Origin of the sequence: Sporosarcina sp. SAFN-015, from assembly GCF_051966875.1 — a bacterium.
Classification (GTDB): Bacteria; Bacillota; Bacilli; order Bacillales_A; family Planococcaceae; genus Sporosarcina.
This window is the reverse complement of record NZ_JBQCKP010000004.1, coordinates 113,727-229,069: the sequence shown is the minus strand read 5'-3', so window position 1 is coordinate 229,069 and position 115,343 is coordinate 113,727. Positions and strand designations below refer to the sequence as shown.

Genomic DNA, 115,343 nt, shown 5'->3' with positions numbered 1-115,343 from the left:
AGCACGAGGGGAAAATAGAGAATTAGGGAAATCCCTATGAATCTGCAATTTACGAAAGAGTCCACATTTTGTTCACATCGTCTTCAAAAATTAGACATATACGTTTTCGCAGACGAAATGTGTTTCGGAAGAAAAAGAAAGGGAATAGAAGTGTGGTCAGTCTTTTTGTGTAAATTATTCGTTTTATTGACCATACTGTTTTTGGAAATTAAAATAAGACAGTAAGACCAAATCTATAATGAAAGTCGGTTGAGAAGAATGGAAAAATGTAAACTTATTCAAGTTGAAAGCCCTGAAAAAGGAGCGGAACGCTTTTTTGAGTTGATAAAAGAAGAACTTGAGCATAATCGACTTCATGTGCTTGGATTGGCAACAGGAAGTACAATGATCCCTGTCTATAAAAAATTGACAGAATCGGAGCTGGACTTTTCGGATGTGACGACATTCAATCTAGATGAATACGTCGGCTTGCCTGCATCCAGCCCGAATAGCTATGCATACTTCATGAAAGATAACTTATTCAGCAAGAAAAAATTCAAAGATACGAATATACCGGACGGCATGGCAGAGGATCTCGAAGCAGAGTGCAAACGATATGAGAAAGCATTGCAAGATGCAAAGCTCGATATTCAACTACTCGGCGTCGGTGAAAACGGACATATCGCGTTCAATGAACCTGGCACTCCGAAAGATTCCGTCACACACGTTGCAACTTTGACTGAATCGACACTCGGTGTAAACAGCCAATACTTTGAAAACGACGAGAAAATCCCTAACACAGCATTGACAATGGGAATCGCCTCTATTATGAGTGCCAAAAAATTGGTTCTCCTCGCATTCGGTGAGAAAAAACGCCCAGCGATTACAAAAGTGCTCGAAGGCAAAATCGATCCGGACTGGACGATCACATACCTGCTCGAACATAACGACGTAACAATTATTACAGACTTAGAATTATAATTTTAATGGAGAGCCGTGTCCTTGTCGGATGCGGCTTTTTCTTATGGGAAGAATAATGACAAGAATGTTTCAAAGAGAATATTTTGTGGATTTTTGTAATATTTCTGTTACCGAAATGTAATATTGGACGAGCATAGTACATGGTAAAGTAATCTCAGATGATTTATTCAGATAAATAAAAATTCGGGGGATCATATGAGAATACTTTCACGCATGCAAAAGTCGATTGCATTTTTTGCGATTGTCTTTGTATTATTGTTCACACCTACCATTGGTCAAGCTGAAGCATCATCATCCGACTCGGCTTCAATTTCAGAAACGGCTTCAAGCCTAATTGGCATTCGGTATGCTTATGGCGGCACAACAACAGCTGGATTTGATTGTTCCGGGTATGTAAGTTATGTCTTCAATCAACATGGCATTAAGCTATCCCGCACTTCATCAGGTATGTATGCATCCGGGGAAAAGGTCGATAAGAGCGATCTTATCGAAGGGGATCTTGTGTTTTTTAATACAACTGGCAAAGGGGTTTCCCACGTCGGCATCTACGTAGGCGATGGTAATTTTGCACATGCATCAACTTCAAAAGGCGTGCGGATCGATAAACTTAACGACCCTCATTACTGGGGCAAGCGATATGTCGGAGCGAAACGCATTTCAGGCGCTAATGACGTGGCGTTCAATAAATAAAGTTCAAAACGGATTCCTTTATGGGGAATCCGTTTTTTTTATTTTGATATGTTGATAGGTCCAAAGTAATGAGATGAGCATAATAGGTCTAAACTCGCGCAAAAGCCTACACAACTCGCGCAAAACGTTTTCTACCTCATAGAAAAAAGCCGCGAAATTCGCGGCTTTCACTTTTTTATCATTACTGTGGTACACGGATTGTCCAACGGGAGAAGTCTGGCTCTTCTTTTTGAACCATTTCCTTCGGATAAATGAACGTCCATGGCTTCGATGTGTTCGCTTTAACGGAAAGCGGTGCTAAATCGAATGAGCCGCGTGCGACGATTTCGCCTGTCGCATCGACTAGTTCCAATGGAAGCTTTTCGATATTGATCTGCTTTGAGTGTCCGTTGCGGATGAAGATGGATGCAGCAATGCTTCCGTCTTCTTGTTTTTTCACTTGGAAACCTGCGAAGTTCACTTCGCGCGGCTTCAACTTCGGCATGTTTTCAACTACTTTTTCAAGCGCCTCTTTTTGCTCGGCAGTTAAGCCGTCTTCCCAAGCTTGTTCCAGCTCAAGTTTATGGGGCACCATCGATTGTACGTTGAACGCGAGCTTCCAGTTTTCTGCAGGCGGCTCTTCCGCAAAGATGTTGTCCTTCGTGAACACGAATACCCAAGGACGAGCGCTCTTCCCTGGAATGTCGCCCAATTCCTTCAAATCGAATTCCTGTGACGCCAATGTTTTTCCATCCGCGTCAAGGAGCATCAATTCGACAGAGCCGACAGAAATCGACTGTTCCAATGAAGAACGGAAAAATGATTTGACGAGCCAGCTTCCATTTGCCGGTTCGACATCGATGTCGATGCCGGATAGGGAGATTTGGTTCGGTTTCAATGGTTCCAATTCATTCGCAAGGAAACGGAAAACATATTCCTGTTCTTGGGAAAGAGCCCACTCCGGATGAAGGGAAAGCGTTGTTTCCACTTCATCCGTGCCTTTCGCCTGTGCGCTGCCTTCTAGAATTTCTTCTGAATTAATTGTGCTGTCTGAACCCGTTTTTTCGGTTTTCTTAAATAAGTTGAAAAGTTTCATGATTCTTGGGCCTCCTGTTGTTGTGAAATAAGCTTCATAAAGCCGATAACTTCGGATGCGATATTCCGGCGTAGCTTCTGATAATGCGTACCGAATAATTGCAAGCCTTCACGTTGATAAATACGCATTGGATCTTCTTGTCCATATGACCGCAATCCGATACCTTCCTTAAGACGAGCCATCACATCCAGATGTTTCACCCACATCGTATCGATATGGCTTAACATGACTTGAGGGATGATTTCGTTCACCTGCTCATTTTCGGCAAATGAATCAAGATACGCAAACAGATCGGCAACCGGCTCTTCATAAAACTTCAATACGTCTACTGGTCGTTCCAAATTACGTGGGAGCGTGACCGTTTCTAGTAATAGTCCGTTCATCGTCCTCTCAATTCGGTCGAAATCAAAGTTATCCGGAGTTTCATGTTCCGGGCAGCTATCATAAACGACGAATTCCACAGCTTCGGACACCATTATCTTCAATTGGTCGAGAAGGTTTGTGCGCTCGAGAACTTTATCTCGCAACGAATAAAGAACGCCGCGTTGGTCATTAATGACATCGTCAAGTTTTAAGTTGTATTCACGCATAGCGAAGTGTGCACCTTCAACAATCCGCTGTGTCCGTTCTGTCAGTTCGTTCACATCAGCGTTTTGGACGAGTCCATCTTCGTTAACAACGACTTTTTTATTGAACTTCTCAAGGTCTTCCTTCGCGAAGCGTTTGAACATGTCATCTTCAAGCGAGAGGAAAAATTGACTTTCGCCATGGTCGCCTTGACGTCCTGAACGTCCGCGCAGCTGGTTGTCGATCCGGCGGCTTTCGTGTTTTTCCGTGCCGAGGACGAATAGACCGCCAAGTTCTTCGACGCCTTCACCGAGCATAATGTCTGTTCCGCGTCCCGCCATATTTGTAGCAACAGTAATATGGCCACGTTGACCTGCTTGGGAGATGAGATCTACTTCCTGCTCAACACTTTTTGCATTCAATAGATGATACTCAAGTTTTTCACGGTCTAAAAACTCCGCAACTTTTTCAGATTGGAGAATGGAAGTCGTTCCGACGAGCACAGGCTGTCCTTTTTTATGGCGCTCCGCTACTTCCTTCGCTACCGCTTCGTATTTTTGTTCGATTGTCTGATAGACTCGGTCCGGCGAATCGATGCGGGCACGTGGGCGGTTCGTCGGGATTTGGATGACTTCCATGTTATACACTTCACGGAATTCCTTTTCCTGTGTCTTTGCCGTTCCTGTCATACCGCTAAGCTTAGGATACATCCGGAAATAGTTTTGGATTGTAATTTGCGCTTGGGCTTTATTTTCATCAGTGATCGGCAACCCTTCCTTCGCCTCGATCGCCTGGTGAAGACCATCAGATAGGGTACGCCCCTCCATGATTCGCCCCGTGAACATATCGACTAGCTCAATCTTGTCATCTTTCACAATATAATCGACATCACGTTTGAAAATGACATAGGCGCGAACGGCTTGAATCATATAATGATAGAGTGTCTGATGCTCAAGTTCGTACAGATTATCGATGCCGAAAGCTTTTTCTACCTTCTCAATTCCAGTTTCCGTTAGTGAAGTCGCTTTCGTTTCTTCATCAAATTCAAAGTCCACACCTTTTTTGAAACGCTTCGCGAGTCTCGCTGCGATGAAATGAAGATCAGGATCCGCTTGCATTTTACCTGCAACGATCAACGGTGTTTTCGCTTCGTCGATTAAGACGCTGTCCACTTCATCGATAATTGCGAAGTGATACGGACGTTGAACCTTTTGGGAAGTATGCTGAACCATATTGTCACGGAGGTAATCAAAACCGAACTCAGTTCCGACGCCGTATGTAATGTCAGCCATATACGCTTTCTGCTTCGCAGGTCCTTGCATCATCGGGACGTTCAAGCCGACCGTCAATCCGAGGAAGCGGTGAATTTGACCGATCTGATCGTAGTCACGTTTCGCAAGATAATCATTAACTGTAATAACGTGCACACCTTTTCCTTCAAGCGCGCGCAAATAGGATGGCAGGGAAGCGACAAGCGTCTTTCCTTCACCAGTCGGCATTTCTGCAATATTGCCTTCAGCCAATACCATTCCGCCGATAAGCTGAACGTCAAAATGACGCATGCCTAATACTCGCTTGGATGCTTCGCGGACGACTGCGAATGCGTCTGGTAAAATTGCCTGTACAGTTTCGCCTTCTTGGATTTGCACTTTGAACACTTCTGTCATATGTGCAAGTTCTTCATCGGATAATGTTTCGTATTTTGATTCTAAGTCATTTATGTGTTGGACAACTTTACGATATTTGCGAAGTTGTCGTTCGCTCGTTTGATTTGAACGTTTAAAAATTGATAACATATGATGGACGCTCCTTTATTTAATCCTTCTATTAAGGATACAGGTTCTATTTTATCAAACTATATGCGAAAAGACTACCTTGTTAAGAAATTGTAGCGATATAGAAAGGGTAGTCTTTCTGCTAACCGGGTATAGTAGTCTCGAGTACCCAGATTCACGAACTTGGGTGCTTTCCATTGACAGCTGTGCTATAATACTTGTGGCTAATTAAATTATTGTTATTTACGGGGAGGAAGGACATGTTATTCCTTGCAATGGCTGCTGCATTCATAGCTTCCATCATACTGACTCCGCTCGTCATAAAATTCGCGTTCCGTATCGGAGCAGTTGATCATCCGAATTATCGGAAGGTGCATGCATCCGTTATGCCGCGTATCGGAGGGATGGCAATTTTCGGTGCTTTTGTCATCGGTTATTTATTGCTTCGTCCGTCTGATGAGCACGCTATCGGAATTCTTGTTGGAGCCGTCATCATCATTATTACAGGCTTCCTCGATGATATGCTTGAAATTACCGCCAAGGCGAAGATGTTAGGCCAAATGGCTGCAGCGATCGTCGTCGTTACGTGGGGCGGCTTACAAATTGAATTTATTAACTTGCCATTTTTCGGCCCGATTGATTTTGGCTATTTAAGTATCCCAATCACGATTCTTTGGATTGTCGGCATTACAAATGCTATTAATCTCATCGACGGATTGGATGGACTGGCGGCGGGTGTTTCCACGATCGCACTCATTTCCATCTCTGTCATGGCGATGATCATGGGAGAAATGTTTGTTGTCGCGACAGCTGCCATTTTGGCTGCGAGTGCACTTGGCTTCTTGTTCTATAATTTCCACCCAGCGAAAATATTCATGGGGGATACGGGAGCTTTATTCCTTGGCTATATGATTTCGGTATTGGCGCTATTGGGATATAAAAACGTCACGATGATTTCACTTATCATTCCGATTATCATACTTGGCGTTCCGATTTCGGATACGTTCTTCGCAATCATCCGTCGTGTGCGGATGAAGCAAAAGATTTCCGCGCCGGATAAATCGCATTTGCACCATTGCTTGCTGCGGGCAGGGTTCTCACATCGACAGACTGTCCTGATCATCTATGGACTTGCTATCCTTTTCGGTGTAGCTGCAGTTCTTTTCTCGCAAGCGACTGTATGGGGCGCGATTGTACTCATCATCGTCATGCTTCTCGCAATTGAGTTGTTCGTTGAAATCATCGGTCTCGCCGGAACGAATTACCGGCCATTATTGAATTTAGTTCGTATGATTGGAAAATAATGAATGCTGTATAATACGGTGATATGCGAAATCTCGCATATCACTTTTTTTATTGTGCATATAAAAAATACCCCACTGAAATGATCAGTGGGGTGTCTAATTCAATAACCATCGCTGCCTTCAGCGGTTTCATCCGTTGTTCCGACAACATTTGGATTGTTGCTATCCGTTAACGAGGAAGAGTCAGGAATCAAGCCTAAATGGGCTTTCAATAGTTGACTCACATTCTCTAAATCATTTTCGTTCAATTTATAATAATAGGTTCCTGTTGACCAATCGTCATAGCCTTGCAAATTGAGTGAGTCAATTTGTGGCATGCCGCCTTTTGCATATTCCCAGAAGGAAGTCATTTCTTTGAAAGTCATGTCAGTTTTCATATTGTCTCCGACAGCATCGATGACATCACCATATTTCGCGATGGATTTGACTGACACCATCTCTTTAATGATTGCTTGCAAAATCATTTGTTGACGTTTTCCGCGCTCCAAATCACTGTCGAGCTTACGTGTACGCGCTAAAGCGAGAGCATGTCTACCGTCAAGCGTTTGTAAGCCTTTTACTAATTGAATTGTGTTTTTATCGTTTTCATCTTTTTCTAGTCTATTGTACGGAACATCGACTTCAATTCCGCCTAATGCATCTACAACTTCGATGAATGCATTAAAGTTCATTTTCACGTAGTAATCGATTGGGATATCAAGCATTTCTTCAACTGATTCAATCGATGCATGCGTTCCGCCAAATGCATGGGCATGAGTGATTTTGTCTTTATACCCGACCTTCGGGATGTAGACGTACGAATCACGCGGAATGCTTAGCAATTTCACTGACTTTTCCTCTGGATTGAACGTAGCGACGAGAAGGGCATCCGAACGACTATGGCTGTCTCCTTGCATGCGCGCTTCACTGTCATCCACACCGATCAAAAGGACGGATACGTTGTCTTTCGCTGGCTCCACTTTCGCTTCGGCCCTCAATTCGGATTTCTGTGTAGCAGGAACGGCTTCATACGCTCGATCGACTGCCTGCTCCGCCTGGTTTCTCAATGAAAGTCCATATGCTGCAATTGCAAGCAAGGCAGTTAGCGAAACTAATAAGCCGATCTTAATAGCTAGACGACCTTTAGATGTCTTCTTTTTCATTTTTCTATAGTCTTTTCTTTTCATGGCTTGTTTTGGCCTCCACCATTGGCTAAGGAATCTTCCCAAGCAAATTTAATGTTCAATGAACAACGGAAAGTTGACGCAAACAAGAACAGAATCTTGCAAAATAAACAATGAATCGTCAACTTTCCCCATTATACTATTAATTTCCTTGGTCGTATACTATTATCACAAATCGAATTCGAGGAATGAAGTTGAGACTTCAGAAATTTCTGCTTGGCCGTTCGTCAATTCCGTCATCCAACTAATGAAGGCATCCGTCTTTGCTATAGGAACATTTAATAGTAAGCTGACGTCTTCTTCATATAGAATTTCTTTAAGTGGATAAGGCGATTGCCTAGCTTCATTCTCAACTTTTCCGAGCCATGTATAATCGATGGATACTTTCATGAGCGCGTGAAGTTTACGTTCGACGATGCCTGTCGCGGCGATTCCTTCGGTAGTTGCGCGGCCATATGCGCGGATGAGGCCGCCGCCTCCTAATTTAATGCCGCCAAAATAGCGTGTTACGACAACAGCTGTATCTTTCAATCCTTGTTTCTTTAGTACTTCCAGCATAGGGACCCCTGCTGTGCCCGAAGGCTCTCCATCGTCATTTGCCTTCTGGATTTGATCGTGCTCACCGATGATGTAGGCTGAACAGTTATGCGTTGCTGTATGATGCATCTTTTTTATATCTTGAATGAAGTCCATTGCTTCTTGTTCCGTCTCAACACGCTTGACGTACGTCAGGAATCTGGATTTCTGAATGACGATTTCACTTTCACCTGCCAAATTGACTGTTTTATAATCTGCTCGCATTTGCAGCACTCCTATCACTTGTAATACAATCTTAATACGCAATTAGTTTTATGATGATATAATAATAAAGTGTATAAGGAATCAAGGAATACTGCAACATTGCCTATGTTTAGCTTTTTTCGCATTCCAGAAGGGAGGGGTTGAGATGGCAGAAAAGACGATGGATATCCAAAACTTGGAAAAAATATTCGACAATATGGTTAATGTGATGGATCAATCCAAGAATGACATCTTCACTATAAGCGAGCAAAGCCGTCAAACCTTCCAAGAGATGCAAACCGAACTTGTTATTATTAAAGAAGATATTTCCCGGGTAATCACTGAAGGTGATTATTTGGAGGATATGACTCGCCAATCCCGACGACGGCTGGCGGATGTTTCTAAAAACTTTATGAACTACTCAGAAGAAGAAGTACGTCAAGCGTACGAAGTTGCTAATGATTTACTCGTCAGATTATCCATCAACCGAATGGAAGAAAAGCAATTGCGTGTTCGAAGGGACGAGTTGGACCGGCGCATTGCCGCCCTTTTGGAAACGATTGAAAAGGCGGATCATCTTGTCAATCAAGTGACGACGGTCATTACATATTTGACTTCTGATTTGAAAAAGGTCGGGGAAGTGCTTGAAACAGCCCGACAAAAACAAGAGTTCGCCATTCAAATCATCCAAGCTCAAGAAGAGGAACGAAAACGACTATCGCGTGACATTCACGATGGTCCAGCGCAGATGCTTGCCAATGTGCTGCTCAGATCGGGACTCATTGAAAAGACGTTTTCCGAAAAAGGTCCGAATGCTGCCTTGTCCGAACTGAATCAATTGAAAGAGATGGTCCGGAACGCCCTTCTTGAAGTCCGACGCATCATCTATGACTTGCGTCCGATGGCATTGGATGACCTCGGTTTGATTCCGACGCTCCGAAAATATTCTTCGACAGTCATGGAATATGAAAAAGGTGTCACAATCCATTTCATGAATAATGGAACGGAGAAAAGATTTGAGTCAAGCATCGAAGTGGCGATTTTCAGACTCGTCCAAGAATGTATCTCAAATGCACTTAAACATGGAAATTCAAGAGATGTTTGGGTGAAAGTCGAATGGCTTCGTGATACAATGAATATTGTCGTGAAGGATAACGGAAAAGGATTTGACCCGAATCAAACTAAAGATAAATCATTTGGCATTATAGGGATGCGGGAGCGCGTCGAACTGCTAAAAGGCGAGATGAAAATCATGTCGACAATTGGCAAGGGCACAACTGTACTATTCCGTATTCCGTTACATGAAAATATAATTGAATAGAGTATTGGGAGGGAATGACAATGACGAAAATTTTAATTGTAGATGATCATCAGCTATTCCGTGAAGGTGTTAAGAGAATCCTTGATTTTGAAGATTCATTCGATGTAGTAGGAGAAGGAGACGACGGCAGCGAAGTTGTTGAGCTATACCGCCGCTTTGAGCCGGATGTCGTATTGATGGACATCAATATGCCTGGAATGAACGGAGTGGAAGCAACGGAAAATCTAAAAAACGAATTTCCGGAAGCGAAAGTGATCATGCTTTCCATCCATGATGACGAATCATACGTGTCACATGCATTGAAATCGGGTGCGCTCGGTTATATGCTGAAAGAAATGGACGCAGACGCAATTGTACAAGCTATTAAAGTCGTCGCTGCAGGCGGATCTTATTTACATCCGAAAGTGACACATAACCTCGTGTCAGAATTCCGTCGCCTGAGCGAACGTGAACATAAAGGATCATTCCAACAAAACGACATTCGCCGTCCGCTTCACTTATTGACGAAGCGTGAATGTGAAGTATTGCAGCTGTTGACAGATGGACAAAGCAACCGTACGATTGGGGAGACGCTTTTCATTTCCGAAAAAACGGTTAAAAACCATGTTTCGAGCATCTTGCAGAAAATGGGTGTCAACGACCGTACACAAGCGGTTGTCACGGCAATCAAAAACGGTTGGGTTGAAGTGAAATAATGTTATAATAAAAGGGGCCTTCTTATAGAAGGTCCCTTTTACTGTATAGGAGGAAGAATAATGAAAAAAATGTTCGTTTTCTCAATGCTTATATTCGTGCTTATTCTCGGTGCATGTTCGAAAAAGGAAGATACTTCGTCAAACCAAGGTTCGGTGAATGACGGGGAAAAACCGAGTGAATTTGGTTCAATTGATCATGGCGTAGATGAAAATAGCGATGACAATAAAGTTGGCTTCAACTTGTCAGGCGGCACGATTGAAGAAGCTGCAAACGTGCCAGCGGAAGAGAAAGAGCTGATCATCAAGTCGTTCGATACATATATCCACGCGTTCAACAATCAGGACATCGATGAATATATGAGCACGCTTTCCAAGAAGCCGAAAAGCTTCAATTTGGAGGAAGAGCGCGAGTATATCGAAAGTGCATTTGAACAGTTTGAACTGTCTCGCGAGGCAAAAGATATTACAATTGTGAAGTTTGACGAGGAGACGGGGGAAGCCCAAGTGTTCGCCAATTTGGTAACGAAAATGAAACAAAAATCCACGGGCCTAGAGACGAACCGCGACGGCAGGCAAGTCACCGTCTTCACAAAAGAGGATGGAGACTGGAAAGTGAACTCCGTTTATTATATGGAAGAACAGAAATAACGTTTATATACAATTAAATATCCACAAACTAACACTATCCACAAACTAACACTGTCCAAGCAATTTTGCTGGGGCAGTTTTTTCATTCTGTTTATGAAATTATTAGTATTCGTGCTTGAGTTACTTGGAGTGGAAGGCGGCGACTCCAGCGGGAACAGCACGAGCTGAAAGCCCCGCAGACGCGAAGCGACGAGGAGATTGAAGCCGTGCCCGCGGAAAGCGTCCGCCTGAAACGGAAAGTAACGGCTCTTAACGGTTAAAATTACCTTCCTTCACTATATTGCTTTCCAGAAATGAAGGATGTATAATGGGAACAAATGTTCCTTTGAAGGGAGGAAAACGTAATGCCTTTAATTCCAGCGAAGGCATTGCCTCATTTTGAAAACATGATCTACTTGCCGATGGTTCTGATCGTGTTGCAGCGCGACCGGGAACTATTTGAAAAGGGCCCCTTCAAATTGAAAGGACCCTACTTGAAAAGAATTGACGCTTCGATCAAACAGATCCAAAGCGAGCTGCAAGAAACGACGTTTTATTTACGCCGCCATAACATGAAATTGATTCGGAAAACGAGGGATAGCATGTTCACGGAATACATTTTCATCCATGGCGGCTACGAAGACCACCGTCGCTATTTGAATGTCCGACTTCGCAATCGCACAGAAGAATTATTGGACCTGTATTTTACAAGGTCGGATAATCAGTCGGCGGGTCATTAGGCGGAAATAGGAAAGAGGAACGATCAAAGTTCTTATGCTTTCTTACAAAGTTCCTCTCAAGCAATTTTGCCAACGAATATTGGCGATACATCGTCGTGATTGAAATTCCTAATTTGTACCTTCCCCCATTCTCCAATGTAACAGCAATACCTAGACCGTCAGTCTCAAAAAAATCGATTGCATGGGAAGAAATCCATACATTTTGGTCCGATGAAGGAGATAACGTCGGAATAAAGATTAATGGAATGCCGAAAGCGTTTGCCGTCAGTAGAGGCGCCTTCTGCTTATTATCCCCAAATAATAGCCTAGACGTGTTCATAACATTTTTATAGCTCGCACCATAGAAAGTGCAGGAACCGGTTACAATATGTATCGGTTTTTGCAGGACTGTCAGAGTTCTATTCCGTTCAATCACCCTCGTGAAGATTTTATTGCCTTCTTCAATTGGCAATAACATGAGAGTATCGAATGATAAATAATACCTTGTTACGACTTCAGTCAAATCCACTTCCTCCTATCCTAATTATTCCATCCCTCACTAGTATTATAGGATAAGGAATTAGAAAAACAAGCCTTTTAAATGAATAATTTGAACTATACAATAAGACGTTCAATTCTACCATTTTATTGAATGAAAAAACCCCGTCGGTAAACGGGGAGTTGGGTATTATTCAGCTTGATAATCCAACGCGGCAGCGCCAAGCGTTTTCGCTGCAAGCAACATCGCCTGCTCCTCAAAATCGAATTTCGGATGATGGTGAGGATAGGTTGTTTCTGCTGGCTGGGCACCTGTGAAGAAGAAAGTGCCAGGCACCTTTTCCAAATAGTAAGCGAAGTCTTCTCCGCCCATTTGCGGCTTGCTTTCCACAACGTGCTCGACGCCAGGTATCGTTTCAGCAACGCGTTTCAAGAGCTCGGTTTCTTCTCTATGGTTCACGACAGCAGGGTATCCGCGGAAATAGTCGAACTGAATTTCACAGTTATTGGCAAGTGCCGTACCTTCCACGACCCGTGCCATTTCTCGTTCCATCATGTCGCGGACATCAGGATCGAATGTGCGCACCGTGCCGCCAAGCTTTGCCGAATCAGCGATAACATTAAACGCGTTATCCGCGATGAATGAACCGACCGACAATACGGCAGATTCAATCGGATCAACGCGACGGGATACGAGCTGCTGAAGGTTCATGACGAGCTGCGCACCGATGACGACAGCGTCCTTCGTTTGGTGAGGCGCTGCTCCGTGACCGCCTGCACCTTGAACCGTAATCTCAAACCGATCCGCAGCCGCCATGACCGGACCTGTTAAATATTCGATAGTTTTGAAGGGGATGAGCGACCAAAGATGTGTGCCGAAAATGACATCGACACCATCAAGGCAACCGTCCTCGATCATCGAAATGGCCCCACCTGGTGCGAATTCTTCAGCATGCTGGTGAATGAAGACGTATTCTCCTGCGAGATCTTCCCGCAATTCGTGGATTGCCTTCGCCAATTGAAGTAATGCAGCTGTATGTCCATCATGCCCACAAGCATGCATGACGCCTGGAACCGTCGATTTGTAAGGGACGTCTTTTTCATCTTGGATCGGCAATGCGTCAAAATCAGCACGCAAAGCAACAGTCTTGCCGGGACGTGCTCCTTTGACACGGGCGACTACACCGTTGCCGCCGACGCCAGCGCGTACCTCAACACCGAGATCTGCGTAAAAATCATGGATATATTGTGCGGTCTTCTCCTCTTTGAAAGATAATTCTGGGTGCATATGCAGATGTCTGCGGATGACGACCATATCCTCGTAAGCCAGATCTAATTTCTCGAACAATTGCTCATTCATTCCATTACCCCTCTCGAAACGCTGTTATTTATACTTTCACAATTATAACAATACGTTTCGGGGGTCGCAATGCGATCATCCGATCATTCTTGGGTATCTGTTTTCGCAGTATAAGTCGTTAAATAAGAAGCGCTTGCGAAAATATGTGTCGTATTGCCTGCAAATTCTTTCATATTCAGTGAATGAGGAGAGTCCTTGAACGCTTGCGAATTTTTCCAGCGGTCATAATCAATCGGATCTTCCCATTCCGTCATTACAATATAAGTGTCAGAATCGAGTGGGCGAAGAAGACGGAAAGCGATGAAACCTTTCTCGCTTTCAATCTTGCCGGTGTTTGTTGAAAAACGGTGCTCGAAGACAGGCCGTCCTTCATCTGTGACAGGTATGTTGTTGCAGACAAAATACCCTTCTGCCTTCAATTTACCTGCAGAGCTAACGACTTCATACCGCCTTGGTGCTTGGAAGACAGACTTTCCTTCTGTTTCATGCACAAGAAGGGACCGTCCTCCGCCATGCATGAGAATCATCTCTTCATTAGAATGACGCTGTTGAATCTTTTCCATGAAATCAATCGTACCGCTAGTCAAATACATATACATTCCCAATACCTCCTGCCAAAATTAAGTAGTACTCATATTTTCCCTTAACCAGACAATTAAAACAAACATTGTCGAATTGATGGCGGCAAGGATGAAAAGTGAGCACAATTTCATGACAAAACAGCTGAAACACTATACATTCAAAGTAGAAACGTCTATATTTGAAAGCGAATAAGTGAACTTCGATAATTATTATAAAGAAAGTGGGGAATCGATTTATGACAACATTTAACGATACACTGCTTCGTGCTGCTAGAGGAGAAAAAATCGACCATACGCCAGTTTGGTTCATGAGGCAAGCGGGGCGTTCTCAGCCTGAATACCGCAAAATCAAAGAAAAGTATTCACTAGAAGAGATTACGCATCAGCCGGAGCTTTGCGCTTATGTGACAAAACTTCCTGTCGACAACTACAACGTCGACGCGGCGATTTTGTATAAGGATATTGTGACGCCACTTCCGGGAATCGGCGTAGATGTGAAAATAAAAGCGGGCGTTGGCCCGGTCATTTCAAATCCGATTCGTTCGGTGCAAGACGTCCATAATCTCGGTGAGCTTTCACCAGAGGATCATATCCCTTACGTTATCGATACGATTAAAATCTTGAAAGAGCAATTGACTGTTCCGCTGATCGGCTTCGCAGGCGCGCCATTCACATTAGCGAGCTATATGATCGAAGGCGGTCCGTCAAAAAGCTATAATTTGACGAAATCTTTCATGGTATCTGAGCCGGAAGCATGGTTTGCGCTAATGGATAAATTAGGGGATACAATAATCACGTCCATTAAAGCTCAAGTGAAAGCGGGAGCGGCGGCCATCCAAGTGTTTGATTCATGGGTCGGCGCATTGAATGTGTCCGATTACAGAACGTTCATTAAACCTGTCATGACACGTATTTTCAGTGAGCTTCGCGAATTGAACGTGCCATTGATCACGTTTGGCGTTGGGGCTAGCCACTTGGCGAATGAATGGCATGACCTTCCTGTAGACGTCGTCGGTTTGGATTGGCGTTTATCTATTAAGGAAGCTGGGGAAAGAGGATTGACGAAGACATTACAAGGGAATTTGGATCCTTCGCTGCTGTTGGCGGATTGGAATATTATCGAGGAGCGCGCGAAGGTCATCGTTGAACAAGGCGTCGAACACGGCAGCCATATTTTCAACCTCGGCCACGGCGTCTTCCCGGAAGTCCAACCGGCAACATTGAAACGACTCACAGAGTTTGTTCACGAATATAGCGCGCAGCTTCGTAAATAAATTACGCAAATAAATTGTAATGAGGTGCAACTGATGACAAAAAGGAAAATGGGACTTTTAGTTATGGCGTACGGAACGCCATATAAAGAAGAAGATATCGAACCGTATTACACGCATATCCGGCGCGGTCGTCCACCTGCTCCTGAACAGCTGGAAGACTTAAAGTCGCGTTATCAAGCAATCGGAGGCATCTCGCCTCTAGCGAAAATTACGGAAAATCAAGCGAACGCGCTTGGCGACCGTCTGAATGCAATGCAGGACGAAATTGAATTTACCGTTTACGTCGGTTTGAAGCATATAACACCGTTCATTGAAGAAGCAGTTGAAAAGATGAATGCTGATGGCATTAAGGAAGCGGTGTCCATCGTATTGGCGCCACATTACTCGTCATTCTCCGTAAAATCATACAACGGGCGTGCGAAAGAAGAAGCTGATAAATACGGCATTTCCATTACGTCGGTCGACAGCTGGTACAAACAGCCGAAATTCATCGAATACTGGTCCGATAAAATCCGTAGCACGTATGAAAGCATGAGCGAGGCAGAGCGGGAAAAAGCATGCCTCATCGTTTCAGCACACTCCTTGCCTGAAAAAATCAAGCAATTCGGGGATCCGTATCCTGACCAATTGGAAGAGACTGCTAAATTGATTGCGGAAGCTGCACAAGTTGCAAATTATGCAGTCGGCTGGCAAAGTGAAGGGCAGACGGGCGAGCCATGGCTCGGGCCGGACGTCCAAGATTTGACACGTGATTTGCATGAGAAGGAAGGCTACACAACATTCGTTTACACACCGGTCGGCTTCGTTTCGGACCATTTGGAAGTTCTTTATGATAACGATTACGAATGTAAAGTCGTATGTGATGAAATCGGTGCATCGTATTATCGTCCGGCAATGCCGAATACGGACCCGCTTTTCATTAGCTCAATGGCGGACGCAGTTCTTGAACAATTGAAAGAAGCCTGATGGCAGCTAGGAAGTGATGATGGACATGAGTGAACAGAAGAAAAAGGTCGTCATCGTAGGTGGAGGGATCACCGGGCTTTCCGCGGCATTTTATATGCAAAAAAAAGCACGAGAAGAAAACTTGCCAATCGAAGTGATACTTATCGAAGCGACGAATCGGCTAGGAGGGAAGATTCAGACGGTCCGCCGCGACGGTTTTGTCATTGAACGGGGACCTGATAGCTTCCTCATCCGAAAGAAAAGCATGGATACGTTTGCGCAAGATCTCGGTATAGGTGAAGAGCTAGTACGCAACGCAACAGGGCAAGCGTATATACTCGTAAACGATCGTTTGCAGCCGATTCCCGGCGGTTCTGTCATGGGCATCCCGACGAAGTTCGGACCATTCCTGAAATCGGATCTGTTTTCATTAGCAGGCAAGCTGAGGGCGGCTGGGGACTTCGTCTTGCCGCGCTCAGGAATTGAAGGAGACCAGTCGCTCGGCCACTTTTTCCGACGCCGATTTGGCGCGGAGATTGTTGAGAACCTTATCGAACCGCTGCTCTCGGGAGTGTATGCAGGCGATATTGACCATATGAGCTTGCAATCGACATATCCACAATTTTACCAAGTCGAAAAGAAGCACCGCAGCCTCATCCTCGGGATGAAGAAGACGACGCCGAAGCAAGTACCGCAGAAGGACGGGCATGGAGCTTCCAAAAAAGGGGCTTTCCATTCATTGCGGAACGGGCTTGAATCGATCGTCGAGGCGGCGGAGCAACAGTTGGAACCTGGAACTGTGAGGAAAGGGATTCGCATCGAAAGCATTTCCAAGCAGGGAAATCAAACCATTCTCGAGCTGAATACAGGTGAGAAGATTGTAGCCGATTCCGTCATCGTGACGACTGGTCATATGGCGGCAAGCCAACTATTCGCTTCACACGGACTGCTTGATGGACTGAAGGAAATCCAAACGACATCCGTTGCGACAGTCGCTCTTGCATTTCCTGAAGAAGCGGTCGTCCAAGACATGGAAGGAACCGGCTTCCTCGTTTCACGAAGCAGCGACTATTCCATTACTGCTTGCACATGGGTCCATCGAAAATGGCCGACGACAACGCCGGAAGGGAAAATCCTTTTGCGCGCATTCGTCGGGCGAGTAGGGGAAGAAGCGATCGTCGATTTGCCTGATGACGAAATCGAACGGATTGTCCTTGAAGATTTGAGCAAAATACTGACAATTAAAGGCAAGCCGGACTTCACTGTCATTACGCGTTTCAAGGAAGACCGTCCCCAATACCGGGTTGGCCATCGCCAACGTGTAGATGCTGCTCGTGCAGAACTGAAAAAAGTATTTCCAAACGTCAAATTGGCAGGCGCCTCTTATGACGGTGTCGGACTGCCGGACTGCATTGATCAAGGCAAAGCGGCTATGGAAGAGGTTATCGCCGAGCTATTCGCGAATTAAATCGAAAAGTCCGCCCTCGCGCGGACTTTTTACATTGGAAGGATTTTTGTATGAAACAGCTATTATGTATTATTAGTACAGCAATTTTATTGTCTGCTTGTTCCATCGGAAACGATTGGGACAATCCGATGCCTGAGGAAGGCTTCCTCATTATCGGACATCGTGGCGCTTCTGCATATGAACCGGAAAACACGATGCCATCCTTTGAACTTGCTGACGACTTGAATGCGGATTATGTCGAACTTGACGTTCATTTAACGAAAGACAAAGAACTGATCGTCATGCATGATGATGACGTGAAACGGACGACGGAAGCTGCAGGGAAGATAAAGGATTTCACGCTTGCCGAATTGAAAGAGCTGACTGCAAATAAGGAAAAAGGCGGGAAAGTGGCCGTTAGCGGAAAGAACGAAGAAGCATATGAAATTCCGACATTGCGTGAAGTAATCGAGGAGATGAAAGGTGAACTCCGGTTTGTCATCGAGTTGAAGGATACAGAGCAATATCCAGGCATTGAAGAGGAATTGGTCAGTTTGATGAAGGAATATGAGCTGACGGGTGTCGATCGTAAAGGATATCCGAAGGCAGTCATCCATTCATTTGATAAAAAAGCATTGAAACAGGTGCATGAAATGGATTCAACAATTCCATTGTTGCAATTGATCTCCTTTGATGAGGGGGAGGAAGCGGAACTTTCGCAGAAGGAATTGAAGGATATTTTGTCATACGCTTCGGGCATCAGCGTAAGCTATGAAGCATTGACGCCACCTTTCGTCAATACGATGCATGGTGAAGGCTTGGCTGTCTATGCCTATACAGTGAATGACCCGGAAGCTGCCCTTAGGTTGCAGGCAATGGGCGTCAACGGAATCCATACGGATGAACCCGATATATTGAGTGAATAAAGAACAGCTGAGATATGATCTCAGCTGTTTTATTTTATAGGATATTGCACTCATCACATTTATTGCTGTAGCATTCGTGCTGTTCCTCAATCTCTTTTCCGCATTCCGCACATGTTTTTGCAGGCAGGTTCTTGAAAAACTCAATGACATTCTCTAGCATCGACGTTCCCTCCTGTCTTTTGTAATAATACTAAATGGGCGTATGGTCTATTGTGGTATAACAGTATGAGTAAAAAAATTAGACGATATTGCACTCGTCGCATTTATTGCTATAGCATTCATGCTGTTCCTCAATTTCATTTCCGCAGTTGGCACATGTTTTCGCAGGCAGGTTCTTGAAAAACTCAATGACATTTTCTAACATCGGTGTTTCCTCCTGTTCTTTTTGTACTAATACTCAATAGGACAATGGGCTATTATTATATAACAGTGTAAGTAAAAAAATTAGACGATGTTGCACTCGTCGCATCTATTGCTATAGCATTCATGCTGTTCTTCGATTTTATTTCCACAAACATCACAGGCTTTTGCAGGCAGGTTTCTGAAAAACTCTACGATACTCTCGATCATTTCATCTTCCTCCTATTGTTCTATAACTAAATGTAATAGTGTGATTGTAATATAACAGATAAACAAAAGTCAAGACTTATTCGTTCTTTTCAGATAAAATAAAAGTGAATTCATTTACATAGGGAGCGATTATCGTGTATTTCGTTGACAATAAAGGCATTACAGATCCAAGAATCAACCTTGCGATCGAAGAGTATGTATTGAAAAACATGGATATCAACAAAGATTCGTTTTTACTGTTCTATATCAATGGACCGTCGATCATTATCGGGAAGAATCAAAATACGGTCGAAGAAATCAATACAGAATTCGTCGATGCGAACGGCATCCACGTTGTCCGTAGACTTTCCGGCGGAGGCGCTGTATACCATGACTTAGGGAATCTCAACTACAGCTTCATTACAAAAGATGATGGGGAGTCGTTCCGCAACTTCAAGAAATTCACTGAGCCGGTCATCAAGGCTTTGGCGGATATGGGTGTCAAAGCGGAGTTGCTAGGACGCAATGACATTCTCGTCGAAGGACGGAAAGTTTCAGGCAACGCACAGTTCGCGACGCAAGGCCGTATGTTTACGCACGGGACATTGATGTTTGATACGGAAATCGAGCGTGTCGTCTCTGCATTGAAAGTGAAAAAAGACAAAATCGAATCAAAAGGGATCAAATCGATTCGCAGCCGTGTTGCGAACATTTCGGAGTTCATCGAAGAGCCGATGACGATCGAACAATTCCGTATGGAAATCTTGAAGTCAATTTTCGAAGGCGAAGAAAACATCCAATATTGGGAGCTGACCGATGAAGATTGGGACAACATCCGAGCTTTATCCGCAGAGCGTTATGGAAACTGGGACTGGAACTACGGTAAATCCCCAAAATTCAATATGCAGCACTCCCATCGCTTCCCTGTGGGCGGCATTGATGTGCGACTACAAGTTGAAAAAGGCAAGATTGATGAGGTCAACATTTACGGCGACTTTTTCGGTGTCGGCGATGTAACCGTTGTAGAAGATAGCTTAAAAGGCGTTCAATACGATCGCGATTCCATTACGAAAGCACTCGATGCAATCGACATCCCGACGATATTGGGCGGTATTACAAAAGAAGAATTCATTAACTTAATCTACTAAGTTGAAAACCGGTGCTTAGCCGGTTTTTTTCTTTTGCTATAGTTTATGCACGATTGTTTCAGCGGGTGTGGTCATCTCAAGTTTGGATGCAAGTAATGGCTGAGTGGTGATAACCTCACCACATCGGTGGTAAAGCCCTCCGCAGCGGTGATAACACATCGAATACCGGTGATAACCCCTCGAGAGTCGGTGATAAAGTCATCCAAGTCGGTGATAACGGGCAGAGAGTCGGTGATAAACCTCCCCGAGTCGGTGATAAACCATTTCCAAAGCGTCCTCCTCGCCCGCCGAGCGTGCATTCCAGTTTTGCGATATAATGTATGGAATAGTGAAGGGGGAATTTGCGATGAGGAACCACCGTATCTTCATTGTTGAGGATGATAAAAAAATTGCGCGGCTGTTGGCGGATACGTTGCGCAAATATCAATATGATGTAGCAATCGTTGAGGATTTTGATAATGTGGAGGCGGAATGTTCGGCGTTTGATCCGCATTTGATCCTGCTCGATATCAATCTGCCTTCGTACGACGGTTATTATTGGTGCCGACAGCTTCGGCAAACGACGACATGCCCGATCATTTTCATCTCCGCGCGCTCGGGGGATATGGACCAAGTGTTTGCGCTCGAGAATGGAGGGGATGATTTCATAACGAAACCTTTCCATTATGAGATCGTCCTTGCGAAGATCAGGAGCCATTTACGACGAGCCTTCGGTGAGTACGCGCCGAGCCAAGGAGAACGCACGGTGAAGCTCGGTTCACTTGAACTGTTTATCGAAAGGATGGAGCTGCATTTGCGGGATGAAGCGATTCCGCTTCAGAAGAAGGAATGCGTCATCCTTGAGCTGTTGATGGAGTCGTCGCCGAAAGTCGTGTCGCGGGAAACACTGCTTGAGGAGTTATGGGACGACCAGTCGTTTGTCGATGAAAACACACTCAATGTAAACATGACGCGCGTACGGAAAAAGCTGACGGATTACGGTGTGCAATCAGTGATCGAGACTGTTCGTGGGTCGGGCTACCGCTTTCTCGTTGCGCCGGAGGAGTCATGAAACAAATTATTTTATTCCTGAAAGAGCATTTATCATGGATCATATTTGAAGCGATGCTCGTCACGTTCGTTCTTGTCTTATATTGGTTGGACGGCTTCCGAGGTATTAATACTGCGATTTACTCGATTATTATGGCCTTGCTTTTGACATCAGGCTTTCTCGTCGGGCGTTTTATAATGCGCCGGTCGTACTATGCGGCGATTTTGCGCAAACCGGAACAGATGGAAGACGCACTCATCCGCAATGTGCAGACGACGGAGCAGCGCCAATCGACGGCGTTCATGCGGGATTTGTATGGGCTGTACCAAGCCGAAGTGCAATCGTTGTATGCTGCTCAGCATCGCCAGCTCCAGTTCGTCAATCAATGGGTGCATCAAATGAAGACGCCGATTTCAGTCATCAACTTGCTGCTGCAGGAAGAGGGAGAGCTCGACAAGAAGAGCCTCCGCGAGGAAGTCGATAAAATTCAGCGCGGTCTCGACGTCGTGCTTGTCAATGCACGACTTGAAACGTTCGAGGAGGATATGCAGATCGAACAAGTCGGCTTGAAGAGCCTCATTCAGCAGATCGTGACGGACCATAAGCGGCTGTTCATTACGAACGGCGTCTTCCCGGTCATTTCAATCGACGAGAAACTCGTCGTCGCGACGGATCCGAAATGGATGAAAATCGCTATCGGGCAGTTTATTACGAATGCTGTGAAATATACGTTTGAAAAAGGGAAGCGCCTTTATATATTAGCAAAACCAACCGCGATAGGCTTTGAGCTGACTATTCGCGATGAAGGGATCGGCATTCCGGCTTCCGATTTGAAACGGGTGACAAAGGCGTTCTTCACAGGGGAAAATGGCCGGTTGACCGGTGAATCGACAGGGATGGGGCTGTATATCGCCGATGAGATCTGTTTGAAGCTCGGGCATCCATTGACAATTGACTCGGAAGTGGGGCAAGGGACTTCTATTAAGATTCTGTTTACAAATGGAGAGATAGGTGAAGCGGATGAAAAGCTCGATCGTGGAATTGGAGCGGGTGACGAAGATCTATGAAGGGAAAGTGATGCACCGCGCGTTGAACCGCCTTGACTTCGAGGCGGACGCCGGAGAATTCATCGCCATCATGGGGCCTTCGGGGAGCGGCAAGACGACGTTGTTGAATATCATATCGACGATCGATATGCCGACGTACGGGCGTGTCATGATCGCCGGTATCGAGCCCGAAGCGTTGAATTCGAATGAATTGGCGCTGTTCAGGCGGCATAATTTCGGCTTCGTTTTCCAAGACATCAATTTGCTTAAAAATTTGACGGTAGAAGAGAATATCGTGCTGCCGCTCACGTTGGACGGATTGCCGATCATGGAAATGCAAAAACGGATCGACAAGTTGGCGGGGCAATTAAGCTTGAAAGAAATCCTCAACCGACGTCCGGATGAGCTGTCGGGTGGGCAGGCGCAAAGGACCGCAGTTGGACGGGCACTCATCCATAAGCCGAAGCTCATTCTCGCGGATGAACCGACCGGGAATCTCGACTCGAAATCGGCGAAAGAAGTTCTCGAATTGCTAAGCCTTGTCAATCAAACCGAGCGGACGACAATCATCATGGTGACGCATGATCCGATTGCGGCGAGCTATTGCGATCGCGTGCTGTTCATTAAAGACGGCGAATTTTTCAATGAAATTTATAAGGATGAACGGCGTCAGACGTTCTTCCAAAGGATTTTGAATGTGCTCAGCTTACTTGGAGGGAATGTCCATGATTTGCGGATGCTGTAAGACGGACAGTCGAATAGGGAGGAATTCGCGATGACGTTTCGCCAGTTCGCTTTCCGGAATGTCATGCGCAACCGGCGGATTTACGCTGCCTTTTTCATGGCGAGTGTTTTTTCGGTCATGGTGTTTTTCCTTTATTCCATGCTTCTCTTCCATCCGTCGATTGAAGGTAGTGCGGTACAGGATATTGCGGTGCTCGGCATGGGGATCGCTGAAATTGTTCTATACATATTCACGATGTTTTTCCTGTTTTATTCGATGCGGGCCTTTTTGCAAGCTCGAACGAAAGAGTTCGGGATCCTTCTCCATTTAGGAATGGAGAAACGGCAGCTGCATCGGCTCATTTTTATTGAAACGCTCATCATCGGCGCGGCATCAATTGGTGTCGGCACGTTTCTAGGTTATATGTTTTCGAAGTTCTTCTTCATGGTCGTAAAAAGGATCGTCATGCTGCCGGCACTCCCTTTATATTTATCGTGGGAGCCGTTCGCATTAACGGTCGGTGCTTTCCTAAGTCTATTTATCATCATTTCATGGGTCGCGCCGGTTTTCATCAAAACGGGCAAGCTCGATGAATTGATTCGTGGAGATGTAACCGGCATGGAACAGCACGGTTTTTCAAAAACCCGCGGGGTCATCGGAATCGTTCTTCTCGCACTGTCCTATGGCATGGCGGCTTTCACGTCAAACAGCATCGTCATCGGACTCGTCTTCATGCTGCCACCGCTCGCGACGCTCGGCACATATTTCTTTTTCACGGATTCATTGCCGTTCCTCCTTCATCTTTTCAAAGTGCGGAGGGAGTTCTATTGGCGGCATTTCCGCTTGCTCGCGATTTCCGAAGGCGTTATTCGACTGAAAGAAAACGCCCGGATGTTCTTCATCGTGACGATCGTATCGACGGTCGCCTTCATGTCAGTCGGCATCCTCGCTTCGCTCACTTCATTCGCTTCTCAATACCGGGAGTTAAACCCGCTCGGCCTTGTGTACGAAAGCTTACCGGGCAATGAAATGGAGCAGGAGCATATTAATCGGCTTGGGTATGAACTAAGGAAGAATGAGATCGACTACACATATGTGCGGTTTCCTGTGTTGAAACAGCGGTCATCTTTGACGGATTATACCGTCACGATCATCAAGCTTTCGAGCGTCAACAGGCTTTCGAAATCATTTGGCAATCAGGCGTTTGAACTGAAGGAAGGGGAAGCGCTGTTCCTGCCGCCGACCGCTACTACATTTGAACAGCTGAACAGGCAATCTGTCGAGACGGTCCTCGAGGAAAGCGGCATTCCTGTGCAAATCAACGGCGCCTATCCATACCAACTGTTCCCGCCTCATGCTATCGGCACGAACACGATCATTTTAAACGACGTCGACTATGAGAAACTCGCTTTGCTCGTCGAGCCATCATCCATCTATCACGCATTCGATATTCCCGACTGGCAGAAGACAAAAAACATTGGGCTGACAATCGAACATTCAGTGACGCAGTCGATTATAACAGGCACACGTGGTGAACTGCATTTTACTTTCGATAACCCAGGCCTGAATTATTCCGTCATGCGTACGACGTTCACATTATTGCTGTTCATCGGTTTATTGCTCGCAGGTGTTTTCCTGCTTGCTGCGGGAAGCTTTATCTATTTCCGGCTCTATACGTCGCTCGACAGTGATCGGAAAGAATTCGACGTGCTCCGTCGCATGGGCATTACCGACAAGGAATTCAAGAAAATCGTCAATCGGCAGCTCATCCCGCAATTTTTCGTCCCATGGGGTGTCGCGCTCGTCCATAGCTCGTTTGCGTTCTTGTCACTTCAAGTCATTTGGGATGCACTCGCGGAAATTTCCATCGTTCGCGAACTCATCATGGTGCTCGTCGGTTTCACAGCATTGCAAATCATTTATTTCTACCTCATCCGCTGGCGCTATTTAGCCCATATCCGAACACCGGAGTAAAAGTGGAATGTAATAAGCTCATGCCTTCCCTCGAATGACAGGGAAGGCATTTGTTTTCTTGGAATAAAAAAGAGAAGATGCTAAATTGCAATTTCCATAGATTTTCTAAAAGTATTGTGAACTTTTAATTTTTCTTATATAATAATAGATGGGTTAAATGAATGATGATTCATTCAATTAAAAGGGAGGATGTTCACGATGAATTTGGTAACACAAGTTTATGAAACATCGAAGCTGCAACCTGGGAAAACGGCCTATCACTTCATGGGGAAAGATACGTCTTATGCTGAGTTCGACCAGTCCGTGTCCATGTTTGCATCTGCATTGCAAGAATTGGGAATCGAAAAGGGCGATCATATCGCTTTATTGCTAGGGAATACGCCGCATTTCCTCATTTCGCTTTATGCGACGATGCGGATCGGGGCGACGGCGATTCCGATCAATCCGATTTACTCGCCTGACGAAATCTCGTACATTTTACATAATAGCGATGCGAAAGCGGTCATTGCGATCGATCAGATGTTGCCGCTAGTTGAGAAATCGGCTACGCTTTTTCCGTCGATCGGGCACTATATCGTTTGTGAAATGAGTGCAGAAGCGGGTGCAAAAGTGGCGGCGCTATCGGATAAGGCAAAGGCGAAAGTGAAACTATTTTCTGAGCTTATCATAACCGGGCGTCCAAATCTCGAACCAATATCCGTTGACGAAAATGAAACCGCTGTCATTCTTTATACGTCAGGAACGACGGGTCATCCGAAAGGCGCAATGCTGACGCATAAAAATCTGTACTCAAACGCTCGCGATGTCGCTGATTATTTAGGTTTCTCGGAAGACGACAGGGTCGTCGCAACGCTGCCTGTTTTCCACGTATTTGCACTAACCGTCGTCGTGAATGCGCCATTGTTGAAAGGGGCGACAATTGTGCTCGTGCCGCGATTCAGTCCTGCAGATGTATTCCAGACGATCAAGGAGCAGCGAGCGACTGTATTCGCAGGCGTGCCGACAATGTACAATTTCCTTTATCAATTCCCGGAAGGCGATCCGGCAGACTTCAGTACGATCCGCCTCGCGATTTCCGGAGGATCATCATTGCCTGTCGCGCTGCTGCATAACTTCGAGAACAAATTCAATGTGAAGGTGTCGGAAGGGTACGGCTTGTCCGAAGCATCTCCAGTTACGACGTTCAATCCGTTCGACCGAGAGCGCGTGCCCGGTTCAATCGGCACGAACATCGTCAATGTGGTGAATAAAGTCGTGGACGAATTCGGGGATGAAGTGCCTGTCGGCGAAGTCGGCGAACTCATCGTCCAAGGGCCGAATGTCATGAAAGGCTATTATAAAATGCCGGAAGAAACGGCTGCCGCCATCCGTGACGGCTGGCTGTATACGGGCGACTTAGCTCGGCAGGATGAAAACGGATACTTCTATATCGTCGACCGAAAGAAAGATTTGATCATCGTCGGCGGCTACAACGTTTATCCGCGTGAAGTGGAAGAGGTTTTATTCACACATGACGATATTGTCGAAGCAGCGGTCATCGGCGTGCCGGACCCCGACTTCGGGGAAGAAGTCCAAGCATTCGTCGTGCTGAAGAAAGGTGCCAAAGCGGACGAAGAAAAGTTGAAAGCTTTTTGCGGCAACCGTCTTGCAAAATACAAAGTGCCGAAAACAATTGAATTCCTGGACGAACTGCCGAAAAACACAACCGGTAAGATTTTGCGCAGGTCGTTGAAAGATCAGGTGAAGCAGTAACTATCGATTTTCCCCTAATGAATAGGGGAAAATTTTTTTTGTTATAGGCTTAGCTTGGCATAAAGATTTTATCGCAAATACCGATAAAAACAAAAAAATAACTAAAGGGGCAAACACCATGCGTTGGACTGTCGGGAAGAAATTATCGTCGATTTTGATGCTCATGATTATTCTCATTTTGGGAATGAGCGCTGCTGGTATCATCAGTACATTTACGCTGAATAAAAACACATCTACAATTAACGACATCATCATCCCGAAAATCGAAAACATCAATGCACTTGAAAAAGGAACTCAAAACGTGTTAAGCGTGACACAAAGGCATATCCTTTCGAAAGATGATGATTTCGAAAAACAATACGAAAGCGAAATCATTGCTGAAAAGGATTCTGTGAACAACGTTATCTCTACATATGATCAGTTGCTGTCGACAAATGCGGAACGAGAGTTATTAACGGACGTAACTGAGTATTGGAAAACCTTTACCGCGGATATCGATGCCATCATTGAGATGAGCGGCAAAGGACTGGATCAGAAGGCGACCGAGCAGTCATACGGCGCAATCATCACTAGTAATGAAATTAATAAGAAGTTGAGTGAGCTAAGTGCGCTTCATCATGAAGAACTGGAAGAAATCGAGCAAAAAGGAGCTATGCTTTATTCGACAGTCTTAATTACGTTATCGATTAGCGCATTGATTGCTGTCCTGATTGCCGTTTTGGGCAGCCGCTATTTAATGCGCACTATCCAACGGCCGATCGTTTCTCTTTCTGATAGTTTTAAGCAAATGGCGACCGGCGATTTGTCCATCAATCCGATCGTAATTAAGACGAAAGATGAAATCGGTCAGCTCGGCGATAATTTCAACACGATGCTTGCCAATTTGAACGAGTTGGTAGCGGAATTGAGAGAAAATGTCCATACACTGGCCGCAACATCTGGCCAATTCTCGGCCAGCGCAGATGAATCAGCCCGTGCTTCCGAGCAGATCACGAACTCGGTCATCGGTGTGTCGGAAGGTGCGGCTATCCAATTGGAAAGCGCACGCTCCAGCAGCGTGATCGTAGACGACATAGCGGATCAATTGAATCAAACGGTAGAGTCGATCCAGCATGTTTCCGAGATGGCTGTCGCTGCGACGGAGTTGACTGAAGCCGGCGCAGAAAGAATGACAGCGACTGTCGGAAAAATGGAAGACATCCAGCAGTCAACAAAGAGGACGGCAGCGGTTGTAGAATCGTTACATACAAAGTCGTCTGAAATCGGCAAAATTGTCTCGATCATTACGAATATCGCAGGACAAACAAACTTGCTGGCGCTAAATGCCTCCATCGAAGCGGCAAGAGCGGGAGAACACGGGAAAGGCTTTGCGGTCGTTGCTTCCGAGGTTGGCCACTTGGCGCTCGAATCAGGCAATGCGGCATCCGACATTCGAAAATTGATTGAAGAAATCCAACACGAAGTAAGCGGGGCAATCAAAGCGATGGAAACATCAACTCTGTTCGTGGATGAAGGGCTTGAAATGGTGCATCAGACCGGAGAAGGCTTCCAGGAAATCGCTCGACGTGTGAATGAAGTATCCACGCAAGCCGTCGAAATTTCCAAGATCAGTGAAGGGATAAATGCCAGTACGCAGCAAGTAAAACAACTCGTCGACGAAGTGGCGAACTTGTCGAATCAGTCCGATGAAAACGCCCAGGACATCGTGGCGGCAGCCGAGGAGCAAAGCGCCACGATGCAAGAAATCGCCGCTTCCTCCACAGTCCTCAGCTCGATGGCGGATACATTGCAGCAGCTCGTCTCCAAATTTAAAGTGAAATGAATATAAAGCGATCCATATACGATAGGGATCGCTTTTTTGGGTGGGCTGCGTATCTTCATGCATCACGTAAGGAAGGCAATTCGCTACGCAACTAATGCATGGCGTATCGCAATCAATTCAGTTCGCAACGCAATGAAAATGTGTTGCAACACAAAAATTAGGTCGCAACGCAATTAAAACTGGGTGCAACACAATCAATTTGGTGCGCAACGCAATTAAAGCAGGACGCAACACAATCAATTCGGTTCGCAAAGCAACAAATAGGTCGCATGGCAATTAAAGCTGGGTGCAACACAACCAATTCGGTTTGCAACACAATGAAAATGGGTTGCAACTCAAAAAAATAGGTCGCAACGCAATCAAAGCCGGACGTAACACAATCAATTCAGTTCGCAACACAACTAAGTCCCATTGCAACACAACCAAGTTACTAGCAATAATCCCGTATAACCGCCTACCCAAAATAATAAGCCGAAATCTCCCGAATAAACGCCTCTTCCAATTCACCTTTCTTTTTCACAAGAATGAACGTCGAAACGGTCGGCAATGGAAACAGATCAAAATGCGGCCGCATAAGCCGACCTTCCGTCAGTTCGCGCCGGACAATCGAGTGGGGGAGGAAAGAGACGCCTAACCCTTCTTGGATGAACCGCTTCGCGATATGCGCCTGCGTCACTTTCATCGTGCGAACCCCCGTCACATGCTTATGCAGCATGACAAGTAGATCGTCCCAGTAGACCGGATGATGATGTGTCAATAAATAATTGCCGAGAAGCGCTTCCACCACATCAACAGGCGGGCCGCTTTCCTCGTCGTAGCTGTCCGTCGGTGTAATAAAAACAATTGGATCATCGTAGATGCGTATCGATTCGATTCCTTTCAACGTCGCATCCAAGGCAGAAATGCCTAAATGGACTTCACCCGAATCGACGAGCTGCTCAATCATCTCGGACTCCTCAACACGGATTGTCAGCTCCACATCGGCTTGACTCACCATGAACGTCCGCAAGAAATAAGGCAAAATCGTCTCTGCCATGAGCGGTGAAATGGCGATCGTCCACATTCGGCGGTAGCCTTGCGCAAATGCGTGCATTCGATTCACGCTTTCATCCAGCCCTGCAAGCAATTTCATAGCTTCCACGTAAAACACTCTTCCGGCATCGGTCAATGTAACCCGATTGTTGATCCGGTCGAAAAGCCGGACGCCAACATGCTCTTCCAGCAGCTTAATATGTACCGTGACAGTCGGCTGTGACAACAGCAATCGCTCTGATGCTTTCCTGAAATTCAACGTCTCCGCCGCCACGACGAATGTTCTTAGCCATTGCATATCCACTCGCACTCACCCCTGATTAATAAACTTAATCAATCTATTCCAAAACATTCAATTTACCTAATTATACCTCCCGCCTATACTGAAGAAAAGGAGGAATGTATTATGTTTCAAAAAGGCTTGAAAGATGTCGTTGCAGTACATACGAAGATTGCGTCCGTAGAAGGGGATATCGGTGAACTTCGATACCGCGGAATCCAAGTCGGCGAGCTGATCACCAATCATTCATTCGAGGAGATTGCATACTTCCTTTGGAACGGAAAATTCGCAGACCGAAACGAATCATATACTCTTCAAGAGGGCAGGGACTTACCCGCGCATGTAAAAACGATCATCGACGCTCTCCCAACCGAAACGCCGTTGATGGATGTAATGCGAACAGCTACATCCGCATATGCACATCCCGCTTTCACGAATCAACCAATCGAACAGCAAGCACGCCAACTAACGGCTTCACTCCCGGTCATCATAGCGAGACATTATCGTAACGCAAACGGACTGCCGATTATCGAACCTGACCCAACTCTATCGCATACCGCCAACTATTTATGGATGTTAACCGGCAACAAACCTGCCGATGTCCACGTAGAAGCGCTCGAAACATACTTGAAATTAACGATGGAACACGGCATGAACGCCTCCACATTCGCTGCGCGAGTCACGATTTCCACTGAATCCGACTTGACAGCGGCCGTCACGTCAGCGCTTGGCACGATGAAGGGACCTTTGCATGGCGGCGCTCCGTCAGCCGTCATCGAACTGCTTGAAGAGATTGGTACAGAGGACAACATCAGTCCCGTCATCCAAACAAAACTAGAGAACGGCGAACGGATCATGGGATTCGGCCACCGGATATATAAAACAGAAGATCCGCGTTCCATCTTATTACGGGACAAATGCGCCAACTTGGCTGGTCAAGACGGCTGGCTAGATCTCGCGACAGCGGCAGAAAAAGAAATCATCGAGCTTCTGGAAGCATACAAACCAGGTCGCAAACTGTACACGAACGTCGAATATTACGCGGCCGCAATTATGCGGGCGCTCCAAATGCCACCCGAACTATTCACCCCGACATTCAGCGCAGCAAGAATGGTCGGATGGACCGCACATTCCATCGAGCAACTGAGTGACAACACGATCTTCCGCCCGCAATCCGTCTACGTCGGAAAAAAATCTTGAAATAATGCAAAATTAAAAAGGGAAAACTCCTCCGGCTGTCGAAATATGTAGAATAGAAAAGAGAAGGGGGAATTCCCATGAGAAACTTACAAACAGAAGATTTATTCAAACTGCAATCCGTCACGAACCCGCAACTCTCACCTGACGGAAAAGAAGCGCTGTTCATCAAAACGCACATCGACGAAGAAGAAAACAAATATATCGCGAACCTTTACCATATCGACCTTGAGACGAAGGAAACGGCGCAATGGACATACGGAAACCACCGTGTCAGCTCGCCAAAATGGTCGGCAGACGGCAAGCAAATCGCTTTTTTGTCAAATCGCGACGATAAAAATCAGCTATACATCCTTTCCGCCCGCGGAGGCGAAGCGAAGAAGCTTACATCATTTGAAAAAGGTGTTTCTGGCTTCGAATGGTCGCCATGCGGAACGAAAATCTGGTTCGATGCTTCGGTGAAAGAAGGCAAAACGTTCACGGACAAAGAAGAGAAGGATGAAAAGAAAAAACCGGAACCTGTCCGCGTAACAAAAATGAAATATAAAATGGACGGCGTAGGTTTATTGCCACAAGATTCATTCAAACAAATCGGCTTCATTGATATCGAGACTGAAGAAGTGACGCAATTTACGGAAGGGAATCACCAGCATACGTTGCAAGCCGTTTCGAATGATGGAAAGCAAATTGTCATCGGCGTAAACCGTAACGAGAATTTGGACTTTGAATTCCGTCAGCCGCTTTATTTGGTCGATGTCGAGTCGAAGGAAGAGACAATCATCATCGATGAGGAAGGCTATTATGGCGGGGCAAACTTCTCATTGGACGACGACTATATCGCGTTCGTTGGCTCGGATCGCGCGTTCCAAAATGCGACACACGGGAACTTGTATGTGTACGATACGAAGCGCGGCAATACGATCAACATTACGGAAAGCGTCGATGCTCCGGTCGGCGACTATACTGTGGCGGATCATCAGCAAGGGGCGAACGCGCCAGCAGCCGTCTGGACGAAGGACAATGATCTCTACTTCCAGCTTTCGTCGATGGGCGATGTGCGCCTTTATTTCGCAACGCTTGAAGGGGAGTTGTACCCGGCGTCTCAGGAAAACGAGCATGTTTACGGCTATGACGTGAATCGGGAAGGCGATTTCGCGTTGCTTGCGGTGAGCTCTGCAGTGAATCCAGGCGAAATTTATAGATTGATGATCGCGACAGGCGAAAGAGTAGCCCTTACATCATTCAATAAAGATTATTTGGAGGAAGTTCAACTGGTAGAGCCGGAAGCAATCGTCTTCAAAGGACCGAAAGACTGGGATGTACACGGCTGGCTCATGAAACCGGCAGACTTCAAAGACGGGGAGAAACACCCGCTTATCGTCGACATCCACGGCGGACCGCACGCCATGTTCGGCAACACGTTCTTCCATGAAATGCAGCTGCTTGCGGCGCAAGGATACGGCGTGCTGTATATCAATCCGCGCGGCAGCCATGGGTACAGCCAGGAGTTCGTCGATGCTGTCCGCGGCGCTTATGGCGGCGGCGATTATGAGGATATCATGGCATCAGTCGACTATGTGTTAGCGGAAAACGAATGGATTGACGAAAATCGTCTCGGCGTTACGGGAGGCAGCTACGGCGGCTTCATGACAAACTGGATCGTCGGCCATACGAACCGCTTCAAAGCAGCTGTCACACAGCGTTCAATCTGCAACTGGATCAGCTTCTTCGGCGTATCCGACATCGGCTATTACTTCAGCGACTGGCAAATCGCCGCAGACATGAAAGATGTCGAAAAGCTCTGGAAGCATTCCCCGCTGAAATACGCGGAAAACGTCGAAACGCCGCTATTGATCCTTCATTCAGAAAAAGATTTCCGCTGCCCGATCGAACAGGCGGAGCAGCTATATATTACATTGAAGAGCATGGGGAAAGAGACGGAATTCGTTCGCTTCCCGGATGCAGACCACAACTTATCGCGGACCGGCGCACCGAATCTCCGCGTCGAGCGATTGAACGAGATTACGGGCTGGTTCGCGAAATACCTATAATCTTGGAGGCTATTATTTGTCATATACAGTAGAAGGCGTAACAATTCGCCCGATTAGAGATGAAGATTTGTATCGCATGTGGGAATTAAGCTTCAAAGAGGAAAACCCCGAATGGAAGAAATGGGACGCTCCGTATTACCCGCATGTATCAATACCGTACGAAGCGTTTCTTGAACGGAAAGACCAAATCGTCGTGCAAGGCGATTATTGGGGCATCGAAGTGGACGGCGAGCTCATCGGCATGGTGAGCTACTATTGGGAGCACGAGCCGTCCCTTTGGCTTGAGATGGGCATCCTCATCTACGAGCCGAAATATTGGAGCGGCGGCTACGGAACGAAAGCGCTCACGATGTGGATCGATCATTTATTCAACGAAATGCCGCTTGTCCGCGTCGGCCTTACAACATGGTCCGGCAACGAGCGGATGATCCGCGTCGCCGAAAAGCTAGGCATGACAATGGAAGCGCGCATCCGCAAAGTCCGCTACTGGAACGGCGTCTACTACGACTCGATCCGCATGGGCATGCTGCGCGAGGAATGGGAAGCGCATAAGGCGAAATGAGATGGTCTAAGCTAAAGCAATTGTCGGAAGGATTTCTGTGCGAACCGCTTCAAGGGCGAATCCACTACCATTGGATCATCCATCGGAAAAGCCATGACCAGCCGGGAACATTCCGGATGACATTGGACGGTACGGAAATCTTCCGGGCCTCCGATATTCCCTTCAATATTGCCGTCAATACCCGCGGACAGGAATTGACCGAGGAAAGAGCGATCGACCCTTTACAATGGGAATCCGATTGGCGAAAGATGTGGGAGTCGAATGAACGGAAGCAGCTGCATGCCGCCTACGAAGATGCGGAGACGGAAATGAAAGAGCGTGGCGTATACCCGTCATGGGAGATTATCCATCTCCTGTTCGACTACATTCAAATGCCATTTGAAGAAGCGCTGACACATGAGCATCCCTTCATTCGGGCAATTTCCTTATTCGACAGGCGGCTAGGGAAGAGAAAATGGGATGGAATCGATGTTGAAACAGAAACAGATCTTGTAAGGAATTTCTACAAATTTCGCGATGAATTGAATGACTAGAAGTAGTAGAGGATAGTTTGCCGTCATACTGGCATCTATCCTCTTTTTCAATTGATTGTGCGTTAATTGTGTTACGGCTTATATTGATTGTGTTGCCCCCGGCTTTGTTTTCGTTACGGTATGGGTTAATTGTGATGCACTTCACTTTGATTTTGATGCACCCGCCAATGATTGTGTTACGACTCAACTTGTTTGTGTTCCGCTCATCCGCAGCCACACAAAACGAACGCGGCAAGATATCGTTACCCTCAGCATGCAATATCTCGTGCCAAATGCCTTTCACAAACTATAAATTATCTGGAGCAGGTGAATCTCCATGAATAATAGAAGGACCAAAGTCCCGAGACGAGCATAACTAATTGATCTAAGAGCATTTAGCGCGAAACTAAAACCTTTATTACCAGACACTCCCGCGTGATGAGTGATTACTCACTTTACAAACTGATTTTCAACGAATACAATAAAGTGAGTAATCACTCACTATTAAAAAAGAGGTGACCAACGATGAAAGAAAGTGAAGTATGTGTCTCCATCCGCAACGTCTCGAAAAGCTTTGGCAAGCATCAAGTCCTTCAAGACATCAATCTCGACATTTACGAAGGGGAAATCTTCGGGTTGCTTGGACCATCCGGTGCGGGGAAGACAACGCTCGTGAAGGAACTCGCTGGCCTAGACGAACCGACGGAAGGGGAGAATCAATTATTCCACGAGAAGATGCCATCCCTGAATCTCATTAACCGGATCGGGTATATGGCGCAATCGGACGCCCTTTACGAGGAGTTATCCGCGAAGGAAAATCTTCAATTCTTTTCGGAACTGTACGGATTGAAGGGGCAGAAACAAGCGCAGCGCATCAACGAAGTGATGGAGCTCGTTCAGCTTTCGGGCGACGTCACAAAACTTGTTTCGAACTACTCCGGGGGAATGAAAAGACGCCTTTCCCTCGCGATTGCATTGCTCCACGAACCGGAACTGCTCATCCTCGACGAGCCGACTGTCGGAATCGACCCAGTCCTTAGGAAAAGCATATGGAATGCATTTACAGACTTGAAAGCACAAGGAAAAACGCTCATCGTCACGACCCACGTCATGGATGAAGCCGATAAATGCGACCGGCTCGGTTTAATCCGTGATGGAAAACTGATTGCAGTCGGCACGCCTGCTGAATTGAAAAAGGAAACCAATTCAGCAACAATCGAGGAAGCATTCCTCGTCTTCGGAGGTGTGGAACGATGAGAGTGATGGCATTGGTTAAACGGATCCTCCGTCAACTCGTCAGGGACAAACGGACAATCGGGCTGCTTATCTTCGCGCCAATTCTCGTGTTGACGATGCTCTATTTCGTCTTTAACGGCGACGATTACACACCGAAAATCGGATTGGTTGATGTACCTGAAATGCTCGTCGACCAAATCAACACGGAAGGCGCAAAAGTAACGACCTTCGAAACGGAAGCGGAAGCGAAGAAACAACTAGCCGCTCAGGAACTCGACGGCTATTTGAAAATCGAAGACAATAAACCGTCCATCGTTCTAGAGGGAAGCGATCCTAGCGTCACAGGTGCTACGATGAAATGGCTGCAAAACGCATTGCCAAAACCGCCCCAAGCGGTCGATACACCGGAATTGGAAGTTGATTACTTGCACGGCTCAAGCGATATGGGGCAATTCGATTATTTCGGTCCAGTGTTGCTCGGATTTTTCGTGTTCTTCTTCGTCTTTCTCATCGCGGGCGTTTCATTCCTGCGCGAACGGACGACGGGAACACTCGAACGGCTTCTTGCCAGCCCGCTTCGCAAATGGGAAATCGTCGCCGGTTATGTCATCGGCTTTGGACTTTTCACGACAATCCAGTCTACAATTATAACAGCGTACGCAATTTACGTGCTTGGCATGGTTATGGAAGGAGCCTTCTTCTACGTGCTCCTGATCATCATCATCCTCGCGATGACTGCACTGACGCTCGGCATCTTGCTCTCATCATTTGCGCATAACGAGCTGCAAATGATGCAATTCATTCCGATTGTCGTCGTCCCACAAGTGTTCTTTTCCGGCCTGTTCAACTTGGAGACAATCGCCGAGTGGCTCAGCTGGATCAGTTACTTGACGCCTCTTTATTATGCTGCCGAAGCATTGCGCGACGTCATGGTGAGAGGCGCCGGATTCGGTGACATTTTGACAAACGTGCTCATACTTGCAGGATTCTGCCTGCTGTTCATTGCCATTAACATCGCCGTACTACGCAAATATCGCAAAATGTAAGAGGAGGCCGTCATGACAGACGAAAACATGCTAGAGGAAATGCTGCAGGAAGACGACAGCCTGACAGATAAACAAAGAAAAATCCTCGTTGCAGCGACAGAAATGTTCGCGGAAAAAGGCTTCGCCGCCACATCTACGAATGAAATCGCCAAAAAAGCGGGTGTAGCGGAAGGCACGATCTTCCGCCATTACAAGACGAAAAAGGATCTGCTTCTTTCCATCGTTACGCCGATGATGGTGAAAATGCTCGGTCCGATTATCATTAAAGACTTGAACAAAGTGCTCGACAAAGAATTTGAGCACTTTGAAGACTTCGTCCGGGCAATGATTAAAAACCGCCAGGAATTCCTCGAGAAAAACTTGAAAGTCGTCCAGATCTTTCTCCAGGAAATCCCGTTCCATTCTGAACTGCGCGATCAATTCATCGAACATATTGGAAAAAAGGTCGTCAACCGCTTTATCCAAATCATCGAGCATTACCAATCAAAAGGCCAAATCATCAAACTGCCCGCAACAACCGTCGTCCGCCTCGCAGCCTCGACGATTATGGGCTACTTCGCCGCTAAATACGTCATCGGCGTAAAATGGGATGATGAAGAAGAGATCAATCAAATGATCCACTTCCTCAAAAGAGGGCTAACTCCCGACGAATGAGAAAAGAAGGTCTCGCACCTTCTTTTTTTGTTGCAATTAAGAATGCGCTTAGATTTGCTTGCTCTATATCCCAATTCAATAGTATTTTAACTATAATCGATAATTATTTATTGATAATCGATAAATTATAAGTTATAATCAAAGCACATTACACATGCGAGGTGCTTTTAATGAAACGAGGATCAACATTATTTTTAAAACTGGCACTGTTTCTTATCGGGATGCCGGTTCTTGCATTATGTATATATGGGCTCTATTCGTTAATTAATAATCCATTCAATCCACAGTATGCCTACGCCCTCTATCCGATCGTGATAGGCATGTATGTATCCGTTATACCGTTTTTCGCCGCATTGTATCAGGCGTTTAAACTATTAAGTTATATTGACAAGAACGAAGCATTTTCCGAGCTATCCGTCAAAGCTCTCCAGAAAATAAAGTTTTGTGCGATGACGATCAGCGTATTGTATGTCATCATTTTGCCATTCGTTTATATCGTGGCGGAGCTGGATGATGCGCCAGGTCTCATCATCTTTGGAATGGTTCCTGTCTTCGCTGCTTTGGTGATCGCGGTGTTTGCTGCGGTCCTTCAAAGATTGCTGCAGGAAGCTATTCATATAAAATCAGAAAATGATTTAACGGTCTGAGGTGAAACCAATGGCGATTATAATAAACATTGACGTAATGCTAGCAAAAAGGAAAATGAGCGTAACAGAACTAACGGAGAAAGTCGGAATCACAATGGCGAACTTATCCATACTGAAAAATGGAAAAGCAAAAGCGATCCGTTTTTCAACGTTAGAAGCGATTTGTAAAGCTTTGGATTGCCAGCCTGGCGATATTTTGGAATACCAAAACGATGAAGAGTAATCACAAAAAGTCGGTTCCTGCCAATAGGAATTCGACTTTTTTGTACTAAAGCATATAACTGCCCGAGTAGACGAATAAATCCCGCAAATGCTCGTAAAACCTCTTAAATAGATATAAAGTCCTTTGTTCATAATACAACTTTCCTACAGTTCCTTAATTTTCCTTCAAATGTTACGATGAAGTTAGAAGCTCCATTCTAGGGGGTTATGAAACATGCCAGTATACAATGTAATGGAAGAAGTCGTCCAAGGCGTACTCCAACAATACGAAAAAGAACTACATCTATCGTGCAGTTGCGACAGATGCAAAGACGACATCATGGCTATCGCACTGAACGAAATCCCGCCGCGCTATATCGTCAACACCAATCTAAGCCCATACATCCGCGCCTCCCACGTCGCAGACCGGCAAGGCGCAACGAATATCCTCTCAACTGTCGTGAAAGCGGCACGCATCGTCTCCGCATCGCCCCGCTGCGAAAACGCAAAAAAAGAGTAGGCAGGGAGAAATCCCAACGCCTACTCACTTCGAAAACAACGACATCACACTATGGATATTCTGATTCACCTGTTTGACAAGCAGATGATCCCCTTGCTGACGGATATCCAGATTCACGAAATTCATCATTTCCTTCGCCATATCCGTATCCTCTAGCAATGAAAGCGACTTCGTCAAATTATTTTCGAACGTCAACGCATTCGTCAAATGATGCTCGACCGCTTCCATATTCGAACCGATACGTGTCAAATGGCTGGAAACTGTCTTAATTGCATCATCGATTTTCGTAATGAGCTCATTTGCCAAATCGCGCAACTCCAGCGACACATACTTGCCGTCATCCTTGCGAAGACCTAAAGCCTGAGCACTGACATCGACAAGCGTTATTTTCATTTGCTGCCCTGGATTCGCCCCGACTTGCAACGTCAATGATCCCTCTTGGCCCAATATCTTCTTCGTATTGAACTCAAGCTTCGAAGCTGTATCATCGACAGCGCCAAGCAAATTCTCAAGCTCGACTTGGCTAGCCGCACGGTCGTTCACCGTTAGCGTATCATTCGAACTCATCACCGCAAGCTCGCGCGCCCGCTGCAACAGGCCATTCACATTATTCAGCCCTTCATTCGAAGCCTCAAGAACGGACAACCCGTCCTGCATATTGCTCTGCGCCCGGGAAATCCCACGGATCTGCGCACGCATCGTCTCCGAAATCGACAGCCCTGAAGCGTTGTCGCTGCCCTTCGCAATCTTCACGCCGGACCCAAGCTTCATCAAACTCTTCTCAATCTGACCCGCATTCCGCATCGACCGATTCGCCGACACCGCAATATGCTCGCCGCTCAAAACACGCATTCCATCACCCCAATTCAAACTTCTACACGATCTCCATTTATATATCGGACGAAAACGATTGAAATGAACAGAAAAAAGCCGATACAAAAGAAAAAGCGACAGGAGGCACCTACATTGACAACCGTAGACATCGAAAAAGCAATCCAAATCTACAAAGAAGCGAGCGCCTCCACATTATCGATGATGGAATACGTCCTCCTCCTGCTCAACGAACTCCAAAAAAACATTCAACAATGCAAGCAGGCGATCGGGGCAGGGGATGCCGACGAGCGAGACCGTACATTGCAAAAAGCACAAGACTTTCTATTCGAACTCATGACGACGACCGACCACGAAGCCGAACGAAGCGAACGGCTCATGGCCATCTACCTTCACATGAACCAATGCCTCGTCCAAACACATATGACCAAAACGGATAGCCTTCTCGACCATGTCGAAGAAATGACTGTTCAGATAATCGCGTCATGGCAAGTCGCCAAACAAGTAACGCGCCGCAGGAATTTCACGACGGACCGCTTGTGAATGATGAATCTTTTTGGGGGATTAATAAATTTATGAAAATATAAGAGAAATGCTGCAATCCCTTTTTTATAAAAACTTATGGTTAATGGATTCCAAGGTTCCAAAGAAAGGATTCAAATCTTCATCGATAACTCTAAGCTTTAAATCCGCATGGCTGCCAAATTTATTATTAAAGCTAGTACTAATATTTTCGATTTGACACAGTGTTGGTGCAGGTTCTGTATCATAAGGGTCAAAAACATGGACTAAGTCTATGGGATTTAAGTTGTATATTTGCTGTGATTTTAAAGAATAGCCGTTTCCTACGAGGTGAGAAGCACTTCTAATACTAATCAAATTATCTTCGTTATAAATAGGTAGCTTGCTCTGAAAGAAGGATTGATAGATGAGTTGATTTAAAGTTTGTATTGATTCTCTTATACACATTAACGAGATAAAATATTTCAAGGGTATTATAGTTTTATCCCTTTTAGCATTTTCAATCGCTTCTAATATATCATCTGGAGAGTGCATGACCCCTGCTTTACGAATCCTATCCGTAAATAAAAAAATGATGTTTTCTATATTCTTGCTACTAATTTTATTTAGTTCGGAATGTAAACCACTAGGGATTTCACCAATCTCTTGAAACCCTTTGTGTTTTTTGAAATGCAATTGAAGACTTTCTAAAATTTCATCAGTAAAAATCAATGAATCATAACTATGTTCTTTAGTTACAACTTTTTCATAAATACTATAGGGATCTAAGATACTTCTGTGATTTAAATTATTTGGTAATAAATTAATTATTTTTTCGTTTATATAAATAATTTCCCTATGTAATTTAGTTAATAGTCCATACTGCTCTTTAGTTAATTGTGGTACTAAGCAATTAAATTGTTTTTCAATCTCTTTTCTTTGGCTATCAGCAACTAAATATCCATAGAATTGAATATTCGCTTTTTCTGCGCTTTGGTTTCTTATTATTTTTCCAAATTCATACTGATCTAGCCTTTCACCTATTTTTACGTCTTGAAATTTATTCAATTCACTCATCATCGAAGAAACTTCGTCCCTAAAGGATGAATTTTTTAAAATGGTTTTACACATTTCATAGGCAACTTTTACGATACTCATTTATATTTCATTCCTTTTCCGTAAAGTAAGTGTTCTAACTGTTCCTGCACAATCTTATTTATGTCTTCACTTAATGTTGTAAATCTTAAATCAGTTATACCCTCTGTTTCATTAACAAAGAAAATATCCTTATCCTCTATGAAATTCAAGACTAAATTAGGGAGGTGACGAACTGATACAGATAAAAACTTCTCAACCAATAATTTCTCTCCAGTTATGTCTTTTTGGATAAAAGGGTTCCATATACTTGGATTGTATCTAGATAAAAACCCAAGTCCGTATAATCCAGAATACATGGCTATTAAAAGTGATAAATTAACTAGCTTTCCTTGTTTCTTCAAAGCCAATTGGAGAAATTTTCTTCCGTGCAATGAATATACCCCTATATCCTTAAACTTGATTTTTCTATTTAGAATGACCATATCATTTTGAAATTCAGGAATTAGATAATTAACATTTAAATCTTTTACTCTATCTATTAGAGAAGTGTTGTTTTTTAGAAATGGGTATTCCCCAAAGTTTATTCTTTCTATAGTCCTGTCCCTCAGCTTGATAACCTCAATAGGAATAACATTTGAATTAGTAGAATAACACATTTCGAAATCATTTCTTAAATCGGGAATAATACTAAATACTTCTTTTAGCTTCCAACTCATTCCTTTTGGGAAATCGTCATCTGAAAAGACTTCGCAAAACTTCGTAAACCCACCAAACTCACTGTCTTTAATAGTGATAAGGGAATTTCCAATTCCTTCTGTCAAATCTTTTGGCGGTGATAAACTCATTCCATGACCTCTTATGTCAATTTTTTTACCCGTTTTCAAACTAGCAAATCCCACCAATAGGTTCGTTACCCCATAATAAATTAATAAAGGTGTTATATATAATGACGAATGCTTTGCAGACTCAAAATAGGCATGAGACTGCATAATTGAACCCGCGATGAAATCAATCAACTCATCATCAGAAGTATGATCCATTTTAAATAAATATTTTTCTATATTAGAAGGGTATCCATAACGTAATAACAATTTCCATTGTTCTTGTTCTGGATTTTCAGTAACTATATACTTTTTTTCCATTCTAAATCCATCTCCTAATTTTAATTAAAGTGAAACCCTTTATTAATTATCCCTTTATTCTTTTTTTATGAAAGAGAAATAATCGGTCCTCCGCAACCATTCCCATCATCATTTTCCTTTGAACTCCGGTTTACGCTTCTCCGCAAAAGCCGCAAGCGCCTCCAACCGATCTTCCGTCGGGATTGTAATCTCATACGCTTTCCGCTCGATCGCAAGCCCCGTCTGCAAATCGGTGTTCATTCCATGCTTTATCGCGAACTTCGCTTGCTGCAGAGCAATCGGTCCATTTGCGAGCAGCCCCTCTGTGAACTGGTCTACCGTTTCGTGTAAAATATTCGCAGGAGCGACGCCCGTCAATATGCCGTATACAAGTGCATCATCTGCCTTCAATCGTCTCGCCGTCAAAATGAGCTCCATCGCTTTTGCTTCACCGATCAGCCTCGGAAGCCGCTGCGTCCCGCCGGCTCCTGGAATGATTGCGAGCCCCGTCTCCGTCAGTCCCATTACCGCCGAATCCGCCGCGAACCTGAAATCGCAAGCTAATGCAAGCTCCATTCCACCGCCGAACGCATAACCGTTTAACATTGCAACTGTCGGCTGCGGCAAATTTTCCACCATCGTAAACACTTCGCCGATCTTATAAATATTCCGTTTCACTTGCGAATCCGACAGCAGCCTTCGCTCCTTCAAATCAGCCCCCACACTGAATGCACGGTCCCCGGAGCCCGTAAAGGTGACAACCCGGATATCAGGATTAATGCGAATCGACTCGATCACTTGTCCTAGTTCAGACAGCATATTGTAATTGAACGCATTCATTGCTTCCGGACGGTGCAGCGTCACCTTCGCGACATGCCCAACTTGCTCAAATAGTAGTGTTTCCATTGTGAAACCTCCCATTTCCTCAAACTTTCATCCAACATATCATTTTTCTTAATCTACTGCTATTAAAATAGTTTGAAAATTAATAGTAAAAGAGAACTAGTTTTGGTATACTGATTGCATTGAGAGGTGGGAACATGGAGGCACATATATTTGTAGGAAGACAGCCTATTTTGGACACTGAAGGGCGCATTTTCGGTTATGAACTGCTGTACCGCAATAGTGAAAAAAACAGCTTCCCGAATATCGATCCAGAGCAGGCGACAATCCAATTGCTTATCAATACATTTTTATCGATTGGCGTCGATCAGATTTCGGGGGATTCAAAGTCATTCATCAATTTTTCCGGTGACCTGCTCATTAAGGACATCTTTTCGAGTTTGAAGCCGGAATCTGTCGTCATCGAAATTTTAGAGGACGTTGAAATTACGCCAGCTCTTATCTCGAGAATTAAGGAGATCAAGCAGGATGGATTTCAACTTGCGCTCGACGACTTCATCATGCAAGACCAATACGCCTTACATAATGAATTATTCAAGTTGATCGATTATGTGAAAGTGGATTTTCTCGCTGTAGACGAAAAGGGTAGACGTGCGATTGAGAAATTCATTAAACAATACCCTCATATTCAAATGATTGCGGAAAAAATCGAAACCGAAGAGCAGTTTCAGATGGCGAAAAAAAGCGGATACGATCTGTTCCAAGGGTATTTCTTTGCCAAACCAGAAATCATTAAAGGCGTCGAAATCCCCGCGAACCTTAATTTGCATATGCAAATTATAAACAGGCTGAACGTTTCGGACCCGAACATCGACGAAATCGCAAATCTAATACTCCATGACATCTCACTAACGTACAAATTGCTGCGATTTATTAACACGATGAATTTCAATATCCCGAAAAGCGTAGGCTCCGTTAAGCAGGCGATTGTCTTGATCGGCTTGCGTGAATTGAGGAGATGGATGCGGATTTTAATGCTGCTCGATATCGGTGATCATTCATCGAGCGGCCGCATTAAAGCGCTCGTTTCCTATTCAATGTCACGTGCGAAAATGTGCGAGCTCATGGCAGTCCGTACAGGGTATCCGAACGGCGACGAGCACTTCTTCGTCGGACTGTTTTCATTGCTCGACGTCATTATGAAGCGCAACTGGGACGATATTATACCGATGTTCCCATTTTCCGAGGACGTGGCGGAAACGTTGTCAGGAAAGCAAACCGACTTGAGCCCTTACTTGGAGCTCGCAATTGCGACGGAGCGTTTTGATTTAAAAAGTATCGAGAAAATCGGAAAACAATTCGGAGTGTCGAAAGAGGAGATTGCTGCGTTTTCGAATAAAGCGAACCATTGGGCGCGAACACTTGAGAGATGACCTTTTAAACCTTTTCTTTTCACCTGCATATCAAGTAGAATATTATGCAGGAGTTGATTAGTAGTGAAAACAGCAATTGTAACAGATAGTACGGCATATTTGCCGTCTTACATAGTGGAGGAGTTCGATATCCACGTTATCCCGCTGACAGTGACGATTGACGGACAGGCTTTCGAAGAGGAAGTCGATCTGACGTCAGCGGATTTTTACGATAAAGTACGCGGCGAAGGACCGTTGCCGAAAACATCCCAACCGCCCGTCGGAAAATTCGTTGAGCTGTTCGAATCGTTGAAAGCGGACTATGATGCTGTCATTTCGATCCACCTATCTAGCGGTATTAGCGGAACTTATGCAGGTGCCGGCCAAGCAGGGGAAATGGTGGAAGACATAGACGTCCGCACTTTTGACACGGAAATTTCGTGCTATGTCCAAGGATTTTACGTCATCCGGGCAGCCGAAAGGGCGAAAGAAGGCGCTGCTCCCGACGAAATTATGGCGGAGCTCGAGGAAATGAAAAAGACGACGCGCGCCTACTTCATGGTGGACGACCTTGCACATTTGCAGCGTGGCGGCAGACTGTCAAGCGCACAAGCACTGATCGGCGGCCTACTGCAAGTGAAGCCAATCCTCCATTTCCAAGACAAAGTGATCGTCCCATTCGAAAAAATCCGCACACGCAAAAAAGCGATGAAACGCATCGCTGACATGCTCGCAGAAGACGCTGAAAAAATGCCTCTCGACGCGGCAATCATCCACGCCAACCAACCTGAAGAAGCGGAAATCTGGTTAGCTGAACTATCAGAACGCCTGCCTGACGTCAATTTCACCATCAGCCACTTCGGCCCGGTGATCGGTACGCATTTAGGTGAAGGATCGATGGGGCTTGGATGGACAAGACGAAAAGCGTAAGCGGCCGCCTAGATGCGACAGGCATAAGCGTAATGGAAGGGCTCCTTTATTCCGATAAAGGCTCAATTAATCGTACAAGGGCTCCTTTATTTTGATAAGGGCTCAATTAATCTGGCAAGGGCTCCTTTATTCCAAGAAGGGCTCAATTAATCGCACAAGGGCTCCTTTATTCCAACAAGGGCTCAATTAATCAATCAAAGGCTCAATTGGTCAAAAGCATTCAGCGCGGCACGACGCGTCATTAACCAAATTCTTGCCGCGTACAACTACAAAATAACAAAAGTGGGGGTGTGAACATGACAAAACCATTCAATCCGGCAATCCGGGATTTCCTGGACGGCCGCATTTGGCTGCGCATGCACACCCCTTTTCCGCGCGAAGAAATCGATGCGCTTATTGAAGCAGGACATATTCAAACAATCAAAGGCATTGAATCAAAACCATCTTTTCTGAATCAAAAACGCCACTTCTGCAAACGGTGTGAAAATGAAGACCCTACCCGCTTCACAATATTCAACTGTGCCAAATGCGAAGGAACATGCACGTATTGCAGGCAATGCCTCAAAATGGGCCGCGTCTCGTCATGCACGGAACTCATTATATGGAATGGTGAGAAACCGACATACCCAACAAACCACACAATCGCTTGGCAAGGCACACTTACACCGCATCAGCAAAAAGCATCCGACGAACTGACCGAAAGCCAAAATAAACGAGTGTCCCATCTCATCTACGCTGTTTGCGGATCAGGAAAGACGGAAATTCTGTTTCAGCCTATACATAAGCTGCTCAATGAAGGAAAACGTGTTTGCATCGCGGCGCCTCGTGTCGACGTCATTCTCGAACTCGAACCGAGATTGCGCGCAGCATTCCCTGATACGAAAATCGAAGCGTTATACGGCGGTGCCAAGCCGACGATGGAAGCTTCCCAGCTCGTCCTCGCGACAACCCATCAGCTATACAGATTCCAGCACGCATTCGATGCCGTCTTCGTCGATGAAGCGGATGCTTTCCCATACAAGTCCGATGCAACATTGCAAAAGTCCGTCCGAAAAGCGGTCAAACCTGGTTTTCCAGTCCATTACGTAACAGCGACACCTTCAGATAGGCTCCTCTCGGAAATGAAACGGGCAGGCTTCGTCTCTATCATCAACCGGCGCTACCACGGCCACCCATTGCCTGTCCCGACATTCACCCCGTTATGGAGCTACGAAAAGCAGATCCGAAAAGGTGTCCTTCCGAAAAAACTCGTCAAATGGACGGAACAACGGCTTGCAAACAAAGAACCGTTCCTCATCTTCTTCCATCATATCGGTTTAATGGAGGAAGCTGAGCCTTTATTCCAGCTCATCGACCCGCGCATCCGCTCCGTTCATGCGTCGCATCCCGACAGGAAAGAGCATGTGCAGGCGTTGCGGAATAAAGTACTGCCGGGCTTGCTTACGACGACTATCCTTGAACGGGGCATTACAATACCGAACGTGCAAGTAGCAGTCGTCGGAGCCGAACAGCAAATCTTCGACAAAGGCGCCCTCATCCAAATCGGTGGTCGAGTCGGAAGGTCGGCGGACTTTCCATCTGGTGATTTCATCCTGTTCCATAACGGCATTACGTACGCGATGGACGAAGCGAAGACGGAAATTGACAAATTAAACAAAGGAGGCGTCCGCACATGAATTGCCTCCTTTGTGAGCAGAAACTTGCCTCCACACCGAGCTGGCAATCCCTTTTTGCCATCGAAAAGACATCATTAATTTGCGAAAACTGTTCAAAAAGCTTCGAACGGGTCGACATAAAAGAGGAAGGCGATCCGGTCGATCACGTCACTTCCATCTATACATATAACGAACCGATGCGCGAATATCTCCATCAATACAAATTCCTACAAGACGTCGCACTCGCAGGTGTCTTTGCGGAGGAACTACGCACAGAACTGACAGGGAAGGACGCCATCATCGTACCGATCCCGATGCATCCGCAAAAGAAAATCGAGCGCACTTTCGCTCACGTCGAGGAAATGCTTAAGGAAGCGCGCATTCCATTCGAAGACCTACTCCTTAAGACAAACACCGAAGTGATGGGAGAGAAAACGAGAGAAGAGCGGCTTGCCATGCGCAATTTATTCACAATCAAACCCGGAAGCGAAATCCAAAATACGACCTACATACTCGTCGATGACATATACACAACAGGCACGACACTCCGACAAGCAGCAACCGTCTTGAAGGAAGCTGGCGCAAGTCGAGTGGAGGCAGTCACGCTCATCCGTGCTGAAAAATAGGAGGAACAAATCATGGCAGAACTAAAACATTGCCCGACATGCGGCGACTTTTTCAACTACACTGGTATCCGAGAAGTATGCGCCAAATGCGCACGCAGCGAAGAAGAAAAGTATGAGGAAGTGTACCGCTTCCTAAGAAGACGCGAAAACCGCGCCGCGACAATCGAACGGATTGTAGAAGTAACAGGCGTGACCGAAACGTTGTTGCATAAATGGGTACGGAAAGGCCGTCTACAACCGGCATTATTCCCGAATCTCGGTTATCCGTGCGACAACTGCGGCAAGCTCACGACGAAAGGCAAGCTTTGCGTAAATTGCACTGAGGAACTGAAAAGTGGGCTGCGCCAATTCGAAGCTGCTCAAGAATTCAGGGAAGCAGTCCAAAAAAGCGAATCCGGCACATATTTAGCCGATCGAAACAGAGATGATTAAGGAATCGGTATCGTTACGGCCATTACGCATCGCCGATTATGAAGCTGTTCTAAATTGGAGCAAGGACGACCTCTTCTGTGCCGCAAACGACTGGGAGAAAAATCGCGATGAAGAGGAGCTTTACCAATGGTGGGTGCGCTGTGTAAACATCCAAGCGGAAGATTTTATTAGATTGGGAATTGAATTCAACGGGAAACTGATAGGCTATGCTGACTTGGCAAATATAGAAGGGAACATCGCCGAAATAGGCATCGCAATCGGCGAATCATCCCTTTGGGGAAAAGGCATTGGCTATCGTTCGACGTTGAGTTTAATGAAATACGCTTCCTCGAGACTGGGAATCACTGACTTCAGCGCAGAAACACACGAAACAAATATCCGTTCACAAAAAATGCTGCACAACCTCGGATTCAAGGAAGTGAGCAGAATCGGCAGCGAAGAATATATGGGCGAGGTTAGCCAGTTGATTCAATTTAGGCTGAAAAACCTATAAATTCTAAGAAACACGCATATACGCCCTAAACCGACTTGCACAAGTCGGTTTTTTCCTCCTTTTAAAGGGAAGAATAAGCTAGGACTACCCCTGCAAAACGCACAAACTCCGTTTTCCTTCAAAAGACCCTAAACGTTGTCACAAATCTGCCGAAATAAGAGGTAAGACCAAATTGACACATCGAAAGGAGCGAGACAAATGAAAATCAATAAAATTAACATCCCGCCCGTCAACCCGTACCGGACGAACCAATTGAAAGCCGAGCAAGCGAAAGAACAGGCGAAATTCAAAACGGATAAACTCGAAATCTCATCCGAAGCGAAGCAGCTCTCCGAAACATCACCGATCACAACACAACGGAACGAGCGCGTGCAACAGCTGAAAGCAGAAATCGAATCAGGGAACTACAAAGTGGACGCTGAAAAACTCGCCTCCAATCTAATGAAGTACTACAAAAAATAAGGACTACGAAAGCAGGGGTCTCCATGTCAATAGATACAATCCTTTCCATACTCGACAACTTGGAAAAACTGCATAAGAGCCTGCTTCGCATTGCAAACGAAAAAACTGCGCTCATAAAAAACGGCGACATTAACGGCATCGACCAGCTTATGAAAGACGAGCAGGCTCATCTTGCTGCTATCGTCCAAATGGACAACAACAGGCAAAAAGCGGTCATCGCATACCTCAAAGGACAAGGACGTCCCGTGCCGATGAACCCGACAATCGCCAATCTGATCGAAGCAACACCCGAGCCGGAAGAGAACCAACTTGTGGAGGCGAAGGACCGTCTCCTGCATGCGATTCATGAATTGAAATGGCAAAACGACTTGAACCAAAAACTGACCTACCAATCCCTTCAATTCGTGAATCTGTCGCTGGACATGATCCGCCCGCGTCCGGAAACGGCTACCTACTCAAAAACTGAAATCAACGGCAGAAAAGAGAAGAAGGAACTACCAAACTTCGACTCGCAAGCCTAAGGAGGAACACTCACCATGCGCTCCACATTCATGGGACTCGAAACAAACAAACGCGGACTGTACACCCAACAATCCGCCCTCTATACAACAGGACACAATATTAGCAACGCCAACACACTAGGCTATACCCGCCAGCGCGTCAACATGCAGGCGACCGCCGGATTCCCAGGTGTCGGACTGAACACCCCAACAATGCCTGGATTCCTCGGTACTGGAGTAGAAGCGGGCTCCATCCAACGTATCCGCGACTCTTTCGTCGATCAGCAGTATAGACAGGAATCGAATAAGTTAGGGTATTGGGAATCAAAATCAAAAGCGATCACTCAAATGGAAGATGTCTTGAATGAACCGTCCAGTTACGGTCTTCAACAATCGCTCAGTGAATTTTGGCAGTCCTTAAACGACCTTGCCGTGAATCCGAAAAATGGCGGAGCGCGGGATGTCGTTGTACAACGGGGAGAAGCCGTTGCTGATTCATTCAACTATCTTCATGGTTCATTGACACAAATCCAAAAAGACATAGGCAGTGAAATTGGAATTGCAATAGAGGATGTTAACTCAATCCTTGACCAAATTGCGAAACTTAACGGCCAAATTGCCCAAGTAGAACCGAACGGCTATTTACCGAATGATCTCTATGATGCGCGAGATAATTTACTCGATCAATTATCCGCCTATTTACCAGTGAAGACAGAGAAAGTTGAATCAGGCGGAAGAGCGTTAAAAATTGCAGAAGGCTCACTTACTGTCACAGTTACTTTCGGTGGTAAAGAAATTAAAGTAGTTGAAGGTTCAAATTATGCCCAGTTCAAAACTGAAGGGGCTGTTGATAAAAATAAGACAACTCCAAATGAGTCTCCATTTGCAGGCTTCTATTTGCTTGATGGAAAATCCCTCGAAAAAGGGGAAGAGTCGTTTGTCGATTTCAATTTAGCGGAAAGTGAAAACAAAGAGCAAGTTACTTTTGTGAAGTCAAAAGACGAAGGTAAAATCAATTCCCTTATTACTTCTTTCGGCTACACGAACGACAAGGGTGAAGTAAAAGGCCTTTATCCTGAGATGATTGATAGCCTAAATGAAATGGCTAGAGAATTTGCTAAAATGTTCAATGAAGCTCATAGAGAAGGTTTTGAGTTGAATAGCGGTAATAATGGACAAAACTTTTTCGACCCTTATTCAGAGAATGTCGGCGACACTGATAATCCTTATGATTATAGCAGTATGACCGCAGGAAATATCGCTGTTTCTGATTATATAAAAGAAGATTCCAGTAGAGTTGCGGCCTCGTCCAAAGCAACTGAAGAAGGAAATGGGGCAAACGCCAAAAATCTTGCCGGTATTCAATTTAAGCCGATGGGTGATAACGGTCCGTCTCTCCAGACATATTTCCAAGGGGTTATAGGGAAGCTTGGAGTTGAAGGGCAAAATGCAGCAAAGATGGCATTCAATTCAGGGACACTGCTCGGAGCAGTTGATCAACGACGAGCTTCCATCAGCTCAGTTTCCTTGGATGAAGAAATGACTAATATGATTCAGTTTCAACAAGCATACAACGCCTCGGCAAGAATGATCACGGTCGTTGATGAAACATTAGATAAAATTATCAACGGCATGGGTGTTGTCGGCAGATAATAGGGAGGAAGAATAGCAATGCGTGTTACACAATCTATGCTCTCCAATAACATGCTCCGCAACTTATCGACGAGCTATAATAAAATGGGCAAGCTTCAGGATCAGCTGACAACTCAAAAGAAAGTGAACCGTCCATCCGACGACCCTGTCGTTGCGATGAAAGGTATGGCTTATCGTATGCAAGTAGATAAGGTGGAGCAATACCAAAGGAATCTTGGAGAAGTGCATAACTGGCTTGACACAACTGACGATGCACTTGACCATGTCGGTGAAGCGATGAAACGGCTCCAAGAACTCGTAACAGATGCTGCTAACGATACTAAAACGTATGAAGACCGCCAAAAAGTACTGAAAGAAATCGACCAACTGCGCGAACAAGTGCGTGACTTGGCGAATACGAAAGCGGGAGAGAACTATCTGTTTTCAGGAACGAAAACGGGAGAACCGCTTTTTCAAGGGGAGACAATCGCCGGGGTTGCAATTCCTCCGGATGGCGACTATCCAACTGCCTTTAACCCATCATTCCAACAGCCAGTAAATATTGAAGTATTTGATGGCGTCGAATTGCCGGTCAACACGGATGGAGCTGCACTGTTCTCCCAAATCGATGACATGTTCAGGCAACTATCTGCAACGATTCAAGATGAAGGAAAAAGCGGCTCGGACATCAGCTCCTTTTTAGGCAATGTAGATGACATGCAAAATCTTGTCCTAAAGGAGCGTGCAAACATCGGTGCCCGACAGAATCGTGCGGAAATGATGGAAAACCGTCTTGACTCCCAAGAGGTCATCTCGAAAAAACAAATGTCCGAAAACGAGGATATCGATATCGAGAAAGTAATCACCGAAATGATCACACAAGAATCCGTCCACCGCGCAGCACTTTCAGTCGGTGCAAGGATTATCCAACCATCTTTAGTAGATTTTCTACGTTAATAAATCAAAAGCGTTTGGTCACATGCCAAACGCTTTTCTAAAAGGTGAAGCTTATGAACATCCCACAACTTCAAATCCAAACAACACGCGGCATTCTTGGACTGCAAATTGATAAACCAATTCAAGAAATCGAGCAGCCAAAAGCGACGATCCACCAAGAGCAACCAGCCGCCATTCTAGAAATGTCGACGACAAGATCCCAGCTCTCCATAGACTCGACAGAAGCGCGTGCCGACATTGACTTGAAAAGTCCACTTCGAAGAGGCGACGAAAATGCGCAATACGGGATGCAGCAAATAAATGAAGGAATTGCAAGACGAGCACAAGAAGGCCAACAGCTCATGCAAATTGAAAATGGGGGAGACCCGATTGCCGACATAGCTAAACAAAACGCTAACCCGCCTCCTGCACCACTCGGCATCCGATTCGTAGGCGACCGGACAAAAATCCAAATGTCCTTCCAACCCGGCACACTCAACATCAACGCAACACCACAAAAACCGGTATTAGACGTCCAAATTAACAAACCGATCCATAACTATACTCCGGGCAAAGTCACTGGTCATATGGAACAATACCCATCCATCCAAATCGATTGGACAGTGTAACAAGAACGGGACAGCTCGTTCTTTTTTTATTCTCCCGACAATGGTACTCTCAATATAGCGAACTAGGTAAAGGAGCGAATAACATGCATATCCAAACAAAGTTTCATGGTGAAATCGAAATCAAAACGGATCAACTATGGAACTTCCCGAAAGGTATTCCAGGTTTCGAAGACGAAAAGGAATTTATTCTTCTACCTATAGAAGGAAACGATATTTTCCAAGTCTTACAATCAACCAATTCACCAACCGTCGCGTTCATCGTCACAAATCCATACACGCTAGTCGCAGACTATTCGTTCGACATCGACGAACCGACAATCGAACTGCTCGACGTCGAAAAACCGGAAGATATATTCGTACTCGGGATTCTTACACTGAAACAGCCATTCGAGACATCTACAATTAACCTGCAAGCGCCACTTATCTTCCAAATGAACAGCAGAAAAGCAAAACAAATGATATTAAATGATAACCGTTTCACAACTCGCCACACAATCGGCCAACCGAAGGAGGCAAAATGACATGCTAGTCCTCTCTCGCAAAACGAATGAAACAATCAAAATCGGAGACGACATCGAGCTCCGCATCCTTGAAGTTAAGGGCGACACAATCCGAATCGGCATAGAAGCTCCGAAAACTGTAGACATCCTTCGCGGAGAACTGGTCCAGTCAATCACCGAAACAAACACAGAGGCACTTACATTAGATGCTTCCCTTTTTTCTCAACTTACAAAGAAAGAGCAATAATACTTCAAAATGGATGCCTAGCAATACTGACTGGCGTCCATTTTCATTTCTCAACATACTTTTCTTTAAAATAAACCAAAATTCAACAAAAAAATATAGAAAACGCTAAACTCCTAACCAACTTGTCCGATACTAATATTGTAAGCGGCAGTAACGAGTTCGGCCGGCTCTTACTCCGTGAGCAACAAATTACTTAGGGTCACAAGGACGTGAACCCATAGACACTCAAGGAGGAAATTACAATGAGAATTAACCACAACATTGCGGCGCTTAACACTCACCGCCAACTAGGTGCTAACAACACACAAGCATCTAAAAACCTAGAAAAATTATCTTCAGGTCTTAAAATCAACCGTGCAGGAGACGACGCAGCAGGTCTTGCTATCTCTGAAAAAATGCGTGGTCAAATTCGCGGGCTGGATATGGCTCAAAAGAACGCTCAAGATGGTATTTCATTAATTCAAACGGCTGAAGGTGCATTAAATGAAACACATGCAATCCTTCAAAGAATGCGTGAATTAACTGTCCAAGCAGGTAACAGTGGTACCCAACAATCAAACGATCTTCAAGCAATTCAAGATGAGATCGATGAGTTGGTAAGCGAAATTGATGGTATTTCAACTAGAACTGAATTCAACGGCAAAAAACTTTTAAATGGAGATTCAACTACTACAGCATTAAGGTTCCAAATTGGTGCGAATGCAGATCAACAACTTTCCATATCAATAGCTAATCATAATGCTGCAACTCTTACTGTAGATGATTTGGATGTAACTGGAATGACTAGTACTGCTCTTTTTAATGCGGAATTGAAAAAAGTAGATGACGCAATTCAAACTGTCTCTGATACACGTTCATCACTTGGGGCTAATCAAAACCGTCTAGAACACACAATCAACAACCTCGGAACTTCTTCCGAAAACCTAACAGCCGCGGAATCACGTATCCGCGACGTGGATTATGTCTTAACTGCTGCGTAAGCAGTGACAGACACAGTCGTCCTGACTGGTAACGGTCAGAGAGTATGATCGGGTGAAATGCTGGAAACCCCTGAAGCTTTCTTCCCCACAACGTAACTGGAAACAGTAAGCGTGACGGGCCGAAAAGAAGAGAGATTGGGCAATCAGCAGCCAAGCTCCTGTCTCGAAAGAGTGGAGAAGGTTCAACGACTAGGGTATACCATCTACAGCACTTGCCATGATGATGAAACCCATAGGAAATGCAAGACTGAGTACCTTGCCGATCCGAAGTGCCCGACCCCTACCGAGCAATCGAAGGGTGAAGATATAGTCTAGTCATTAGTGAAAGCTAATGTTCGCACGATGGCGAAAGAAATGATGGAGTTCACAAAGAACAACATCCTAACTCAAGCAGCACAAGCTATGTTGGCTCAAGCAAATCAACAACCACAGGGCGTACTCCAACTTTTACGCTAATACTATTTAGAGCGCGACCCGAATATCTCGGATCGCGTTTTTTTGTTTTGAAATATAGAAGAAGCAACCTAAATTAAGGATAGAATTATAAAGAACAACTTCCTGGCTTTAGTTGTACAAGCAAAATTAGCCAATGCAAACTTCACGTACAGTGAGTATTATAACTTTTCCGCTAACCTTTAACAGAATGATCGATAAATCATATCATTCTATTTTTAATTAAATGCTAAATCAATACAAGATCTATCCGATAATAAATATGTAAGCGGCAGTAACGAGTTCGGCCGGCTCTTACACCGTGAGCAATATACTATCTAGGGTCACAAGGACGTGAACCCATAAAACTCAAGGAGGAAAATTACAATGAGAATTAACCACAACATCGCGGCTCTCAACACATACCGCCAACTAGGTGCTAACAACACACAAGCATCTAAAAACCTAGAAAAACTATCTTCAGGTCTTAAAATCAACCGTGCAGGAGACGACGCAGCTGGTCTTGCTATCTCTGAAAAAATGCGTGGTCAAATTCGCGGGCTGGATATGGCTTCTAAAAACGCTCAAGATGGTATTTCCTTAATTCAAACTGCTGAAGGGGCACTTAACGAAACACATGCGATTCTTCAAAGAATGCGTGAATTAACTGTCCAAGCTGGTAATAGTGGAACACAACAATCAGGTGACCTTGATGCTATTCAAGATGAGATCGGTGAATTAATTAATGAAATTAATGGCATATCGTCTAGAACAGAATTCAATGGGAAGAATCTATTGAATGGGACAGCAACAATTGCTGGTACAGCAGGTCAACCTGACGAAGTAAAAGGTTCATCATTTGTACTCCAAATTGGAGCTAACAAAGATCAGCAACTTGAAGTGAAAATTGAGAATATGAACGCAACTACATTAACAGTTAATGACTTAAACGTAACTGGAATGACGACTACTACTGCATTTAATGCTGAATTAAAAAAAGTGGATGATGCTATTCAAAAAGTATCTGACACACGCTCCTCTTTAGGTGCTAACCAAAACCGCTTAGAACACACAATCAACAACCTCGGAACATCTTCCGAAAACCTAACAGCTGCGGAATCACGTATTCGCGACGTGGATTATGTCTTAACTGCTGCGTAAGCAGTGACAGACACAGTCGTCCTGGCTGGTAACGGTCAGTGAGTACGATCGGGTGAATTGCTGGAAACCCCTGAAGCTTTCTTCCCCACAACGTAACTGGAAACGGTAAACGTGACGGGCCGAAAAGAAGAGAGATTGGGCAATCAGCAGCCAAGCTCCTGTCTCGAAAGAGTGGAGAAGGTTCAACGACTAGGGTATACCATCTACAGCACAAGCCATGATGATGAAACCCATAGGAAACGCAAGACTGAGTACCTTGCTAATCCGAAGTGCCCGACCCCTACCGAGCAATCGAAGGGTGAAGATATAGTCTGGTCATTAGTGAAAGCTAATGTTCGCACGATGGCGAAAGAAATGATGGAGTTCACAAAGAACAACATCCTTACTCAAGCAGCACAAGCTATGTTGGCTCAAGCAAACCAACAGCCTCAAGGAGTTCTTCAACTTCTACGTTAATAAGGATAGAAAACGCGGTCCATAAATTGGATCGCGTTTTTTCTTTATATATTAGAAATTCAACCGATATAAAATATGCAAAATAAAACAGGATTACTGATTTAAAAATAGGTAATTAAGAGAGGTGCTAGGCATTGACTACAAAAACCACCAGAGAATTTATTGCTCCAAACTATATGAAAGAGTTTCAATGTATTGGTTCAGCATGTGATGATACTTGCTGTGCTGGTTGGAAAGTTATTGTTGATAAAGATACATACAAAAAATATAGAAACACGAACCATCCAGAACTAAAATCGTTATTGAAGGAAAATGTGAAACGTAATAGGTCTGCAGCAACAGATGTCTCATACGCAAAAATAAAGATGGATAGTTCGGGTGCCTGTACGTTATTGTATGATGATCATCTATGTAGAATCCAAAAAGAGTTAGGCCCAGATTTTTTATCAAATACGTGTGCTGTTTATCCAAGGAACTTAAACATGGTAGATAATGTGGTCGAAAAGAGTGCTACACTGTCATGTCCTGAAGCCGCAAGACTTACTTTATTTAATAAGAATGGGATTGAGTTCTATCAAGATACTGAACCGGCCAATACAAAGGGTTTTGTAAAAAAAAATACTATGACGAAAAAACAGCAGGACCTATTTTGGGAGTTGCGAATTTTTATTATTAATACTTTACAAAATAGGAGTATCTCTATTGAAGAAAGATTAATTATTTTAGGGATGTTTCTGAGGAAATATAACACTTCTTCAAATGAAAATGAAAATCTTCAATTGTTAATATCTGAGTTTAATAGAGATATGGAGAACTTGGCGTTTTCCGAACCAATAAACCAATTGCCGAAAAATATACCATTTAAAGTGAGTATGTGTAAAAGCCTTCTTAAATATAGGACCTCACTTCAAGTAACTAGTAATCGATATCTGGAATGTTTAGATGAAACGATTAAAGGACTTGGATTGGACGTGGATATTGGTGAAGAAAGAATAATTTTAAATTATACACAGGCGTATGAAAACTCGTATAAATCTTTTATACAGCAACACGAATATATCCTTGAGAACTACCTGGTGAATTATGTATTTACAAATTTATTCCCGTTTGACAAGAAAACAGTGACAGATAGTTTTACTATGCTTGTTCTTAATATCTCGATGATTAAATTACATCTTATAGGGATGGCAAAATATCATAATGGATTGACAATTGATTTGGTAATAAAATTATTCCAATCGTATTCAAAAACTATTGATCATAATTCAACTTATCTTTACAATGTGGAAAAATTGTTACAGGATTCAGGATATAATACTTTGGCACATATGGTTGTTTTAGTGAAGGATTAATGAAAGGTATTTGCAGGAATTGAAATTATAAAATCCGGCAAATCGGAATCACGTATCCGCGACGTGGATTATGTATTAGCTGCTGCATAAGCAGTGACAGACAAAGTCGTCCTGACTGGTAACGGTCAGTGAGTACAATCGGGTGAATTGCTGGAAACCCCTGAAGCTTTCTTCCCCACAACGTAACCGGAAACGGTAAGCGTGACGGGTCGAAAAGTAGAGAGATTGGGCAATCAGCAGCCAAGCTCCTGTCTCGAAAGAGTGGAGAAGTTTCAACGACTAGGGTATACCATCTATCGCACATGCCATGATGATGAAACCCATAGGAAACGCAAGACTGAGTAACTTGCCGATCCGAAGTGCCCGACCCCTACCGAGCAATCGAAGGGTGAAGATATAGTCTAGTCATTAGTGAAAGCTAATGTTCGCACGATGGCGAAAGAAATGATAGAGTTCACAAAGAACAACACTTACTCAAGCAGCACAAGCAATGTTGGCTCAAGCACAGCAAACCCCGCAAGGAGTCTTACAACTTCTTCGGTAATGTTGTGACCGGGCGTCTAACTTGGTAACGAGTTAGATGATGACTGGGTGAATTGCTGGAACCTCCTGAGAGCTCTTCTGCCACAGCGGCACTGGAAACGGTAAACGCGATGGCTTAAAAAACGAAGAGATTGGACAATCAGCAGCGAAGCCCCTGTCGGGAAACCGTGGGGAACGTTCAACGATTAGGATATACCGTCTAAGGCAATCGCTACGACGATGAAATCCGTAGGATGTTACGAATCGTAACATTCGAAGTGCCCAGCCCCTCCAAGGAAATTTAAGGGTGAAGATATAGTCTATTCTGTAATCGAAAGATACAGTCGCAAAGCAAGCGAACCAACAACCACAAGGAGTTCTTCAACTTCTACGTTAATCTGGTTAATAAAATGCGGTCCGAGATTATTCGGATCGCTTTTTTAGTCTGTTTGTAATCATATTACTATGACTAGTGAAGATTGTTATAGGGTATTAAAGTTAGTAGAATCGGTTGTATTCGTTATTGGATGACGAAAATTGAGAGCGAGACGAGAGTAGTGATAATGTGGGGGGAGACGAAAAAATAATTTCACAGAAGGAATTGTTGGATGAGTTGGATAGATTTACTCCGTGGTCTGGTCCGTTTCTAGTAAGGATTATGGGAATGTTTCCCGATTTTGAAGAAAAACCAATTCCTTTAGGATCTGGTGGTCTGTTGAAATATCGTGGAAGACATTTTGTGATTACAAATCATCATGTTATTAAAAACATAGTCGATCTAAAAAAAGATATAAGAATCCCCTATAGTATTAAGAATGAAACTTATTCTATGACTGTGTTAGACGCATACTCTAATTCCGAAGATGATATAGCTATTATTGAAATAAAATTTAATTCTAATATTAATATTAGTAATCACGCGTTTGTAAATGAGGAGTTTATAGAATATAACATTAGGGATTATGTTAACAAGACTAATATTATATTTATTCATGGCTATCCATCTCTGAAAACTACTATAAACTACGATAAATTGGAAATCGAAGCAACGACATTTCCTTATTGTACTTTTATTGATAAATTTGACGAATATATAAATTCCCTTTTTGTTCTCATTGACGAGACTGGTGTATCTAAATTTCAAGAAAAGGAAGATGTACCTAATGTATCGGGAATGAGTGGATCATTTGTCTATGGATACTATTACAACCAGAATCCACGCTTTAAATTAATTGGAGATTTAACAAGTTGGGACAAGTCTGATTCGACTTTGGAAGTTTATCCTATTAGTGAGTTTACAGACTTCATAGACAAGTATTTTTACACACCGTAATTATTGATTTGATAATTTCAAATGCAGAAACACATCAATCTAATTATGAAAATTCAAAAAAGTTTTTTGTTTTCTCTTACTACTCTTTTTTTCGAAAATGTTAGTTAACATTATTTTCATATCAACCATTAATGATCTTCTAGTGCGTATCAAATTGGTAACAGCTAAAGTTTCCAGATAGAATTTGTTTAATCTATTTGAATAGATTTTTTTTCCAGATAGTAAATACTATGCGATTACAATATCTTGCTTTAATTGAAAACCAATCAAAGTTCTCTTCCGAACAGAATTGTATTGTCGTAAGCAAAACAACAATACTTCTTTAATTTCTACTCAACTATAAAATAAAAATGAGGTCGAACCGCGTTTTTATTTTGTATTTGAGTGTGGAAATCCTCTACTAATGTTCTTTATATTAAAAGTGGCTAAGATGACGTTAAGTGAAAAGAGTCAAAATTATTAAAGTAATTCATTTTCATCTGTTATTTCCACAATTGCTGCCATTCCTAGGAAGGCAGTTTTTTAGTTTTCAGTGGAATTTGGTTCTTATCTTCATTTTGATGAGTTTAACTTCCATCACCTTGTATCCTTGTCCAGAAGACCAGTCTATATAGCAAGTGAAGCGACTGTTCATTCAAACAACTAATTGAGGTGAAGGAAAATGGAACAAGGTTGGATTAAAGTACATAGGTCACTATTAGACAAGCCGATTTGGACAGAGGCGACATCCGAGCAGAAAGTGATTCTGGTGACATTGCTGTTGATGGCGACGCACAAAGAAAGGCAATGGGAATGGAAGGGGATGTCGTATTCACTGCAACCGGGTCAAATGATAACGTCACTCCCGTCTCTCCATCAAAAATGCGGTAAAAATGTGACGGTGCAGAAAATCCGCACTGCTCTCAAACGATTTGAAAGGTATGGATTTCTAACAGATCAATCAACAAATCAAAACAGGCTCATAACCATTGTGAATTGGGATGTCTATCAACGTGGTGACCGTTTTGGAACAGATGACCTAACAGACAGTCAACAGACGGCTAACAGGCAGTTAACACCTAACAAGAATGTTAAGAAAGAAAAGAATGCAATAATTAATTATCCAAGGGTTACTCACGATGAGTCATCCGAGTATTATCAGCTGGCGTTGGCCCTTCATGAAGAGATTCGCCTAAACCATCCTGGCTATAGGGAGCCCGATCTTGGAAAATGGATAATCGAAATGAGGCACATCGTTGAAAAAGATCAGCGTACGATTGAACAAGTACAGTACATTATTACGTGGTCGCAGCAACATCATTTCTGGCGGACAGTTATCCTATCCCCTGCAGCTTTGCGAAGAAATTGGGATCAGATGGTGGCGCAAATGAAACAGGAACGTGATCGGCACAAGGGACAAGTGTACCAGTTACCGAAAAGGCGAGTGGAAGAATTTGTGCTAGATTTGGCGAAAGGCGAAGCATAGTATTCTTCAGGAACGATATCCTCGTATAAAGCACTTTTGTTTAACTGAAATAATGCCCATACTGACCGATATAAACATTAGCACTGCAAATTTGGATTTGATGGAGGAACCATTTTGAAATTAATTATCGGAGAACAACATATTGAGTATAAAGAGAAGCCGTCAGCGGATGAAGTGATTGAACGGATTAATGAGAGCGTGACGGAAGGGCATTATTTCAGCCATTTTATTGCAGATGGTACGGAAGTTTACGACGAACATGAGGAGTTTTTGGAGAGCAACTTGGAGGGGATCAAGGAGCTTGAAGTTGTCATTAAAACAGAAAAAGAATTCATGAATGATGTACTTTTGTCGGCAGAGGAATATTTGCAGCGTGCAATTCCTGAAGTGACCGCACTTGCAAATGAGTTCCAACGTGTCCCAACAAGTCAGACATGGGACAGATTTGAAATGCTGTTAGGCGGAGTGGAATGGCTGAATGACATGTTGAAAGTCGTTTGCAATAGCAAAGAACGCCCTTCTAACTGGGAAATGTATCAACAGATGACGTCCAACATGCAAGCTGAGTTGTCAAAGCTAGGTAAGGCAGTTGAAAAGAAGAAGAACGTTCAAATTTCAACGATCATTAAGAGTGGCTTGTTGCCAATTTTTGAGCGGTTGGAGAAGGAGTTTGGGGAGACGATTGATACGGAGTTTGTTCGTAAGAATTTGAATTGACATAACGAATGTCGCCTAGTAATGAAATTTTTTATGGCAACATTGATTGATAAGGAGCTCCATCCAAAATCAGCTATTCAACCGAGTACTTCACTCATCTGAACAGCTGATTTTTATGTTATACTGATATGCTTGTGTTACTGAATACAATGAAGTTGAGGAATGCGTATGTTGAATGAACAATTGAAAAAAGGGAGTCTGTTGGCGTTTTTGCCGCTTATTGTTTTTGTTGTCCTGTTTATCGGGTCGGGGATTGTGACGAAGGACTTTTATAATATGCCTTTGAACGTGGCGATGCTGATTGCGGCTGCTGTGGCGCTCATGATGAATCGGCGGGAGACGTTCAGTAACAAGGTCGATGTTTTTATGAAGCATGCGGGGCATCCGAATATTATTTTAATGGCAGTCATTTTTCTATTGGCTGGCGCTTTTGCGGGAGTGGCGAAAGGGATGGGGGCTGTTGAGTCGACGGTCAATTTAGGGCTGTCGTTGCTGCCAGCAAATTTGCTCATTGTCGGCTTGTTTGTCATCGGCTGTTTCATATCGATTTCGATGGGGACGTCGATGGGCACAATCGTTGCACTGGCGCCGATCGGTGTAGGAATTGCCGCTCAAACGGATATCCCTGTATCGCTTGCGATGGCAACGGTCATTGGCGGTGCGATGTTCGGGGATAATTTGTCGATGATTTCGGATACGACGATTGCGGCGGTCCGGACGCAACAGACAAAAATGAAGGACAAGTTCAAAGTGAATTTCTTCATCGTTCTTCCGGGAGCGATCGTGACGATGATTCTCCTTGCTCTGTTGACGCAAGGTAATTCCGCGGAGCTAGCAGGTGAATACCCATTTGAATTCATTAAAATCTTGCCGTATGTAGCTGTATTAGTGGCGGCATTGCTCGGTGCGCATGTATTGGTCGTACTCGTTGGAGGAACGATTTTAGCTGGTGTCATCGGACTGCTGGATGGTTCCTACCAGTTGGCGAGCTTCTTGCAGACGGCATCCGAGGGCATTATGTCGATGGAGGATTTAGCGATCGTTTCCATTTTAATCGGCGGTATCGTTGGGATCATTCAGCATAATGGCGGCATCGATTACTTATTGCGGGTCATCTCCCGTAGAATCAAGTCGAAAAAAGGCGCTGAATTCGGAATTGCAGGATTAGTGAGCGCGGCGGATATTGCGACTGCCAATAATACAATCGCCATCATTATTACGGGACCGATCGCAAAACGCATCGCCGATGAGTACGGCATTGATCCTCGCAAATCGGCAAGTTTGCTTGATACGTTTTCAAGCGTCTGGCAAGGCGTCTTGCCGTACGGTGTCCAAGTATTGGCGGCCGCGGGCTTAGCGGCAATTTCGCCGTTAAGCATCATCGTCTATTCGTTCTACCCGGTACTGATGGGGATTTGCTGCATTATTGCAATGTTGATTGGATATCCGAAGTTCAATAAAACAAAATAAAGATCCCGCCTGGCATATAGCCAATGCGGGATTTTTTTTACATCTTGAAACGGTCAATTGCAAGGTTCAGTTTTTCACTCAAGTCTGTCAGTATTTCTGCAGCATCTGTGACAGATTGGATTGCCCTGAGCTGCTCGTCTGTTGAAGCGCTGACTTCTTCACATGCGGCTGCTGTTTCTTGGGACGTGGCCGCCATCGTCTGGATGGTCATTGCCACTTCGTCTTTACGACGGGCTACGCTCTCGATTTCATTTGAAATCGAATCGATGGAAGCCTGCATATTTTCCATCAAATCGGAAAGTTGGGCGAATGTCTTTTCTGTTTCCTGGACGACGCTTTCTTGGTCTCGGAACGTAGCGATTGTTTCATCCATCTGGGAAGTTACGAGTCGGGATTCTTCCTGTAATTGCAAGACGGTCTCTTTCACTTCTTCCGTAGCACGCGCAGACATTTCCGCAAGTTTCCGGACTTCTTCTGCGACGACTGCAAAGCCTTTTCCGTGTTCGCCTGCACGAGCCGCTTCAATGCTTGCGTTCAGTGCAAGAAGGTTTGTCTGTGAGGAAATATCAGTGATTGTTTCCATGACTCCACCGATTTCCTTAACCTTTTCGCCGAGGGTACTAATGGCGTCGTTCATCGACTTCAGATTTGTGCCTGATGATTCGAACGTCTGTTGAAGATTGTGCATCTGGGTTTGGCCATTCGTGTTCATCTTGCCTGTCTGTTCCGCGATTGTCTTCATTGAAACCGCACGTTCCGTAATATCGTTGATCTGTCTGCCAAGTTCATCTGCTTTTTCAGTGACCGTTTCGGCATCTCCTGCAGATCTGGAAGCACCATGTGCAATTTCATTTACGGCATTTGCAACTTCCGAGCTTGATGCACTCGTCTCTTCTGCCACGGCACTCAAACTTTCAGAGTTTGTCCTGACATGGTCAGCGGATTGATTCACAACGGAAATGATGCCATGCATGTTGGCAATCATTTTGTTGAAGTTTTCGCCAAGTTGTCCAATCTCATCTTTCGTTCGGATATCCGATTGGACGGTCAGATCGCCTTCTGCTACTTCATCCATCAAGCTTCGAAGACGTGCAATCGGTTTCAGCATTCTGCTAATGAGGAAGTACAGGCCGATTCCGACAACGGCGAGTGTGATGATTGAAATGATGAAGATGGAAATTAACAGCTGACGCGACATTTCCATAAGGTTGTTCTCCTCATATACTGTACTGACCTTCCAACCAAATTCGGGGATTGTCGAATGGACGCTGATCATCTGTTTGCCGTCCTCGTCCTTGAATGTCGCATCCCCCTGGTCCGAATCGTACATATTCTTGACATAGGCAATCTCCATCAAGTTTTCCCCGCCTTTTGTTGGGTGGGCAATCGCTGTGCCGTTTTCGTCAAAAAGCGTGGAATAACCATCGTACGGGATATACGCTGAGTTCAACATATCGGTAATAGCGGTCAACATGAGGTCAACCCCGGCCACACCGACTACTGTTCCGTTCTTCTCGACCGCAAAGGAAGCAGTGATCATGAAATCGCCGCTGACCTCATCGATGTATGGTGACGACCATTGCACCTTGCCCGGTTCTGCAATCGCGTTTTCATACCATGGACGGCTCGTCGGATCGAAGCCGGTCAAATCCGACACAGGATAAATATTGATATGCTTGGAAGGTAGTGCATAATAGACTGCAACTGCATCGGAATAGACTTCCAAAAAGTTTTTCAGTCTTTGAACTAACTCCGCTTCACTTACACTTGAACCTCTAGGACCAGTGAAGTTCATAATTTCATCCGAATCGGTAAGGGCATCGATTCCTTTCGAATATTGTGCAAGGAAGTTTTCGACAGAGTAACCCATCTGGCTCGAAATAGCGTCGCTTGAATCGATAACACTTTCCAGCGAACGTTTCTTCACCTGGCCATTAAGCATGAAGGCCATAAGTAAGGTTCCTATAAAAAATAGAATTAGAGCTGTGAAGATGATCTTAGTTTTTAGTGATTTAGCCATAAATATCCACCCTTCTTAGTAAATTTGGTCTATATATTTTATTTCGACAAATTTTGTGGCGATTCAAGTGATTTCTCAACCGGGTGAACAAAATATTTTGTCTTTTTAATTTTCATATTAGTCATGTGGGCAATGTTCTGCATGGCGTTTTCTATCTTAATTCTATAAAGCTTTGTGTGAAAGGGAATGAAAAGGGGGAATGGAATGCAAAGACGGTGAATGGGTGAACGGGGAGTATCGCGCTTCCGGATTATATGAAATGAACGAATGACAATATAGCAATACACCACGCATAAAAAAGAAAACGAGCTGCCGGAAGACAGGCACGTTTCCTTTTGATTTTATTTAAAAACTTTCAAACGGTCTTCCACAGGTTGAAATTCCTTCTTGTTCGGTTCCATGACCGGCTTGCCGAACGGCATTTGAGCAAGCAGTTTCCAGCCTTTAGGCAAGTTCCAAGTTTCCTTAACTTCGTCGTCAATCAGCGGATTATAGTGTTGCAGGCTTGCGCCGAATCCTTCTTCTTCAAGCGCCGTCCAAATGACAAACTGCAGCATGCCGGACGACTGGAGTGCCCAGCCTGGGAAGTTATCTTTGTATTCTTCGTTGTCCCGCTGCATCTGTTCCACTAAATCCATATCCTCAAAAAACAGGATTGTGCCGTACCCGCCGCCGAACATTTGCATACGTTGTTCAGTTGAAGCGAAATTCTCCTCAGGCACAATTTTACGCAATGTATTTTCAGTGATATTCCAGAGCTTGTTGTTTTCTTCGCCAAGCAGCACGACAACGCGTCCGCCCTGTGAATTGAAAGCAGACGGCGTATGTTTCACCGCATGAGCAACAATTTCTTCAATTCTTTCATCCTATAGTATACAAAAGGATACTACAGGAGGAATCATGTATGTCAGACGTTTCAAAATGCAAAGTCGAAGAAGCGCTCGAAATCGTTGTAGGCAAATGGAAACCGATCATCTTGCTTCATTTATTGCATGAAGGTACGAAACGGTTCAGCGAGCTGAAGCGCAGCATGCCAGGCATCACGCAGAAAATGCTGACGAAACAGCTACGGGAACTGGAAGAAGAGGATATCATCCAGCGGGTCGTCTATCCGCAAGTGCCACCGAAAGTCGAGTATTCCATGACAGAGTACGGACGGTCTCTCGGTCCAATTCTAGAAGCGATGCACGAATGGGGCGAGAATCATATCCAGCATAAAAATAACTTGGGCTGCAATTCGGATAGTGGTAAACAAGCGCAGTGATTATGATGAGGGCGTGTATGAATCCCGCCGTGTAAGGGTATAAAAGAGGCAAGTGACAGAAAGTGAGGTGGTGACATGTTTGGGGATGGAGAGGAGTACATAACACCGGAAGAAGCGGTGGATACGATCGAGGAATTTGCAGGGAGGTATCCCGGCTATCGGCGTGCGCATGCGAAGGGAATTGCGTTCGACGCGGAGTTTGTGCCGTCTGGAATTGCCGTTCCGTATACGGTGTCCCCGCATCTTCAAAAGGGGAAAGTTGGCGCAGTTGTTCGGTTTTCCCATAGCACGCCGTCACCCGACCCGCCGGAATGGCTTGTGCCGATCAAGGGAATGGCGGTCCGGTTTTCATTGCCGGACGGCGCATTCACGAATTTGGTGATGGCGAATGTGCCGGTATTCATTACGAAGACGCCTGAAGCGTTTGTGCGGCTGCTGAAAGTGATGACAAAGGGTGAGTTGTCATGGCGTGAAAAATGGCGCGTGCTTCGGAAAGACCCTGAATTTCGGACAGTGCCTACGTTGTTGAAGCAGCTCAAACCGCCTGCTAGTTTTGCAGAAGAAACGTACCATGCGCTCCATTCGTATTATTTGGTCAATGGGCAAGATGAGCGGCAGGCTGTCAGATTTCGATGGGCGCCCGTCTCTAAAGAGGAAGGTTCAATTTTAAAAACGATGAATGATTTGGAGGAGGAACTGCTAGCCCGTATGGAAGATGAGGGTGTGCAATTCCGCTTGATGATCCAGATCGGCGAGGATGGCGATCCGGTGGATGATCCGAGTGTCAGATGGCCAGAAGATCGACAGATGATCGATGCGGGTATTTTGACACTAAAGTCTGTACGGGAAGATGAGGCCGAATCTTTCGTATTCGATCCGACGCTTGAGGTTGAAGGTCTTGAGTGTTCGGATGATCCAATTCTCAAGTACCGCTCTCCCTTCTATGCCGAATCATCCGGCCGCCGTTTCCGTGAAAAGCGTCTGCCCGGTCAATGAATGATCATAACAATCCCGCTCGCTGGCATTCGGCCAATAGCGGGATTTATTTTTGCTTTTTGCTATTCTAAGGATTTTATTTCCGACAAAAACTACTATTCTAAAGTTTTCCTCCATTCTAGCGAAAGTGTCGTATAATAGAAGAAAAAACGGGGGAATTCCATTGGACTATTTATACAACCCACACCAAACAACTCGCCATACCGTATTCGCGCGGAAAGGAATGGTGGCGACGTCGCAACCGCTGGCGTCTCAAGCGGGCATTGAAGTAATGCAGAAGGGCGGGAATGCGGTCGATGCCGCGATTGCAACGGCAGCTGCGCTTACGGTCGTCGAGCCGACAACGAACGGACTTGGGGGCGACGCATTTGCAATCGTCTGGATGAAGGATAAGCTGTACGGCTTGAACGCGTCCGGACCTGCGCCGGAAGCGTTGACACTGGATGCGATGAAAGAGGCGGGGCACGAAAAGATTCCGACGTTCGGCTTCACACCGATTACCGTGCCGGGGGTTCCTTCTGCTTGGGCGGAACTATCGAAACGGTTCGGCAAGCTGCCATTGAGTGAAACGCTTGCCCCTGCCATCCGTTATGCGGAGGAAGGATATCCGTTGACGCCGGTTTTAGGGAAGTACTGGAAAATTGCCTATAATAAATTCAAATCGCTTGATTCAGCTGAATTCGACGAGTGGTTCAAAGTATTCGCGCCGGATGGCCGTGCGCCTGAAATCGGGGAAATGTGGAAGTCGCCGGATCATGCAAAGACATTGCGTTCCATTGGCGAAACGAATGCAGAGTCCTTTTATAAAGGCGAGCTTGCGGATTTGATTGATGCACATGTGGCTGAGAACAACGGCTACTTACGCAAATCTGATCTTGAAAACTACAAAGCGGAATGGGTCGATCCGATTTCGACGAATTATCGTGGCTATGACGTATGGGAAATCCCGCCGAACGGGCAAGGCATCGTGGCGCTCATGGCGCTCAATATTTTCTCCGAAATGAATCCTGCCGTTTCTGGAGACGTTCAGTCATTGCACGAACAGATCGAGTCGATGAAGCTCGCTTTCATTGACGGAAAGGCATTCATTACCGAACAAAAAGAGATGCCGATTGATGTTAAGGAATTGTTGTCGAAGGATTATGCAAAGAAACGTGCCACAGAAATTAAGGAACGGGCAACAGCGCCGGAACCATTCGAGCTGCCTCGAGGCGGAACGATCTATTTGGCGACTGCGGATGAAGAGGGGAATATGGTTTCATTCATCCAATCGAATTATATGGGCTTCGGGTCGGGAGTTGTCGTGCCGGGAACAGGCATTGCGCTCCAAAACCGAGGCGTCGATTTCTCGCTTGATCCGAACCATCCGAATGTCTTGAAGCCGGGCAAACGGACGTATAACACGATCATTCCAGGGTTTCTCACGAAAGATGGACAAGCGGTCGGCCCGTTCGGTGTCATGGGCGGTTTCATGCAACCGCAAGGCCATTTCCAAGTCGTCGTCAACACGGTCGATTATCATTTGAATCCACAAGCGACGCTCGATGCGCCGCGCTGGCAATGGATTGAAGGGAATAAAGTGCACGTAGAGCCGGATTTCCCGAATCATATTGCCCAAGCGCTCGTCAGGCTAGGGCATCAAGTCGTCCCTACATTGGACGGCGGATCATTCGGCAGGGGCCAGATCATTTGGCGCGACCCGGAAACAGGCGTCCTTTCTGGCGGGACCGAAGCGAGAACAGATGGATCGATTGCGGTTTGGTGATGAAATTGTAAACTAGTCATAACACCTTCTTTCCAGTTTCCACAGCGAAACTGGTTAGAAGGTGTTTTTTTACAGATGTCATCCAATTCAGAACCTTCTATGTTAAAATAGTTAGAAAGAGATACTAGGGTAGGTGAGAATCGATGCAGACAAAGCCCATTTTACTATCAAAGCTAATGCCGCCAACGCCGTCCGCCACGTATATGCGGAGAGCTTCGTTCATTAAAAAGATGAAGATGGCGGATCGGGTGAAGCTGACGCTATTGCATAGCGGGGCAGGGTATGGGAAAAGTTCGGGTCTTTCTGCGTATTTTCATGATACGAAAGCGACATACAGCTGGTATTCCGTGACGGATGAAGATGATGACGTCCTTCCCTTTATTACATATTTGACGCAAAGTATCCGTCGTGTCGTGCCGGAATTCGGGTCTTCCTTGTCTGAATGGGAGGAGCCGACATTGCATCCGAAAGAAATGGATCTTGAACGATGGCTTGCCCTTTTCATGAATGAACTTTGTGAAATCGACACCTCCCTTTTCATTGTCATCGATGATTTTCACCATGTCGACCATGTGTTTTTAGTCAATTATCTCGTTGAAAAGATGATCGGTTCATTGCCACCGAACATACATCTTATTGTTGCGACGCGGAACCGTCCGCGTTGGGCGAGCCTCGTCAAATTGAAGGTGACTGGCCAACTGAACGAGCTGACGGAGGAAGACTTTCTATTTTCGGAAGAGGAAGTCGCCGTTTTTTACGAGGATTATTTCGAACAGACGCTAACGGAAGCGGAGGCGGCATCGGTCATCCGTTTGACGGAAGGATGGGCGATTGCGGTCAATTTACTGGCGCTCCATCTTGCAGGTGGTGAAACCCATTTGCCGACCGCGATGAAGCCCGCCCTGCATGAACTGTTCGCCTATCTGTCCGAGGAAGTGTTCAACCGGATGAGCGAGGAAGAGAAGAATTGGCTGTTGGCCTATTCAATCTTTCCGACGTTTTCCTTGCAGCTTGTCGGTACGTTTTATGGGAATGAAGCGGCAAGCATACTCGAGCAATTAGCGGAGCGGCATGTGTTTATTCAAACACTCGGGGAAGGGACATACCGGTACCACGCCCTCTTCCAGCAATTTTTGGAACGGAAATGGCAAACGGCCGATCCGGATCGGTTTCATTCAATACAAAAAAAGGCCGCTGAATTTTATGTTCGGCTGGCAAACCCGATCCAAGCGATTTCACATGCTGTCAAAAGTGGTGACTCCGAATTCATCGGTCAAATCATCATCGATAATGGGGCAAGTCTCATTAAAGCCGGTCAGTTCGAATGGCTGCTTGATATTGTCAAAAGCTTATCGCCTGACGTGCTCGAAAGATTTTATCCACTCTATTATTTTGAAGGGGAGGCGCATCGGTACCGTGCTTTTTACGAGAAAGCGAGAGTGGCGTATTCGGCATGTATAGTAGCAGCCGAAAACCAGGGTGATGATTATTATGCAGGCCGCGCACATGCGGGAATCGCGAATATTTATCTCGACACGATCCAACCTGGGCTCGCAGATCCGTATTTGATGAATGCGATCCTTTTCGCGGAAAAGAGCGAAAGGACAAGCGAATTGGAAATGGAGTTGTTGAAACGGCAATTCGCAGAAAACCTCGTCAATCTCGGTAAAGCTGCCGATGCTGCAAAATGGGTGGAGCAGGAGATCCATGATAAAAGCATTCTCCGGGAAGGCAATTTAGATGCAAGAATTGCGCTTCGGACCGGCCAATTGCATGAAGCGCAAGCAATCTTAACGGAACGTATCGATGATTCAACATTGCCTGATGCTCACAGGGAAACCGACATTTTACTCTCTTTAATTTACTCGATGACGGGGCAAAATGAGCTCGCATTGGAGAGTGCCGAACGAGGGGTCGAGCTCGGAAAGGCGGAGAAATCGGGTTTCATTGAAGCGGTCGGTCTCATCCGGATGGGCCACGCGAGAACGATTGCCGATTCCGGCGATGCAGCAATTGCGAAAGAACATTATATCCGGGCGATCGAGCGGATGGATGAATTGAATGTGTCGCGCGGGAATGCAGAGCCGTATATGGGGTTGTCGATTGTGGCAGCGCGGCAAGGAGAATATGCGGAAGCGATCCGGTACGGAGAGGCGGGTTTGCGGGAGACGGAGAAGGTCAACGATGGCTGGCTTTCTGCACTGATTCATATTGGGCTCGCAATCGTTCATTATTATGCAGGAAATGATTCGGACATGGAACGCCATTTAAGTGAGGCGGACCGTTTATTCCAAACGTGTGGAGATGTGTACGGAGAAATGGTGACAGCGTTTTGGTCGATGAATTTGTACGGCAGAACCGGAAATGAAGCACGTTTTTCGGAGCACGCCGAACGATTTTTCACACTTTGTACGGTTTATTCCTTCTTCCTGACGGCCGACACCGTTTTCGGCCCGTTCGATCGCCAGTCCATCCATCCTTTAGTGCTCAAGTCGGCACGTATCCATAAGGAGCACACTGGTATTCAGCACGCCATTCATCTCCTTGGACTAGAGGAAACCGCTTCCCATCCAGGCTATAAAATCGATGTCCAGCTATTAGGGCCTTTCATGATTCAACTTGGGCTTGAAGAAGTCGACGACCGGAAATGGCAACGGGATAAGTCGAAGGAGATCTTTCTTTATTTATTATTGAATAAAAACCGTTTCGTCCCGAAAGAGGAAATCATGCAGGCACTTTGGGAAGATGCCGACGACAAGAGCGCTGACCGGGATTTTAAAGTGGCCTTGAATGCATTGCTGAAAGTGATCGAGCCGAACCGGAGTGCAAGGGAAAATCCGTTTTTCATTCTCCGCAAACAGACGATGTACCGGTTGAACCCGAAAGCCGACATCCGGACGGATCTTGATCGTTTCATAGAGTATGTGGAATCCGGCTTGGCGGAAAAGACCGCCGAGACAGCAGTAGACCAACTATTGAAAGCAACTGCCCTTTATAAAGGGAAACTGTTCGAGGAAAAGCTGTCTGTCGAATGGATTGCACAAGAACGCGAGCGCATCGAACAGCTCTACATCCAAGCACTCGAACGCCTCGCACAATCATATACGAGGCTGCAAAACTACGGAAAAACAATCGAATGGGCGGAGAAACTGCTGCGGATCGATCAAACATGGGAGGAAGCGTATCGCTTGCTCATGTACGCCCACTACCAGCTCCAAAACCGCCCGCAGTCTATCAAATGGTACCGCAAATGCCAATCTGTTTTGCAAGACGAGTTATCCATCGAACCTATGGAAACGACTGAGCAGATGTACAAAATGATTATGAATGAATTATAGGACGGTCTCGGATTCCGGGGCCGTCTTTGCATTGCCCGCGCTCAAGAAAGCCGTTTCGCGCTCAAGAAAACCGAATCCGCGCTCAAGATTTCCATTTCGCGCTCAAGAATTTCATTTCGCGCTCAAGAAAACCGACTCCGCGCTCAAGATTTCCATTTCGCGCTCAAGAAACCGAATCCGCGCTCAAGATTTCCGTTTCGCGCTCAAGAAACCGACTCCGCGCTCAAGAATTCCGTTTCGCGCTCAAGAAACCGAATCCGCGCTCAAGATTTCCATTTCGCGCTCAAGAAACCAAGTCCGCGCTCAAGAATTCCGCCCCCGCGCTCAAGAACTTCGCCCAAGCGCTCAAACCGGCTTGTCCATTGCTTTGTAACTCTTTTGCAACTCCGCATCGCTAGAGTAATAGACAGGAAGAAAGCGTTTACAAAACGAGTGGGAGAGAGGAGTTGCAGTATGAAGAAGAAATTGTGGTTAGTTCTATTATTTGCAATGATGCTAGTCATTAGCGCGGCTTGCAGCAAATCAGAAGAAGGAGATGCATCGTCTTCTGAAAAGGAAACGCCATCGAATACAACGCCTGTATCGGGAGAAGCGAGCAGTGAAGAAGGCGGCACGATTAAAATTGGTGTCCTCGCTTCATTGACTGGAGCGCTCGAATCATATGGAAAGCAAACAAGACAAGGCTTCGAGCTCGGTCTTGAATATGCGACTGGCGGCACGATGGAAGTCGCAGGCAAGAAAATCGAATTCATTTTCGAAGATACGGAAACGAAACCTGAAGTCGCTGTCCAAAAAGCGACAAAGCTTTTAGAAGAAGATGAAGTGGATTTCCTCGTCGGTTCCTCTAGTTCTGGGGACACGCTCGCAGTACTTCCATTAGCGGAAGAATACGAGAAAATTATGATCGTTGAACCAGCTGTAGCGGACAGCATTACAGGTTCGGAGTTCAACCCATACATTTTCCGGACGGCAAGAAACTCGTCTCAAGACGCTGTCGCAGGGGCTGCTGCAATCGCGGGTCCTGGCGTTAAAATCGCGACATTCGCACCGGATTATTCATTCGGATGGGATGGTGTCGCAGCATTCAAGAAAGCTGCTGAAGATTTAGGGGCAGAAATTGTTATCGAAGAATTCGCAGATCCAGCAGCAACGGACTTCACATCCAACTTGCAGAAGATCATTGAAGCAGACCCTGATTACATGTTTGTCGTGTGGGCTGGGGCGAACTCGCCTTGGAACCAGATCGCTGATTTGAAGATGCAAGAGAAAGGCATCAAAATCTCGACAGGTGCACCGGATATCCCGGCACTTTCCATCATGGAGCCGCTCGTCGGCATGGAAGGGTTCTCGGTTTACTACCATACGCTTCCTGACAATGAAATTAACGATTGGTTAGTCAAGGAGCACAAAGCGCGCTATAACGGCGAAGTTCCTGACTTGTTCACGCCAGGTGGAATGACTGCTGCCATCGCGATTGTTGAAGCGTTGAAGAAGACGGATGGAGACGCGGACGGCAATACGTTGATCGGTGTTATGGAAGGCATGTCATTCGACACACCAAAAGGAAAGATGACTTTCCGAGCCGAAGATCACCAAGCGTTGCAAACGCTTTATTCCATCAAGCTTGAAAAGCAAGATGGCGTGCCATATCCGGTTCCGGTTCTCATCAGGGAGCTTTCGCCTGAAGAAACTGAGCCGCCAATCAATAACTGATCACTTATAGGGAATTTGGAAGGACAGTGAACTCGCTGTCCTTCTCAATCACATCAAAACAGTTTGATCTGATTGAGAAGGATGGGAAGGAGGAAAACGAGTGGAACCGATTATACGAACAGAAAACCTGACAATCCGATTCGGCGGGCATACGGCCGTATCGCATGTAAATTTTGAAATGCCGCCACGGCACTTGAAGTCGATCATCGGGCCGAATGGCGCGGGCAAGACGACGTTTTTCAATTTATTGAGCGGTGAACTGAAACCGACGGAAGGGGACGTCTTCTTCAAAGGAGAATCGATGGCTCCTTTATCTGCAGTTGCCCGGACGCGGAAAGGGCTTGGCCGTTCATTCCAAATAACGAATGTGTTTCCGAATTTGACGGTGCTGGAAAATGTCCGGCTTGCAGTCCAATCAAAAAAAAAAATCCGGTATCAAATGATCCGGCATTTTATCCATTATAAGCAGCTCATCGAAGAGGCGGAGAAATTGATTGCCCTCGTGCTGCTCGATGGCAAAGAACATGCCATCGCAAGCCAATTATCCCATGGGGAGAAGCGGAAGCTTGAAATCGCGATGCTGCTCGCGCTCGACACAGAAGTGCTGTTGCTCGATGAACCGACGGCCGGCATGTCCCTTGAAGAAGTGCCAGCGATATTGGACGTCATCCGAAAAATCAAACAGACGGGTGAAAAAACGATTTTGTTGATCGAGCATAAAATGGATATGATTTTGGATTTGTCGGATTCCATCATGGTGCTCTTCAACGGCAAGCTGCTGGCGGATGGCAGCCCGAAAGAAATTATGGATAACGAAACTGTACAAAATGCGTATTTGGGAGGCCTTTACGATGAAAACCTTGCTGAAAGTTGATGGCATCCATACGCATATCGGCCAGTACCATATCCTTCAAGGCATTTCATTCGAAGCGCGTGAAGGGGAAGTGAGCGTTCTTCTTGGCAGGAACGGAGCGGGTAAGACGACGACATTGAAGACGATTATGGGATTGACGCCTGCTTCGAAAGGTAGCGTTGAATTCATTGGACAGGATATTACGAAAAAACCGACGTATACGATTGCAAACGCCGGAATCGGCTATGTGCCGGAAGACCAAGGTATCTTCGGCGATTTGACCGTTGAGGAGAATATGAAAGTAGCTATGCGGAAAGAAGACGAAGCGGCGTTTGCGCGACAAGATTATGTGCTGGAACTATTTCCGGATTTAAAGAAGTTTTGGAAGAAGGACGGAGGACATTTATCTGGTGGGCAGAAGCAAATGCTTTCGATGGCACGTGCGTTCGTCAATGACAGCAAGCTGCTCCTTATCGATGAACCGTCGAAAGGGTTGGCACCGATCGTCGTAGAGAAGGTAATGGAAGCCATTACGGAAATGAAGAAAAGCACGACGATTGTGCTCGTGGAACAGAACTTCATTATGGCGAGCCGGATTGGCGACCGTTATACGCTCATTGACGACGGGGAAACGGTCCATGCAGGGGATATGGCAGATTTAATCCACAACGAAGAAATAAAACGCAAATACTTAGGAATCGGATGAAGGGGGCTGCACGATGGATTTACTTATCAATTTAACGATAAACGGTTTGGCGACGGGCATGCTCATTTTCCTTCTCGCTTCCGGTTTGACACTCATTTTCGGACTCATGAGCGTGCTGAATTTCGCGCATGGCGGACTGTTCGCGTGGGGTGCGTTTTCAGGCGTATGGTTCTATACGATCTCGGGAAGCTTCATCGTCGGCATTCTTGGCGCCATCCTTACAGGAATCATCCTCGGTTTCATTACCGAAAAGCTGATCATTACGCCGGTGTATGGCAATCACGTCCAGCAGATCCTCATTACACTCGGCTTCATGCTTGTGCTTGCTGAAATGCTGAAAGTCGTTTGGGGGCCGAATCAAATCGCGGCGAAAGTGCCTCCGTATTTGGCGGGTAGCTGGGAGTTCGGGGACGTCCTTATCATTAAATATCGGTTATTCATTATCATCGTAGGCTTCGTCATTTTTGGCATTTTCCAATACATGCTGCAAAGGACAAAAATCGGCCTGATCGTTCGTGCTGGCGTATTGGATAAAGACATGGTTCAGGCGCTTGGCATCAATATTAAGCGCGTTTTCTTGTACGTTTTCATGGCAGGTGCTGCGCTTGCAGCGTTGAGCGGCGTTCTGTTTGCTCCGTATTCAGGTGTCATCTACGCGGAAATGGGTTTTGAATTTGCGATTTTGGCGTTCATTGTCGTTGTCATCGGCGGGATGGGCAGCTTCCCGGGCTCGTTGTTTGCCGCCATTTTGGTCGGTCTCGCGGGAAGTTATATGGCGTATTACGTTCCCGCTCTATCACTTGCGGTCAATATGTTGCTTATGGCAATCGTATTAATATTCCGTCCGCAAGGGCTTTTCACGGCAAAGGGGTGACGGCATGAAAAACAAATTCCAATGGAACAACCTGTTTCTTGCAATCATTGTCATTGTACTCGCCGTTTTCCCGCTCGTTTCGGATTCCAGGACATGGACGATTCTGTTGACGCAGATATTCATCTTTTCGATTTTGGCGATGAGCTATGATATTTTGCTCGGCTATACGGGCATCGTCTCATTCGGGCATGCGATGTTCTTCGGGATGGGAGCGTATACGACCGCAGTCATGCTGAAAAGGATGGAGCCAACGATCGGTGTCTTTATCCTGTCGATCGTTTGTGGGATGCTGCTTGCGGCATTGATCAGTTTCTTTATCGGACTCATGACGCTGCGGCTGAAAAGCCATTTCTTCGCGATGCTCACGTTAGCCGTTTCCGGACTGTTTTTAGTGCTCGCGGAAAAATGGCGTACAGTAACTCAGGGAAATGACGGATTTACGTTCAAGGCACCTGAGTTTTTCAAGGACAGGATGATGTTTTATTTCGCTACGCTCATCTGTCTTGTGCTCGTCTATTTGCTGTTGCGGAGATTCGTCAATTCGCCGTTCGGGCGTGTCCTCGTCGCGGTAAGGGAGAATGAACAGCGGACAAAGTCGCTCGGATTTAACACATTGCATTATAAAGTTATCGCGTCCGTTGTGGCTGGAGTTATCGCAAGCTTGGCGGGCTCGCTATATGCAGTCTCTCTGCGATTCGTCAACACTAGCGTACTGACAATGGATATTACGCTCGACGCGTTGCTCATGACGATCATCGGCGGCGTCGGAACGTTGATCGGCCCGATTGTTGGTGCAGGTGTCATCGAATTGGCCCAACATTATTTATCGGGCCTCGCGAAGGAGTATCCGATTTTTGAAAGATGGATCATTTTCTTCGGAATCGTCTATATCCTGGCGGTCATCTTCTTCCCACGAGGCATTGTCGGGACGATACGCGAGAAGTTCTGGAAGCGTAAAACGAAGACTCGTCCGCTCGGGAAGGAGGAAGTCTCATGACGTCTGTCGGTATTGTTAGTACGGGCACGTATATTCCGTCAACAAAAATGACTGCGGAGGAAATTGCGGAACAATCGGGATTGCCGGTGGACGTCGTGAAGACGAAGATGGGCATAACGGAAAAACCGATTCCTGGGGAGCACGATCATACTGTCGCAATGGGCGTATGGGCAGCCCGAGAAGCGCTCCGGAAAGGGCAAGTCGACCCGAAGGAAATTGACGTCATCATTTATATCGGGGAAGAGCATAAGGAATACCCGTTATGGACAGCTGCCATTAAAATGCAGGAGGAGCTTGGTGCCTATCATGCATGGGCTTTCGACGTCGCGCTCCGCTGCGGAACGGCGATCATGGCGATGAAAGTGGCGAAAAGCCTTATGCTATCAGATCCGGAAATTAAGACGGTCCTTCTCGCGGGAGGGTATCGAAACGGCGATTTCATCGATTATGGAAATGAAAGGACCCGTTTCATGTTTAACTTGGCCGCGGGTGGTGCCGCGATGATTTTACGGCGCGATCATCCTGAAAATATCGTCATGGAAGCGGAACTCATAACGGACGGATCCTTCTCGGAGGATGTCGTCGTTCCTGTCGGTGGGACGAAGAAGCCGCTCACGTCAGAAGATCTGGACAACGGCCTTTACCGTCTGGATGTGCTTGACCCGATCGGAATGAAAGCGCGGCTTGAACAGAAGTCGATGGAAAACTTCTTGAAGGTCATCCGCAGTTCATTGGAAAAAAGCAGACTTACCGAGAAGGACATTGATTATCTCGCAATCTTGCATATGAAGAGGTCGGCGCATGATTACGTCCTGCGCGAGCTCGGTCTTCAGGAAGAGCAATCAGTTTATTTACATGAATACGGTCATATTGGGCAAATGGACCAAATTTTGTCTTTAGAGCTTGCTCAAACGGAAAATAAATTGAATGATGGAGATATCGCTGTACTCGTCAGCGCAGGTATCGGTTACGCGTGGGGAGCGATTACGGTGAAATGGGGAAAAAGCGAGGGGGAAAAGGAAAATGGCACTTCAAAAAGTGGGACTGAATAAAGTGACCTTGGCGAACAATGAACAAATTGCGTATCGGGAAAGAGAAGGCGGCGAGCAAGTCGTCATTCTCGTCCACGGCAATATGACGTCGTCGAAGCATTGGGACATCCTCATTGACGCGATGGATCCGAAGCATAAGATTTACGCGCCGGATAACCGCGGGTTTGGGGAATCCACGTACAACGAAAGAGTGACAGGCATCTGCGATTTTTCGGAAGATCTTCATGGATTCATTGAAGCGTTGGGCCTGAAAGATTTTCATTTAGTAGGCTGGTCGACGGGCGGCGCGATCTGCATGCAATACGTGGCGGATCATCCGGGCAAATGTGAAAAGCTTGTCTTGCTCGCATCCGCTTCCACGCGGGGCTATCCGTTTTTCGGGACAAAGGAGGATGGCAGTCCGAATCTCGAACATCGTCTCCAAACGATCGATGATGTCGAGCAGGACGCTGGCAAAACAATACCGATGCAAGGATTGTACGATACGGAAAACCGGGAAGGGCTGAAAGCAGTCTGGAACGCATTGATCTACACGCATAATCAGCCGGATGCAGCGAAATACGATGAATATATTGATGATATGCTGACGCAGCGGAATTTGGCGGATGTGTATCACTCATTGAACACATTCAATATTAGCCCGCACCATAACGGCTTGAATGAGGGCAGCAACCAGGCGAAGGATATCGACATCCCTGTGCTCGTCTTGCGAGGGGACCGGGACTACGTCGTCAATGCGCAAATGACGGAAGAAATTATGGAAGACCTCGGCGACAATGCGACGTTCGTTTCGCTTGAAGATATGGGGCATTCGCCGTTAGTCGATAATGTAGACAAACTAACGAAAACAATCGAATCGTTTTTGGAGTAAGGAGAGGACAGCATGAGACTATCGGGGAAAGTGGCGATCATTACTGGAGGAGCGAACGGAATCGGCCTTGCTGCGTGCGAGCGTTTTGCGGAAGAAGGGGCTTCTGTCATTATGGCGGATTTTGACGACAATGCAGGAAAAGAGCAGGAATCGGTTTTACAGGAAAAAGGACATGACGTTACATTCGTACAAGTCGATGTCGTCAACCGTGAAAGCGTCGCAAGCCTCGTAGAGCAGACGCTTGCGCAACACGGGCAAATCGATGTGTTAATTAATAATGCGGGCATAACGAAAGACGCGACACTTTTAAAAATGGATCCTGCTGATTTCCAACGAGTTTTGGACGTGAACTTGACTGGCGTTTTCAATTGTACGCAAGCAGTCGCGCCTCATATGATTTCAGCCGGAAGAGGAAAAATCATCAATACATCTTCTGTCAGCGGCGTGTATGGGAATTTCGGTCAAACGAATTATGCGGCGACAAAGGCGGCGGTCGTCGGGATGACGAAGACGTGGGCGAAGGAATTAGGGCGTAAAGGGATTAACGTGAATGCGGTAGCACCTGGTTTCACGGCGACAGCTATGGTTGAAAAAATGCCGGAGAAAATCATAAAACAGATGGAATCGGTCGTTTCATTGCAACGGCTCGGAAAGCCTGAAGACATCGCGAATGCGTATCTTTTCTTAGCGAGCGGAGAATCGGACTATGTCCACGGACACGTTTTACATGTTGATGGCGGCATAACGATGTAATAGAAGGAGGGGTTCCGCGTGTTCCATGAGCATGGCTGGATATTGAAAAGGGCCGCACTCTCCGCGGAACGGCCCGCATTGATTGACGTCCATTCGGAGACGTGCTGGACTTACGCGGATTTAAAAGATCGAATCCTTCGATGGGTATCCTTTTTCCGAGAGCAAGGATACGAAAAAGGGGAGCGCATTGCTGTCTATTCGCCGAACAACCCGGAGCTCTTCGCCGTCCTGTTCGCTTGTGGACTGCAAGGATTACTATACGTCCCGCTTAATTGGCGGTTAAGCCAACCTGAATTGCAAGCGCTGCTCGATGACTGCAATCCGGTTTTGCTTCTTTTCCACGATGATTTCGAAGATCGTATGGATGGATTGTCAGCGAAGAATTCCATTTCGCTTTCCGTTATCGAGACGGTTCGTGAAACGGTAAGCTGGCAACCGTCCGATCTTCATGATCGATCCGACACGTGGATGATCATTTATACGGGCGGCACGACTGGGTTGCCGAAAGGGGTCATGCTTTCCAATGATGCGGTCAATTGGAATTCGCTCAATACGATTGCAAGCTGGGGATTGTCAAGCCGTGATACGACGATCAGTTATATGCCGCTTTTTCATACGGGCGGGCTTAACGCATTGAGCATCCCATTGCTTATGGCGGGCGGAACAGTCGTAGTCGGGCATAAGTTTGAACCGACGGAAGCACTTATCGCAACGGATAAATATGAAGCGACGATCTCATTGTTTGTGCCGACGATGTATCAATTGATGATTGGAACATCCTATTTCAGGCAATCTTCATTTCCATCGATGAACGTCTTCCTGTCCGGGGGAGCGCCTTGTCCGCAGACGGTTTACCATTCCTTCCGTGCAAAAGGGCTGCGATTCAAGGAAGGGTATGGTTTGACGGAGGCGGGACCGAATAATTTCTTCATCGACCCCGAATTGGCGGAGAGGAAGATTGGGTCTGTCGGGAAAAGCATGCTGTTCAATGAAATACAAGTGGTGGACGATCAAGGGAATCGTTGCCGGACCGGCGAGATCGGTGAATTGCTGCTGAAAGGTCCGCATGTCTTTTCCGGCTATTGGAATAAACCACGTGAAACAATACAAGTCATGAAGGACGGATGGCTTTGTACGGGTGATCTTGCGAAAATTGACGATGACGGAGATGCGTTTATCGTCGGTAGAAAAAAAGATATGATCATTACAGGCGGAGAAAATGTGTATCCGCAAGAAGTCGAACAGTGCCTCGTCACGTATGAAGGCATTCGAGAAGCCGCTGTCGTCGGTTTTGCCGATGCCGTGTGGGGAGAAACGGTCGTCGCATTTGTTGCGATTGACGCGGAATATAGTTTCGATGAGGTTTCGCTAGTAACACATTGCAAAGCTTCGCTGGCTTCCTATAAAGTTCCGAAAAAGTTCATCGTGCTGCCCGAGCTGCCGAAAACGCACGTCGGGAAAATTGACAGTGGGAGCTTGTGTAAAATGCTCATGAAATAATAGGTGTCTCTTAAGCCGCTTTTGGCTTGGAGACACTTTTTTATTCCAATCATTTTTCCAGTTTGGCTCAACTTTTCTCGACGAAGGCCGATAGAAAGAGTAATGGGATTTTCAAAAACAGGGAGGGTTTGGAGTATGGTCGGACGAATTGGGGGAGCGAACAGCACACAGCAAATGAGCGTAAAAGTGGAAAGTGCAGCACCGGATAGGGGAATCGCGGTAGCGGAAGTGCAAGCCGTCTCCGTACAAAACGAACAGCAAAAAGGGGAAGAACGTCAACTGCCCGTTGAAAAAGCGCAGCAGATGACCGATAGTATGAATAAGTTCCTCGAAAGCGTAAACACGCAATTACGATTCAAATTGCATAATGAACTAAAGGAATACTACGTGACAATCGTCGACTCGAAAACAGACGAAGTGGTCCGAGAGATTCCTTCGAAAAAACTGATGGATATTTACGCAGCCATGAAGGAGTTTGTCGGATTGCTCATCGACCGGAAAATTTGAGGAGGTACTTAACACATGCGAATTAGTGGATTAGCGACAGGAATGGATACGGAACAGATTATCAAAGATATGATGACAGCGAATCGTATCCCTTTGGATAAGATTACTCAGAAGAAGCAGTACTTGGAATGGCAGTTGGATGATTATCGCAGCATTAATAGAGATCTATTCTCTCGATATAACAATCTGTTTGACACAATTATGAAGGAAAGCACGTTTAATGTGAAGAAGATGAACAACTCGAATGAGGCCGCGGTTAGCATTCGTGCTTTGAACGCGACAGGTGAGTTCTCGGGAACAATTGAAGTTAATAGTTTGGCTACACAGGCGACTTTGCATGGAGACTCGTTTTTCGATCAAGGAAAACTGAAAATTGGTGGGAATGAAGTAACATCTGAGGAATTTTCAAAGGCTAAGTTTAGTGAACTTGGATTAGGTACTGGAACAATATCAATCAAAGCACCTAATCAGCAGGAAGCGGTTAACATTGTAGTCACTGCAGACTCAACGATAAATTCAGTACTTAAAGAGATAAATGAAAAGACGGGTGTAAATGCATTTTTCGATTCAGGTAAAGGTGTTATTGCGATGTCTGCTAAGAATACTGGAGCAGGGAAAATAGAAATTTCCGGCGATGCAGGACTGTTAAAATTGCCTACTGATCTCGCATCAGCAAATAATCGAGGAGGGACAGACGCAAGTTTCAAATTCAATGGTCTAGAAACAACCCGTCCTTCTAACACATTCACCATCAACGGGTTCGAAATCAACCTGAAGGAACCGACAACAACTGCTGTAACATTCAGCTCCGCACCTGACACTGACAAAGTGGTCGAGTCAGTCGTGAAATTTGTGGATGACTACAATAAGCTGATTGAGGACTTGAATGCTAAAATACGCGAGCCGAAATACCGTAATTTCCAACCACTATCTGACGAGCAGAAAAAAGAGATGAAAGAGAAAGAAATCGAGCTATGGGAAGAAAAAGCGAAGAGCGGTACGCTACGTAACGATCCATCTATTTCAAGTATGCTTACAAGTTTACGCTCCATCATGAATAGTTCGGTCCATGTTGGTCCGGGAGAGAATGATAAGATGAGCTTGCGTGATCTCGGGATTTCTACGACCATGAACTATAAGGATAATGGCAAGCTCGTTATTGATGAGAAGAAGTTGCGTGAGGCGATTTCCGCAGATCCTAATAAAGTATACCAATTGTTCAATAAAAAACCGACCGATGACAAAGATCCAAAAGACGGCGGAATTGCAGTGCAGTACCGTAAAGTGATCGGTGATACGCGTAAAATCATTGAGAAGAAGGCTGGTACGAGTGATGCGGTGAATGATACATTCGTATTGGGCCGTACCCTCAAAAGCATGAACCAACAAATCGAACGTTTCGAAGATCGCTTGAAAATGACAGAAAATCGTCTTTGGAAACAATTTACCGCAATGGAAAAAGCCATTCAACGTGCGAATGCTCAGTCAGCGAGTATGATGAACATGTTTGGCGGCCAGTAAGAATAGCAAGTAAAAGGGAACGTTCTCTATGAAGAAAGAAAGCCCCTTAAAAGGAGATATGCAATCAATGGCAATTAACAATCCATATGCAACGTATCAGAATAACTCTGTGAACACATCGACACCTGGTGAACTGACACTCATGCTCTATAATGGGTGCTTGAAATTTATTCAACAGGCAAAGAAGGCAATGGATCAAGGGAATATCGAAGAAAAGAATACGGCGACTCAAAAGGCACAGGCAATCGTGTCCGAGCTGATGGTGACATTGGACATGTCCGTTCCGGTTTCTGAAAATATGATGGTGCTCTATGATTTCGTCAATAATCGTTTGATTGAAGGAAATATTAAAAATGACATCACACTTTACGATGAAGCTGCAGACATTATTACGGAGTTTCGCGATACGTGGAAGCAAGTGATCCAAATCAATCGCACGAAGCAGTACGCGAATACGGACGAAATATGATTCGGCCGGCAATGATCCGGTGGCAAGAGGTTGCCCGGCAGCTTCTGTCAGCTACAAGCCGCACAGAGGAAGAACATCGGGATGCCGTCATCAACGAAATTAACCAGCTACTCGATGAAAGGGATGCGTTGCAGGCGGATATCATCGCTCCTTTCTCGCCAGAAGAAGAGGTATTGGGCAAGGAGCTCGTCGCACTCGAAAAAGAAGTCTCCGCAGCGCTTGCATCTTATACAAAAAGAATACGTATCGACATTACTGCGGCTCAATCCAAGAAAGAACATGTCAAAAGTTATGTGAATCCATACGGAAAAGTTGCCCGTGATGGCACATTTTATGATACGAAACAATAATAAGCGGACGAAGGAATATGTAGTATTTTCCTTCGTCTTTTTTTGTCCGCAGAATGTATCGTAAGGACTGTTATTAGGCGGTTATGATACTGTTTCAAGCGAATTAGTTTGTTTATCAAGCGGTCTGGCTGCCATTTCAGGCGGTTCCATCTAGCTTTCAGGCGAACATGGCGCCATTTCAGGCGATTCGCTCTGGTTATCAGGCGGTTCCATCCAGCTTTCAGGCGAACATCGCGCCATTTCACGCGATACTCTCTAGCTTTCAGGCGGTCCCGACATTTTCAACCGTTCCTCAGATTACTTCAGCACTATTTTTCATATGGAACAAATTTACTATTCATGATACATTGAAAATAGAGACAAGGGATTAACGAAACCGACAAGGGGGAATGGAAATGATAACTGAAAACGTGGATAAATTAATGCAAGAGCAATTTGCGAAGAAAAATTTCATATTGTTCATTACACTCGGCGCATCAAGCTTAATTGGAGCTATTTATTATTTTTTAACCGGGCAAGATGCGTTGAAGACGATCAGCATGACAATTCCAATGGCGATGTCGGTCATTTTCTTCCTTTTATCGCGGAAAATAATCATTATTGAAAAGTTGTTTCCATGGGCGATCATCGGGATTACCTCGCTTGCCGCCATTTTCAATGGAATCGTCGGGGATCCGTCCATTGCGACTGCCGGCATTGCCTTTTTCATTGCGGGAATCGCTAGCGTCCATGCTTCGATGCGGATCATGTCGTACGGCTTCGGTCTATCCATCGTTGTTATGATCATATTTTTGACGAACTATCCGTACCAGGAACAGATCGCGTCAAGCAAAGGAAGCATGATGCTCCCGCTTATCCTCATGGCAGTCGGACTGCTTATCCAAATTAGGCAGACAAAAAAACTGGAGTTGCGAGTGAATCAATACACGTTTGAACAGGCGGAACTTGCGAAAGAAGAGGAACGGAAACACCGCAGTTTAAACGCAAACGTCGAGCAAGTGGCGGATGATCTAACGTCAATCGGAAATACGGCAGAACGCCATCTTGCTTCTCAAAAAGAATTGTTGGACATTATGAATGCGATTGCGGCAGGTGTGGAGCAGGAAGCTGAACAGATTGGCAAGATTGCAGAAAATGCGAGTCGGACACAGAACGATGTCATCGATATGCAGAATGAGACGCAATCGATGGTTGAGGAAGCCGCAAAACTAAGATCGGAATCCGATGAAGTCGTGGTCCTGATGCGCAATGTGCAAGCCGGCATGGATGAGGTTGAACAGTTGTTGAATGATTTGAATGGCTCATTCGGCGCGCTCACCCAAAACATTGAACGGACAAATGCACTCGCAAAATCGATTGCGACGATTACGGAGCAGACGAATTTACTCGCTTTGAATGCGTCCATTGAAGCTGCGCGTGCAGGAGATCACGGAAAAGGGTTTGCGGTTGTTGCGGAAGAAATCCGGAAACTCGCCAATATGACAGCCGAGACGCTGACGGAAATCAATGGCAACTTAAATGACGTCAATACGATGAACGGCCGCTCCCGCGAGAATTTAACAGCGAGCACCGGCAAATTGAAATCGCAAGGGACGATGACTGTCCAGGCGGAAAAGAAAATTGAGCGGATGCATCAAACGTTGGATGGGCTGCATAGGAAGTTTGAAATGTTTGATTCCAAAATGAAAATCATTTCGGAAGAGACGTCCGATATCGGTGAAATGACTGGCACGTTCGCGGATCTGCTTATGCAATCAAGCGCTTCTCTGGAAGAAGTAAATGCAACGGTGCATGCGACAGTCGCGGATAACGAGCAGATTGTTAAGACTTTGGACGGAACGATGAGACGAACGAGGGAGATGGCTGAAGTTAGATAATACTCCCCAGATTTGGTATACTGAATATAGGGAATAGATAAGGAATAGGGTGATGAAATGCTGTATAAACGACATGAGTATTTCAGGCATTCATTTGGGACTCCCCTGAATGCAACTTTTCGGATCGTCATTGGAGAAAGTGCGAATGAGTCCAATCCGGGAGACTGTTTGTTGCTCGATATCAGTCCGGGTGGAACGAAAATCGCCACCGATTTCGATTTACCTACAGAGAATGGGCCACTTACTGTGCGGCTCCACTTCACCCTTTTCGAAACGCCGATCGATGTGGAAGGAAAGATTGCATGGAAAAAGCAATCCGCCGGCGGTTTCCAGTACGGTATAGACTTTGTTGAAGATCCTTCCATGGAGAAGTTGATCGTCGATGATCTGAAGCTGCGCAGGCGGACGGAAATCGGGACAACGGACAGGAAGAAGAGCTAAAAAACTCCAACGTGATGATTCCGTCACATTTCGACAAGATTTTAATTTTTCTTCGAATGAAAAGAAGGAAATTAAAATATAGATGTAGAAGTATACATTAACGGTTAATTAAAGGAGGAGTTCATATGCTAGACTTTAACATCCGAGGGGAAAACCTTGAGGTAACTCCGGCAATTCGTGAGTACGTCGAGAAGAAAGTACTGAAGCTCGAAAGATACTTCACAGAGGGCGCGAACGCAACAGCCCACGTAAACCTGAAAGTGTATAACGACAGACAGACTAAAGTAGAAATAACTATTCCGATGAAGAATTTGACTCTCCGAGCTGAGGAGCGCCATGACGATATGTACGCAGCAATCGACTTGATCGTCGACAAGCTCGAGCGTCAAATCCGGAAATATAAAACAAGAGTGAACCGCAAATTCCGCGAACGCGAAGGTGTCGCAGCCTTCCTGCAATCCGTCGAGAGAGAAAAGAACGGCAATGAAGACGTTGCGGCCGATGAAGTTGAATTCCAAGTTGTCCGCACGAAGCAATTCGATTTGAAGCCGATGGATCAAGAGGAAGCAATCTTACAAATGAACATGCTTGGCCACAGCTTCTTCATCTTCACTGATGCAGAATCTGACGGCACAAACATCGTCTATAAACGGAAAGACGGTAAATACGGATTGATTGAAACGAATTAATCGTCTACGAATCGCCCCCGGAGAAATCCGGGGGTTTTATTATGAGCGGGAAAATAATGTATGCACCTTTTGTGCCGTTTTTGCGTCTTAATAATTATTTATGAGTGTCTAAGCGTAATTATGCTCGCTTCTTTTGATTTATGAATAATGAACAGCGTTTTTGCGCTTTTCGAAGCTTTTCTCCGTTTTAAAGTTGCGAGCTGTTTTAGAAAAACGATTTTTCAAAAAATCTGTACTAATCTACCCAGACTATTTGCACCGTGCTTTTCAGAGTGTTAAAATGAAGGGTGAACTTAATGAGGATGTGACGTAAATGCTTGGCGTATTGAATAAAATGTTTGATCCGAATAAAAGAGATTTAAAACGTCTTGAAAAGATTGCAGATAGAGTCGAAGAGCATGCGGCCGAAATGGAGCGGCTTTCCGACGAACAACTGAGAGCGAAAACGGCGGAATTCCAAGAGCGCGTTGCGAACGGCGAGTCGATTGATGACATCCAGCCGGAAGCATTCGCGGTCGTTCGTGAAGCTTCACGCCGTGTGCTTGGCATGTATCCATTCCGTGTCCAAATCATGGGTGCAGCTGCGTTGAACGAAGGGAATATCGCGGAGATGAAGACCGGGGAAGGGAAGACGTTAACGTCGACGCTCTCGGTTTATTTGAATGCGCTTGAAGGAAAAGGCGTCCATGTCGTAACGGTGAACGAATACCTCGCTAGCCGTGATGCGACGGAAATGGGCGAGCTATTCGAATTCCTCGGCATGACAGTCGGCTTAAACTTGAATAGCTTGTCGAAAGAGGAAAAGCGCGAAGCGTATGCAGCGGACATTACGTATACGACGAACAATGAGCTTGGATTCGACTACTTGCGTGATAATATGGTCCTGTATGATGAGCATAAAGTGCAACGGCCGCTTCATTATGCGGTCATTGACGAAGTTGACTCCATTTTGATTGATGAGGCGCGTACGCCGTTGATCATTTCCGGTCAAGCGTCGAAGTCGGCGGAGCTATACCGTTTGGCGAACCGTTTCGTCATTACGTTGAAAAAGGAAGAAGATTATTCTTATGATGAGTCGACGAAAGGTGTCGTTTTGACGGAATCGGGTATCGAGAAAGCGGAGAAGGCTTTCGGCATCGAGAACCTATTCGACTTGAAGCATGTTACGTTGAACCATGCGATCAACCAATCATTGAAGGCGCATGCGAGCATGCATATCGACGTCGATTACGTCGTTCAAGAAGGCGAGGTCGTCATCGTCGATTCGTTCACGGGACGTTTAATGAGTGGTCGCCGTTACAGCGATGGCTTGCATCAGGCGATTGAGGCAAAAGAAGGCCTTGAAGTCCAAAATGAAACGATGACACTTGCAACAATTACGTTCCAAAACTTCTTCCGTATGTATGATAAGCTATCCGGTATGACCGGTACAGCGAAAACGGAAGAGGAAGAGTTCCGTAATATTTACAATATGAACGTCATTGCGATCCCGACAAATCGTCCGATTGCGAGGGATGACCGTCCAGATTTGATTTACGCGTCAATGGACGGGAAGTATAAAGCGGTTGCCGAAGACATTAAGGAACGCCATAAAAAAGGGCAGCCTGTTCTTGTCGGTACAGTGGCGATTGAAACGTCTGAAATCATCTCGAACTTCTTGAAGAAATATGGCATTCCACATAATGTATTGAATGCGAAAAACCATGGCCATGAAGCTGATATCATTTTAGAAGCAGGTCAAAAAGGTGCCGTCACGATTGCGACGAACATGGCGGGCCGTGGTACGGACATCAAGCTTGGTGAAGGTGTGCAAGATCTTGGTGGACTTGCGGTCATTGGTACGGAGCGACATGAATCACGTCGTATCGACAATCAGTTGCGTGGACGTTCCGGACGTCAAGGAGATCCGGGTGTGACACAGTTCTACTTGTCTCTTGAAGATGAATTGATGCGCCGTTTCGGTTCCGAGCAAATGAAAGGCATGATGACGAAGCTTGGCATGGACGATACAACGCCGATCCAATCGAAAATGGTATCGCGTTCCGTGGAGTCTGCGCAAAAACGCGTCGAGGGGAATAACTTTGATTCCCGGAAACGTTTGCTGCAATATGACGATGTGCTCCGTCAACAGCGTGAAATCATCTATAAGGAACGTAATGAAGTGCTTGCGTCCGAGAATATCCGTGAAGTACTTGAAGGCATGTTGACGAATGTCATCGATCGTGCCGTTGAGATGCATGCACCTGATGAGAAGGAAACGGAATGGAAATTGAAAGGTCTTGAAGATTTCCTCGGTGCGAACCTTCTTCCTGAAGGCCGGTTGACGGCGAAGGACATGGAAGGAAAATCAGAAGAAGAATTGAAATCAATGATTCACGATGCGGTCATTGAACGATATAATGAGAAGGAAGCTGAAATGTCTGAGGATCGGATGCGCGAATTTGAAAAGGTCGTCCTTCTGCGGGCGATCGATTCGAAATGGACCGATCATATTGACGCGATGGATCAATTGCGTCACGGTATCCATTTACGTGCATATGGCCAAACGGATCCGCTTCGTGCGTATCAATCCGAAGGCTTTGCCATGTTTGAGGAAATGGTGACGTCCATCGAAAACGATGCCGCGAAATATGTCATGAAGGCTGAAATTCGCAACAACCTCGAGCGCGAGGAAGTAGCGAAAGGGCAAGCCGTCAACCCGAAAGAAGACGGCGAAAAAGTGACGAAAAAACCAGTGCGCCGCGCTGTCAACATCGGCCGGAACGATCCGTGCCCTTGCGGAAGCGGCAAAAAGTACAAAAACTGCCACGGCAAATAATTGCTGTCAGGCACAAATTGCACCAACTTGACTTCCCATCAGCGAGCGCGGTTATCTACGCTTACTGATGGAAGTTTCATTTATGTCACTTCAATTTTTGAAGTAACTTGGATTGTAGTGAAAGGCGGCGACTCCTGCGGGAAAAGCGTGTCCAGGTGAGACCCCGCAGTCGCTTGCGACGAGGAGGCTCACGGACCGCCCGCGGAAAGCGTCCGCCTGTAGCGGAAATCCTGTTGAACACACATTTTTTTATTTTCAGGAGGAACAACTATGATGGAATTATCCGATGTACGGAACGAGCTTGACAAAACAGCTAAGAAATTAGCGGACTTCAGGGGGTCTCTTTGACTTAGAAAACAAAGAGGCACGTATGCAGGAATTAGACGAAGTAATGCTGGAGCCAGGCTTCTGGGATAACCAGGACAGCGCGCAAAAAGTCATTTCGGAATCAAATGCACTGAAAGCGTCAGTCGGCTCATTCCATGAATTGAGTGACACGCAGGAAAACTTGGAAATGACGCTTGAATTGCTTCGTGAAGAAGCTGACGAAGAGCTTCAAGAAGAATTAGTCTCCGAGCTGAAAGAGTTCAAGAAAAAAATGGAAGACTTCGACTTGCAAATGCTATTAAGCGACGAGTTCGACAGCAGCAATGCCATCCTTGAAATCCATTCTGGTGCAGGTGGAACGGAGTCCCAAGACTGGGCTTCCATGTTGCTCCGTATGTATCAAAGATGGGCTGAAGACCAAGGCTATAAAGTAGAGACGCTTGACTATCAAGCAGGTGACGAAGCCGGCGTGAAGTCTGTGACACTTTCCATTAAAGGCCATAATGCATACGGCTATTTGAAAGCGGAAAAAGGCGTTCACCGTCTTGTACGTATCTCGCCATTCGATTCATCAGGCCGTCGACACACATCCTTCTCATCTGTAGAAGTGATGCCTGAATTTGACGGGGACATCGATATTGAAATCCGTACAGAAGATTTAAAAATCGATACGTACCGTTCAAGCGGCGCAGGCGGCCAGCACGTCAATACGACGGATTCCGCAGTCCGGATCACGCATATTCCAACGGGCGCGATCGTGACATGTCAAACCGAACGTTCACAGATCAAAAACCGTGAGCGTGCGATGAACCTCTTGAAAGCGAAGCTCTACCAAATTAAAGTCGAAGAGGAAGAAGCGCGTTTAGCTGAAATCCGAGGCGAGCAAAAAGAAATCGGATGGGGAAGCCAAATCCGTTCATACGTGTTCCACCCGTATTCCATGGTGAAGGATCATCGTACAAACGAAGAGACAGGAAACGTAGGCGCAGTTATGGACGGGGAAATCGATATGTTCATTAACGCATATTTACGTTCGAAAATTTCATAAAACAATCAAAAAAGTGCACTTTTGTGCGCTTTTTTGTTTTATCCACATGCCGAGAATAAGAAATCGATCAGTTTCGGATGGATATCGTTCATTTTCACAAATGTATCGATCATTATCCGAAAGTTATCGGTCAATTCCCAAGAGTTATCGGTCAATTTCACAAAGATATCGTCATTTCGTGACTTAACACCTACGTCCAGAAAAGCTCGTTCTATGTCTCCCTCTGAAGTATGAAAAATATCTAAAGGGTTTGAAATACCGTTTTCCGTCTATAGTAATAGATAAAGGTGAATGGGAAAACCGTTAGGAGAAAAACTTACCAATTTGTCATCAATTTGATAAAAATGGGTACCTACCCTCACGGTGTATAATCCCGTTCCTTTGGTATACTAAGCATGTAGGATAATTTTTTACGACGGGAGGAAACAACATGAAGAACAAGCTACTAGCAACGTTGTTTGGTGCAGCGCTTGTACTTGGCGCATGTGGCGGCGGTAATAACAATAATAATGCCGGTGAAGGTGATACGGCGAGCGTTGACGCGGACAAAGTTTTCCAATCGAACTGTGCGACTTGTCATGGCGGCAATCTTGAAGGACGTGGAAATGCTCCGGCATTGGCGAACATCGGATCCGAGCTTTCCGAGAGTGAAATTCACGATATTATTCAAAACGGTAGAGGCGGTATGCCAGGTGGATTGATCCAAGGCGAAGAATTGGATGCAGTTACAAAATGGCTTGCTGAAAAGAAATAATTTATTTTTGAAAAACGCAATGGGTGAATTGACCTGTTGCGTTTTTTGTATGAAAATGAAAATAAGTGGAAATTAAATGCCGAAACTATTGCACAAATATTACATAGAAGCACTTTCCCTGTCGAAAAACCATACTAAAAATCAAATAAAAACATTTTATTTTCGTACTGAAAAAGGGAAGGTCACGCTTTTCGTGACGATTTGACATTAGGAATAATAAAGCTGTTGAATTGTGTCATCTCAAATGAAACATATCTGTAATACTTAGCAAGCCTTATCATGTTATAATAAATTTGTCGGCAAAAAATGAGGAATACAATATGATTCAGGTGGTTTTTACATGATTGTAATGAAAGATGTTTATAAGAAATACCCGAACGGGGTTGTTGCGGCAAATGGCATCAACGTCGAAATCGGTCGAGGCGAGTTTGTTTATGTCGTTGGACCTAGCGGTGCGGGGAAATCGACGTTCATTAAAATGATGTATCGCGAGGAATCCCCGACAAAAGGCGACATTATCATTAACGGCATCAATCTTGCGACATTGAGAAATAAAAGAGTCCCTTATTTAAGAAGGCAGATTGGCGTCGTATTCCAAGACTTTAAACTACTTCCTAAATTGAATGTTTACGAGAATGTCGCGTTTGCGCTTGAAGTGATCGAGGAATCACCGAAGCAAATCCGAAAAAAAGTGAATGATGTGTTAGCGTTAGTCGGATTGACACAAAAGGCGAGAATGTTCCCGAATGAGTTGTCGGGAGGCGAGCAGCAACGGGTTTCCATTGCCCGCTCCATCGTCAATGTCCCTAAGGTCGTCATCGCGGACGAGCCGACGGGGAACCTGGATCCAGATACATCTTGGGAAATTATGAAGATATTTGAACAGATCAATGCGCGCGGCACGACAGTCGTCATGGCCACGCATAATAAAGAGATCGTAAATACAATCAGACATCGTGTCATCGTCGTCGATGGCGGCATGATTACGAGAGATGAATATGAAGGGGTATACGGTTATGAAAGCTAGGACGATGGGGCGGCATCTCAGAGAAAGCCTTAAAAGCCTCGGCCGGAACAGCTGGATGACGTTCGCCTCTGTCAGTGCAGTAACAGTTACACTTCTGCTCGTCGGGGTGTTCATCGTCATCATGATGAACTTGAACCAATTGGCGGACAATCTAGAGAACGATGTGGAAATCAAAGTCATCACAGAGCCGGCGGCAGATGCTGAGGCGATTAAAATACTAGAAAAGCAAGTACGGGATACACCCGGTGTAAGCGAAGTTATCCATGCAACGAAGGACGAAGAACTGGATAAGATGATAAGTTCTTTCGGGGATGAATTGAATCTGTACAAGCAAAGCAATCCGTTAGGGGACGCTTTCTATGTAAAAGCGGCGGATCCTCATAAGACGGCCGAAGTCGCCATGAAGATCGATACGTATGACAATACGTACCAAGTCGTCTATGGCGAAGGGAAGATCGAGAAATTGTTCAATGTGCTCAATATGAGCAGAAACATTGGAATGGTGCTTATCTTAGCCCTATTATTCACTGCTATGTTCTTAATTTCAAATACGATTCGTCTCACAATTGTTGCGAGAGGACGAGAAATCGAGATTATGAAACTAGTAGGCGCCACGAATAGCTTTGTCCGCATTCCATTCGTATTGGAAGGGGTTTGGCTAGGTGTTCTTGGGTCGATCATTCCGATGGCCGTCATTTCTGTTTCGTATTATGAGCTTTATTCACAATGGCAGCCAAGATTACAGAACGAATTATTCCAATTATTAAGTGCTACACCTTTCATTCTCCAAGTGAATGCACTTCTTCTATTCATGGGTGTATTTATCGGAGTATGGGGCAGTTTCATGTCTGTCCGCAAATTTCTTAGAGTCTAATAAGCTGTCATGCAAAAGAGGGAGCGCTGTAGTCCCTGGCCACGGCTCGATTATGAACGAATCAACCTGCAGCACTAGCTTAAAGGGGGAAATAAGAAGTTGAACAAGCGTAGATGGATTATGGTGATGTTTGCCGTAGTCTTGCTGATGACCACAATCGTAGGTGAATCAGGAGCTTTGGCGAGCACATTGAACGATTTGAAGAAGGAACAAAAGCAAAACCAGCAAAAGAAACAGAACTTGAAATCAAGCATTAACAACAAAGACAATGCCATTAAAACGACTGAAACTGAAATTGAAAAGTTTTTGAAACAAATTAGTAAGTTGAATAAAGAAATTGAAGAAACGAACGCGAACATTAACCGTGTCATCGATAAGATCAACAAAACGACTGAAGAGATCGAAGAGTTGAAAGCATCTATCGTAGATCTGGAAAACAAGATTGCCGAACGTGACGTTGTCCTTCGGGAACGCGTACGTGCCATGCAAGTGAAGGGCAACGATGTCAACTACATAGACGTCTTGCTTGGGGCGAACAGCTTCGCTGATTTCATCGACCGTTTTTCAGCTGTGACAACGCTGATGGATGCGGACCGTGATATTATGCGGAGACAGCAAGAAGATATCGAGCAGCTGGAAAAAGAAAAAGCGCTCGTTGAAAAGAAACTGAAAGAGCTGGAAGAAGACAAAGCGAAGCTTGATAAGCTGAAAGCGAACCTGAAATCTAGAAAACAAGAGAAAAATAAAGTAATTGACCAATTGGAAGCGGAGCAGGAAAGGCTTTCAAGGGAAAAGGAACAGTTGGAAGAAGAGCTTCACGAAGCGATTGAAATCGATGCACAACTAGAGAAGAAAGTAATCGCCGAACAGAAACGGATAGCAGAAATTGCCCGTAAAGAAGCGGAACGTAAACGGAAAGAAAGAGAAGCGGCTGCAGCAGCTAAACCAGGCTCGTTGCCGCATGTTTCAAACGGCTTCTGGACAAAACCAGCGAATGGTCGATATTCATCTTCATTTGGTTGGCGTGTCCATCCGATTTATAATACGAAGCGTCAACACCGTGGCGCAGACATTGCCGCACCGATTGGGACGCCAGTCGTAGCAGCTGGTGATGGTGTCGTTTCCTATGCCGGCCAAATGGGCGGTTACGGGAATGTCATTATGATTACGCATTCTACGAACGGCAGCATTTTCACGACCGTTTACGCGCATTTATCGAAAATCAGTGTCAGCAGCGGACAAGTTGTCGACAAAGGCACCTATATCGGGGCTACCGGCAATACGGGAGCATCAACGGGTCCTCACTTGCATTTCGAAATGCATATAGGAAGTTGGACAGCATCCGGTCCTAGCGCTGTGAATCCTTTGAGATACGTATCATTTTAACTAAAAATGAAGTCTAGGAACTGCACCTCAATTCGGAGGTGCAGTTTTTTCTGTTGCAAACATTTTTATATTTGACGGAAGTTCACAAAGTCTTTCCATTTGTCTTAGATACTTGAGGCATTATGCTCGCATAGTCATTATATTTGCATTAGCATATACCCATACACGTATTAAAGGGGAGTATACTTGGATGACAGTCACTAAACTGTTTTACATCGTCAATCTAACGGTTCCATCGACGTGGATTGCTCTCATCATCGCATTCCTTCTTTCATATATTGCTATCCGGCTGAAATTTGGGAAACAGATTGCAAATCGTTTCGGCGACGCCATTTTTTATCTTATTATCATATGGAAACTGTCGGTGATCATTACAGATTTCAAAATCGTCATTCAGGCCCCACTCTCGATTGTTTACTTCAATGGAGGGATTGTCGGATTTATCCTCGGATTGGCATACGTGGCATTCCGGACATGGCTTGATTGGAAAAAGGGTCGAGTTGATAAGGATGTGCTCGCTGCATTATTTATTGGTGCCGTATCCGTCCAAGCAATATTCCAAGTGATGATGGTGCTCTTGAATGAAGGGAGCTTGCTCGCACGAGTCGGGACGGCAGTCGTGTTTCTTGGCTATCTGTTTTTCGTATGGAAAAACGTGGAGGTTAGCAGAAGCCATATTGTATATCTTTCGTTGCTCTTCATGGCGGCTCATGTATTTGTCGCAGTGATACAGCCGAAAGGTTTGATGAATCCGCCACTGCTTGTGACATTTTTGCTCGGTCTATTTTTTATAGTGATATTTGTGGATAAACGTACATCTGAACTAACGAACGGGGGATAACAGGATGAATAAGAAAGTGATCGGTTACATAATCGCAGCATTGCTCATCGGATCGATGGTCGTCATTATGATCAACCAAAATGTGAAAAAAGCGGATCCGATTGATTCGACGAGTGCACTCATCGAAACGAAGGAAGGATCCGAAGATGAATCTGCAGCTGGAGAGGTGGGGCTGGACTTCGGCAATCTCCCTCCCGATTTCGAATTGACGACATTAGACGGTGAGCAGCTCACATTATCCGATCTGAAAGGGAAAAAAGTCGTCCTGAATTTCTGGGCGACATGGTGTCCGCCGTGTAAGGCGGAAATGCCGCATATGCAAAATTACTACCGAAATTCCGCGGAAGAAGATAATGTAGAAATCGTTGCAGTCAATTTGACGGACAGTGAAAACCGTGGTGTGAAAGTCGTCCAGGAATTCATTGATTCATACGGCTTGACGTTTAAAATTCCGTTGGATGAAAAAGGAGAAGTCGGGCAAGCATATCAAGTATTTCAAATTCCGACGACTTATATGCTGAACACTGACGGCACAATTTCCCAAATCGTTAAAGGACCAATGGATGAAGCTACGCTAAAAACTCTTATAGACGATCTGGATTAAGGAAAGCCGGATTTCTGTTGTCGTAACATACTCATTTCGTTCATATAGTGGACGGAGGAGGGATGTTATCGATGCGCAGAAGCCGGTTTTTAGTTTTTGCGATACTAGCGGTAATCGCGGCAGGCGTCTTTCTATTGTTGGACGGTTGCTCCGCGGACAAGGGAAAAAGTGCGGATTCGACATTGAAAGGGGCGTTCCCAGTCATTGACGAAGCGTACAGCATCATTCAGGAGAAGGCGGTGTACCCGGTCGAAGGGGACAGGCTCATTGAAGGGGCACTGCGCGGCATGGCGGATGTAATCGGAGATCCGTATTCCACGTATTTTTCTGAAGAGGAGGCGGCAACGCATAGAGAGTCGCTCGCCGGGGAAAGGGTCGGAATCGGAGCGGAAATTACGAGGTCAGGTGGCAGATACATCATCGTTGCACCGGTTAAAGGTTCGCCTGCTGAGAAAGCGGGGCTGCAGCCATACGATGAAATCGTCCGCATTAACGGAGAGCCGCTCGGCGGATTGACGTTGCAGGACGTCGTGAAGAAAATCCGGGGCAAGGAAGGAACCGCTGTGGAAATGACGATTTACAGGCCTGATTTGAATAAGCATCTTGAGTTGAAAGTGATGCGTGACGTCATTCCAGTCAAAACGGTGACAGCTGAATTGATGGAGGAAAGGGGCACGAAGTTCGGTTACATAGCGTTGACGATGTTCGGCGATGAGACAGCTGCCGAATGGAAAAAGGCTACCGATGAGATGATTAAAGGTGGTGCCCAAGCGCTCATAATTGATGTGCGCGGGAACCCGGGAGGTTATTTACGAGCTGTCGGTGAAGTGGCTGGAAGTTTATTGCAGCAAGATACCGTCTTCGCTTACATGCAAAATGCGAAAGGCCAACTGACACCGCTCGTCGTGGAGCCTTCCGAGACATTTAAGTTTGATGAAAAACTGAAAAAGATGCCGGTCGTCTTGCTTCAGGATAAAGGAAGCGCATCGGCAAGCGAAGTGTTGAGCGGTGCGTTGAAAGACTTGAAAAGGGGCTTCATCATTGGGCAAGTGAGCTTCGGAAAAGGGACGGTCCAAGATACGATGGAGCTTTCGAACGGCGGTGAGATGAAGCTATCCACGCATAAATGGCTCACTCCGAAAGAGACGTGGATTCACGGGAAAGGCGTCCCCGTTGACTTGGAGTCAGAGCAGGACCGGCTATTCACAGAGCATATCCGTTTCTCGACAGACGTCTATGCAGTCGGCGATTTTCATGAAGATATCGCATATGCCCAAAGGCTTCTTATAGGACTCGGCTATTCACTCGAACGGGATGACGGCTATTTTGACGAGTCGACATCCGTCGCTGTCCACGAGTTCCGCGTGAATGCAAAAATTTCACCGGAAAGCATCATGGACCGAAAATTCTTCGCCGCAATCCGTGATCAAGTCGAGGATTTCCGCAAAGATCAAGAAAACGATATCCAACTGCAAGTCGCAATTGGTTATGTGCATCATTTGCTGAGCAATTGAAGTAGGCAGGGGCTCATTTAATCTAGCAAGGGCTCATTAAATTGCACAAAGGCTCAATTATTCCAACAAGGGCTCATTAAATTGCACAAAGGCTCATTTATTCCAACAAGGGCTCATTAAATCGCACAAGGGCTCCATTATTCCTACAAAGGCTCAATAAATCGCACAAGGGCTCCATTAACTTCACCATCCCACGCTCCCTGCGCCAGTAGGGAGTTTTTTACTGCGCATATAGGACGAAGTGAGAGAATTTTTTCGGCTGTCTCACACGTGAGACGTATCTTTTGATACAATAGAGAATAATCATGTTTTCGGGGATGGGATGGTGACGGTTGATGAGTGAACAAGTACTGATGGATCTGTTAGAAGCTATTGCACTATTTTTCCTGAATCCAGTTTGGTTGGTTGCCTTAATGGCGGCGGTCGGGCTAGGGTATTTCCGGGTAAAGCGGGAACGGCGCAGTTTCCTTGTGCGACTTCATCCCGGTTTGACGGAAATGAAAAGATTGCTCGCTGAATCATGGTTGCCGGCGCTGATTATATCCGTAGTCATTTGTGGAGTCGGTTTATCCGTCGATGTCGGGTGGATTGCGTTATTTTCAGCAGTTGCCATATTGTCGATGATCTCGTTTTATTACCAAGCCGCATCACCGATCTATTTTGCAACGATTGCATTTTTCGGTTTGTTTGCTCTTCAGCAATGGGGTCCGGAAACTCTTACATATCGCGGTTGGTCTCTCGGCGATGTCGATTTGTTCGGAGATTTGGCGCTGACAGTACCTGTCATTGCAGGACTTTTCCTCATCGTAGAAGGCTTCCTCATACGTCGTTATACTGCCGCCTATGCCTCTCCATTCTTGACGAAGACGAACCGTGGATTGCGTGCAGCTGCATATAAATCCAAACGGCTCTGGCTGTTGCCGGTAATATTTCTCGTGCCTGGAGATCTTATCTCGGAATACGCACCTTATTGGCCACAATTAACGATAGGCTCTGCGTCATTCAGCTTTCTTCCAGTGCCGATCATTATCGGATTCTCACAAGTTGCAAGGGCTAGTTTTCCGGATGTGCTGTTCCCGAAAGTGGGACAAGCGGTTACCGTCATTGGTGCTGTAGTTGTCCTTGTAGGAGCATTTGCTTGGTGGATGCCGATTCTCGGATGGGCTGCGCTGATCATCGGGGTCGTCGGCAGGGCAGCGCTATCAATCCTTGTCGCTGTACGGGAGCGAAAAGGCGGATTTGCAGCCGCTCCACAATCGGCTGGTGTCATCATCGCTGGAATCTTGCCGGAATCACCTGGTGAAAAACTGGGATTGATTCCTGGGGAATGCATACGGGCTGTAAACGGCATCCAAGTGTCGAATGAAAAGGAATTGTACGATGCGATTCAAGTGAACGCTGCCCATTGTCGTCTGCAAGTGATCGGCCGCGACGGTGAAGTGCGGCTTATGCAGCAAGTGATCTACCGTCATGATCATCACCGATTAGGACTGCTCGTTGTCCGTTAATTGAATTCAGCAAAAAGGTTTGGTGAAAAATGGATATCGCTGCATTGGAAACGAAATTGATGCTCGCATTGCTTTTGCCTGGATTGCTCGTCGTGTTTTTCACCCGCGTTACTTTTCATCATTTTGTCGGGCTCGCATTGACGATAGCGCTCATTGCGGCGTCTGTTTATGCGGGTTATACGCATAACTGGATTTTATACGTGGCGGATGCGCTTTCGCTGACGGTCGGTTTTTGGTATGCAACGCGGATGGTGAAGAAGGCAAAAAAGCAAGGCGAACAGTTGGATGAATAAGAAAAGGCTGCCCTGAAAGTCGATAATGACTTTCAGTGGCAGCCTTTTTATGATCACTTGCAAAGATTTATGATCACTTGCAAAGATTTATGATCACTTGCAAAGATTTATGATCACTTGCAAAGATTTATGATCACTTGAACTGATACTTCATGTATTGCGGGCTGGCTGCTAATTCGCGCAGCGTACACACACTTTGACGCGATTCACATAAAAAAGCTGTAGACGGCAAGTACGCCGATCGTGCCGAGGACGACGGGCATGACGCCTCCTCCTAAAAAGGCGATGAGGAAAGCGGTTGCAGCACCGATGACGCCGAATAGGATATTGCCTTCCTGAACGAAAATGATGGCTGGGAAGATGAGTGCTCCGAGTACGGCGTATGGGATATTGCTAAGAACGCCGCTAATGATCGGAGGCAATTCCTTGCCGTCGAGGAATGTGAGAGGCACCATTCGCGGAATGTATGTGACGAGCGCCATCCCGAATAGCATCCACCAATATGTAGGTCCCATTAGTATTCCTCCTTTTCCTTATGCAAAGCTTGCATGCTTTTGCCGCGGCGTGCGTAGATAATTTCTATAAGTATTGCCGACCCTAGCGTCGAGACGAGGATCGCCCAGCCGGTGGATAGCAGTTCGCCGATATAAATAATGCAGTGGATGACAGCTGCGAGTGCCGCGAGCATGACGACTTTGCGGTTCCCTTTCATAGCAGGGACGAGCAAGCCGATGAACATAGCGTAAAGGGCGATGGACATGGCGACTTGCAGGAAGCCGGGGAGATTTGCGCCGACGACATGTCCTGCCATCGTGAAAATGACCCAGCTGCCGTACGCGATAATCGTCACTCCGAATGCATATGCGGTCGGAATTTTTCCTTCTTTTCCTGTTGCAAGGACGGAAAATGATTCATCCGTAATGCCAAAGGAGTAGATCGCTTTCACCCATTTTGGCGCACGATGCATCTTTTCATTTAGGGAAGCCGTCATTAGGAAGTGACGGATGTTGACGATGAATGTATTGATGACGATTGTGAACGGGTCTACTCCGAAAGAGATAAGATTGAGCGATATGTATTGAGCTGCACCGGCGTAAACGAATATACTCATGGCAGTCGCCTCGATGAGTGACAGACCGGTTGTCTTTGCAAGCAGCCCGAAAGTGAGTGCGATTGGGAAGTAGCCGATCGCGATGCTGAGCCCCGCTTTTAGGCCAGCGACGAATTGATTTTTCATCATTTTGTCACGTCTTTCTCATTATGTATGATTGAAATTATACTATATTTTGATGTTTTGGTGTTATTCTATAAGGAAAAGGGAATATTCGAAGTAGTATATTGATAGCAGTAATCGGGAAGGCCGACTGTTGATAGGCGAGGGTGTTGCTCATGGAAGAATGGTTGGATGTTGATAAGATTATTGAATTGTCAGGGCAATATAAGGCGTTGGGGCCGTTTATCGGTTTGTTATTGCCTTTCATAGAATCCTTTTTGCCTTTTTTGCCGCTATTTGTGTTCGTTTTTGCGAATGCGGGCGCGTATGGGCTCTGGTATGGGTTTATTCTGTCGTGGGCGGGCACGGTTGTAGGCTCGTACGCGGTGTTTTTGATTATCCGAAATTATGGCCGTAACCGTTTTTTACGATTTTTAACGAGGAATGCACGAGTGCAGCAGTTGATCGGCTGGGTGGAGCGGAACGGGTTTGCTCCGCTATTTTTGCTCATCTGTTTTCCTTTTACGCCTTCCGCGTTAGTAAATCTTGTGGCGGGTTTGTCAAATATGAAAAAGAAGACTTACTTGCTCATTTTGATGGCAGGGAAATTTGTTATGATTTTTACGATCAGCTTTATCGGTTATGATCTGAAGGCGTTGTTGACGCAGCCGATACGGACGGGAATTGTCGTCGGAATCATCGTTCTTCTATGGTTAGTCGGCAAATGGCTTGAAAAGCGGCTTGATCGGAAAGTGGAAGAGGAATCGAGTTCGATTTTTCAAGAGGAAGAGGAGCGCGACTGAGTACGGTTATGTATGGGAATCTCGGTTTCTGTACGAGTTTTTAAATTTATGCATGCTGCTTTGGCTACGGAAGGTTATGACGTCAGCCTTTTGGTTGGATTTACCAATACAATGTTAATAGTTCCTGTCCTCCTTAACTTTCGGTACAATGAAAGAAAGGAAGATAGGATTTTTTCTTTGCTTGCAAGAAAGGAGAGAAGGCCATGTCATTACGGTTTGTGACCGGTAGAGCCGGAACGGGGAAAACGACGGTAATTGAGCGAGAAATTGCGGCAGATCTTGAACGGGATCCGTTGGGACCGGCAGTCATTTTGATCGTCCCTGATCAAATGTCGTATTCGATGGAGCTTAGCCTATCGGTGAACTTCGGCTTGAATGGCTTGATTCGTGCGCAAGTTTCGACGTTTAAGCGGCTCGCGTGGCGGGTGTTGCAGGAAACGGGCGGCATTACGCGGAAGGAAGTTGACGGATTCGGCTACAGGATGCTTGTACGAAGTGTGCTTGAAGAGAACCGGGAAGAGCTGAAGCTGTTCAAGCAGGCTGCCAATAAACGCGGCTTCACAGAAAAAATCGGCGACCTCATGAAGGAGTTCAGCCGTTATTGCCTCGACCGGGAAACTTTGGCTGCGTTCCGAGAGCAGCTCGCAACAGCCGATGCGCCGAGGACGTTGCAGGATAAAGTGAGCGATCTTTCATTGCTTGTATCGAAAATCGAGGAACGTCTCGGCACGTCTTACGTTGATAGTGAAGGTCATTTGGCGTTGCTCGCTTCCCAAATTAAACATTCGGATCTTATGAAAGGCGCACATATTTATATAGATGGCTTTGAAAGTTTCACAGCGAGAGAATATGAAATTATTACAGAATTGATGAAGTACGGAAATCGGGTGACGGTTGTATTGCCGATGGAATCCGATTTGTCGGGGCATGCGGATCATGAGCTGTTCTTCAATTCTGTTCGTACGTCTATGAAACTTCGGGACATTGCCCGAAAAGAATCGGTCGAAATAGAAGAGGGGATCCAAATGGGACAGCCTCTCCGGTTTGAAAACGACGAGCTTCGTCACTTCGAGAATGAATTTGAGAAATACCCTCCGAAAGAAAGAGCGTCGGAGGGGGCGGTTTCGTTGATCGAGGCGACGGATCGACGGGCGGAAGTCCATGCTGTGGCGAGAAAAATACGGGAACTTATCATGAAGGGCGAGCGGTATAAAGAGATTTCGATTTTGTACCGGCAGCCGGACAAATACGATGAGCTCATTGAGACGATTTTTTCGCAATATGATATCCCGGTGTTCATTAGCCGGAAAAAACCGATGCTCCATCATCCGCTTATCGAATTTTCAAGATCTGTCCTTGAAGCTGTAACGGCGGGCTGGACGTATGAATCAATATTCCGCGCAGTGAAGACGGATTTGTTCTTTCCGCATCGGGAAGATAAGCTCCTTTGGCGTGAGCGGGCGGACCGACTCGAAAATTATGTGCTCGCGAACGGAATTTACGGCAATCGGTGGTTTGACGAATCGCGCTGGAAAGTGAAGCGGTATCGGGGACTCGAATTGCATACGACTGTGCAGACCGATGAGGAGCGGCAATTGGAGCAGGAGCTGCATTTGATCCGGGATTTGATCCGGGAGCCGCTGGCGCAGCTTGAAGGCAGGCTGAAACGGTCGAAAAGTGGCCGAGAAGTCGCAGAAGCGCTGTTTTTATTCATGGAATCGCTGCAAGTATACGACAAGATCATCGACTTGCGAGCGGAGGAGGAGCGTGCAGGCCGCCTGTTGAACGCGACTGAGCATGAGCAGGCTTGGGATTCGTGGATCAATGTTTTGGACCAGTTTGTCCTCATGTTCGGAGAAAAGAATATGGAGTTGAAGGAAGCGGCGCGTATTTTGGATGAAGGGTTCGATACACTCGAATTTACGCGCATTCCGCCGTCCCTCGATCAAGTGACAGTGACGACGATCGAGCTTGCTAGCCTAATGGAAATCGATTGCGGATTTGTCATTGGCGTCAATGACGGCGTGTTGCCGCAACGGATTGACTCGGAAGGGCTTTTGTCCGACTCGGACCGCGAATGGTTCACGATGAGCGGCATTGAGCTTGCTCCTTCGTCGAAAATGAAGCTTATGGATGAATCATATATGGCATACCGGGCGTTCACGTCGGCGAGGGAAAAGCTGTTCATTTCCTATCCGATTGCGGATGAAGAAGGGAAATCACTATTGCCTTCGCTTTATATCGCAAGAATTCAACAGCTCTTGCCGGGAATAGAGCTGCAGTTGGCAGTGTCGGATCCGTCTGAGCTGTTGAATGAAGAGGAACAGGCGGATTACATTATCCATCCGCGAACTGCATTGCCTTACGCATCGATGAAAGTGAAGGAAGCGGAGCATACCGGGGAGCTTTCGGCCGAATGGCGGGCGGTGCTCGCTTATTATGAAGATGATCCGTTATGGTCGTCTGTATTGGACTATATTACGAAGCCGATGACGGACCGGAATGAAACGGAGCGGCTTGCACCTGCCATTACGGAAGGGTTATACGGCAAGAATTTCGTATCGAGCGTCTCACGGATCGAATCGTATTACAGCTGCCCGTTCCAGCATTTCGCTTCCTATGGACTTGGCTTGCAGGAACGGATAGAATTCACACTTGAAGCTCCGTCGATCGGAGATTTATTCCACGCGGCTTTAAAATGGGTATCGGATGAAATGAACCGGACGGGAAGATCATGGACGGAGTTGTCGAAGGAGCAATGTTGGCAATTGGCGAGAATGGCGATGGAGCATATCGCGCCGATGTTCTTCAACCGTATTTTGCTGTCGACGAGTCGGTACCATTATATCCGCAGGAAATTAACGCATATTGTCACACGGACGATTTTTGCGCTCGGCAAGCAGGCGGCAAAAAGTTTGTTCCGCCCGATAGCCATCGAAGCGGCATTTGGACCGGGGGAACAGCTTCCGCCACTTGAAATTCCATTGCGGCGTGGCAATCAAATGAATTTGCGCGGAAGAATTGACCGGGTCGATGCGACGGAGATTGACGGGAAAAATTACGTGAGAATCGTTGATTATAAATCTTCTTCGAAGCAACTCGATTTGACCGACGTCTATTACGGCATTTCCTTGCAAATGTTGACGTATCTTGACGTCGCCGTGGAGCATGCGGAGGAATGGATCGGGTTCAAGGCAGATCCAGCGGGAGTGCTCTACTTGCACGTCCATAACCCGATGATCCGGACGGAACTTGAGCTGACAGAGGATTCGATTGAAGAAGAAATATTGAAATCGTATAAGATGAGAGGCTATTTGCTCGATGATCCTGAAGTCGTCATGGGGATGGATGCGCAGCTTGGCAAGACGTCGGCGGTCATTCCTGCTGCATTTAAGACAGATGGTTCATTTACAAAAGCTTCGAAAGTGTTGTCGACGGATGACTTGCAAGTCGTCCGGAAGTTTGTAAGGCAACGCCACCAGCAGGCAGGAGACGGAATGCTTGCAGGAGATACCCGGGTGTACCCATACCGATTGAAGGATAAAATGCCTTGTCAGTATTGCTCGTATCGTTCGGTATGTCAATTTGACCCGACGAATCCCGAGCAGAAATACAGGCATTATGAAAGCATGAACCCGGAAGAGTCCCTTGAAAAGATGCGGAAGGATGTGAATGATGATGAACATTCCAGTTAAACCGGCAGACGTGACATTCACGGACGCCCAATGGAAGGCAATATGGGCGACGGGGAAAGACGTTCTCGTCTCGGCTGCGGCCGGTTCCGGGAAGACGAAGGTGCTCATTACACGGATGATCGAAAAAGTGTTGAGTGAGCACAATCCGATCGATGTGGACGAATTGCTCGTCGTCACATTCACGAATGCCGCTGCTGCTGAAATGCGTCACCGGATGGCGGAAGCGTTGGAAGAGGCAATTGCCGTCAATCCGGAATCCATCCATTTGAGAAGACAATTGAGTTTGTTGAATAAAGCACAAATTTCTACATTGCACTCCTTCTGTCTGAACGTCGTTCGCCAATATGCATATTTGATCGACATTGATCCGGGGTTCCGTATAGCGGACAGCACGGAAGCGGCATTGCTTCGCGACGATACGATCGGTGAAGTGCTTGAAGATGCTTATAATGCCGATAACCCGGAAGCAATGTATCGGCTTGCCGACAGCTTTACGTCGGACAGGAACGACCAATCGATCGAGACGCTCATTGACAAGTTGTACGATTATTCGCGCGTGCATCCGTCACCGGAAAGATGGCTGCGGATGATTCCGATGCAATACGAACTGGATGATGACGTAACGATTGATGAGCTTGACTTCATCGGACCGCTGAAGACGGCGATTCGTCATACGCTCGAGGAAGCGATCCATCTGACGGAGGATATGAAACGAATTGCACTAATGCCGGAAGGCCCCGAACCGCTAGCTGCAACAGCTGATGCTGATTTGCAATGGATTCGGGAAGCGAAGCGCCGGATTGAAGAAGGCACTTGGGAAGAGACGTATGCATTTTTCGGGTCACTCACTTGGGTGAAGGCGGGCACAATCCGGAAGAACACTTGCGACGAAGAATTGGCGAAGCGTGCAAAATCGCTACGGGATTCCGTAAAGAAAATCATCAATTCATTGAAAGAATCGTATTTTACGAGGACCCCAAAGCGTCTGTTGGATGAAATCCGTCTCATGGCGCCAATGATGCATACGCTTGTCGAGCTTGTCATCGATTTCGGCAAAAGATACGGCGACGTCAAGATGGACAAAGGTCTCGTCGACTTTTCGGACTTGGAGCATTTCGCATTGCAAATTCTTGCAGTGGAACAGGATGGAGAGCTTGTGCCGTCCGATATCGCAGTCGATTATTTGAATCGGTTCGCGGAAGTTCTTGTTGATGAATACCAAGACGTCAACTTGCTGCAAGAGGCAATTATCCAGCTTGTAAAGCGTGGCAGTGAAGAGGATGGGAATTTGTTCATGGTCGGTGACGTGAAGCAGTCGATTTATCGGTTCCGATTGGCAGAGCCGGGACTATTTCTTGGGAAATACAATCGTTTTACGTCGGATGATGGGGAAAAGGGTCTGAAAATCGATCTGAACGCGAATTTCCGGAGCCGTAAGGAAGTGCTGGACGCGACGAACTTCATCTTCTCACAAGTGATGGGCGAACGGGTTGGCGAAGTCGAATACGATGAAGCCGCCGCTCTGAAATACGGTGCGCGCTATCCGGAAAAGGAATCACCAGCCGCTTTGACGTTGTTATACGAAGCGGACGAAGAGGATATGGAAGATGAGGCGACGGAGCTGACGGGGCAAAGCTTGAAAAGCTCGCAGGCGGAAGCTCGGTATATGATCCGGAGAATTAAAGAGCTAATGGCGTCAGGTGCGGAAGTAACAGACGCATTTACGGATAAAAAACGTCCGCTTGAATATCGGGATATCGTCATCCTTATGCGTTCGATGACATGGTCCGGGGAAATTGCGGAAGAGTTCAAGCTTGCGGGCATACCAATCTACGCGGAGCTCTCGCGCGGCTATTTCGAGGCAATCGAAGTGATGATTATGCTTAATACGCTTCGGGTTATTGACAATCCGTATCAGGATATCCCGCTCGCATCAGTCCTTCGTGCGCCATTCGTCGGCATGACGGAAAACGAATTGGCACAAGTGAGGCTCGCCGCGAAGAACAAGCCATTTTACGAGGCACTGAAATTGTTCATGGCGACGGGCGGAGCGGGAATTGCTGCCGAAACGCAAGTGAAATTGCAGCGTTTCTTCCTCATGTTTGAGGACTGGCGAAATTTAGCGCGACGTGGTTCATTGTCGGAGCTTATTTGGCAAGTGTATAACGATACGCATTACTATGAAATGGTCGGCGCGATGCCGAACGGCAAGCAGCGGCAAGCGAATTTACGTGCGCTGCATGACCGCGCCATCGATTATGAGAAAACTTCCTTCCGTGGACTTTTCCGTTTCCTCAGGTTCATTGATCGGATGCAGAAGCGGGGAGATGATCTTGGTGCTGCCCGTTTCGTCAGTGAGACGGAGGATGTCGTCCGGATTATGACAATCCACTCGTCTAAAGGGCTTGAATTCCCATACGTGTTCGTCGCGGGGGCAGGAAGACAATTCAATAAAATGGACTTCAATGAACCTTATTTATTCGACCAGCATTTCGGCTTGGCGGTAAAGGCAATCGACCCTGAATTGCGAATTACGTACACATCCGTTCCTTTCCTTGCGATGAAAGAGAAAAAGGAGCTCGAAATGCGTGCTGAAGAGATGCGGGTGCTTTACGTGGCGATGACGCGTGCGAAGGAGCATCTTGAATTGATTGCCACTGTCAAAGATATTGAAAAGGCGATCGGCAGCTGGCAGGACGCTCAGTTAATTGAAGCAGGCGAAATGCTTCCGGAATATACGCGGTCACGTGCGAATGGCTATTTGGATTGGATTGGGCCGGCCATTGCACGCCACCCGGATTTCGAGAAATTCGGTTTCATGTATGGAGGGCGTGCCATCGATGATCCTTCGAAGTGGGAAATCGCGGCATATCCTGTTTCTTCCTTCAATACGATGGAGGAGCAAGAGGAGGAAGTCGTCGAAAGGACTGTGCCGACGTCAACGGACGACGTAATCGATGCGGATTGGTCCAAGGAAGTGACACGGAGATTCGACTACGTCTATCCATTCGTAGCTTCCGTTGAGAAGCGTTCCAAGCAGACGGTGAGCGATTTGAAAAGGGTGGCACTGCTAGAGATGGAGCCGGACTTCGACGACTTCTTCACAACGAAAGATGATGAAGTGAGCACTCCTTATTTACATGACCGTCCCGCATTCATGCAATCTCGGGCGTTGTCGGGGGCTGAAATCGGTACAGCGATGCATACGATCATGCAGCATATCGATCTGTCGAAGACGCATACAGTGCAAGACGTGGATCGTTTCATCACTGAGCTGACGACGCGTCAATTACTGACAGTGGAAGAAGCGAATGCAGTCGATGTGAAAGCGGTCGTCCGATTTTTCGGAACGTCTCTTTTCAAAAGGCTGTCAGGATCTTTAAGGATGCTCAAAGAAGTGCCATTTACGTACGCATACGACGCAAACGATGGCGATCATCAGATTTTGCAAGGGATTGCCGACTGTTTATTCGAAGAGAAAGATGGCTGGGTACTGCTAGACTATAAAACAGATCGGATCCGTGGAAGATTCCGGTCCGATGAAGAAATACAGATTGAAATGCAAAAACGTTACGGCATCCAATTGAGCCTTTATAAAAAAGCGGTCGAATCGATTGCGGGTATTACGATTAAAGAAATGGTCCTCTATTTGTTTGACGGGGAGAGGATTGTGCATGTTCAGGAGGAGACAGTTTGAACGTATCACCAACTATAGGGAACCGCATTGAAGCGTTGGATACACTGAGGGGCTTTGCGCTCCTCGGCATTTTCATTGCGAATATGCTCATTTTCCATTCACCTTATTTTTATATCGATCCGCATTCCTATTTTAGTACACCGAGTGATGTGGCATCGTATAAGCTGATCAACATTTTTGTCGAAGCGAGCTTTTACCCGATTTTCGCGATGTTGTTCGGGTATGGATTGAATATGCAATACGAAAAAGCGATTGCTAATGGAACGTCCTACGTGCCGATGATGGCGAAGCGCCTTGTGATACTGATGGGATTTGGCCTCATTCATGCATTGTTCGTCTGGTCCGGTGATGTTTTATTCACGTATGCAATTATGGGATTCATTATGCTAGCGGCAATCAGGATTCCGAAAAAGTGGCTTTTTTGGATTGCGATCATCATTTATTTGATTCCGACATTTCTTTTCATCGGCGTAATCTATTTACTTGCGAAGCTTGATCCGAATCAACTGATGGACGGATATGTCAATATTCAACAGATTGAGTTGGCAATTACTGCATATGCGCACGGAACATATGGCGAAGTATTCGTTTTCCGTTTTTCGGAATGGCTTTTATACGGGTTGACGAACTCCTTCTTGGGCATCTTTATGGTGTTGCCATTGATTATGATAGGCGCAGCATTCTCGAAGGGGAAACTGTTTGAACGTGCAGCTGAAATGAAAAGCAAAATTGCTATTGTCGGCATCATTGCGTTAGTTGCCGGGATTTTTATAAAATCATGGCCATATATGGATAGCCACGCCTATCATAATTTATTGACCCAGCAACTGATCGGCGGTCCGATTTTAGCAATTGGTTATGCATCTGTTATCATCTTGCTTTGCCAATTGCCGATTTTCCGCACGATCTTCTCACCAATATCTAAGGCAGGACGCATGTCATTAACGACATATTTGACGCAATCGATCGTCGCAACAATCCTCTTTTACGGATACGGCTTCGGTCTATATGGAAAAGTGGATTTAGAGACAGGTACGCTGATTGCTGTCGGCATTTTTGCCATCCAAGTCATTTTCGCAGAGCTTTGGTTGTTGAAATTCCGGATGGGACCTTTCGAATGGCTTTGGCGGAAAGGGACGTACGGGAAAAACATGACGAAAAAAGAGGAGAAAGTGCAAGCTTTGTAGAATTGTAGATGAGTATTACTTTTATTAGTTGAAAAGGTTTTCCACATTATTAGGAAGGATGGGCTTTTACATGAAACTTTTGTCGTTCCGGTTTGAAGGAAGAACATTATTCGGTCCGAAAGTGAAAAAAGAGGAAGCGGTCTGGGATGTGAAATCGATTGCCGAAGCATTTGGCGAAACGGATTTCCCTTCAACAATCATCGAAGGCATCGCAGGAGGTTTGGAGTTTGTTGAAAAGGTGAGGAAACTTGCCGAGCAAGCTCGGAATAGTGAAAATCCGGAACAATTCAAGTATGCATTCACGGAGATTGAATGGCTGTCCCCGATTCCGCGCACGCCGAAAAACGTCCTTTGCGTCGGCAAAAACTATGCCGAACATGCCGCAGAAATGGGAGGGGACGCGCCGCCTGAAAAGCTAATGATCTTTACGAAATCGCCTACTGCAATCGCTGCAGATGAGCAGGATCTTCCGGCGCACGCAGCCCTTACAGACAACCTTGATTATGAAGGTGAATTGGCAGTCGTCGTTAGCAAGAAAGGCAGCAATATCCCGAAACAGCTCGCGTATGACCACGTATTCGGCTATACGATTGCGAATGATATTACGGCTAGGGACATACAATACGGCCATAAGCAGTTCTTCCTTGGAAAAAGCTTGGATGGCTCTTGCCCGATAGGTCCTTATATCGTCACGAAAGATGAAATTCCGAATGCACATAATCTTTCAATCGTCACAAAAGTGAATGATGAAGTACGTCAAAACGGAAATACATCTGACATGATTTTCAAGATCGATGAATTGATTGCCGAAATCTCGAAATTTGTAACGCTCGAGCCGGGCGATGTCATTTTGACAGGGACGCCTGCAGGGGTCGGAAAAGGATTTACTCCACCGAAATTCTTGAAAGCCGGCGACACGGTGAAAATTTCTGTAGAGGGCATCGGGACACTCGTCAATCGATTTGTATAAGGCCATTTCCTACTCTGGAAAGCTTTGCTATGATAAGATAGATAAGATAGAGTAGAATTTATTATCGATGAGGTGAACAGTTTGGACTTTTTATCAAGTACGCCCCATTTTCATATTTTCACATGGGTCGTAGGCATTATCATTTTCCTCGTTTCGGCAGTGATGGCGAACGGCACAAAAGGAAAAAAGATTACGCATATGATTGCACGCTTATTTTACATTCTTATCCTTATTTCCGGAGTCGCACTCTTCATTAAAGGGATGGACTATGGTAGAGGGGCAGAATACGGCATTAAATTCCTTCTCGGTCTATTGACGATCGGAATGATGGAAATGGTCCTCGTACGTTCCGAAAAAGGAAAGAAAGTGACGACATTCTGGATTTTGTTTTTCGTCTTCCTTTTTGCAACAATGTTCCTTGGCTTCAGATTGCCAATGGGCTTTGAATTTTTCTAATATGAATAAACATGGAAACCGTCGGTATGATTCCCGGCGGTTTTTTTATGGTGTTACCGTCTAAACTTCATGCGCACCCTCCGCTTTGGTTATCGTCTAGACTTCGGGCGCCAGAAGCTCGGGGTCATAAGTCAAAGTTGCTCTGTGGCAAAGAACGCCACGCTGCAACTTTGCCTTATGCCTGTCGCTTCTAAGCAGGCGCCCTCCGCTTTTGGTTATTCACAAATTCGACTAATTCTTTTATCCTGTATGGATTTTTCATTCCATTACATGGCGAGGTGCGTTCTGTTTTGTTAAAATGGCAAGAGATAGCTTGTCTGAGGAGGATTTTTTCGTGAAAGGGAAACGTTTGATTGGCATAGCTGCCATTTTTTTATTGTTTATTTCTGCATTCATGCCTGCTGCTGCTTTTGCCAAGGCGGAACGGGGCATTCTGGATGAGAGTATATACGATCTGCTTGTAGACCGTTTCAATAACGGCGCACGCAACAATGATATCGATGTCGATACACATAATGGCAACGCCTTCAATGGCGGCGATTTCGTCGGTGTCCAAGCACGGTTGCAGCATATTATCGATATGGGCTTTACGATGATTTCGTTAGGTCCGGTCTTCAAGACAGAGACGTATGATGGAAACGGGGTTCTGTCCTATACCGAGTTGGAACCTCATTTCGGTACGGAAGAAGAGTTAGATGCATTAGTCAAGGAAGTCCATGAGAAGAAAATGAAAGTGATCGCCGATTTTCCTTTGGGGAAGGTCAGTGCGGAACATGAATGGGCGAAAGGACAGACATATCAATTCGTCCATTCCGCTGACGGCACGGTAGATTGGAATTCGTCCGATGAAAACGTGCAGAACGCATTAATCGAAGCAGCGGTAGATTTCATCACGACTTACGAACTAGATGGAATCCGTCTGACAAAACTCGACGGGTTTGATGAGGCGTTCTTGAATAAAATGATCGACGCAATCCATGACACTAAGGAAGGCGCATACGTATTGACGAATGAAAAAAGCGGGGCAGCCTTTGATTTGCAGCCGAGCGATGAGAAAATGGAAGCGCTCCGTCAGTCATTCGTTAAAGCAGATCCGGATTCAACTCCGCTAAATATTTTCAAGGAAAGTGAAGACCGCGGCTTGCTGCAGTACGATGATTTGACGGGACCACGTTTCACGTATGATATCGTGGAAGCCCGGATGTTCCCACCGACCCGCTGGAAAGTGGCTGCAACTGCATTATTTACGCTTCCTGGCGTGCCACTCATGACATACGGGACGGAAATAGCAGTCAACGGTAAAGAAGCACCTGAAAGCCATCCGCTTTTCAATTTCAAGACGGACATGGAATTCAAGGATTTAATCGGTAATTTGAATTTGCTTCGCAATGAATCGGAAACTCTTCGGAACGGTGAATTCGAATTGTTGCACAATGAAGATGGCTTCCTTATCTTTAAAAGGACTTCGGAAGATGAAACATGGTTGATCGCCATTAACAACACATCGAAAACTGCGAGTTTGTCAATACCTGCCGAAAAGATCGGTGCAAACAAGAAATTGCGTGGAGTATTGGATGGCGATTTAATCCGGGAATCTGATGACGGTATGTTCCGTGTCATTTTGGACAGAGAACTTGCGGAAGTGTACATTGCGGATGATGATAAAGGTTTTAATACTCCTTATTTGATCGCGTCGATTCTCGTTTACGTTCTTTTCCTAGGTTTCTTGTTCCTCGTTATTAAAAAAGGACGGGAAAACAGGAGGAAGGGAAAAGAAAAAGTATAAAATGAAGATGCCTTTTCGGACTTGGTGGCGGCCATGTCTGAAAAGGCATTTTATGATGGAACGTATATTATTGATTGACCTTATTCAAAAAGAAAATTGCAATCGTGCCAGGTCCGGAATGGGATCCGATAGCTGACCCAATCATATGGATTTCGACATTTTTCGGCTGTAATTTCTCTTCAATAAGTGCTTTCATTTCAAGAGCTGTGCTTTCGTCATCCCCGTGACTGATGGCAATTGTCTGTTTTGAAAATTCGGCTCCCCGTTCTTCCATCAGCTCAATGATGCGGCGAAGCACTTTTTTTCGGCCACGATGTTTTTCGATCGGGACGAGCTTTCCGCCTTCGACATGAAGGAGCGGTTTAATGTTCAAGAGGCCGCCGATGAAAGCGCTCGCCTTTGATACGCGTCCGCCTTTCGCCAAGTAATCGAGATCGTCCACTGTGAACAGGTGCTCCATATGGGCGGCCATGTCACGGATTTTACGTTCAATTGTCCTTACATCATCGCCTGCATCCCGTAGACGGACTGCTTCCTTCACAAGAAGACCATGTCCTAGA

Annotated in this window: 106 protein-coding genes and 5 pseudogenes (1 of these 111 only partly in view); 91 read left to right on the top strand and 20 right to left on the bottom strand. The window is 45.8% G+C overall.

Annotation, left to right across the window (positions count from 1 at the left end):
* Positions 1-258 precede the first annotated feature (258 nt).
* Both ACTHPA_RS09285 and ACTHPA_RS09280 read left to right on the top strand, forming a co-directional pair.
* On the top strand, positions 259-960 hold the full coding sequence (locus ACTHPA_RS09285) for a glucosamine-6-phosphate deaminase (RefSeq protein WP_440499895.1): 702 nt from the start codon (positions 259-261) through the stop codon (positions 958-960).
* 195 nt (positions 961-1,155) lie between these two features.
* The gene (locus ACTHPA_RS09280) at positions 1,156-1,650 is read left to right on the top strand and encodes a C40 family peptidase (protein ID WP_440499894.1); all 495 of its coding nucleotides are present in this window, start codon (positions 1,156-1,158) and stop codon (positions 1,648-1,650) included.
* Between the two features lie 181 nt (positions 1,651-1,831).
* Here the strand turns inward: ACTHPA_RS09280 and ACTHPA_RS09275 are convergent, their stop codons facing one another.
* Both ACTHPA_RS09275 and secA2 read right to left on the bottom strand, forming a co-directional pair.
* Positions 1,832-2,725, bottom strand: a complete 894-nt coding sequence (locus ACTHPA_RS09275) for an accessory Sec system S-layer assembly protein (RefSeq protein WP_440499893.1) — start codon at positions 2,723-2,725, stop codon at positions 1,832-1,834.
* On the bottom strand, positions 2,722-5,088 hold the full coding sequence (gene secA2, locus ACTHPA_RS09270; RefSeq protein ID WP_440499892.1) for an accessory Sec system translocase SecA2: 2,367 nt from the start codon (positions 5,086-5,088) through the stop codon (positions 2,722-2,724). The genes ACTHPA_RS09275 and secA2 overlap by 4 nt, the downstream gene beginning before the upstream one ends.
* A gap of 239 nt (positions 5,089-5,327) precedes the next feature.
* On the opposite strand from secA2, the gene ACTHPA_RS09265 reads away from it, so the two are divergent.
* A complete protein-coding gene (locus tag ACTHPA_RS09265; RefSeq protein ID WP_440499890.1) occupies positions 5,328-6,371 on the top strand; it encodes a glycosyltransferase family 4 protein in 1,044 nt (347 codons plus the stop codon).
* A 101-nt stretch (positions 6,372-6,472) separates the two neighbouring features.
* Here the strand turns inward: ACTHPA_RS09265 and ACTHPA_RS09260 are convergent, their stop codons facing one another.
* Positions 6,473-7,537 (bottom strand): LCP family protein, encoded by a 1,065-nt coding sequence (locus ACTHPA_RS09260; protein WP_440499889.1) that lies wholly within the window; start codon positions 7,535-7,537, stop codon positions 6,473-6,475.
* Between the two features lie 165 nt (positions 7,538-7,702).
* The gene (locus tag ACTHPA_RS09255; protein ID WP_440499888.1) at positions 7,703-8,335 is read right to left on the bottom strand and encodes a YigZ family protein; all 633 of its coding nucleotides are present in this window, start codon (positions 8,333-8,335) and stop codon (positions 7,703-7,705) included.
* 145 nt (positions 8,336-8,480) lie between these two features.
* Here ACTHPA_RS09255 and ACTHPA_RS09250 point away from each other — a divergent pair, with 145 nt between their 5' ends.
* The 4 genes from ACTHPA_RS09250 to ACTHPA_RS09235 all read left to right on the top strand — a co-directional run bounded on the left by ACTHPA_RS09250 (position 8,481) and on the right by ACTHPA_RS09235 (position 11,697).
* A complete protein-coding gene (locus tag ACTHPA_RS09250) occupies positions 8,481-9,635 on the top strand; it encodes a sensor histidine kinase (RefSeq protein ID WP_440499887.1) in 1,155 nt (384 codons plus the stop codon).
* A 20-nt stretch (positions 9,636-9,655) separates the two neighbouring features.
* On the top strand, positions 9,656-10,330 hold the full coding sequence (locus tag ACTHPA_RS09245; protein ID WP_440499886.1) for a response regulator: 675 nt from the start codon (positions 9,656-9,658) through the stop codon (positions 10,328-10,330).
* Positions 10,331-10,390: 60 nt separating this feature from the next.
* Complete coding sequence (locus ACTHPA_RS09240) at positions 10,391-10,978, top strand: nuclear transport factor 2 family protein (RefSeq protein ID WP_440499885.1); 588 nt, start codon at positions 10,391-10,393, stop codon at positions 10,976-10,978.
* 344 nt (positions 10,979-11,322) lie between these two features.
* On the top strand, positions 11,323-11,697 hold the full coding sequence (locus ACTHPA_RS09235; protein ID WP_440499884.1) for a hypothetical protein: 375 nt from the start codon (positions 11,323-11,325) through the stop codon (positions 11,695-11,697).
* Here the strand turns inward: ACTHPA_RS09235 and ACTHPA_RS09230 are convergent.
* The 3 genes from ACTHPA_RS09230 to ACTHPA_RS09220 form a co-directional block, all read right to left on the bottom strand.
* Complete coding sequence (locus tag ACTHPA_RS09230; RefSeq protein ID WP_440499882.1) at positions 11,663-12,199, bottom strand: competence protein ComK; 537 nt, start codon at positions 12,197-12,199, stop codon at positions 11,663-11,665. The genes ACTHPA_RS09235 and ACTHPA_RS09230 overlap by 35 nt on opposite strands.
* A gap of 165 nt (positions 12,200-12,364) precedes the next feature.
* Positions 12,365-13,534: a M20 metallopeptidase family protein gene (locus tag ACTHPA_RS09225; protein WP_440499881.1), complete on the bottom strand. Its 1,170-nt coding sequence runs from the start codon at positions 13,532-13,534 to the stop codon at positions 12,365-12,367.
* Positions 13,535-13,617: 83 nt separating this feature from the next.
* Complete coding sequence (locus ACTHPA_RS09220) at positions 13,618-14,133, bottom strand: antibiotic biosynthesis monooxygenase family protein (protein WP_440499880.1); 516 nt, start codon at positions 14,131-14,133, stop codon at positions 13,618-13,620.
* 218 nt (positions 14,134-14,351) lie between these two features.
* Between ACTHPA_RS09220 and hemE the strand changes: the two genes are divergently transcribed.
* From hemE to ACTHPA_RS09200, 4 genes are read left to right on the top strand one after another with little or no spacing between them, the layout of a single operon-like run.
* A complete protein-coding gene (gene hemE, locus ACTHPA_RS09215) occupies positions 14,352-15,389 on the top strand; it encodes a uroporphyrinogen decarboxylase (RefSeq protein ID WP_440499879.1) in 1,038 nt (345 codons plus the stop codon).
* Positions 15,390-15,422: 33 nt separating this feature from the next.
* Positions 15,423-16,355, top strand: a complete 933-nt coding sequence (hemH, locus tag ACTHPA_RS09210; RefSeq protein WP_440499878.1) for a ferrochelatase — start codon at positions 15,423-15,425, stop codon at positions 16,353-16,355.
* A 25-nt stretch (positions 16,356-16,380) separates the two neighbouring features.
* The gene (hemY, locus tag ACTHPA_RS09205; RefSeq protein WP_440500096.1) at positions 16,381-17,802 is read left to right on the top strand and encodes a protoporphyrinogen oxidase; all 1,422 of its coding nucleotides are present in this window, start codon (positions 16,381-16,383) and stop codon (positions 17,800-17,802) included.
* Between the two features lie 50 nt (positions 17,803-17,852).
* Entirely contained in the window at positions 17,853-18,707 is an 855-nt protein-coding gene (locus ACTHPA_RS09200) for a glycerophosphodiester phosphodiesterase (RefSeq protein ID WP_440499877.1), read from the top strand.
* A 34-nt stretch (positions 18,708-18,741) separates the two neighbouring features.
* On the opposite strand, the gene yhfH (ACTHPA_RS09195) is transcribed toward ACTHPA_RS09200, so the two are convergent.
* From yhfH (ACTHPA_RS09195) to yhfH (ACTHPA_RS09185), 3 genes are all read right to left on the bottom strand, one after another.
* The gene (gene yhfH, locus ACTHPA_RS09195) at positions 18,742-18,867 is read right to left on the bottom strand and encodes a protein YhfH (protein WP_252502348.1); all 126 of its coding nucleotides are present in this window, start codon (positions 18,865-18,867) and stop codon (positions 18,742-18,744) included.
* Between the two features lie 78 nt (positions 18,868-18,945).
* Positions 18,946-19,071: a protein YhfH gene (gene yhfH, locus ACTHPA_RS09190; protein WP_440499876.1), complete on the bottom strand. Its 126-nt coding sequence runs from the start codon at positions 19,069-19,071 to the stop codon at positions 18,946-18,948.
* 80 nt (positions 19,072-19,151) lie between these two features.
* Positions 19,152-19,277 (bottom strand): protein YhfH, encoded by a 126-nt coding sequence (yhfH, locus tag ACTHPA_RS09185; protein ID WP_440499875.1) that lies wholly within the window; start codon positions 19,275-19,277, stop codon positions 19,152-19,154.
* A gap of 134 nt (positions 19,278-19,411) precedes the next feature.
* On the opposite strand from yhfH (ACTHPA_RS09185), the gene ACTHPA_RS09180 reads away from it, so the two are divergent.
* From ACTHPA_RS09180 to ACTHPA_RS09150, 7 genes are all read left to right on the top strand, one after another.
* Positions 19,412-20,404, top strand: coding sequence for a lipoate--protein ligase (locus tag ACTHPA_RS09180; protein ID WP_440499874.1), 993 nt, complete (start codon positions 19,412-19,414; stop codon positions 20,402-20,404).
* A gap of 346 nt (positions 20,405-20,750) precedes the next feature.
* Positions 20,751-21,455: a response regulator transcription factor gene (locus tag ACTHPA_RS09175; RefSeq protein WP_440499873.1), complete on the top strand. Its 705-nt coding sequence runs from the start codon at positions 20,751-20,753 to the stop codon at positions 21,453-21,455.
* Positions 21,452-22,501, top strand: a complete 1,050-nt coding sequence (locus tag ACTHPA_RS09170) for a sensor histidine kinase (RefSeq protein ID WP_440499871.1) — start codon at positions 21,452-21,454, stop codon at positions 22,499-22,501. Before ACTHPA_RS09175 ends, ACTHPA_RS09170 begins: the two co-directional genes overlap by 4 nt.
* Entirely contained in the window at positions 22,455-23,225 is a 771-nt protein-coding gene (locus tag ACTHPA_RS09165; RefSeq protein ID WP_440500095.1) for an ABC transporter ATP-binding protein, read from the top strand. The genes ACTHPA_RS09170 and ACTHPA_RS09165 overlap by 47 nt, the downstream gene beginning before the upstream one ends.
* 30 nt (positions 23,226-23,255) lie before the next feature.
* Entirely contained in the window at positions 23,256-25,178 is a 1,923-nt protein-coding gene (locus tag ACTHPA_RS09160) for an FtsX-like permease family protein (RefSeq protein WP_440499870.1), read from the top strand.
* Between the two features lie 198 nt (positions 25,179-25,376).
* Complete coding sequence (locus tag ACTHPA_RS09155; protein ID WP_440499869.1) at positions 25,377-26,930, top strand: fatty acid--CoA ligase family protein; 1,554 nt, start codon at positions 25,377-25,379, stop codon at positions 26,928-26,930.
* 118 nt (positions 26,931-27,048) lie between these two features.
* Positions 27,049-28,752: a methyl-accepting chemotaxis protein gene (locus ACTHPA_RS09150; RefSeq protein WP_440499868.1), complete on the top strand. Its 1,704-nt coding sequence runs from the start codon at positions 27,049-27,051 to the stop codon at positions 28,750-28,752.
* Between the two features lie 454 nt (positions 28,753-29,206).
* On the opposite strand, the gene ACTHPA_RS09145 is transcribed toward ACTHPA_RS09150, so the two are convergent.
* On the bottom strand, positions 29,207-30,082 hold the full coding sequence (locus ACTHPA_RS09145) for a LysR family transcriptional regulator (protein WP_440500094.1): 876 nt from the start codon (positions 30,080-30,082) through the stop codon (positions 29,207-29,209).
* A 108-nt stretch (positions 30,083-30,190) separates the two neighbouring features.
* Here ACTHPA_RS09145 and ACTHPA_RS09140 point away from each other — a divergent pair, with 108 nt between their 5' ends.
* The 10 genes from ACTHPA_RS09140 to ACTHPA_RS09095 all read left to right on the top strand — a co-directional run bounded on the left by ACTHPA_RS09140 (position 30,191) and on the right by ACTHPA_RS09095 (position 38,690).
* A complete protein-coding gene (locus ACTHPA_RS09140; RefSeq protein ID WP_440499867.1) occupies positions 30,191-31,264 on the top strand; it encodes a citrate synthase/methylcitrate synthase in 1,074 nt (357 codons plus the stop codon).
* Positions 31,265-31,341: 77 nt separating this feature from the next.
* Positions 31,342-33,312, top strand: coding sequence for a S9 family peptidase (locus ACTHPA_RS09135; protein WP_440499866.1), 1,971 nt, complete (start codon positions 31,342-31,344; stop codon positions 33,310-33,312).
* A 16-nt stretch (positions 33,313-33,328) separates the two neighbouring features.
* Positions 33,329-33,874: a GNAT family N-acetyltransferase gene (locus ACTHPA_RS09130; RefSeq protein ID WP_440499865.1), complete on the top strand. Its 546-nt coding sequence runs from the start codon at positions 33,329-33,331 to the stop codon at positions 33,872-33,874.
* The gene (locus tag ACTHPA_RS09125) at positions 33,871-34,407 is read left to right on the top strand and encodes an SF0329 family protein (RefSeq protein ID WP_440499864.1); all 537 of its coding nucleotides are present in this window, start codon (positions 33,871-33,873) and stop codon (positions 34,405-34,407) included. The genes ACTHPA_RS09130 and ACTHPA_RS09125 overlap by 4 nt, the downstream gene beginning before the upstream one ends.
* A 504-nt stretch (positions 34,408-34,911) precedes the next feature.
* Positions 34,912-35,643 carry an ABC transporter ATP-binding protein gene (locus ACTHPA_RS09120; RefSeq protein WP_440499863.1) on the top strand — a complete coding sequence of 244 codons (732 nt, stop codon included), beginning with the start codon at positions 34,912-34,914 and terminating at the stop codon, positions 35,641-35,643.
* Positions 35,640-36,668 (top strand): ABC transporter permease, encoded by a 1,029-nt coding sequence (locus tag ACTHPA_RS09115; protein WP_440499862.1) that lies wholly within the window; start codon positions 35,640-35,642, stop codon positions 36,666-36,668. The genes ACTHPA_RS09120 and ACTHPA_RS09115 overlap by 4 nt, the downstream gene beginning before the upstream one ends.
* A 12-nt stretch (positions 36,669-36,680) precedes the next feature.
* Positions 36,681-37,322, top strand: coding sequence for a TetR/AcrR family transcriptional regulator (locus ACTHPA_RS09110; RefSeq protein WP_440499861.1), 642 nt, complete (start codon positions 36,681-36,683; stop codon positions 37,320-37,322).
* A gap of 170 nt (positions 37,323-37,492) precedes the next feature.
* Positions 37,493-37,969 (top strand): DUF2975 domain-containing protein, encoded by a 477-nt coding sequence (locus ACTHPA_RS09105; protein WP_440499860.1) that lies wholly within the window; start codon positions 37,493-37,495, stop codon positions 37,967-37,969.
* A 10-nt stretch (positions 37,970-37,979) separates the two neighbouring features.
* Positions 37,980-38,192 carry a helix-turn-helix domain-containing protein gene (locus ACTHPA_RS09100; RefSeq protein ID WP_440499859.1) on the top strand — a complete coding sequence of 71 codons (213 nt, stop codon included), beginning with the start codon at positions 37,980-37,982 and terminating at the stop codon, positions 38,190-38,192.
* A 213-nt stretch (positions 38,193-38,405) separates the two neighbouring features.
* Positions 38,406-38,690, top strand: a complete 285-nt coding sequence (locus ACTHPA_RS09095; protein WP_440499858.1) for a late competence development ComFB family protein — start codon at positions 38,406-38,408, stop codon at positions 38,688-38,690.
* 24 nt (positions 38,691-38,714) lie between these two features.
* On the opposite strand, the gene ACTHPA_RS09090 is transcribed toward ACTHPA_RS09095, so the two are convergent.
* Positions 38,715-39,542, bottom strand: a complete 828-nt coding sequence (locus ACTHPA_RS09090) for a flagellin N-terminal helical domain-containing protein (RefSeq protein ID WP_440499857.1) — start codon at positions 39,540-39,542, stop codon at positions 38,715-38,717.
* A gap of 114 nt (positions 39,543-39,656) precedes the next feature.
* Between ACTHPA_RS09090 and ACTHPA_RS09085 the strand changes: the two genes are divergently transcribed.
* Positions 39,657-40,064, top strand: a complete 408-nt coding sequence (locus ACTHPA_RS09085; protein ID WP_440499856.1) for a flagellar export chaperone FliS — start codon at positions 39,657-39,659, stop codon at positions 40,062-40,064.
* Between the two features lie 66 nt (positions 40,065-40,130).
* On the opposite strand, the gene ACTHPA_RS09080 is transcribed toward ACTHPA_RS09085, so the two are convergent.
* The 3 genes from ACTHPA_RS09080 to ACTHPA_RS09070 all read right to left on the bottom strand — a co-directional run bounded on the left by ACTHPA_RS09080 (position 40,131) and on the right by ACTHPA_RS09070 (position 43,147).
* The gene (locus tag ACTHPA_RS09080) at positions 40,131-41,180 is read right to left on the bottom strand and encodes a hypothetical protein (protein WP_440499855.1); all 1,050 of its coding nucleotides are present in this window, start codon (positions 41,178-41,180) and stop codon (positions 40,131-40,133) included.
* On the bottom strand, positions 41,177-42,262 hold the full coding sequence (locus ACTHPA_RS09075) for a YaaC family protein (RefSeq protein WP_440499854.1): 1,086 nt from the start codon (positions 42,260-42,262) through the stop codon (positions 41,177-41,179). Before ACTHPA_RS09075 ends, ACTHPA_RS09080 begins: the two co-directional genes overlap by 4 nt.
* 108 nt (positions 42,263-42,370) lie before the next feature.
* Complete coding sequence (locus ACTHPA_RS09070; protein ID WP_440499853.1) at positions 42,371-43,147, bottom strand: enoyl-CoA hydratase-related protein; 777 nt, start codon at positions 43,145-43,147, stop codon at positions 42,371-42,373.
* 134 nt (positions 43,148-43,281) lie between these two features.
* Here ACTHPA_RS09070 and ACTHPA_RS09065 point away from each other — a divergent pair, with 134 nt between their 5' ends.
* The 23 genes and pseudogenes from ACTHPA_RS09065 (at position 43,282) to ACTHPA_RS08955 (ending at position 63,426) form a co-directional block, all read left to right on the top strand.
* Positions 43,282-44,517 carry an EAL and HDOD domain-containing protein gene (locus tag ACTHPA_RS09065; RefSeq protein ID WP_440499852.1) on the top strand — a complete coding sequence of 412 codons (1,236 nt, stop codon included), beginning with the start codon at positions 43,282-43,284 and terminating at the stop codon, positions 44,515-44,517.
* A 63-nt stretch (positions 44,518-44,580) separates the two neighbouring features.
* A complete protein-coding gene (locus ACTHPA_RS09060) occupies positions 44,581-45,426 on the top strand; it encodes a DegV family protein (protein WP_440499851.1) in 846 nt (281 codons plus the stop codon).
* 296 nt (positions 45,427-45,722) lie between these two features.
* Positions 45,723-47,102: a DEAD/DEAH box helicase gene (locus ACTHPA_RS09055; protein ID WP_440499850.1), complete on the top strand. Its 1,380-nt coding sequence runs from the start codon at positions 45,723-45,725 to the stop codon at positions 47,100-47,102.
* Positions 47,099-47,707, top strand: coding sequence for a ComF family protein (locus ACTHPA_RS09050; protein ID WP_440499849.1), 609 nt, complete (start codon positions 47,099-47,101; stop codon positions 47,705-47,707). The genes ACTHPA_RS09055 and ACTHPA_RS09050 overlap by 4 nt, the downstream gene beginning before the upstream one ends.
* Positions 47,708-47,719: 12 nt before the next feature.
* Complete coding sequence (locus ACTHPA_RS09045; protein ID WP_440499848.1) at positions 47,720-48,139, top strand: TIGR03826 family flagellar region protein; 420 nt, start codon at positions 47,720-47,722, stop codon at positions 48,137-48,139.
* On the top strand, positions 48,132-48,632 hold the full coding sequence (locus tag ACTHPA_RS09040; protein WP_440499846.1) for a GNAT family N-acetyltransferase: 501 nt from the start codon (positions 48,132-48,134) through the stop codon (positions 48,630-48,632). The genes ACTHPA_RS09045 and ACTHPA_RS09040 overlap by 8 nt, the downstream gene beginning before the upstream one ends.
* Before the next feature lie 198 nt (positions 48,633-48,830).
* Complete coding sequence (gene flgM / locus ACTHPA_RS09035) at positions 48,831-49,094, top strand: flagellar biosynthesis anti-sigma factor FlgM (protein ID WP_440499845.1); 264 nt, start codon at positions 48,831-48,833, stop codon at positions 49,092-49,094.
* 23 nt (positions 49,095-49,117) lie between these two features.
* Positions 49,118-49,615 carry a flagellar protein FlgN gene (locus ACTHPA_RS09030; RefSeq protein ID WP_440499844.1) on the top strand — a complete coding sequence of 166 codons (498 nt, stop codon included), beginning with the start codon at positions 49,118-49,120 and terminating at the stop codon, positions 49,613-49,615.
* A 15-nt stretch (positions 49,616-49,630) separates the two neighbouring features.
* Entirely contained in the window at positions 49,631-51,247 is a 1,617-nt protein-coding gene (gene flgK, locus ACTHPA_RS09025) for a flagellar hook-associated protein FlgK (protein WP_440499843.1), read from the top strand.
* A gap of 18 nt (positions 51,248-51,265) precedes the next feature.
* Positions 51,266-52,183: a flagellar hook-associated protein FlgL gene (flgL, locus tag ACTHPA_RS09020; RefSeq protein WP_440499842.1), complete on the top strand. Its 918-nt coding sequence runs from the start codon at positions 51,266-51,268 to the stop codon at positions 52,181-52,183.
* Between the two features lie 53 nt (positions 52,184-52,236).
* The gene (locus tag ACTHPA_RS09015) at positions 52,237-52,791 is read left to right on the top strand and encodes a DUF6470 family protein (protein ID WP_440499841.1); all 555 of its coding nucleotides are present in this window, start codon (positions 52,237-52,239) and stop codon (positions 52,789-52,791) included.
* An 83-nt stretch (positions 52,792-52,874) separates the two neighbouring features.
* Positions 52,875-53,312 carry a flagellar assembly protein FliW gene (gene fliW / locus ACTHPA_RS09010; RefSeq protein WP_440499840.1) on the top strand — a complete coding sequence of 146 codons (438 nt, stop codon included), beginning with the start codon at positions 52,875-52,877 and terminating at the stop codon, positions 53,310-53,312.
* A 1-nt stretch (position 53,313) separates the two neighbouring features.
* Positions 53,314-53,538, top strand: coding sequence for a carbon storage regulator CsrA (csrA, locus tag ACTHPA_RS09005; RefSeq protein WP_440499839.1), 225 nt, complete (start codon positions 53,314-53,316; stop codon positions 53,536-53,538).
* Between the two features lie 242 nt (positions 53,539-53,780).
* Entirely contained in the window at positions 53,781-54,518 is a 738-nt protein-coding gene (gene hag, locus ACTHPA_RS09000; RefSeq protein WP_440499838.1) for a flagellin Hag, read from the top strand.
* Between the two features lie 342 nt (positions 54,519-54,860).
* Positions 54,861-54,974 (top strand): annotated as a pseudogene (locus ACTHPA_RS08995) (flagellin); the annotation flags it as partial.
* Between the two features lie 363 nt (positions 54,975-55,337).
* Positions 55,338-56,090, top strand: a pseudogene (hag, locus tag ACTHPA_RS08990) (flagellin Hag); the annotation flags it as partial.
* 363 nt (positions 56,091-56,453) lie between these two features.
* Positions 56,454-56,567: pseudogene (locus ACTHPA_RS08985) on the top strand (flagellin); the annotation flags it as partial.
* Between the two features lie 134 nt (positions 56,568-56,701).
* A complete protein-coding gene (gene fliB, locus ACTHPA_RS08980; RefSeq protein ID WP_440499837.1) occupies positions 56,702-57,919 on the top strand; it encodes a flagellin lysine-N-methylase in 1,218 nt (405 codons plus the stop codon).
* A 432-nt stretch (positions 57,920-58,351) separates the two neighbouring features.
* A pseudogene (locus ACTHPA_RS08975) lies at positions 58,352-58,463 on the top strand (flagellin); the annotation flags it as partial.
* 582 nt (positions 58,464-59,045) lie between these two features.
* On the top strand, positions 59,046-59,774 hold the full coding sequence (locus tag ACTHPA_RS08970; RefSeq protein WP_440499836.1) for a hypothetical protein: 729 nt from the start codon (positions 59,046-59,048) through the stop codon (positions 59,772-59,774).
* Positions 59,775-60,435: 661 nt separating this feature from the next.
* A complete protein-coding gene (locus ACTHPA_RS08965; RefSeq protein ID WP_440499835.1) occupies positions 60,436-61,239 on the top strand; it encodes a hypothetical protein in 804 nt (267 codons plus the stop codon).
* Positions 61,240-61,353: 114 nt separating this feature from the next.
* On the top strand, positions 61,354-61,956 hold the full coding sequence (locus ACTHPA_RS08960; RefSeq protein WP_440499834.1) for a hypothetical protein: 603 nt from the start codon (positions 61,354-61,356) through the stop codon (positions 61,954-61,956).
* 168 nt (positions 61,957-62,124) lie between these two features.
* Entirely contained in the window at positions 62,125-63,426 is a 1,302-nt protein-coding gene (locus tag ACTHPA_RS08955; protein ID WP_440499832.1) for a Na+/H+ antiporter NhaC family protein, read from the top strand.
* 37 nt (positions 63,427-63,463) lie between these two features.
* On the opposite strand, the gene ACTHPA_RS08950 is transcribed toward ACTHPA_RS08955, so the two are convergent.
* Positions 63,464-65,446 (bottom strand): methyl-accepting chemotaxis protein, encoded by a 1,983-nt coding sequence (locus ACTHPA_RS08950; protein ID WP_440499831.1) that lies wholly within the window; start codon positions 65,444-65,446, stop codon positions 63,464-63,466.
* Positions 65,447-65,787: 341 nt separating this feature from the next.
* A pseudogene (locus ACTHPA_RS08945) lies at positions 65,788-66,312 on the bottom strand (nitroreductase family protein); the annotation flags it as partial.
* Between the two features lie 38 nt (positions 66,313-66,350).
* Here ACTHPA_RS08945 and ACTHPA_RS08940 point away from each other — a divergent pair.
* From ACTHPA_RS08940 to ACTHPA_RS08785, 32 genes are all read left to right on the top strand, one after another.
* Positions 66,351-66,710, top strand: a complete 360-nt coding sequence (locus tag ACTHPA_RS08940; protein WP_440499830.1) for a winged helix-turn-helix transcriptional regulator — start codon at positions 66,351-66,353, stop codon at positions 66,708-66,710.
* A gap of 75 nt (positions 66,711-66,785) precedes the next feature.
* Complete coding sequence (locus tag ACTHPA_RS08935; RefSeq protein WP_440499829.1) at positions 66,786-67,706, top strand: catalase; 921 nt, start codon at positions 66,786-66,788, stop codon at positions 67,704-67,706.
* 163 nt (positions 67,707-67,869) lie between these two features.
* Complete coding sequence (locus ACTHPA_RS08930; RefSeq protein WP_440499828.1) at positions 67,870-69,471, top strand: gamma-glutamyltransferase family protein; 1,602 nt, start codon at positions 67,870-67,872, stop codon at positions 69,469-69,471.
* A 143-nt stretch (positions 69,472-69,614) separates the two neighbouring features.
* Positions 69,615-72,809 carry a BTAD domain-containing putative transcriptional regulator gene (locus ACTHPA_RS08925; protein WP_440499827.1) on the top strand — a complete coding sequence of 1,065 codons (3,195 nt, stop codon included), beginning with the start codon at positions 69,615-69,617 and terminating at the stop codon, positions 72,807-72,809.
* Positions 72,799-73,182: a hypothetical protein gene (locus ACTHPA_RS08920; protein ID WP_440499826.1), complete on the top strand. Its 384-nt coding sequence runs from the start codon at positions 72,799-72,801 to the stop codon at positions 73,180-73,182. Before ACTHPA_RS08925 ends, ACTHPA_RS08920 begins: the two co-directional genes overlap by 11 nt.
* A gap of 80 nt (positions 73,183-73,262) precedes the next feature.
* Positions 73,263-74,522 carry a substrate-binding domain-containing protein gene (locus ACTHPA_RS08915; protein WP_440499825.1) on the top strand — a complete coding sequence of 420 codons (1,260 nt, stop codon included), beginning with the start codon at positions 73,263-73,265 and terminating at the stop codon, positions 74,520-74,522.
* Between the two features lie 100 nt (positions 74,523-74,622).
* On the top strand, positions 74,623-75,396 hold the full coding sequence (locus ACTHPA_RS08910; protein WP_440499824.1) for an ABC transporter ATP-binding protein: 774 nt from the start codon (positions 74,623-74,625) through the stop codon (positions 75,394-75,396).
* A complete protein-coding gene (locus tag ACTHPA_RS08905) occupies positions 75,374-76,081 on the top strand; it encodes an ABC transporter ATP-binding protein (RefSeq protein WP_440499823.1) in 708 nt (235 codons plus the stop codon). The genes ACTHPA_RS08910 and ACTHPA_RS08905 overlap by 23 nt, the downstream gene beginning before the upstream one ends.
* A 13-nt stretch (positions 76,082-76,094) precedes the next feature.
* Entirely contained in the window at positions 76,095-76,955 is an 861-nt protein-coding gene (locus ACTHPA_RS08900) for a branched-chain amino acid ABC transporter permease (RefSeq protein WP_440499822.1), read from the top strand.
* Positions 76,956-76,959: 4 nt separating this feature from the next.
* Entirely contained in the window at positions 76,960-77,952 is a 993-nt protein-coding gene (locus tag ACTHPA_RS08895; protein WP_440499820.1) for a branched-chain amino acid ABC transporter permease, read from the top strand.
* A complete protein-coding gene (locus tag ACTHPA_RS08890; protein ID WP_440499819.1) occupies positions 77,949-79,004 on the top strand; it encodes a 3-oxoacyl-ACP synthase in 1,056 nt (351 codons plus the stop codon). Before ACTHPA_RS08895 ends, ACTHPA_RS08890 begins: the two co-directional genes overlap by 4 nt.
* Positions 78,976-79,875: an intracellular short-chain-length polyhydroxyalkanoate depolymerase gene (gene phaZ / locus ACTHPA_RS08885; protein WP_440499818.1), complete on the top strand. Its 900-nt coding sequence runs from the start codon at positions 78,976-78,978 to the stop codon at positions 79,873-79,875. Before ACTHPA_RS08890 ends, phaZ begins: the two co-directional genes overlap by 29 nt.
* 12 nt (positions 79,876-79,887) lie before the next feature.
* Entirely contained in the window at positions 79,888-80,628 is a 741-nt protein-coding gene (gene fabG / locus ACTHPA_RS08880; protein WP_440499817.1) for a 3-oxoacyl-ACP reductase FabG, read from the top strand.
* Between the two features lie 18 nt (positions 80,629-80,646).
* On the top strand, positions 80,647-82,128 hold the full coding sequence (locus ACTHPA_RS08875; RefSeq protein ID WP_440499815.1) for an AMP-binding protein: 1,482 nt from the start codon (positions 80,647-80,649) through the stop codon (positions 82,126-82,128).
* Positions 82,129-82,263: 135 nt separating this feature from the next.
* A complete protein-coding gene (gene flaG / locus ACTHPA_RS08870) occupies positions 82,264-82,635 on the top strand; it encodes a flagellar protein FlaG (protein WP_440499814.1) in 372 nt (123 codons plus the stop codon).
* A 15-nt stretch (positions 82,636-82,650) separates the two neighbouring features.
* A complete protein-coding gene (locus ACTHPA_RS08865) occupies positions 82,651-84,156 on the top strand; it encodes a flagellar hook-associated protein 2 (RefSeq protein WP_440499813.1) in 1,506 nt (501 codons plus the stop codon).
* Positions 84,157-84,223: 67 nt separating this feature from the next.
* Complete coding sequence (fliS, locus tag ACTHPA_RS08860; RefSeq protein WP_440499811.1) at positions 84,224-84,625, top strand: flagellar export chaperone FliS; 402 nt, start codon at positions 84,224-84,226, stop codon at positions 84,623-84,625.
* Entirely contained in the window at positions 84,565-84,975 is a 411-nt protein-coding gene (locus tag ACTHPA_RS08855; RefSeq protein WP_440499810.1) for a hypothetical protein, read from the top strand. The genes fliS and ACTHPA_RS08855 overlap by 61 nt, the downstream gene beginning before the upstream one ends.
* Before the next feature lie 395 nt (positions 84,976-85,370).
* Positions 85,371-86,852 carry a methyl-accepting chemotaxis protein gene (locus tag ACTHPA_RS08850; RefSeq protein ID WP_440499809.1) on the top strand — a complete coding sequence of 494 codons (1,482 nt, stop codon included), beginning with the start codon at positions 85,371-85,373 and terminating at the stop codon, positions 86,850-86,852.
* 57 nt (positions 86,853-86,909) lie between these two features.
* Complete coding sequence (locus ACTHPA_RS08845; protein WP_440499807.1) at positions 86,910-87,293, top strand: PilZ domain-containing protein; 384 nt, start codon at positions 86,910-86,912, stop codon at positions 87,291-87,293.
* A gap of 125 nt (positions 87,294-87,418) precedes the next feature.
* A complete protein-coding gene (gene hpf / locus ACTHPA_RS08840) occupies positions 87,419-87,982 on the top strand; it encodes a ribosome hibernation-promoting factor, HPF/YfiA family (RefSeq protein WP_440499806.1) in 564 nt (187 codons plus the stop codon).
* A 313-nt stretch (positions 87,983-88,295) separates the two neighbouring features.
* Positions 88,296-90,800: a preprotein translocase subunit SecA gene (gene secA / locus ACTHPA_RS08835; RefSeq protein ID WP_440499805.1), complete on the top strand. Its 2,505-nt coding sequence runs from the start codon at positions 88,296-88,298 to the stop codon at positions 90,798-90,800.
* Positions 90,801-91,073: 273 nt separating this feature from the next.
* Positions 91,074-92,175, top strand: a protein-coding gene (prfB, locus tag ACTHPA_RS08830) for a peptide chain release factor 2 (RefSeq protein WP_440500093.1) whose coding sequence is annotated in 2 segments (ribosomal slippage) — positions 91,074-91,145 and positions 91,147-92,175 — 1,101 coding nt in all. Because the reading frame shifts where the segments join, the coding sequence is not laid out codon by codon here.
* A 430-nt stretch (positions 92,176-92,605) separates the two neighbouring features.
* On the top strand, positions 92,606-92,929 hold the full coding sequence (cccB, locus tag ACTHPA_RS08825) for a cytochrome c551 (protein ID WP_440499803.1): 324 nt from the start codon (positions 92,606-92,608) through the stop codon (positions 92,927-92,929).
* Between the two features lie 340 nt (positions 92,930-93,269).
* Entirely contained in the window at positions 93,270-93,956 is a 687-nt protein-coding gene (gene ftsE, locus ACTHPA_RS08820; protein ID WP_440499802.1) for a cell division ATP-binding protein FtsE, read from the top strand.
* A complete protein-coding gene (gene ftsX / locus ACTHPA_RS08815) occupies positions 93,946-94,830 on the top strand; it encodes a permease-like cell division protein FtsX (RefSeq protein WP_440499801.1) in 885 nt (294 codons plus the stop codon). The genes ftsE and ftsX overlap by 11 nt, the downstream gene beginning before the upstream one ends.
* Before the next feature lie 99 nt (positions 94,831-94,929).
* Entirely contained in the window at positions 94,930-96,216 is a 1,287-nt protein-coding gene (locus tag ACTHPA_RS08810) for a murein hydrolase activator EnvC family protein (RefSeq protein ID WP_440499800.1), read from the top strand.
* A gap of 190 nt (positions 96,217-96,406) precedes the next feature.
* Positions 96,407-97,057, top strand: coding sequence for a hypothetical protein (locus tag ACTHPA_RS08805; protein WP_440499799.1), 651 nt, complete (start codon positions 96,407-96,409; stop codon positions 97,055-97,057).
* A 4-nt stretch (positions 97,058-97,061) separates the two neighbouring features.
* Positions 97,062-97,661 carry a peroxiredoxin family protein gene (locus ACTHPA_RS08800; RefSeq protein ID WP_440499798.1) on the top strand — a complete coding sequence of 200 codons (600 nt, stop codon included), beginning with the start codon at positions 97,062-97,064 and terminating at the stop codon, positions 97,659-97,661.
* Positions 97,662-97,732: 71 nt separating this feature from the next.
* Positions 97,733-99,175: a S41 family peptidase gene (locus ACTHPA_RS08795; RefSeq protein ID WP_440499797.1), complete on the top strand. Its 1,443-nt coding sequence runs from the start codon at positions 97,733-97,735 to the stop codon at positions 99,173-99,175.
* A gap of 335 nt (positions 99,176-99,510) precedes the next feature.
* A complete protein-coding gene (locus ACTHPA_RS08790; RefSeq protein WP_440499796.1) occupies positions 99,511-100,683 on the top strand; it encodes a PDZ domain-containing protein in 1,173 nt (390 codons plus the stop codon).
* Between the two features lie 35 nt (positions 100,684-100,718).
* On the top strand, positions 100,719-100,976 hold the full coding sequence (locus ACTHPA_RS08785; protein ID WP_440500092.1) for a CsbA family protein: 258 nt from the start codon (positions 100,719-100,721) through the stop codon (positions 100,974-100,976).
* 206 nt (positions 100,977-101,182) lie between these two features.
* Here the strand turns inward: ACTHPA_RS08785 and ACTHPA_RS08780 are convergent, their stop codons facing one another.
* Both ACTHPA_RS08780 and ACTHPA_RS08775 read right to left on the bottom strand, forming a co-directional pair.
* Positions 101,183-101,491, bottom strand: coding sequence for an AzlD domain-containing protein (locus tag ACTHPA_RS08780; protein ID WP_440499795.1), 309 nt, complete (start codon positions 101,489-101,491; stop codon positions 101,183-101,185).
* On the bottom strand, positions 101,491-102,213 hold the full coding sequence (locus ACTHPA_RS08775) for an AzlC family ABC transporter permease (protein WP_440500091.1): 723 nt from the start codon (positions 102,211-102,213) through the stop codon (positions 101,491-101,493). The genes ACTHPA_RS08780 and ACTHPA_RS08775 overlap by 1 nt, the downstream gene beginning before the upstream one ends.
* A 152-nt stretch (positions 102,214-102,365) precedes the next feature.
* Here ACTHPA_RS08775 and ACTHPA_RS08770 point away from each other — a divergent pair, with 152 nt between their 5' ends.
* The 7 genes from ACTHPA_RS08770 (at position 102,366) to ACTHPA_RS08740 (ending at position 114,783) form a co-directional block, all read left to right on the top strand.
* Positions 102,366-102,992 (top strand): TVP38/TMEM64 family protein, encoded by a 627-nt coding sequence (locus ACTHPA_RS08770; RefSeq protein ID WP_440499794.1) that lies wholly within the window; start codon positions 102,366-102,368, stop codon positions 102,990-102,992.
* Between the two features lie 203 nt (positions 102,993-103,195).
* Complete coding sequence (gene addB / locus ACTHPA_RS08765) at positions 103,196-106,687, top strand: helicase-exonuclease AddAB subunit AddB (RefSeq protein WP_440499793.1); 3,492 nt, start codon at positions 103,196-103,198, stop codon at positions 106,685-106,687.
* The gene (gene addA, locus ACTHPA_RS08760) at positions 106,665-110,384 is read left to right on the top strand and encodes a helicase-exonuclease AddAB subunit AddA (RefSeq protein ID WP_440499792.1); all 3,720 of its coding nucleotides are present in this window, start codon (positions 106,665-106,667) and stop codon (positions 110,382-110,384) included. The genes addB and addA overlap by 23 nt, the downstream gene beginning before the upstream one ends.
* Positions 110,381-111,571: a DUF418 domain-containing protein gene (locus tag ACTHPA_RS08755; protein ID WP_440499791.1), complete on the top strand. Its 1,191-nt coding sequence runs from the start codon at positions 110,381-110,383 to the stop codon at positions 111,569-111,571. The genes addA and ACTHPA_RS08755 overlap by 4 nt, the downstream gene beginning before the upstream one ends.
* A 70-nt stretch (positions 111,572-111,641) precedes the next feature.
* Complete coding sequence (locus ACTHPA_RS08750; protein ID WP_440499790.1) at positions 111,642-112,541, top strand: fumarylacetoacetate hydrolase family protein; 900 nt, start codon at positions 111,642-111,644, stop codon at positions 112,539-112,541.
* Between the two features lie 81 nt (positions 112,542-112,622).
* Entirely contained in the window at positions 112,623-112,997 is a 375-nt protein-coding gene (locus ACTHPA_RS08745; protein WP_440499789.1) for a YisL family protein, read from the top strand.
* A gap of 334 nt (positions 112,998-113,331) precedes the next feature.
* Complete coding sequence (locus ACTHPA_RS08740) at positions 113,332-114,783, top strand: alpha-amylase family glycosyl hydrolase (protein ID WP_440499788.1); 1,452 nt, start codon at positions 113,332-113,334, stop codon at positions 114,781-114,783.
* A 67-nt stretch (positions 114,784-114,850) separates the two neighbouring features.
* On the opposite strand, the gene ACTHPA_RS08735 is transcribed toward ACTHPA_RS08740, so the two are convergent.
* Positions 114,851-115,343: the 3' portion of a DegV family protein gene (locus ACTHPA_RS08735; RefSeq protein WP_440499787.1), read on the bottom strand. 362 nt of this gene lie beyond the right edge of the window; 493 of the gene's 855 nt are visible here — the last part of the coding sequence; the start codon falls outside the window, past its right edge — the gene reads right to left on this strand; the stop codon is at positions 114,851-114,853.

Coding starts and splice junctions, on each gene's coding strand:
- ACTHPA_RS09040 (WP_440499846.1), top strand. CDS start 48,132: ATGATTAAGGAATCGGTATCGTTACGGCCATTACGCATCGCCGATTAT.
- ACTHPA_RS08905 (WP_440499823.1), top strand. CDS start 75,374: ATGAAAACCTTGCTGAAAGTTGATGGCATCCATACGCATATCGGCCAG.
- ACTHPA_RS09155 (WP_440499869.1), top strand. CDS start 25,377: ATGAATTTGGTAACACAAGTTTATGAAACATCGAAGCTGCAACCTGGG.
- ACTHPA_RS08895 (WP_440499820.1), top strand. CDS start 76,960: ATGAAAAACAAATTCCAATGGAACAACCTGTTTCTTGCAATCATTGTC.
- ACTHPA_RS09260 (WP_440499889.1), bottom strand. CDS start 7,537: ATGAAAAGAAAAGACTATAGAAAAATGAAAAAGAAGACATCTAAAGGT.
- ACTHPA_RS09150 (WP_440499868.1), top strand. CDS start 27,049: ATGCGTTGGACTGTCGGGAAGAAATTATCGTCGATTTTGATGCTCATG.
- ACTHPA_RS09095 (WP_440499858.1), top strand. CDS start 38,406: ATGCCAGTATACAATGTAATGGAAGAAGTCGTCCAAGGCGTACTCCAA.
- ACTHPA_RS09240 (WP_440499885.1), top strand. CDS start 10,391: ATGAAAAAAATGTTCGTTTTCTCAATGCTTATATTCGTGCTTATTCTC.
- ACTHPA_RS09110 (WP_440499861.1), top strand. CDS start 36,681: ATGACAGACGAAAACATGCTAGAGGAAATGCTGCAGGAAGACGACAGC.
- ACTHPA_RS08780 (WP_440499795.1), bottom strand. CDS start 101,491: ATGGGACCTACATATTGGTGGATGCTATTCGGGATGGCGCTCGTCACA.
- ACTHPA_RS09145 (WP_440500094.1), bottom strand. CDS start 30,082: ATGCAATGGCTAAGAACATTCGTCGTGGCGGCGGAGACGTTGAATTTC.
- ACTHPA_RS09140 (WP_440499867.1), top strand. CDS start 30,191: ATGTTTCAAAAAGGCTTGAAAGATGTCGTTGCAGTACATACGAAGATT.
- ACTHPA_RS09105 (WP_440499860.1), top strand. CDS start 37,493: ATGAAACGAGGATCAACATTATTTTTAAAACTGGCACTGTTTCTTATC.
- fabG (WP_440499817.1), top strand. CDS start 79,888: ATGAGACTATCGGGGAAAGTGGCGATCATTACTGGAGGAGCGAACGGA.
- ACTHPA_RS09065 (WP_440499852.1), top strand. CDS start 43,282: ATGGAGGCACATATATTTGTAGGAAGACAGCCTATTTTGGACACTGAA.
- ACTHPA_RS09165 (WP_440500095.1), top strand. CDS start 22,455: ATGAAAAGCTCGATCGTGGAATTGGAGCGGGTGACGAAGATCTATGAA.
- addA (WP_440499792.1), top strand. CDS start 106,665: ATGATGATGAACATTCCAGTTAAACCGGCAGACGTGACATTCACGGAC.
- ACTHPA_RS08900 (WP_440499822.1), top strand. CDS start 76,095: ATGGATTTACTTATCAATTTAACGATAAACGGTTTGGCGACGGGCATG.
- ACTHPA_RS09220 (WP_440499880.1), bottom strand. CDS start 14,133: ATGTATATGTATTTGACTAGCGGTACGATTGATTTCATGGAAAAGATT.
- ACTHPA_RS09030 (WP_440499844.1), top strand. CDS start 49,118: ATGTCAATAGATACAATCCTTTCCATACTCGACAACTTGGAAAAACTG.
- ACTHPA_RS08935 (WP_440499829.1), top strand. CDS start 66,786: ATGTTTGGGGATGGAGAGGAGTACATAACACCGGAAGAAGCGGTGGAT.
- ACTHPA_RS08865 (WP_440499813.1), top strand. CDS start 82,651: ATGCGAATTAGTGGATTAGCGACAGGAATGGATACGGAACAGATTATC.
- ACTHPA_RS08790 (WP_440499796.1), top strand. CDS start 99,511: ATGAGTGAACAAGTACTGATGGATCTGTTAGAAGCTATTGCACTATTT.
- ACTHPA_RS09120 (WP_440499863.1), top strand. CDS start 34,912: ATGAAAGAAAGTGAAGTATGTGTCTCCATCCGCAACGTCTCGAAAAGC.
- flaG (WP_440499814.1), top strand. CDS start 82,264: ATGGTCGGACGAATTGGGGGAGCGAACAGCACACAGCAAATGAGCGTA.
- ACTHPA_RS08925 (WP_440499827.1), top strand. CDS start 69,615: ATGCAGACAAAGCCCATTTTACTATCAAAGCTAATGCCGCCAACGCCG.
- secA2 (WP_440499892.1), bottom strand. CDS start 5,088: ATGTTATCAATTTTTAAACGTTCAAATCAAACGAGCGAACGACAACTT.
- ACTHPA_RS08750 (WP_440499790.1), top strand. CDS start 111,642: ATGAAACTTTTGTCGTTCCGGTTTGAAGGAAGAACATTATTCGGTCCG.
- ACTHPA_RS08890 (WP_440499819.1), top strand. CDS start 77,949: ATGACGTCTGTCGGTATTGTTAGTACGGGCACGTATATTCCGTCAACA.
- ACTHPA_RS09090 (WP_440499857.1), bottom strand. CDS start 39,542: ATGCGTGTTTTGAGCGGCGAGCATATTGCGGTGTCGGCGAATCGGTCG.
- ACTHPA_RS08950 (WP_440499831.1), bottom strand. CDS start 65,446: ATGGCTAAATCACTAAAAACTAAGATCATCTTCACAGCTCTAATTCTA.
- yhfH (WP_252502348.1), bottom strand. CDS start 18,867: ATGCTAGAGAATGTCATTGAGTTTTTCAAGAACCTGCCTGCAAAAACA.
- fliW (WP_440499840.1), top strand. CDS start 52,875: ATGCATATCCAAACAAAGTTTCATGGTGAAATCGAAATCAAAACGGAT.
- ACTHPA_RS09100 (WP_440499859.1), top strand. CDS start 37,980: ATGGCGATTATAATAAACATTGACGTAATGCTAGCAAAAAGGAAAATG.
- yhfH (WP_440499876.1), bottom strand. CDS start 19,071: ATGTTAGAAAATGTCATTGAGTTTTTCAAGAACCTGCCTGCGAAAACA.
- cccB (WP_440499803.1), top strand. CDS start 92,606: ATGAAGAACAAGCTACTAGCAACGTTGTTTGGTGCAGCGCTTGTACTT.
- hpf (WP_440499806.1), top strand. CDS start 87,419: ATGCTAGACTTTAACATCCGAGGGGAAAACCTTGAGGTAACTCCGGCA.
- ACTHPA_RS09255 (WP_440499888.1), bottom strand. CDS start 8,335: ATGCGAGCAGATTATAAAACAGTCAATTTGGCAGGTGAAAGTGAAATC.
- hemE (WP_440499879.1), top strand. CDS start 14,352: ATGACAACATTTAACGATACACTGCTTCGTGCTGCTAGAGGAGAAAAA.
- ACTHPA_RS09175 (WP_440499873.1), top strand. CDS start 20,751: ATGAGGAACCACCGTATCTTCATTGTTGAGGATGATAAAAAAATTGCG.
- ACTHPA_RS08965 (WP_440499835.1), top strand. CDS start 60,436: ATGGAACAAGGTTGGATTAAAGTACATAGGTCACTATTAGACAAGCCG.
- ACTHPA_RS08775 (WP_440500091.1), bottom strand. CDS start 102,213: ATGAAAAATCAATTCGTCGCTGGCCTAAAAGCGGGGCTCAGCATCGCG.
- ACTHPA_RS08850 (WP_440499809.1), top strand. CDS start 85,371: ATGATAACTGAAAACGTGGATAAATTAATGCAAGAGCAATTTGCGAAG.
- ACTHPA_RS08940 (WP_440499830.1), top strand. CDS start 66,351: ATGTCAGACGTTTCAAAATGCAAAGTCGAAGAAGCGCTCGAAATCGTT.
- ACTHPA_RS08800 (WP_440499798.1), top strand. CDS start 97,062: ATGAATAAGAAAGTGATCGGTTACATAATCGCAGCATTGCTCATCGGA.
- hag (WP_440499838.1), top strand. CDS start 53,781: ATGAGAATTAACCACAACATTGCGGCGCTTAACACTCACCGCCAACTA.
- flgM (WP_440499845.1), top strand. CDS start 48,831: ATGAAAATCAATAAAATTAACATCCCGCCCGTCAACCCGTACCGGACG.
- fliS (WP_440499811.1), top strand. CDS start 84,224: ATGGCAATTAACAATCCATATGCAACGTATCAGAATAACTCTGTGAAC.
- hemY (WP_440500096.1), top strand. CDS start 16,381: ATGAGTGAACAGAAGAAAAAGGTCGTCATCGTAGGTGGAGGGATCACC.
- ftsE (WP_440499802.1), top strand. CDS start 93,270: ATGATTGTAATGAAAGATGTTTATAAGAAATACCCGAACGGGGTTGTT.
- ACTHPA_RS09285 (WP_440499895.1), top strand. CDS start 259: ATGGAAAAATGTAAACTTATTCAAGTTGAAAGCCCTGAAAAAGGAGCG.
- ACTHPA_RS09135 (WP_440499866.1), top strand. CDS start 31,342: ATGAGAAACTTACAAACAGAAGATTTATTCAAACTGCAATCCGTCACG.
- csrA (WP_440499839.1), top strand. CDS start 53,314: ATGCTAGTCCTCTCTCGCAAAACGAATGAAACAATCAAAATCGGAGAC.
- ACTHPA_RS09250 (WP_440499887.1), top strand. CDS start 8,481: ATGGCAGAAAAGACGATGGATATCCAAAACTTGGAAAAAATATTCGAC.
- ACTHPA_RS09275 (WP_440499893.1), bottom strand. CDS start 2,725: ATGAAACTTTTCAACTTATTTAAGAAAACCGAAAAAACGGGTTCAGAC.
- ACTHPA_RS08845 (WP_440499807.1), top strand. CDS start 86,910: ATGCTGTATAAACGACATGAGTATTTCAGGCATTCATTTGGGACTCCC.
- ACTHPA_RS09200 (WP_440499877.1), top strand. CDS start 17,853: ATGAAACAGCTATTATGTATTATTAGTACAGCAATTTTATTGTCTGCT.
- ACTHPA_RS08915 (WP_440499825.1), top strand. CDS start 73,263: ATGAAGAAGAAATTGTGGTTAGTTCTATTATTTGCAATGATGCTAGTC.
- ACTHPA_RS09170 (WP_440499871.1), top strand. CDS start 21,452: ATGAAACAAATTATTTTATTCCTGAAAGAGCATTTATCATGGATCATA.
- secA (WP_440499805.1), top strand. CDS start 88,296: ATGCTTGGCGTATTGAATAAAATGTTTGATCCGAATAAAAGAGATTTA.
- ACTHPA_RS09115 (WP_440499862.1), top strand. CDS start 35,640: ATGAGAGTGATGGCATTGGTTAAACGGATCCTCCGTCAACTCGTCAGG.
- ftsX (WP_440499801.1), top strand. CDS start 93,946: ATGAAAGCTAGGACGATGGGGCGGCATCTCAGAGAAAGCCTTAAAAGC.
- phaZ (WP_440499818.1), top strand. CDS start 78,976: ATGGCACTTCAAAAAGTGGGACTGAATAAAGTGACCTTGGCGAACAAT.
- ACTHPA_RS08955 (WP_440499832.1), top strand. CDS start 62,125: ATGTTGAATGAACAATTGAAAAAAGGGAGTCTGTTGGCGTTTTTGCCG.
- ACTHPA_RS09045 (WP_440499848.1), top strand. CDS start 47,720: ATGGCAGAACTAAAACATTGCCCGACATGCGGCGACTTTTTCAACTAC.
- ACTHPA_RS09080 (WP_440499855.1), bottom strand. CDS start 41,180: ATGAGTATCGTAAAAGTTGCCTATGAAATGTGTAAAACCATTTTAAAA.
- ACTHPA_RS09015 (WP_440499841.1), top strand. CDS start 52,237: ATGAACATCCCACAACTTCAAATCCAAACAACACGCGGCATTCTTGGA.
- flgL (WP_440499842.1), top strand. CDS start 51,266: ATGCGTGTTACACAATCTATGCTCTCCAATAACATGCTCCGCAACTTA.
- ACTHPA_RS09265 (WP_440499890.1), top strand. CDS start 5,328: ATGTTATTCCTTGCAATGGCTGCTGCATTCATAGCTTCCATCATACTG.
- ACTHPA_RS08795 (WP_440499797.1), top strand. CDS start 97,733: ATGCGCAGAAGCCGGTTTTTAGTTTTTGCGATACTAGCGGTAATCGCG.
- addB (WP_440499793.1), top strand. CDS start 103,196: ATGTCATTACGGTTTGTGACCGGTAGAGCCGGAACGGGGAAAACGACG.
- ACTHPA_RS09160 (WP_440499870.1), top strand. CDS start 23,256: ATGACGTTTCGCCAGTTCGCTTTCCGGAATGTCATGCGCAACCGGCGG.
- ACTHPA_RS09055 (WP_440499850.1), top strand. CDS start 45,723: ATGACAAAACCATTCAATCCGGCAATCCGGGATTTCCTGGACGGCCGC.
- ACTHPA_RS09280 (WP_440499894.1), top strand. CDS start 1,156: ATGAGAATACTTTCACGCATGCAAAAGTCGATTGCATTTTTTGCGATT.
- yhfH (WP_440499875.1), bottom strand. CDS start 19,277: ATGATCGAGAGTATCGTAGAGTTTTTCAGAAACCTGCCTGCAAAAGCC.
- ACTHPA_RS09070 (WP_440499853.1), bottom strand. CDS start 43,147: ATGGAAACACTACTATTTGAGCAAGTTGGGCATGTCGCGAAGGTGACG.
- ACTHPA_RS08805 (WP_440499799.1), top strand. CDS start 96,407: ATGACAGTCACTAAACTGTTTTACATCGTCAATCTAACGGTTCCATCG.
- ACTHPA_RS09225 (WP_440499881.1), bottom strand. CDS start 13,534: ATGAATGAGCAATTGTTCGAGAAATTAGATCTGGCTTACGAGGATATG.
- ACTHPA_RS09125 (WP_440499864.1), top strand. CDS start 33,871: ATGAGATGGTCTAAGCTAAAGCAATTGTCGGAAGGATTTCTGTGCGAA.
- ACTHPA_RS09245 (WP_440499886.1), top strand. CDS start 9,656: ATGACGAAAATTTTAATTGTAGATGATCATCAGCTATTCCGTGAAGGT.
- ACTHPA_RS08770 (WP_440499794.1), top strand. CDS start 102,366: ATGGAAGAATGGTTGGATGTTGATAAGATTATTGAATTGTCAGGGCAA.
- ACTHPA_RS09075 (WP_440499854.1), bottom strand. CDS start 42,262: ATGGAAAAAAAGTATATAGTTACTGAAAATCCAGAACAAGAACAATGG.
- ACTHPA_RS09050 (WP_440499849.1), top strand. CDS start 47,099: ATGAATTGCCTCCTTTGTGAGCAGAAACTTGCCTCCACACCGAGCTGG.
- hemH (WP_440499878.1), top strand. CDS start 15,423: ATGACAAAAAGGAAAATGGGACTTTTAGTTATGGCGTACGGAACGCCA.
- ACTHPA_RS09235 (WP_440499884.1), top strand. CDS start 11,323: ATGCCTTTAATTCCAGCGAAGGCATTGCCTCATTTTGAAAACATGATC.
- ACTHPA_RS08920 (WP_440499826.1), top strand. CDS start 72,799: ATGAATTATAGGACGGTCTCGGATTCCGGGGCCGTCTTTGCATTGCCC.
- flgK (WP_440499843.1), top strand. CDS start 49,631: ATGCGCTCCACATTCATGGGACTCGAAACAAACAAACGCGGACTGTAC.